The organism is Paraburkholderia sp. MM5384-R2, assembly GCF_014201025.1.
GTDB lineage: Bacteria > Pseudomonadota > Gammaproteobacteria > Burkholderiales > Burkholderiaceae > Paraburkholderia > Paraburkholderia tuberum.
Genome location: NZ_JACHDI010000026.1, coordinates 1 through 102,584, shown reverse-complemented (window position 1 = coordinate 102,584; position 102,584 = coordinate 1). Strand labels below are relative to the sequence as shown.

94 protein-coding genes and 11 pseudogenes are annotated in these 102,584 nt (G+C 63.9%); 51 read left to right on the top strand and 54 right to left on the bottom strand.

Annotated elements, in window-relative coordinates:
- Positions 1 to 158 (bottom strand): annotated as a pseudogene (locus HDG37_RS39675) (IS5/IS1182 family transposase); the annotation flags it as partial.
- 188 nt (positions 159 to 346) lie between these two features.
- Positions 347 to 637: pseudogene (locus tag HDG37_RS31080) on the bottom strand (DUF899 family protein); the annotation flags it as partial.
- A gap of 286 nt (positions 638 to 923) precedes the next feature.
- Here HDG37_RS31080 and HDG37_RS31075 point away from each other — a divergent pair.
- Positions 924 to 1,376: pseudogene (locus HDG37_RS31075) on the top strand (LysR family transcriptional regulator); the annotation flags it as partial.
- A gap of 219 nt (positions 1,377 to 1,595) precedes the next feature.
- Here HDG37_RS31075 and HDG37_RS31070 read toward each other — a convergent pair.
- Positions 1,596 to 2,201, bottom strand: a complete 606-nt coding sequence (locus HDG37_RS31070; protein WP_184054351.1) for a peroxidase-related enzyme — start codon at positions 2,199 to 2,201, stop codon at positions 1,596 to 1,598.
- Between the two features lie 177 nt (positions 2,202 to 2,378).
- Here HDG37_RS31070 and HDG37_RS31065 point away from each other — a divergent pair, with 177 nt between their 5' ends.
- The 6 genes and pseudogenes from HDG37_RS31065 to HDG37_RS31045 all read left to right on the top strand — a co-directional run bounded on the left by HDG37_RS31065 (position 2,379) and on the right by HDG37_RS31045 (position 8,116).
- Complete coding sequence (locus HDG37_RS31065; protein ID WP_184054349.1) at positions 2,379 to 2,795, top strand: cupin domain-containing protein; 417 nt, start codon at positions 2,379 to 2,381, stop codon at positions 2,793 to 2,795.
- 205 nt (positions 2,796 to 3,000) lie between these two features.
- Positions 3,001 to 3,480, top strand: a pseudogene (locus HDG37_RS31060) (rhodanese-like domain-containing protein); the annotation flags it as partial.
- Between the two features lie 247 nt (positions 3,481 to 3,727).
- Entirely contained in the window at positions 3,728 to 3,949 is a 222-nt protein-coding gene (locus HDG37_RS39670) for a hypothetical protein (RefSeq protein ID WP_026226309.1), read from the top strand.
- Between the two features lie 309 nt (positions 3,950 to 4,258).
- Entirely contained in the window at positions 4,259 to 5,593 is a 1,335-nt protein-coding gene (locus HDG37_RS31055) for a glutamine synthetase family protein (RefSeq protein WP_184054347.1), read from the top strand.
- A 49-nt stretch (positions 5,594 to 5,642) separates the two neighbouring features.
- On the top strand, positions 5,643 to 7,097 hold the full coding sequence (locus HDG37_RS31050; protein ID WP_184054345.1) for an aspartate aminotransferase family protein: 1,455 nt from the start codon (positions 5,643 to 5,645) through the stop codon (positions 7,095 to 7,097).
- 287 nt (positions 7,098 to 7,384) lie between these two features.
- Complete coding sequence (locus HDG37_RS31045) at positions 7,385 to 8,116, top strand: DUF2278 family protein (protein WP_184054343.1); 732 nt, start codon at positions 7,385 to 7,387, stop codon at positions 8,114 to 8,116.
- A gap of 132 nt (positions 8,117 to 8,248) precedes the next feature.
- On the opposite strand, the gene HDG37_RS31040 is transcribed toward HDG37_RS31045, so the two are convergent.
- The 3 genes from HDG37_RS31040 to mdlC form a co-directional block, all read right to left on the bottom strand.
- Positions 8,249 to 9,667, bottom strand: a complete 1,419-nt coding sequence (locus tag HDG37_RS31040) for an MFS transporter (protein WP_184054341.1) — start codon at positions 9,665 to 9,667, stop codon at positions 8,249 to 8,251.
- 130 nt (positions 9,668 to 9,797) lie between these two features.
- Complete coding sequence (locus HDG37_RS31035; protein WP_184054339.1) at positions 9,798 to 10,469, bottom strand: aldehyde dehydrogenase family protein; 672 nt, start codon at positions 10,467 to 10,469, stop codon at positions 9,798 to 9,800.
- 37 nt (positions 10,470 to 10,506) lie between these two features.
- Positions 10,507 to 12,150 carry a benzoylformate decarboxylase gene (gene mdlC / locus HDG37_RS31030; protein ID WP_184054337.1) on the bottom strand — a complete coding sequence of 548 codons (1,644 nt, stop codon included), beginning with the start codon at positions 12,148 to 12,150 and terminating at the stop codon, positions 10,507 to 10,509.
- A gap of 104 nt (positions 12,151 to 12,254) precedes the next feature.
- Between mdlC and HDG37_RS31025 the strand changes: the two genes are divergently transcribed.
- The 6 genes and pseudogenes from HDG37_RS31025 to HDG37_RS31000 all read left to right on the top strand — a co-directional run bounded on the left by HDG37_RS31025 (position 12,255) and on the right by HDG37_RS31000 (position 18,089).
- Positions 12,255 to 13,172 (top strand): LysR family transcriptional regulator, encoded by a 918-nt coding sequence (locus tag HDG37_RS31025; protein ID WP_184054335.1) that lies wholly within the window; start codon positions 12,255 to 12,257, stop codon positions 13,170 to 13,172.
- A gap of 86 nt (positions 13,173 to 13,258) precedes the next feature.
- Positions 13,259 to 13,539: pseudogene (locus HDG37_RS31020) on the top strand (5-oxoproline transporter, DUF969 family subunit); the annotation flags it as partial.
- Between the two features lie 58 nt (positions 13,540 to 13,597).
- Positions 13,598 to 13,771, top strand: a pseudogene (locus HDG37_RS31015) (5-oxoproline transporter, DUF979 family subunit); the annotation flags it as partial.
- A 10-nt stretch (positions 13,772 to 13,781) separates the two neighbouring features.
- Positions 13,782 to 14,792 carry a DUF2891 domain-containing protein gene (locus HDG37_RS31010; protein ID WP_184054333.1) on the top strand — a complete coding sequence of 337 codons (1,011 nt, stop codon included), beginning with the start codon at positions 13,782 to 13,784 and terminating at the stop codon, positions 14,790 to 14,792.
- A 155-nt stretch (positions 14,793 to 14,947) separates the two neighbouring features.
- Positions 14,948 to 17,350, top strand: a complete 2,403-nt coding sequence (locus HDG37_RS31005; protein ID WP_184054331.1) for a DNA polymerase II — start codon at positions 14,948 to 14,950, stop codon at positions 17,348 to 17,350.
- A gap of 367 nt (positions 17,351 to 17,717) precedes the next feature.
- Positions 17,718 to 18,089 carry a BON domain-containing protein gene (locus HDG37_RS31000; protein ID WP_184054329.1) on the top strand — a complete coding sequence of 124 codons (372 nt, stop codon included), beginning with the start codon at positions 17,718 to 17,720 and terminating at the stop codon, positions 18,087 to 18,089.
- A gap of 111 nt (positions 18,090 to 18,200) precedes the next feature.
- On the opposite strand, the gene HDG37_RS30995 is transcribed toward HDG37_RS31000, so the two are convergent.
- The 4 genes from HDG37_RS30995 to HDG37_RS30980 all read right to left on the bottom strand — a co-directional run bounded on the left by HDG37_RS30995 (position 18,201) and on the right by HDG37_RS30980 (position 23,650).
- Positions 18,201 to 19,691: an MFS transporter gene (locus tag HDG37_RS30995; RefSeq protein ID WP_184054327.1), complete on the bottom strand. Its 1,491-nt coding sequence runs from the start codon at positions 19,689 to 19,691 to the stop codon at positions 18,201 to 18,203.
- A 134-nt stretch (positions 19,692 to 19,825) separates the two neighbouring features.
- Positions 19,826 to 21,781: an aconitase family protein gene (locus HDG37_RS30990; protein WP_184054325.1), complete on the bottom strand. Its 1,956-nt coding sequence runs from the start codon at positions 21,779 to 21,781 to the stop codon at positions 19,826 to 19,828.
- 133 nt (positions 21,782 to 21,914) lie between these two features.
- Positions 21,915 to 22,817, bottom strand: a complete 903-nt coding sequence (locus tag HDG37_RS30985) for a LysR family transcriptional regulator (protein WP_184054323.1) — start codon at positions 22,815 to 22,817, stop codon at positions 21,915 to 21,917.
- A 104-nt stretch (positions 22,818 to 22,921) separates the two neighbouring features.
- Positions 22,922 to 23,650 (bottom strand): 2OG-Fe(II) oxygenase, encoded by a 729-nt coding sequence (locus tag HDG37_RS30980; RefSeq protein WP_184054321.1) that lies wholly within the window; start codon positions 23,648 to 23,650, stop codon positions 22,922 to 22,924.
- 213 nt (positions 23,651 to 23,863) lie between these two features.
- On the opposite strand from HDG37_RS30980, the gene HDG37_RS30975 reads away from it, so the two are divergent.
- Positions 23,864 to 24,511, top strand: coding sequence for a DsbA family oxidoreductase (locus HDG37_RS30975; RefSeq protein ID WP_184054319.1), 648 nt, complete (start codon positions 23,864 to 23,866; stop codon positions 24,509 to 24,511).
- A 188-nt stretch (positions 24,512 to 24,699) separates the two neighbouring features.
- Here HDG37_RS30975 and HDG37_RS30970 read toward each other — a convergent pair whose 3' ends face one another.
- Complete coding sequence (locus HDG37_RS30970; RefSeq protein WP_184054317.1) at positions 24,700 to 25,020, bottom strand: pyrimidine/purine nucleoside phosphorylase; 321 nt, start codon at positions 25,018 to 25,020, stop codon at positions 24,700 to 24,702.
- A gap of 227 nt (positions 25,021 to 25,247) precedes the next feature.
- On the opposite strand from HDG37_RS30970, the gene HDG37_RS30965 reads away from it, so the two are divergent.
- Together HDG37_RS30965 and HDG37_RS30960 are read left to right on the top strand one after the other, a co-directional pair.
- Positions 25,248 to 25,790, top strand: a complete 543-nt coding sequence (locus HDG37_RS30965) for a cysteine hydrolase family protein (RefSeq protein ID WP_409260256.1) — start codon at positions 25,248 to 25,250, stop codon at positions 25,788 to 25,790.
- Positions 25,791 to 25,845: 55 nt separating this feature from the next.
- Positions 25,846 to 26,232: a BON domain-containing protein gene (locus tag HDG37_RS30960; protein ID WP_184054313.1), complete on the top strand. Its 387-nt coding sequence runs from the start codon at positions 25,846 to 25,848 to the stop codon at positions 26,230 to 26,232.
- Positions 26,233 to 26,374: 142 nt separating this feature from the next.
- On the opposite strand, the gene HDG37_RS30955 is transcribed toward HDG37_RS30960, so the two are convergent.
- A complete protein-coding gene (locus HDG37_RS30955; protein WP_184054311.1) occupies positions 26,375 to 27,151 on the bottom strand; it encodes a hypothetical protein in 777 nt (258 codons plus the stop codon).
- A 518-nt stretch (positions 27,152 to 27,669) separates the two neighbouring features.
- Between HDG37_RS30955 and HDG37_RS30950 the strand changes: the two genes are divergently transcribed.
- The 4 genes from HDG37_RS30950 to HDG37_RS30935 all read left to right on the top strand — a co-directional run bounded on the left by HDG37_RS30950 (position 27,670) and on the right by HDG37_RS30935 (position 32,203).
- Positions 27,670 to 28,860 carry an L-dopachrome tautomerase-related protein gene (locus HDG37_RS30950; protein ID WP_184054309.1) on the top strand — a complete coding sequence of 397 codons (1,191 nt, stop codon included), beginning with the start codon at positions 27,670 to 27,672 and terminating at the stop codon, positions 28,858 to 28,860.
- A gap of 213 nt (positions 28,861 to 29,073) precedes the next feature.
- On the top strand, positions 29,074 to 30,279 hold the full coding sequence (locus HDG37_RS30945) for a paraquat-inducible protein A (RefSeq protein ID WP_184054307.1): 1,206 nt from the start codon (positions 29,074 to 29,076) through the stop codon (positions 30,277 to 30,279).
- Entirely contained in the window at positions 30,276 to 31,571 is a 1,296-nt protein-coding gene (locus HDG37_RS30940) for an MlaD family protein (RefSeq protein ID WP_184054305.1), read from the top strand. Before HDG37_RS30945 ends, HDG37_RS30940 begins: the two co-directional genes overlap by 4 nt.
- Positions 31,568 to 32,203: a membrane integrity-associated transporter subunit PqiC gene (locus tag HDG37_RS30935; protein ID WP_184054303.1), complete on the top strand. Its 636-nt coding sequence runs from the start codon at positions 31,568 to 31,570 to the stop codon at positions 32,201 to 32,203. Before HDG37_RS30940 ends, HDG37_RS30935 begins: the two co-directional genes overlap by 4 nt.
- Positions 32,204 to 32,303: 100 nt before the next feature.
- Here HDG37_RS30935 and HDG37_RS30930 read toward each other — a convergent pair whose 3' ends face one another.
- Positions 32,304 to 32,663, bottom strand: a complete 360-nt coding sequence (locus HDG37_RS30930; protein ID WP_090806862.1) for a protocatechuate 3,4-dioxygenase — start codon at positions 32,661 to 32,663, stop codon at positions 32,304 to 32,306.
- Entirely contained in the window at positions 32,663 to 33,505 is an 843-nt protein-coding gene (locus tag HDG37_RS30925; protein ID WP_184054301.1) for a gallate dioxygenase, read from the bottom strand. The genes HDG37_RS30930 and HDG37_RS30925 overlap by 1 nt, the downstream gene beginning before the upstream one ends.
- A 391-nt stretch (positions 33,506 to 33,896) precedes the next feature.
- On the opposite strand from HDG37_RS30925, the gene HDG37_RS30920 reads away from it, so the two are divergent.
- The 3 genes from HDG37_RS30920 (at position 33,897) to HDG37_RS30910 (ending at position 36,822) form a co-directional block, all read left to right on the top strand.
- Positions 33,897 to 34,598, top strand: coding sequence for a GntR family transcriptional regulator (locus tag HDG37_RS30920; RefSeq protein ID WP_184054299.1), 702 nt, complete (start codon positions 33,897 to 33,899; stop codon positions 34,596 to 34,598).
- Complete coding sequence (locus HDG37_RS30915; protein ID WP_184054297.1) at positions 34,595 to 35,905, top strand: LysR family transcriptional regulator; 1,311 nt, start codon at positions 34,595 to 34,597, stop codon at positions 35,903 to 35,905. The genes HDG37_RS30920 and HDG37_RS30915 overlap by 4 nt, the downstream gene beginning before the upstream one ends.
- 320 nt (positions 35,906 to 36,225) lie before the next feature.
- Positions 36,226 to 36,822, top strand: a complete 597-nt coding sequence (locus tag HDG37_RS30910) for a molybdopterin-dependent oxidoreductase (RefSeq protein WP_184054295.1) — start codon at positions 36,226 to 36,228, stop codon at positions 36,820 to 36,822.
- Here HDG37_RS30910 and HDG37_RS30905 read toward each other — a convergent pair.
- On the bottom strand, positions 36,817 to 37,017 hold the full coding sequence (locus HDG37_RS30905; protein ID WP_184054359.1) for a hypothetical protein: 201 nt from the start codon (positions 37,015 to 37,017) through the stop codon (positions 36,817 to 36,819). The genes HDG37_RS30910 and HDG37_RS30905 overlap by 6 nt on opposite strands.
- Positions 37,018 to 37,156: 139 nt before the next feature.
- Here HDG37_RS30905 and HDG37_RS30900 point away from each other — a divergent pair, with 139 nt between their 5' ends.
- The 5 genes from HDG37_RS30900 (at position 37,157) to HDG37_RS30880 (ending at position 43,623) form a co-directional block, all read left to right on the top strand.
- The gene (locus HDG37_RS30900; protein WP_018423374.1) at positions 37,157 to 37,567 is read left to right on the top strand and encodes a DUF2946 domain-containing protein; all 411 of its coding nucleotides are present in this window, start codon (positions 37,157 to 37,159) and stop codon (positions 37,565 to 37,567) included.
- A 184-nt stretch (positions 37,568 to 37,751) separates the two neighbouring features.
- A complete protein-coding gene (locus HDG37_RS30895; RefSeq protein WP_409260255.1) occupies positions 37,752 to 40,025 on the top strand; it encodes a TonB-dependent receptor in 2,274 nt (757 codons plus the stop codon).
- A gap of 70 nt (positions 40,026 to 40,095) precedes the next feature.
- Positions 40,096 to 41,589: a PepSY domain-containing protein gene (locus tag HDG37_RS30890; protein ID WP_184054291.1), complete on the top strand. Its 1,494-nt coding sequence runs from the start codon at positions 40,096 to 40,098 to the stop codon at positions 41,587 to 41,589.
- A 97-nt stretch (positions 41,590 to 41,686) separates the two neighbouring features.
- Positions 41,687 to 42,481 carry a DeoR/GlpR family DNA-binding transcription regulator gene (locus tag HDG37_RS30885; RefSeq protein ID WP_184054289.1) on the top strand — a complete coding sequence of 265 codons (795 nt, stop codon included), beginning with the start codon at positions 41,687 to 41,689 and terminating at the stop codon, positions 42,479 to 42,481.
- The gene (locus HDG37_RS30880; protein ID WP_184054287.1) at positions 42,478 to 43,623 is read left to right on the top strand and encodes an MFS transporter; all 1,146 of its coding nucleotides are present in this window, start codon (positions 42,478 to 42,480) and stop codon (positions 43,621 to 43,623) included. Before HDG37_RS30885 ends, HDG37_RS30880 begins: the two co-directional genes overlap by 4 nt.
- A gap of 183 nt (positions 43,624 to 43,806) precedes the next feature.
- Here HDG37_RS30880 and HDG37_RS40475 read toward each other — a convergent pair.
- From HDG37_RS40475 to HDG37_RS30850, 6 genes and pseudogenes are all read right to left on the bottom strand, one after another.
- Positions 43,807 to 44,244, bottom strand: a pseudogene (locus HDG37_RS40475) (sterol desaturase family protein); the annotation flags it as partial.
- 898 nt (positions 44,245 to 45,142) lie between these two features.
- Positions 45,143 to 46,087, bottom strand: a complete 945-nt coding sequence (locus HDG37_RS30870) for a M23 family metallopeptidase (RefSeq protein WP_184054283.1) — start codon at positions 46,085 to 46,087, stop codon at positions 45,143 to 45,145.
- A gap of 353 nt (positions 46,088 to 46,440) precedes the next feature.
- Positions 46,441 to 46,668 (bottom strand): hypothetical protein, encoded by a 228-nt coding sequence (locus HDG37_RS30865; protein ID WP_018423381.1) that lies wholly within the window; start codon positions 46,666 to 46,668, stop codon positions 46,441 to 46,443.
- Between the two features lie 97 nt (positions 46,669 to 46,765).
- Complete coding sequence (locus HDG37_RS30860) at positions 46,766 to 46,909, bottom strand: hypothetical protein (RefSeq protein WP_167368704.1); 144 nt, start codon at positions 46,907 to 46,909, stop codon at positions 46,766 to 46,768.
- A gap of 50 nt (positions 46,910 to 46,959) precedes the next feature.
- Complete coding sequence (locus HDG37_RS30855; protein ID WP_184054281.1) at positions 46,960 to 47,250, bottom strand: hypothetical protein; 291 nt, start codon at positions 47,248 to 47,250, stop codon at positions 46,960 to 46,962.
- 245 nt (positions 47,251 to 47,495) lie between these two features.
- Complete coding sequence (locus HDG37_RS30850) at positions 47,496 to 47,828, bottom strand: DUF2322 family protein (protein ID WP_184054279.1); 333 nt, start codon at positions 47,826 to 47,828, stop codon at positions 47,496 to 47,498.
- Positions 47,829 to 47,967: 139 nt separating this feature from the next.
- On the opposite strand from HDG37_RS30850, the pseudogene HDG37_RS30845 reads away from it, so the two are divergent.
- Positions 47,968 to 48,348, top strand: a pseudogene (locus HDG37_RS30845) (hypothetical protein); the annotation flags it as partial.
- Between the two features lie 168 nt (positions 48,349 to 48,516).
- Here the strand turns inward: HDG37_RS30845 and HDG37_RS30840 are convergent.
- The 6 genes from HDG37_RS30840 to HDG37_RS30815 all read right to left on the bottom strand — a co-directional run bounded on the left by HDG37_RS30840 (position 48,517) and on the right by HDG37_RS30815 (position 55,718).
- Positions 48,517 to 49,299 carry a hypothetical protein gene (locus HDG37_RS30840; protein ID WP_184054277.1) on the bottom strand — a complete coding sequence of 261 codons (783 nt, stop codon included), beginning with the start codon at positions 49,297 to 49,299 and terminating at the stop codon, positions 48,517 to 48,519.
- 12 nt (positions 49,300 to 49,311) lie between these two features.
- Positions 49,312 to 50,163: a carbohydrate ABC transporter permease gene (locus HDG37_RS30835; RefSeq protein ID WP_184054275.1), complete on the bottom strand. Its 852-nt coding sequence runs from the start codon at positions 50,161 to 50,163 to the stop codon at positions 49,312 to 49,314.
- Positions 50,164 to 50,173: 10 nt separating this feature from the next.
- On the bottom strand, positions 50,174 to 51,148 hold the full coding sequence (locus HDG37_RS30830; RefSeq protein ID WP_184054266.1) for a carbohydrate ABC transporter permease: 975 nt from the start codon (positions 51,146 to 51,148) through the stop codon (positions 50,174 to 50,176).
- Positions 51,149 to 51,205: 57 nt separating this feature from the next.
- Positions 51,206 to 52,459, bottom strand: a complete 1,254-nt coding sequence (locus HDG37_RS30825) for an ABC transporter substrate-binding protein (RefSeq protein ID WP_184054264.1) — start codon at positions 52,457 to 52,459, stop codon at positions 51,206 to 51,208.
- Positions 52,460 to 52,551: 92 nt separating this feature from the next.
- Positions 52,552 to 54,531 (bottom strand): beta-galactosidase, encoded by a 1,980-nt coding sequence (locus tag HDG37_RS30820; RefSeq protein ID WP_184054262.1) that lies wholly within the window; start codon positions 54,529 to 54,531, stop codon positions 52,552 to 52,554.
- A gap of 20 nt (positions 54,532 to 54,551) precedes the next feature.
- Positions 54,552 to 55,718, bottom strand: a complete 1,167-nt coding sequence (locus HDG37_RS30815) for an ABC transporter ATP-binding protein (protein WP_184054260.1) — start codon at positions 55,716 to 55,718, stop codon at positions 54,552 to 54,554.
- A gap of 193 nt (positions 55,719 to 55,911) precedes the next feature.
- Between HDG37_RS30815 and HDG37_RS30810 the strand changes: the two genes are divergently transcribed.
- The gene (locus HDG37_RS30810; protein ID WP_184054257.1) at positions 55,912 to 56,955 is read left to right on the top strand and encodes a LacI family DNA-binding transcriptional regulator; all 1,044 of its coding nucleotides are present in this window, start codon (positions 55,912 to 55,914) and stop codon (positions 56,953 to 56,955) included.
- Positions 56,956 to 57,626: 671 nt separating this feature from the next.
- Here HDG37_RS30810 and HDG37_RS30805 read toward each other — a convergent pair.
- Positions 57,627 to 60,740 carry a transglycosylase domain-containing protein gene (locus HDG37_RS30805; protein ID WP_184054255.1) on the bottom strand — a complete coding sequence of 1,038 codons (3,114 nt, stop codon included), beginning with the start codon at positions 60,738 to 60,740 and terminating at the stop codon, positions 57,627 to 57,629.
- A 309-nt stretch (positions 60,741 to 61,049) separates the two neighbouring features.
- Positions 61,050 to 61,988, bottom strand: a complete 939-nt coding sequence (locus tag HDG37_RS30800; protein WP_184054253.1) for a LysR family transcriptional regulator — start codon at positions 61,986 to 61,988, stop codon at positions 61,050 to 61,052.
- A 159-nt stretch (positions 61,989 to 62,147) separates the two neighbouring features.
- Here HDG37_RS30800 and HDG37_RS30795 point away from each other — a divergent pair, with 159 nt between their 5' ends.
- The 3 genes from HDG37_RS30795 to HDG37_RS30785 all read left to right on the top strand — a co-directional run bounded on the left by HDG37_RS30795 (position 62,148) and on the right by HDG37_RS30785 (position 65,305).
- On the top strand, positions 62,148 to 63,080 hold the full coding sequence (locus HDG37_RS30795; RefSeq protein WP_184054251.1) for a dihydrodipicolinate synthase family protein: 933 nt from the start codon (positions 62,148 to 62,150) through the stop codon (positions 63,078 to 63,080).
- An 89-nt stretch (positions 63,081 to 63,169) separates the two neighbouring features.
- Complete coding sequence (locus tag HDG37_RS30790) at positions 63,170 to 64,459, top strand: FAD-binding oxidoreductase (protein ID WP_184054249.1); 1,290 nt, start codon at positions 63,170 to 63,172, stop codon at positions 64,457 to 64,459.
- Between the two features lie 105 nt (positions 64,460 to 64,564).
- Positions 64,565 to 65,305 (top strand): TetR/AcrR family transcriptional regulator, encoded by a 741-nt coding sequence (locus HDG37_RS30785; protein WP_184054247.1) that lies wholly within the window; start codon positions 64,565 to 64,567, stop codon positions 65,303 to 65,305.
- Between the two features lie 215 nt (positions 65,306 to 65,520).
- Here HDG37_RS30785 and HDG37_RS30780 read toward each other — a convergent pair whose 3' ends face one another.
- Genes HDG37_RS30780 through aroQ form a run of 3 tightly spaced genes read right to left on the bottom strand, consistent with a single transcriptional unit; the run spans position 65,521 to position 68,365 of the window.
- Positions 65,521 to 66,912, bottom strand: a complete 1,392-nt coding sequence (locus tag HDG37_RS30780) for an MFS transporter (protein WP_090806913.1) — start codon at positions 66,910 to 66,912, stop codon at positions 65,521 to 65,523.
- 50 nt (positions 66,913 to 66,962) lie between these two features.
- Complete coding sequence (locus HDG37_RS30775) at positions 66,963 to 67,913, bottom strand: shikimate dehydrogenase (protein WP_184054245.1); 951 nt, start codon at positions 67,911 to 67,913, stop codon at positions 66,963 to 66,965.
- Positions 67,910 to 68,365 (bottom strand): type II 3-dehydroquinate dehydratase, encoded by a 456-nt coding sequence (aroQ, locus tag HDG37_RS30770; protein ID WP_184054243.1) that lies wholly within the window; start codon positions 68,363 to 68,365, stop codon positions 67,910 to 67,912. The genes HDG37_RS30775 and aroQ overlap by 4 nt, the downstream gene beginning before the upstream one ends.
- Positions 68,366 to 68,684: 319 nt before the next feature.
- On the opposite strand from aroQ, the gene HDG37_RS30765 reads away from it, so the two are divergent.
- From HDG37_RS30765 to HDG37_RS30750, 4 genes are all read left to right on the top strand, one after another.
- Positions 68,685 to 70,577, top strand: a complete 1,893-nt coding sequence (locus HDG37_RS30765; RefSeq protein WP_184054241.1) for a bifunctional sugar phosphate isomerase/epimerase/4-hydroxyphenylpyruvate dioxygenase family protein — start codon at positions 68,685 to 68,687, stop codon at positions 70,575 to 70,577.
- 168 nt (positions 70,578 to 70,745) lie between these two features.
- On the top strand, positions 70,746 to 71,078 hold the full coding sequence (locus HDG37_RS30760) for a hypothetical protein (RefSeq protein WP_090806920.1): 333 nt from the start codon (positions 70,746 to 70,748) through the stop codon (positions 71,076 to 71,078).
- 153 nt (positions 71,079 to 71,231) lie between these two features.
- Entirely contained in the window at positions 71,232 to 71,486 is a 255-nt protein-coding gene (locus HDG37_RS30755) for a hypothetical protein (RefSeq protein ID WP_184054239.1), read from the top strand.
- A 244-nt stretch (positions 71,487 to 71,730) separates the two neighbouring features.
- Entirely contained in the window at positions 71,731 to 72,210 is a 480-nt protein-coding gene (locus HDG37_RS30750; RefSeq protein ID WP_184054237.1) for a DUF2778 domain-containing protein, read from the top strand.
- A gap of 308 nt (positions 72,211 to 72,518) precedes the next feature.
- Here the strand turns inward: HDG37_RS30750 and HDG37_RS30745 are convergent.
- A pseudogene (locus tag HDG37_RS30745) lies at positions 72,519 to 72,726 on the bottom strand (hypothetical protein); the annotation flags it as partial.
- 263 nt (positions 72,727 to 72,989) lie between these two features.
- Here HDG37_RS30745 and HDG37_RS30740 point away from each other — a divergent pair.
- Positions 72,990 to 73,544, top strand: a complete 555-nt coding sequence (locus tag HDG37_RS30740; protein WP_184054235.1) for a DUF6932 family protein — start codon at positions 72,990 to 72,992, stop codon at positions 73,542 to 73,544.
- A gap of 8 nt (positions 73,545 to 73,552) precedes the next feature.
- Entirely contained in the window at positions 73,553 to 74,527 is a 975-nt protein-coding gene (locus tag HDG37_RS30735; protein WP_184054233.1) for a hypothetical protein, read from the top strand.
- A 374-nt stretch (positions 74,528 to 74,901) separates the two neighbouring features.
- Here the strand turns inward: HDG37_RS30735 and HDG37_RS39665 are convergent, their stop codons facing one another.
- The 7 genes from HDG37_RS39665 to HDG37_RS30705 form a co-directional block, all read right to left on the bottom strand.
- The gene (locus HDG37_RS39665; protein WP_260335160.1) at positions 74,902 to 75,024 is read right to left on the bottom strand and encodes a hypothetical protein; all 123 of its coding nucleotides are present in this window, start codon (positions 75,022 to 75,024) and stop codon (positions 74,902 to 74,904) included.
- Positions 75,025 to 75,041: 17 nt separating this feature from the next.
- On the bottom strand, positions 75,042 to 75,809 hold the full coding sequence (locus HDG37_RS30730) for an AraC family transcriptional regulator (protein WP_090806925.1): 768 nt from the start codon (positions 75,807 to 75,809) through the stop codon (positions 75,042 to 75,044).
- A gap of 159 nt (positions 75,810 to 75,968) precedes the next feature.
- Entirely contained in the window at positions 75,969 to 77,261 is a 1,293-nt protein-coding gene (locus HDG37_RS30725; protein WP_184054231.1) for an NAD(P)/FAD-dependent oxidoreductase, read from the bottom strand.
- Entirely contained in the window at positions 77,258 to 77,533 is a 276-nt protein-coding gene (locus tag HDG37_RS30720; protein WP_184054229.1) for a (2Fe-2S)-binding protein, read from the bottom strand. The genes HDG37_RS30725 and HDG37_RS30720 overlap by 4 nt, the downstream gene beginning before the upstream one ends.
- On the bottom strand, positions 77,520 to 78,677 hold the full coding sequence (locus HDG37_RS30715) for an FAD-binding oxidoreductase (RefSeq protein WP_184054227.1): 1,158 nt from the start codon (positions 78,675 to 78,677) through the stop codon (positions 77,520 to 77,522). Before HDG37_RS30715 ends, HDG37_RS30720 begins: the two co-directional genes overlap by 14 nt.
- Entirely contained in the window at positions 78,674 to 79,630 is a 957-nt protein-coding gene (locus tag HDG37_RS30710; RefSeq protein ID WP_184054225.1) for a 4-hydroxyproline epimerase, read from the bottom strand. The genes HDG37_RS30715 and HDG37_RS30710 overlap by 4 nt, the downstream gene beginning before the upstream one ends.
- A 282-nt stretch (positions 79,631 to 79,912) precedes the next feature.
- Positions 79,913 to 80,620, bottom strand: a complete 708-nt coding sequence (locus HDG37_RS30705) for a response regulator transcription factor (protein WP_184054223.1) — start codon at positions 80,618 to 80,620, stop codon at positions 79,913 to 79,915.
- A gap of 293 nt (positions 80,621 to 80,913) precedes the next feature.
- Between HDG37_RS30705 and HDG37_RS30700 the strand changes: the two genes are divergently transcribed.
- Complete coding sequence (locus tag HDG37_RS30700) at positions 80,914 to 82,215, top strand: MFS transporter (RefSeq protein WP_184054221.1); 1,302 nt, start codon at positions 80,914 to 80,916, stop codon at positions 82,213 to 82,215.
- A 67-nt stretch (positions 82,216 to 82,282) separates the two neighbouring features.
- Positions 82,283 to 83,743 carry an MFS transporter gene (locus tag HDG37_RS30695; protein ID WP_184054219.1) on the top strand — a complete coding sequence of 487 codons (1,461 nt, stop codon included), beginning with the start codon at positions 82,283 to 82,285 and terminating at the stop codon, positions 83,741 to 83,743.
- A gap of 20 nt (positions 83,744 to 83,763) precedes the next feature.
- On the opposite strand, the gene HDG37_RS30690 is transcribed toward HDG37_RS30695, so the two are convergent.
- From HDG37_RS30690 to HDG37_RS30665, 6 genes are all read right to left on the bottom strand, one after another.
- Positions 83,764 to 84,036, bottom strand: a complete 273-nt coding sequence (locus tag HDG37_RS30690) for a hypothetical protein (RefSeq protein WP_184054355.1) — start codon at positions 84,034 to 84,036, stop codon at positions 83,764 to 83,766.
- 93 nt (positions 84,037 to 84,129) lie between these two features.
- Positions 84,130 to 84,564 (bottom strand): DoxX family protein, encoded by a 435-nt coding sequence (locus HDG37_RS30685; RefSeq protein WP_184054217.1) that lies wholly within the window; start codon positions 84,562 to 84,564, stop codon positions 84,130 to 84,132.
- 103 nt (positions 84,565 to 84,667) lie between these two features.
- Positions 84,668 to 85,075, bottom strand: coding sequence for a VOC family protein (locus HDG37_RS30680; RefSeq protein WP_090806942.1), 408 nt, complete (start codon positions 85,073 to 85,075; stop codon positions 84,668 to 84,670).
- A gap of 36 nt (positions 85,076 to 85,111) precedes the next feature.
- Positions 85,112 to 85,576 carry an RbsD/FucU domain-containing protein gene (locus tag HDG37_RS30675; RefSeq protein WP_184054215.1) on the bottom strand — a complete coding sequence of 155 codons (465 nt, stop codon included), beginning with the start codon at positions 85,574 to 85,576 and terminating at the stop codon, positions 85,112 to 85,114.
- 80 nt (positions 85,577 to 85,656) lie between these two features.
- The gene (locus HDG37_RS30670; RefSeq protein WP_184054213.1) at positions 85,657 to 85,938 is read right to left on the bottom strand and encodes a hypothetical protein; all 282 of its coding nucleotides are present in this window, start codon (positions 85,936 to 85,938) and stop codon (positions 85,657 to 85,659) included.
- 22 nt (positions 85,939 to 85,960) lie between these two features.
- A complete protein-coding gene (locus HDG37_RS30665) occupies positions 85,961 to 86,329 on the bottom strand; it encodes a nuclear transport factor 2 family protein (protein WP_184054211.1) in 369 nt (122 codons plus the stop codon).
- Between the two features lie 253 nt (positions 86,330 to 86,582).
- Between HDG37_RS30665 and HDG37_RS30660 the strand changes: the two genes are divergently transcribed.
- The 6 genes from HDG37_RS30660 to flhC all read left to right on the top strand — a co-directional run bounded on the left by HDG37_RS30660 (position 86,583) and on the right by flhC (position 90,251).
- Positions 86,583 to 86,972 carry a type II toxin-antitoxin system RelE/ParE family toxin gene (locus tag HDG37_RS30660; protein WP_221312187.1) on the top strand — a complete coding sequence of 130 codons (390 nt, stop codon included), beginning with the start codon at positions 86,583 to 86,585 and terminating at the stop codon, positions 86,970 to 86,972.
- Positions 86,969 to 87,271, top strand: coding sequence for an addiction module antidote protein (locus HDG37_RS30655; RefSeq protein ID WP_018423436.1), 303 nt, complete (start codon positions 86,969 to 86,971; stop codon positions 87,269 to 87,271). Before HDG37_RS30660 ends, HDG37_RS30655 begins: the two co-directional genes overlap by 4 nt.
- Positions 87,272 to 87,359: 88 nt before the next feature.
- Positions 87,360 to 88,208, top strand: coding sequence for a helix-turn-helix domain-containing protein (locus HDG37_RS30650; RefSeq protein ID WP_184054209.1), 849 nt, complete (start codon positions 87,360 to 87,362; stop codon positions 88,206 to 88,208).
- 41 nt (positions 88,209 to 88,249) lie between these two features.
- Positions 88,250 to 88,744 carry a GNAT family N-acetyltransferase gene (locus HDG37_RS30645; protein WP_260335155.1) on the top strand — a complete coding sequence of 165 codons (495 nt, stop codon included), beginning with the start codon at positions 88,250 to 88,252 and terminating at the stop codon, positions 88,742 to 88,744.
- Positions 88,745 to 89,346: 602 nt separating this feature from the next.
- Positions 89,347 to 89,667, top strand: a complete 321-nt coding sequence (gene flhD / locus HDG37_RS30640; RefSeq protein WP_090807045.1) for a flagellar transcriptional regulator FlhD — start codon at positions 89,347 to 89,349, stop codon at positions 89,665 to 89,667.
- A 14-nt stretch (positions 89,668 to 89,681) separates the two neighbouring features.
- Positions 89,682 to 90,251, top strand: coding sequence for a flagellar transcriptional regulator FlhC (gene flhC, locus HDG37_RS30635; RefSeq protein ID WP_018423439.1), 570 nt, complete (start codon positions 89,682 to 89,684; stop codon positions 90,249 to 90,251).
- Between the two features lie 139 nt (positions 90,252 to 90,390).
- Here the strand turns inward: flhC and HDG37_RS30630 are convergent.
- The 5 genes and pseudogenes from HDG37_RS30630 to HDG37_RS30610 all read right to left on the bottom strand — a co-directional run.
- A pseudogene (locus tag HDG37_RS30630) lies at positions 90,391 to 90,954 on the bottom strand (divalent metal cation transporter); the annotation flags it as partial.
- Positions 90,941 to 92,608 (bottom strand): efflux transporter outer membrane subunit, encoded by a 1,668-nt coding sequence (locus HDG37_RS30625; RefSeq protein ID WP_184054207.1) that lies wholly within the window; start codon positions 92,606 to 92,608, stop codon positions 90,941 to 90,943. The pseudogene HDG37_RS30630 and the gene HDG37_RS30625, both read right to left, overlap by 14 nt.
- A gap of 13 nt (positions 92,609 to 92,621) precedes the next feature.
- The gene (locus HDG37_RS30620) at positions 92,622 to 95,807 is read right to left on the bottom strand and encodes an efflux RND transporter permease subunit (protein WP_184054205.1); all 3,186 of its coding nucleotides are present in this window, start codon (positions 95,805 to 95,807) and stop codon (positions 92,622 to 92,624) included.
- Between the two features lie 43 nt (positions 95,808 to 95,850).
- The gene (locus tag HDG37_RS30615; RefSeq protein ID WP_184054203.1) at positions 95,851 to 97,071 is read right to left on the bottom strand and encodes an efflux RND transporter periplasmic adaptor subunit; all 1,221 of its coding nucleotides are present in this window, start codon (positions 97,069 to 97,071) and stop codon (positions 95,851 to 95,853) included.
- A 34-nt stretch (positions 97,072 to 97,105) separates the two neighbouring features.
- Entirely contained in the window at positions 97,106 to 97,972 is an 867-nt protein-coding gene (locus HDG37_RS30610) for an alpha/beta hydrolase (RefSeq protein WP_184054201.1), read from the bottom strand.
- Positions 97,973 to 98,147: 175 nt separating this feature from the next.
- Between HDG37_RS30610 and HDG37_RS30605 the strand changes: the two genes are divergently transcribed.
- From HDG37_RS30605 to HDG37_RS30590, 4 genes are all read left to right on the top strand, one after another.
- Complete coding sequence (locus HDG37_RS30605; RefSeq protein ID WP_184054199.1) at positions 98,148 to 99,152, top strand: LysR family transcriptional regulator; 1,005 nt, start codon at positions 98,148 to 98,150, stop codon at positions 99,150 to 99,152.
- A 211-nt stretch (positions 99,153 to 99,363) separates the two neighbouring features.
- A complete protein-coding gene (locus HDG37_RS30600; RefSeq protein ID WP_184054197.1) occupies positions 99,364 to 99,669 on the top strand; it encodes a DUF4148 domain-containing protein in 306 nt (101 codons plus the stop codon).
- A gap of 14 nt (positions 99,670 to 99,683) precedes the next feature.
- Positions 99,684 to 99,821 carry a hypothetical protein gene (locus HDG37_RS30595; protein WP_184054357.1) on the top strand — a complete coding sequence of 46 codons (138 nt, stop codon included), beginning with the start codon at positions 99,684 to 99,686 and terminating at the stop codon, positions 99,819 to 99,821.
- Between the two features lie 180 nt (positions 99,822 to 100,001).
- Entirely contained in the window at positions 100,002 to 100,982 is a 981-nt protein-coding gene (locus tag HDG37_RS30590) for an aldo/keto reductase (protein ID WP_184054195.1), read from the top strand.
- A 27-nt stretch (positions 100,983 to 101,009) separates the two neighbouring features.
- Here HDG37_RS30590 and HDG37_RS30585 read toward each other — a convergent pair.
- The 3 genes and pseudogenes from HDG37_RS30585 to HDG37_RS30575 form a co-directional block, all read right to left on the bottom strand.
- Positions 101,010 to 101,115: pseudogene (locus HDG37_RS30585) on the bottom strand (IS5/IS1182 family transposase); the annotation flags it as partial.
- Positions 101,116 to 101,143: 28 nt separating this feature from the next.
- Positions 101,144 to 102,040, bottom strand: coding sequence for a DMT family transporter (locus HDG37_RS30580; RefSeq protein ID WP_184054193.1), 897 nt, complete (start codon positions 102,038 to 102,040; stop codon positions 101,144 to 101,146).
- The gene (locus HDG37_RS30575) at positions 102,037 to 102,531 is read right to left on the bottom strand and encodes a DUF6024 family protein (protein WP_311541658.1); all 495 of its coding nucleotides are present in this window, start codon (positions 102,529 to 102,531) and stop codon (positions 102,037 to 102,039) included. The genes HDG37_RS30580 and HDG37_RS30575 overlap by 4 nt, the downstream gene beginning before the upstream one ends.
- Positions 102,532 to 102,584: the final 53 nt, after the last annotated feature.

The following is a 102,584-nucleotide window of genomic DNA, read 5'->3' as shown; positions in this document are numbered from 1 at the left end:
TGCCCCTTCGGATAGTGCGGCTCGACAACCTCGCACAACTGCGTCCACGGTACGATCTGCTCCATCGTCTCAAGGAACACATCACGTTTGGTTGGCCGACGGTACTGTTCGAATCCGGCGCCTTGATCGGCCGCCATCGCAAGGGTCTGTTGTTTCATCCGCATTTAACGTCTTACCGCCCAACGGCGTTGACCTTTTTCAGCGTAGCCCTAAGGCCGAGGTCATGCCTGCTTTGCGGATGATAAGCTGCCTCTTCGGTGACTGCTTACGAGCGGCCCGCCCGTGCGGGGCCTATCTATGGACATCTACGCATGACGCCCAGAGCCTTATCCAGCAAGCCTTGCTGGTATGTCCATACGTCGTCACCTAACGGGTGTTTTAAGCCGAACATCTGCGATAGCGTGACCGCGCCCGCTTCGCCGTCGAAGCGGTAATCCTCCGGCACGACGCCGCCCGCCGGCAGCGCGCGACGCTGCGCGGCGACACGCTCGATCTGGCGGCGCAGCTCGATCTCCTCGGCGAGCAACGCGTTGCGCGCGCGTCGATATTCGGGGCTCTCGCCCGGAAAGCGCGAGGGCAAGTCGGCCAGTTCGCGGGCCGGTTTCAGCGTATGCATCGAAGTGTTTGCGTCGTTCATCAGTCATCTCCTTGTGAGAAATCGTCAGAAAAACGGACGGAAGACGAGCGGGCATCGTCGCTTTGCCGCCCTTCCTGTAGGGACGACGAACGAGGCCGCGGAAAATCGACAGGCCTCGCCATGATTTTGCAGCGGCGGCTTTTTGCGGCGATTTTGCCGGCGGTTTGACCACCCACTCGCCAGGCGCCGGCGCAAGGTATGCTTGCGCCAAACAGCAAGCTCGTTACATCCGCCAACACCACCCGGCACGCGCGCCACGCACGACGCGGCGCCTTGGGGAACGCCCATGCCGCTTCGTCTGCCACCCCTGCCCGCGCTTCGCTTTTTCGAAGCGGCCGGCAGGCATCAAAGTTTCAAGCTCGCCGCCGCCGAACTGAACGTCACGCCGAGCGCGATCAGTCACGGCATCGTCGGACTCGAGGGAGCGCTCGACGTCGAACTGTTCGTGCGCGAGCCGCGCGGCATCTCGCTAACGGCGATTGGCGCGGATTATCTGTCGTACGTCTCCGAGGCGTTTTCGCTGATCGCGATCGGCACGCAACGTCTGCCCAATCATCGCGCGGATCGGCCGGTCGCGCTCAGCTGCGCGCCGAGCTTCGCGTCGCGCTGGCTGCTACCGTGCCTCGCCGGTTTGCGGGCGCGCTGGCCGCATGTCGTCGTGAGCGTGGACACCTCGCGTCGCCAGGTCGGCTTTCCGGTCGACGGCTTCGACTTTGCGATCCGCATGAGTCGCGCGCCCGGCTCGTTTCTCGGCGCGTGGCTCGTTGGCCTCGTGTTCGATCTGACGGGCTCGTACTCGCTGCTACGGGTAGCGACGGTCGCGGCGGGATTGATCGCGGCACCGCTGCATTTCCCGATCGACGACACCGTGGTGATGACGCCCGCGCGGCGTTCATCTCGCCCCGCGCAGGCGTGATGCGAATTGCCGATAGAGATGCTGAAGCGATTCCAGCCGAGGCTACTTTTTCGGTGTATCCGCTGCGGCTTTCGGCACACGCCCCATCAGATAGAACTCGTCGTTCGGACGCATCGAGATCACGTTGGCCATCCGGTTCGACAGCCCGAAAAACGCGGTGATTGCCGCGATGTCCCAGATGTCTTCATCGGTGAAGCCGTGGCCGCGCAGTGTCTGGAAGTCTTCTTCGTCGACCGTGCCCGACGCGCGACACACCTTCAGCGCGAAATCGAGCATCGCCTTCTGGCGGTCCGTGATGTCGGCCTTGCGGTGATTGACCGCGACCTGATCGGCGAGCAGCGGCGCTTTTTCGTAGATGCGCAGAATCGCGCCGTGGGCGACCACGCAGTAAAGACAATCGTTGACCGCGCTCGTCGCGACCACGATCATCTCCCGCTCGCCTTTCGTTAGACCGCCCTCTTTCAGCATCAACGCATCGTGATAAGCGAAGAACGCGCGGAATTCGTCGGGCCGATGCGCGAGCGTCAGAAACACGTTCGGCACGAAACCCGCTTTCTCCTGCACTTCGAGAATGCGGGCACTGATGTCTTCGGGCCACTCGCTCGGCTCGGGGACCGGGTAGCGGCTGATGGGCTCAAGCGTGGCCATGTGCTGTCTCCGTGATCTGTGTCGGGGTATGCCGACCATTGTAGCAACGCGATTTCGCGGTCGCCCGCGCTTCACCAGGTCCGCTCGATCACGTCCGACATTGCCGCCCGTATCGTCTAGACTTTCAGTTCGGCATGCGTGAAGCCGCCCGGCACGGCGGCGACGAAAGGAGCGACCATGTCAAACGTTACGCACGACGCGCGGGCCCCGGTGGTCAAGGTGCGGCCCGAACGGGAAATCGCGACGATGCAGCGGCTGCCCTATTTCGTCGGCATTTCGGCGAGCACCGCGGGCAGCACCGGGCTGTCGATGTACATGGTCGTGGTCCCGCCTGGCGGCCATGCGGAGCCGCACTTTCACGCCGACTACGAGACGGCAATCTATATGCTCGAAGGCAAGATCGAGACGCGCTACGGCCCGGGCTTGCGCGAGTCGGTCATCACCGAGCCGGGCGACTTCCTGTTCATTCCGCCGGGCGTGCCGCATCAGCCGTTCAATCTCGACGCGAACGCCGCGGCGCGCGCGATCGTCGCGCGCAATCACGCGGACGAGCATGAGCGCGTGGTGCCCTATGATCCGTCCGAGGATGCGTGAGGCAACGGGCCTCTTCCCGGACCGCCTCGCCTGAAGCGAGGCAAATCATGCTTGTCAAACCGGTTTGATCCACTTGCCGCGCGGCGCATGCAGGCCGCGCCGCGTGGTGCGCCGCGCCCATTCGTCGGTCGCGCGCGATTTCGTCGGCGTTCTTTCACAACGCCGACTCGCCACCTGTGCTTAAAGCCGTCTTTCGCGTCGACGCGCGGTGATCTTCGCGGCGGTTCTGGTGTATCGCTGGCTGCGCCGCTTGCAGTTTCGTCGCTGGCTCGCGCATACGCGCATTACGCCCGATCAGCTCGACGCGATGATGAAGTCGAACGAACCGCCGCTGATTCTCGACGCGCGCCCGAGCACCGTGCGCGAAAAGGAATCGCATCGCATTGCCGGCGCCCGGCCGCTCGATCTCGAGTCGCCCGATCCGATTCATCCGGAATACCTGAAGCGGCCGATCGTCGTCTATTGCGTGTGTCCCAACGAAGCGACCGCGAAGCGCATCGTCAGGCAATTGCGTCGGAAGAACATTCATCATGTGCGCGCGCTGAAGGGCGGTCTCGATGCGTGGGAAAAGCGCGGCTATCCGGTCGAGCCACTGCCGGCCGACTTCAATATGGCGATGGCACACATGCTCGAAGACAAGGGCAACGAAGGCGAATACACGGTGCGCGCACGTCTCGCGGAGTGAATGAACAGTAGACGAAACACGCGGCATCACGCTCGATGCCGCTTTGCCAAAATCTAAAAATAAATTGACGGCATTTTTAGCTCGTATATCCTAGCTAGTGGGAGATCTTGTGGGCGGCGCGGCGAATTAAGCTACTACCGTCCAGTACCGTTTCTTCTCGATCAACCCGTGTCCTGTTTCTTCAATATCCGCTGTGGATTCGAAACAGGCCGTTCAATACCCTCAACTACGCCAGTCGAGTGTCATCGTGAGAGTCCGAGGCCCTTTGGTGAATTGGAATCGCAGTCAGGCGCGTTGTACTTGCGCTGACGGCGCCAGCGCCGACGGCAGCAACGGCAGCCTTGCGTTTCGCCGCTTTCTGTCCGTCATCACAGTTCTGTCGCGTCGTTCCGTTCGACGCCGCAACGTCCTCTCCGCGCGCGCGTTCATCGCGGTGCGCACAGACGAAGTCGCTTCGCTGCTGCCGTAGCGCCTCTCCTCTTTGATCTCTTTTCGCTGCTCGATTTGTCCGTTTGCGCGCGTTTTCGCGAACTGGCTGCCTGCGTCCGCGCGGCACTGACTGATCACCGCGCATCGCGACGGATTCAATCGAACCGCTTCTAGTCTGGTAAGCGCTGCGCGTTATTGCGCGGATTCGCTTTGGCGTCGACTCGCCTTGGCGTTTTCCCACCTCGCCGCGCGATATTTCGCGCCTTCGGCGACGCGTGTCGCCCGCGCATGAATACACGAAACCCTGCGCACATGACCCAGGTCGCGGACCCAAACAGAGAGAACAATCATGCATGACATCGACGAATTTCTGAAACAGCATCATGTCACCGAAATCGAAGCAATTATTCCGGACATGGCCGGCATCGCGCGCGGCAAGATCATTCCGCGCAGCAAGTTCGAATCGGGCGAATCGATGCGTCTGCCGCAGGCGGTGATGATCCAGACCGTCACCGGCGACTATCCGCAAAGCGATTCGCTGACCGGCGTCACCGATCCCGACATGGTGTGCGTACCCGACGCGAGCACGATCCGGATGATTCCGTGGGCAGTCGACCCGACCGCGCAGGTGATTCACGATTGCGTGCATTTCGACGGCACGCCGGTCGAAATCTCGCCGCGCTGCGTGCTGCGGCGAGTGCTCGATCTATATAAGGCGCGCGGCTGGAAACCGGTGATCGCGCCGGAGCTCGAGTTCTATCTGGTCGACATGAACCGCGATCCCGATCTGCCGTTGCAACCGCCGGTCGGACGCACGGGTCGCGCGGAAACCGGACGCCAGGCGTATTCGATCGAAGCGGTCAACGAATTCGACCCATTGTTCGAAGACATCTACGAGTACTGCGACGTGCAGGAACTCGAAGTCGATACGCTGATACACGAAGTCGGCGCCGCGCAGATGGAAATCAACTTCATGCACGGCGATCCGCTCAAGCTCGCGGACAGTGTGTTTCTCTTCAAGCGCACCGTGCGCGAAGCGGCGTTGCGTCACAAGATGTACGCGACTTTCATGGCGAAGCCGATGGAAGGTGAACCCGGCTCGGCGATGCACATGCATCAAAGCCTCGTCGATATGGAAACCGGCCGCAACCTTTTCACCGCCGCCGACGGCGAGCCGACCTCGCTGTTCACCGGCTATATCGCCGGCTTGCAGAAATACACGCCGGCGCTGATGCCGATCTTCGCGCCATACATCAATTCGTATCGGCGTCTGTCGCGTTTCATGGCCGCGCCGATCAATGTCGCGTGGGGTTATGACAATCGCACGGTCGGCTTCCGGGTTCCGCATTCCGCGCCGGTCGCGCGCCGCATCGAGAACCGGATTCCGGGTGTCGATTGCAATCCGTATCTGGCGATTGCCGCGACCTTGGCGGCGGGCTATCTCGGCATCACGCAGCGGCTCGCCGCGACCGAACCGCTGGCGAGCGACGGCTATGCCCTGCCCTATCAATTACCGCGCAATCTCGAAGAAGGCTTGACGTCGATGAGCGCGTGCGAACCGATTGCCGAAGTACTCGGCGAGCAGTTCGTCCGCGCGTATCTCGCGTTGAAAGAGACCGAATACGAAGCGTTTTTCCGCGTGATCAGTTCGTGGGAACGCCGGCATTTGCTGCTGCACGTTTGAGTGCTGCGGGCCAATCGGTCAATGAGAACCTTGAAAAGACGGAGGCAGTATGAGCTATAAGACTGAAGACGTGATGTATGCGCAAAAGGAAACGTCGCAGCATGGCGGCACGAAAGACGCGCCGACCTCGCAAGCTACATCGCGCAGCACCGCCGAATACCGCGCGCTCGATGCCGCGCATCACATCCATCCGTTCTCGGATATGGGCTCGCTCAATCGCGCGGGTTCTCGCGTGATCGTCAAGGCGCAAGGCGTGTACCTGTGGGACTCGGAGGGCAACAAGATCATCGACGGCATGGCGGGACTGTGGTGCGTGAACATCGGCTACGGCCGCCAGGAACTGGCCGACGCCGCATTCCGGCAGATGCGGGAACTGCCGTACTACAACACGTTCTTCAAGACGACGCATCCGCCCGTGATTGAACTGTCTGCCCTGCTCGCCGAACTGACGCCCGCCCCATTCAATCACTTCTTCTACTGCAACAGCGGCTCGGAAGGCAACGACACCGTGCTGCGCATCGTCCATCAATACTGGGCGACGCAACGACAGCCCGCGAGGAAGTTCGTCATCGCGCGCAACAACGCTTATCACGGGTCGACGATCGCGGGCGGCACGCTCGGCGGCATGGCATATATGCATGAGCAGATGCCATCGAAAGTCGAGAATATCGTACATATCGATCAGCCCTATTTCTTCGGCGAAGCGGCAAGCGATCAGACGCCGGAAGAATTCGCACTGGCACGCGCGCGGCAGCTCGAAGCGAAGATTCTCGAACTCGGTGCGGACAATGTCGCCGCATTTATCGGTGAGCCTTTCCAGGGAGCGGGCGGCGTGATTTTTCCGGCTGACACGTATTGGCCGGAAATCGAGCGCATTTGCCGCAAGTACGACGTGCTGCTCGTCGCGGACGAAGTGATCGGCGGCTTCGGCCGAACCGGCGAATGGTTCGCGCATCAGCACTTCGGCTTCGAGCCGGACCTGATCACGCTCGCGAAGGGACTGACGAGCGGTTACGTGCCGATGGGGGCTGTCGGTCTACATGATCGCGTCGCCCGCGCACTGATCGACAACGGTGACTTCAATCATGGCCTCACCTACTCCGGGCATCCGGTCGCGGCGGCCGTCGCGCTTGCCAATCTGAAACTGCTGCGCGACGAGAGGATCGTGGAGCGCGTCAAAGTGGATACGGGTCCGTACTTTCAGAACAAACTGCGTGAGGCGTTCGCCGGTCATCCTATCGTTGGCGAGATCAGCGGCGCGGGCCTCGTGGCGGGCGTGCAACTCGCCGAGAAGCCGCTCGGGCGCAAGCGCTTCGCGAATGGCGGCGATGTCGGTACGATGTGCCGCGACTTCTGCTTCAACGGCAATCTGATCATGCGCGCGAGCGGCGACCGGATGTTGCTGTCGCCGCCGCTCGTGGTCAGCCGGCCGGAAATCGACGAAATCGTCTCGAAGGCAGAAGCGGCGATCGATGCGACCGCGCGGCAGGTGGGCATCCGATAGCACTGCGTGGTTGCGATTCAGTTTCGCTCAGCCCTCGAGTGCCCGCACAGCCTTCAAATCGCCGGTCAGCCGCAGGATCGCATCAATCATCTGCCCCCCGCGACCGGCGCCGGAACGCGCGGCGGTCCTACTTTTACGTTGTACGACCATTGCTCGCACACCGCAATAGCGTCGGGATAAAAACATTGCAACCGTATGACAGCGGGCGCGGTTGTTTATCGACGTGTAGCACCGTATGCTTGGGTACGTCGCTTTCCGATCGTCAACTTCGAGAAGGTCATTCAGTCATGAACGAATACTGCATGTTCAAGGGAAAACTGCTGCTCGCGGCGCCTTTCAAAGATCCGTATATAGGCAGTCCGCACTATGTGATCACGGTGACTGGCAACGACAACACGCCATTCAACATCGTCGTCAATTCGGCGTCGACGCAACCGGGCGCAAGCGGCAACGACGACGTGTACTTCCATGCCGATCTGAACTTCGCCGATCCACTCACCGCGAAACTGCAGCCCCTGAACCTCGGCCTCTACACGAGCGGCTTTCCACGGCTCGATTACTTCCAGGACAGCAGCCTGCTCGACATTCACCGCATGCGGCCGGTCCCCTACGAGGATCAAAACGGCAACCGCGCCGACGTCAACGACATCATCGACGAAATCCTCACCATCGACGAAAGCAAGCCGTCGCAAAGTCTGCCCTACGACAACGGCAGCGGCCAGTTGCACAACCGCGATTTCTGGACACCGACCACTGCGGGCATCGTGGTCTACGGGTTCGGCTTTCTGTTTCTGCCGAAGAAGGACGGTCTTCACGAGACTCACATGAATCAGGGCAATCCGCGCGGCCCGCATTACAACGAAAACGGCGCGTTCCAGGACGGCGCGGTGATCGTGCAGCGCGCCGATGGGTTTGCCGCGATGTTTACCGCGTTTCAGACACAGTATTTGCCGACCAATGCGGCCGGCGATCCAGCGGCGAATGCAGTGGCGTTGCCCGTTTATATTCAGCGAGGTTGATAGCCTCGCTCGTGCATGGGGCAAGTGGAAACCGCCGCGATGCGCGAGAAACAGGTCCTTGCAAAGGGGAAAATCAGATCGCGCGCAAAAGTCCCTCGCGATACGAACGCACCGCGACAGACGTCGCGTCGATCAGCGCGCGCTCGCGGCGCCTCGACGCGGAATATGCCGCTGCACCACCGCCAGCGCGATCAGCACGATGACCATTGCGATACCGAGCATCAGCAGATAGCCCGATGCGCCACCGGCCGTGATCACCGCGGCACCGGCGAATGCGCTCAGAATCGCGCCGACGCGGCCGAACGCGAGTGCCGACGCGGTGCCCGTCGCCCGCACGCTGGTCGGATAGACGTATGCGCACAGCGCGTACATCGTCGATTGCACCGCATTGACGAACAGCCCGTGCAAGCCGAGACCGACGATCATCAACGCCGTATGCTGCGTCGCGCTGACGCCGAGCAGCATCCATGCACTCGCGACGCCGCCCGCGCAGCACAGCAGCAGCGGCCAGCGCGAGCCGTAGCGCCCGATCGCCAGCGCGCACAGCACCGCGCCGATTACGCCGCCGAGGTTGTACGCGCTCAGGCCATAGCCCGCGAGCGACACGCTCAAGCCCTCACTCGTCAGCATCGACGGCAGCCAGCTGAACGCCGCATACACCGCGAGCAGGCACATGAAGAACGCGCCCCAGATGGCGACGGTGTCGCGCGAACGGCCATCGCGGAACAGCGCGGCAAAGCCGACGTGTTTCTCGGCGCTTTGTTCGCGCACATCGGTGAAGCTCGCATCGGCCGACACGTCGTGCGCCATGCGCCGCAACAGCTTCACGAGTTCGGGCCAGCGATGCGGACGGCGTGCCAGAAAACGCGGCGATTCCGGCAGCGCCGCGAGCAGGACGAGGGCGAGCACGAGCGGCAGCACACCACCCGCTACGAACAGACCGCGCCAGCCATAAACCGGCAGCACCTGGCCGGCAAACAATCCGGCGACCATACCGCCCAGCGGCACGCACAGAATGGTCGCCGTCACCGCGAAGGTGCGAAAACGCGCGGGCGTGAACTCGGCGGTCAGCGTGGTCGCTGTCGGCAGCGCGCCGCCGATGCCGAGCCCCGCGATAAAGCGCAGCGCCGCAATGGCTGCGACGTTCGGCGCGAGACTGATCGCGCAGGTCGCCAGGCCGAACACGAACACGCTGCCGATCACCGCCCAGCGGCGGCCGAAGCGATCGGCGAACAGCCCCGCGAACGCGCTGCCGATACCCATGCCGACCAGCCCCGACGCGACGACCGGCGCAAACGCGTTGCGCGTGATGCCCCACTCCTTGGTCAGCATCGGAATCGCGAAGCCGATCAACTGGCTGTCGAAGCCGTCGACGACGATCGACAGCGCCGCGAGCACCACCGCGATTTTCTGCAGCAACGTGTAGGGGCCGTCGTCGAGTGCATGACCGATGTCGACCGTGTTGCCGCCGCGCGCGATGCCGGCGAGCGCCGCGTCGTCGCGCGCGGTCGCGGTCGAGGCCGCGGCCGAAGCGGGAGGAACGAAACTCATGAACCTGTCTCCGTTGTTTGCGCTGCACGCGCGTTGTTCGATTTTTTTTGCTGTCGACAGTACGGTGCGACGCGATGGCCCGCTTCGGCGAGCTGGCCGCCGAACAGCGAGCCCATCGCGTCGCTCCTTATCAGAACGGATAGTGACGCGGCGTCGTTTGCAGCGTGACCCAGCGCAGATCGGTGAATTCCGCGATCCCCGCCTTGCCGCCGAAGCGGCCGAAGCCACTCGCCTTCACGCCGCCGAACGGCATCTGCGCTTCGTCGTGCACGGTCGGGCCGTTCACGTGACAAATGCCCGACTCGATGCATTTAGCGACGTTCAGCGCGCGCGCCGTGTCGCGGCTGAACACCGCCGCCGACAGGCCGTATTCGTTGTCGTTCGCACACGCGATTGCGGCTTCCTCGCTACGCACGCGCACGATCGGCTTGACCGGCCCGAACGATTCGTCGTGATAGATGCGCATGTCCGGCGTCACGCGATCGAGCGAGAGATGCACGTTGAAGCCGGCCCAGATGCCCGACGCGCCGGTCTCGGCGGCCATCGCGGCCGCGAAGGCGTCGGCCTTCGCTTCGAGCGCGTGCGCGGCCTTCGTCAGCAGCGCGCGGCGCGCGCTCGGTCCGAGCGCGGACCACACCGGAAAGGCGGCCGCGGCGGCATCGACGGCGGCGACGGCATCTTCGACGGTCGCGGCCGGCGCGCGCGTCGCGACTTCGCCGTCGAGCGGGTTGCGGCGCTCGAAGCTCGCGCGGTTGCGCGCCTGTGTCTGCTCGCCGCCGATCAGCATCGATACGTTTTTCATCGTAGGTCTCTCTCCTTTTCGTGAATGGGAAGCGCCGTTACGCGACGATCGCTTCTACGAGCGTGGGACCGCTTTTCACGTCACCGTCGGTCAGCGCGCGACGCAACACGTCGGCAAGTTCAGCCGCCTCGCTGACGCGCGCGCCAGGGCAACCCATGCCCGCCGCGATCGTCACGAAGTCGAGGCCCGGCAGGTCCGTGCCCTGCACGGTCTCGCCAGGCGCGAAACCGAACACCGGCGCGAAATCCTGCAGCGCCGCGTAGCGCGTGTTGTTCAGGATCACGAATGTGATCGGCAGTTGCATCTGCACCGCGCTCCAGATCGCCTGAATCGAGTACATGCTCGAACCGTCGCCGATCAGCGCGATCACGCGCTCGCCCGGCCGCGCAAGCGCAACCCCGACCGCCGCCGGCATGCCGTAGCCGAGGCCGCCGCTGTCCATCGTCAGGAACGTGCCGGCGCGCGCGATCGGCAGATAGGTCTGCATGATGGGCCGCGAGCTCGGCGCTTCCTCGACGACGATGCCATCGGGATCGCGAACTTCGGCGAGTGTCTGCAACGCGAACGCGACCGACATCCGCTCGCCCCGCGCGGGCGGCAGCGCGCGCGGCGCCACCGCGCGCGGCGCGGGCAACTCACGCGCTTTGGGCGAGGCGCGCGCGAGCAGATCCTGCACGCCGAGCCGCACGTTGCCGACCGCGGCGATGCCCTGCGGCGTCCATGCGGCAATGCCCGGATCGTCGATCAACTGACACAGCCGCGAGCCCGGCGGCACATGCGGACCATTGCCTTCGACGTGATACGTGAACGCTGGCGCGCCGATCACGAAGATCGCGTCGTGCGCGCCGAGCAACTCGACGATGCGCTCACGCAGCGCCGGCAAAAAGCCCGCGAACAGGCGGTGAGTTTCGGGGAAGCTGCAACGTCCGGTCATCGGCGCGACGTAGACGCGCGCGGAATGCCGCTCGGCGAGGCGCACAACTTCAGCCGCCGCGTCCGCGCGATCGACCGCGCCACCGACCACGAACGCGGGCCGCTCGCACGCGTCGAGCACCGTGCCGATGCGTTCGAGCATCGCCGGATCGGGACGCATGATGTGCGCGACCTCGCGGTCGGCCACGCGCTCGGCCGGCTGATCCCAGTCGTCGGCGGGAATCGACACGAACACCGGGCCGCGCGGCTCCTGCATCGCGATCGCGTACGCACGTGCGATCGCGAGCGGCACATCCTGCGCGCGAGCCGGCTCGATGCTCCACTTCACGTAGGGCTTCGGCAATTCGGTGGCCTGGGTCGCGGCGAGGAACGGTTCGAACGGCAGGATCGAGCGGGCCTGCTGACCCGCGGTGACGACGAGCGGCGTGCGGTTGCGAAACGCCGTGAAGATATTGCCCATCGCATTGCCGACGCCCGCCGCGGAATGCAGGTTCACGAACGCCGCGTTGCCGGTGGTCTGCGCGCAGCCGTCGGCCATGCCGACCACGACCGCTTCCTGAAGACCGAGCACGTAGCGGAAATCCGCGGGGAAATCGCGGAACATCGGCAGCTCGGTCGAGCCCGGGTTCGCGAAGATCGACGTCATGCCGACGCGGCGCGCGAAGTCGATGACCGCGTCGCGTACGGTCCACCGCGTGCTCTGTTCTTTTGCGTGTGCCTGATTCTGCTGCGGCGCGCTGCTTGTCATGCGAAGTCTCCTGTCTGGTGAGCGCGAAAAATCGAATGGCCATTATCACGGCCGCCGGGGTAGCCGAAAATTGCCCTATTCGCAAAAAGGCATTACCTTTCGGCATGACTTACAACCTGCAACAACTGCAGGCGTTCGCGGTGATCGTCGAGAGCGGCAGCCTCGGACGCGCCGCCGAAGCGCTGCACATCACACAGCCGGCCTTGAGCCGGACCATCCGACGTCTCGAGGAACAGGTCGGCGCGCCGCTGTTCGAGCGGCATTCGCGCGGCATGCATCTGACCGCGGTCGGCGAGGCACTGCTGCCGCATGCGATCCTGTTGCAACGCGAAGCCGAACAGGCGCGCGAGGAAATCGACGCGATGCGCGGCCTCGCGCGCGGCACGATCCGCGTCGGCGCGGTCGGCAGTATCGCGAGCCTCGTGCTGCCGCTCGCGGTGAGCGGCGTGTTGACGAAGTGGCCGAACCTGCGCGTGGAGATCATCGAGGGCGTGTGGGACCGGCTCGCCGATGCGCTCGTCAAACGTCAGATCGATCTCGCGCTCAGCATGGCCGTGCCCGATACCGACGAGATCACCGCGATTGCCGATTGCCGCTGGGAAGACGCGAGCTACGTGGTCGCCGCGCTCGATCATCCGCTGCGGCGCAAGCCTGACCTCACGCTCGCCGACACGCTGGGCGAACGCTGGGCGATTCCGCCACGCGGCACCGGCCCGTTCGAGCACATGCAGAGCGTGTTTGCCGAGCGCGGGCTGGGACTGCCGAACGTCGTCGTCGAAACGCGCTCGGTCACGGCGCTGAAGAGCCTGGTCGCGCGTTCGGGCTTTCTGAGCTGGATGGCGTCGACGATGTACGTGACCGAAAGCAAGGCCGGCGTGTTCGATACGCTCGGCGTCCCAGGCGTGGTCGGGCGGCGCACGTTGACCGCGTTCCGGCGCCGCCAGGGGATTCTGCCGAGCCCGGCGGTCAAGCTGCTGGAGCAGTTGCGGCAGTTGACAGCGGAGGGTATGACCGCGGGTTGATCGTTTCCCGCACACGCTGCCACTTTCACGGCGTTTACCCGATAGGTATATTTTGTCGACTATTTATCAATAAAGTCTCACATAAGATTCCGTCGCCATGCGTCGAGGAAACGAAACAAGGCGGCTTCGCATTGCGCTTCAACGCGCTGCTGGTGGTGACGATCGCGAGCGTCGCGACCTGGATAGCCGGCGGCTTGCAGACGGTGGAGATCGTCAGCGCGTTCGGCAAGGCATTCGCGGATAACCGCTACATGAGCCTGATCTGGCTCACGCTGCCGGTCATCGCGCTGCTCGAACGCAACGGTCGAAGCAACAGGCGCGGCATCTGATCTCGCGCCTGCATGCGGCCATCACCGGCCGCGTGCTCTCATCACGCTGGTCGGTACGCTGACGCTCAAGTACGCGCCTTTCGTCGAAACGAAGAATCTGGTTTCTGCGGCACGCTGATGACGCCGATGGCGGCGAACTTCAACATCGTCCCCGCCGCGCTGCTCGAACTGAAGGACCAGAACGGCGTGATCAAGGCGCAATGGCCGACCGCTTTACTATTGCTGATCGTCAACACCATACTGTTGTACGTGTTCGTATTCCGCTTCTGAGGAACCGCCGATGACCACCCAGCTCACCCGCGAATTCGCGTCCAGATTCGCCAATGTCGCGCTCGCCCACCTCACGCGCGAATACCCGAACAAGCTCACGCACTCGCTCGAAGGACCGCAGGACGTGCAGGGTCCGCGCGCCTTGCATCCGATCTTCTACGGCAGCTACGACTGGCATTCGTGCGTGCACGGTTACTGGCTGATCCTGCATCTGCTCGAACGCTTCCCCGATCTGCCCGAGGCCGCGCGCATCGTCGCCGTGGTCGACGAGCATTTCACCGCGGCGAACGTCGCCGGCGAACTCGCGTATCTGGAGCTGCCGCACAACCGCGGCTTCGAGCGGCCGTATGGCTGGGCGTGGCTGCTCGCGCTCGGCGCGCAGTTGCGGTCGATGAAAATCTCGGAAGCCGCGCGCTGTGCGAAGACGTTCGCGCCGCTCACCGAGGCGTTCGTCGAGCGCTTCGAGGAGTTCCTGCCGAAAGCAACCTATCCGCTGCGCGTCGGCACTCACTTCAACATGGCGTTCGCGCTCGCTCTGACGCTCGATTTCGCGCGGCAAACCTCGCGCGAATCGCTCGAGGCGCTGATCGTCAGCACCGCGGAGCGCTGGTATCTGGACGACGTCGCGTGTCAGGCATGGGAGCCGGCCGGCGACGAGTTCCTGTCGCCGTCGCTGATGGAAGCGGAGTTGATGCGGCGTGTGTTGCCGTCGGCGCAGTTCGCCGACTGGTTCGGACGCTTCCTGCCGGACCTCGGCGCGAAAAAACCGGCGACGCTGTTCGAGCCCGTCACCGTGACCGATCGCAGCGACGGCAAGATCGCGCATCTGGACGGCCTCAATCTGAGCCGCGCGTGGTGCCAGCGTGCGCTCGCGCGTGCGCTGCCCGCCGGCGACGTGCGTCGCACCGTGCTGTTCGATGCGGCCGAGCGTCATCTGCACAGCGCGCTGCCGCATGTGACCGGCGACTACATGGGCGAGCACTGGCTCGCCACGTTCGCGACGCTGGCGCTCGAAGCTTGAGCGAACCGGGAACGAACTGAACCGGCTTTGAAGGGATAAAGCCGGGCTGGTTGGGGCGCTTCAGTACGAAGCGCCCTTTTCATTGCCCGTTCAACAGTCCCTGCCTGCGGCGGTAAAATCGCGCAAGGCGATTGCGCCGCTTTAAAGGTGGAAGTTTGACTGAGTTCGAGCAGGGTTTCATTTTGACCCGACATTGGCGGGACACGCCCGCCGGCACGGAAATCGAGTTCTGGCTGGCCACGGACAGCGGGCCGCGCCACATCCGTCTGCGCCCTCAGCCGTCCGTCGCCTTCATTCCGGCCGAACATCGCGAACGCGCCGAAACGATCCTGCGCCGCGACGCGCCGCTCGATCTGCGTTCGCTCGAATTGCGCGACTTCCAGCATCGGCCGGTCAGCGGGCTTTACTGTGCGCAATACCGGCAATTGAAGGGCTTCGAGAAGCGCCTCAGAGAAGGCGGTGTCGATGTCTACGAAGCCGATATCCAGCCGCCCGAGCGCTACATGATGGAACGCTTCATCACCGCGCCGGTGTGGTTCAGCGGCGTGCCGCAGCAAAATGGTCCGGGGCTCGATGGCCCCTGGCTCGACAGCGAACTCAAACCGTCCAACGACTATCGTCCGCCGTTGAAGCTCGTGTCGCTCGACATCGAAACGAGCGCGCATGCCGAGCTATATTCGATCGCGCTCGAAGGCTGCGGCGAGCGGCAGGTGTATATGCTTGGGCCGCCGAATGGCAACATCGGCAACAACGGCAACGTCACCGACGCCATCGACTTCAAGCTCGAATACTGCGAAACCCGCGCACATCTGCTCGAAAAGCTGATCGAGTGGATGGAGCGGCACGATCCCGATGCGATCATCGGCTGGAACCTCGTGCAGTTCGATCTGAAGGTACTGCAACAACATGCCGAGCAGTATCGCGTGCCGCTGCGCATCGGACGAGGCGGCGCAGTGATGGAGTGGCGCGAACACGGCGTCACGCGCAATCACTTTTTCGCGGGCGTGGCGGGTCGTTGGGTCATCGACGGCATCGAGGCATTGCGTTCGGCGACGTGGAGCTTCCCGTCGTTCAGCCTCGAATACGTGTCGCGCTCGGTGCTGGGCGAAGGCAAGGCGATCGACAATCCGTATCAGCGCATGGACGAAATCCAGCGCCGCTTCGACCAAGACAAACCCGCGCTCGCGCGTTACAACCTGAAGGACTGCGAGCTCGTCACGCGTATCTTCGCGAAGACCGAGTTGCTGCCGTTCCTGCTCGAACGCGCGAGCGTGACCGGCCTGCCTGCCGATCGCAGCGGCGGCTCGGTCGCGGCGTTCACGCATCTGTACATGCCGCGCATGCATCGGCAGGGCTATGTCGCGCCGAATCTCGGCGACGTGGCCGGCGCCGCGAGCCCCGGCGGCTTCGTGATGGATTCGCGGCCCGGGCTCTACGATTCGGTGCTCGTGCTCGACTACAAGAGCCTGTATCCGTCGATCATCCGCACGTTTCTGATCGACCCGCTCGGTCTGCTCGAAGGCATGCTGCATCCCGACGACGCGAGCTCGGTGCCGGGCTTTCTCGGCGCGCGCTTTTCACGCACGCGTCACTGCTTACCGTCGGTCGTCGCGCAGGTGTGGCAGGCACGCGAAGCGGCCAAGCGCGAGCACAACAAGCCGCTGTCACAGGCGCTAAAGATCATCATGAACGCGTTCTATGGCGTGCTAGGCTCGACCGGCTGCCGCTTCTTCGATCCGCGGCTTGCGTCGTCGATCACGATGCGCGGCCACGAGATCATGCACACGACACGCGAGCTGATCGAGGCGCAAGGCTACGAAGTGATTTACGGCGACACCGATTCGACCTTCGTCTGGCTCAGGCACGCGCATGACGAGGAAGACGCCGCGCGCATCGGCCGCGCGCTCGTCGAACATATCAACGCGGCGTGGCGGCAGAAGCTGCAGGCGCGCTTCGGTATCGACAGTGCGTTGGAACTGCAATTCGAGCGGCACTATCGGCGCTTTTTCATGCCGACGGTGCGCGGTGCCGAGGAAGGCAGCAAGAAACGCTACGCAGGACTTACGGTATTGCCGGACGGCCGCGAGGACGTGGTCTACAAAGGGCTCGAAACCGTGCGCACCGATTGGACGCCGCTTGCGCAGCAGTTTCAGCAGGAACTGTATCGGCGCATCTTCAAGCAGCAGCCGTATCAGGATTACGTGCGCGACTATGTGCGCGATACGCTCGCCGGCCGGCTCGACGATAAGCTCGTCTATCGCAAGCAGTTGCGCAGACCGATCGACGCTTACGAGCGCAACGTGCCACCGCATGTGCGCGCGGCACGCGTCGCCGATGAGTTCAATCGCCAGCAGGGACGTCCGCTGCAATATCAGAACGGCGGCTGGATCAGCTACGTGATGACGGTGGCCGGCCCCGAGCCGCTCGAAACGCTGCGCTCGGCGATCGACTACGAGCACTATCTGACGCGGCAATTGCAGCCGGTTGCCGACGCGATTCTGCCGTTGCTACGCGACGATTTCACGACGCTGATGTCGGGGCAGAAGCAGTTGTTCTGATCGTGGCGGCGAACGCGCGGCTGCGAGCATGGACGAATTGCCTACTTCACCGTGGACGGGGCTCGGCCTCTTCATCGGAGTGCGTGTTATGCACAGCAAAGGTGCGGTAATCCGTGATTAAAGGCGGAAAAAAACTAATCCTTAGTTTTGATTTGCAACCCTATCAACAGAATTAGAGCGCCAGCATAATTTGAAATATTGTAATTTCTTCGGTTGTCCGCGCAATTGGCCGGTTTGCATTGCTGCTTGACCTAACCCTTTATTGTCCTATAGTGCCATTTGATCCGCCTCAGAAATATTGTGGGGGCGTGTGTCTGATATCCCTGAATCTGTAGCCCCAACGATCTGCAACGACAGGAGAAGATGCATGAAAGCAATCCACGCCGTCAAACTGGTCGGTACCGCCCTTCTGATTTCGGGTTCGATTCACGCCTATGCGCAGGCGAGCAACGCTAACGCCCCTGAGTCTGCCCCGACCACGACGCCCGAAGCCCGATCGCATTACAAGTCAATGAAAGCAGCGAACCGGGCGCTACAGCGTCAGGTTCGAAATGCGCTGGTGAAAGACAGGAACATCTCAACGGCCAATATCACAGTTCGCGCCCGCGATGGTGCTGTCACGCTGCAGGGCAGCGTACCGCTTCAGGCAGAAAGCGACCGGGCAACTGAGGTGGCGAAAGGGGTACCTGGCGTAACTTCGGTCAAGAACGCGCTGTCGATCCGTCCTGTGGGCACCTGAAGCAGTCCTGGACCCCGCTTTGCAGGAAGGCCGGCGCTCTGACCGTGCATTCCATTGACGGCATAGCCAATGCGGCACATGGCGGCGGGCCGGCTAGACAGCCGGCCTTCGCTATGCGGATATCTTCTCGAGTTCGAGCCCTTTCGTCTTCGGCCCCATCAAGCCGATCGCCAGCATCACGATCAGCATCGCGCCCGCGATGAACACGAACACGCCGGTCGTGCCGAAGTAGCGCAACACGGCCGCGATCAGAAAGGCCGTGAAAATCGCGGAAAAGCGGCTCCACGAGTAGACGAAGCCGACCGCGCGCGCCCGGATGCTGGTCGGAAACAGTTCGGCCTGGTACGCGTGGTAACTGTACGAAATGATGTTGCCGGCCAGCGTCAGGCACACTCCGAGGCTCACGAGGAGCACCGCACCCGATGCCTGACTGAACCACAACCCGCACACGATATTGACGCCGGCCATCACGACGATCACCGTCTTGCGCTCGAAGCGGTCGCCGATAAACAGCCCGATGATCGGACCGAGCGGCGCGGCCAATGCGATCACGCTCGAATACATCAGGCTCGTCGTGATCGTGATGCCCTGCTTGATCAGCAGCGTCGGCACCCAGTTCGCGAAGCCATAGAAGCCGACCGTCTGGAAGATGTTGAAGATCGTCATCATCAGCGTTCGGCTGCGGTACGGCGGCACCCACATGTCGCGGAAGCTGCCGCGCGGTGGGATCGGCACCGGCGGCGCCGGCGGCGGCAACTCGCGGCCATATTCGTGACGTACCTTCGCCTCGAGCGCGTTCATCACGCGGTCGGCTTCGGCGAGACGTCCTTGCTGCGCGAGCCAACGCGGGCTTTCCGGCAATGCGCGGCGAATCCACCAGACGAATAGCGCGCCATGCGCGCCGATCAGCACGACCCAGCGCCAGCCGTCCAGACCGAACAGCGTGCGCGGCACCAGCAGAAACGATAGAAACGCGACCACCGGCACGGCCGTGAAGCCGACCGCCTGCTCACACGCGAACGCGCGGCCGCGGATCTGCTTCGGCACCAGCTCGGAGATGTACGTGCCGATCGTCACCAGTTCGACGCCGATGCCGACACCGGCGACGAAGCGCCAGAAATTGAGGCCAGTCGCGGTCTCCTGAAACGCCATCACGAGGTTCGCCGCGGTGTACCACAGCAGCGACCAGGTGAACACCGCGCGCCGCCCGAAGCGATCCGCGAGGAAACCGCACGCGATCGTGCCGATAAACAGGCCGGCAAACAGCGCGGCGATGAAACTCGCGACGCCGGTCGAGCCGAACAGGCCATGCGTGGTCGCGGTCAACATGCCGCTTTTCACGAGGCCCGGCGCGATATAGCCGGAGTACAGCAGGTCGTAGAGTTCGAAGAAGAAGCCGAGGCTCAGCAGCACCACCAGCTTCCAGACGGAGCGCGTGGCGGGCAAGCGGTCGAGGCGCGCCGAAATGCTGCCGGCGTCGAGCGATGCGTGGCCCGCCACCTGCGCGGGCGCGCTGCGCTCGGCGCTGCCGGCCGCGTCAGTGGAATGCGCCACGGTACCGCCGCTGCGCGCGACGGACCCCGCGGGATCGGGGAATGCCATGTTGTCTGTCTCCTTCTGTTGCGACTGCTTTTACCGCAGGGCTGATCGCTTACCGCGGCCGGTTCGATGCCGGCCTTGCGTCTTGTCGCGCGTCGCACGCGCCACGATGGGTCGGCCGGAGTCCGGCCAGCATTCTAGCCGTGCCCGCGTTGCAATTGTTCGAACGTGGTGATTTTCCCGGCCAGCGCACTCGCCGCGACCGTGTACGGGCTCGCGAGCCAGACGTCGCCTGGTCCCGAACGGCCGGGGAAATTGCGATTGATCGCGCTGATCGTCACGTCGTTCGGGTTGGCCGATTGTCCCGGTCCGCAGTTTGCGCACGAGCCGCAGCCAGGCATCACGAGCGTTACGCCCGCGCGCTCGAACACCGGCAGATAGCCCTGCTCCTCGCAATACGCGCGCACCGCCATCGTGCCGAATTGCAGATACAAACGCGTGCGCTCGGGCACCCGTAGGCCGTGCTCGACGCCCCAGCGCAGCACCTCGTGATAGAAATCGAAGTCCTCGCGCTTGCCCGCGGTGCACGAGCCGCCATACGCGATATCGATCGCGACGTCCTGTTCGAGCCGCGGCGCCGGCACGCCGTTGCCGGGGTCGCCCGGACGCGCGAGCATCGGTTCGATCGCGTTCGCATCGATATGGATCGTGTCGCGATAGGTCGCGTCCGCGTCGCTTTTCATCCAGCCTTCCAGCACCAAATCGACGCCGCGCCGCTCCTTCAGGAACGCGACCGTGCGCTCGTCCGGTTCGACGATGCCGGTGAAGCCGCCGAGTTCCGCGACCATGTTGGTCAGCGTCGCACGTTCGTCGATCGACATCGCGCGCACCGCCGCGCCGCCGTATTCGAACACGAGGCCGATCGCGCCGCCCGAGCGAATCGCCTCCATCCGCAGCAGATGCAGCACGACGTCCTTCGCGGTCACGCCGTCGCGCAACTGGCCGTCGATCTCGATGCGCAGCGTCTCCGGCACTTTGCAGCGCACGTAGCCCGTGACCCAGCTATTGGCGATTTCGGTCGCGCCCGCGCCAAATGCGAGGCAGCCGAGCGCGCCCGAATGCGGCGTGTGCGAATCGGTACCGCATGCTACCTGGCCCGGCAGCGCGTATTGCTCGGCCATCAACGCATGACAGATGCCCTCGGAGCCGGGCACACCATCGAGCGCACCGTGCGAGCGCACCGGGTAGTCGCGCGAAAACGTCGTGTGGCCTTCCATCAGATTCGCGACGCCCGGCAACAGACCGTCGCGCACGTGAGGGATGCTCTGCGGCGCGAGCACCAGATGATCCTGGAACGCGATGATGTGATCCGGCGCATGCAGCGGCGCGGGCTTGCCGAACGCCCGATGCATCAGATGCGCGCACATGCCGGTGAAATAGTCGTGGCTGAAGCGCCAGTCGGCGGCGATGAACACGCCGTCGCCGCGCTGCGCGCTCGCGGTGCCCGGATGCAGATGACGGTCGATGATCTTCTCGACCAGCGTTTTCGGCTCGGCGCCCGGCGCCTCGTTCGGGGCATCGCTCGCGCGGCCGCCCGGCGCGGGCCACTCCGCGAACCGGCTATACGCGAGCAGCCCGCCGCTGCGGATGATCTGCTGCGCGAGCGAGTCGCGGCCTTTGAGGAATTCGTCGATCGGCACCGCTTCGCCTGCGAGCAGGCGATCGAGCACGGAAAAATCGATCGTGGTCAGAATGCCGATGTTGTCGCAGTTCTGCTGATAGATACGCTCGAAGCTCTCGGCAACGATCAGGCGAATCCCTGCGGACAACTCCGCGAGCGGGCTCGATTCGCGCGACGAGCCCTTGCCGTAGCGCCTGCCGGCCACCGTCACGCGAAAGCCGCCGTCCTTCACCGCATTGCGGCCGATCGGCACACGCTCGCCGGCCTTGAAGCCGACGTACGGGTACTGGCCGAGGCGCTCGTCGTAGGTGAGCATTACGGTGACGGGCGTGATCTCGTCCGTCGACACGTTGTCGCGCAACGGCCCCGCCGTGTCGCGAGTGAAGTTTTCGCCGGCCAGTTGCGCCTCGATCACGGCCGGGTCTTGCGACAGGTACAGCACGCGGCCGTCCAAACGAATCGTATCGCTCATCACTGCATTCTCCTTGCGCTCACTATACGGTGCGCAAGGCGGATGCCGAAGTGCCGGTGCGGCAACGCTGCCGTCTCGTTTCGCGAATGCTCGATGGCGGAGCCGCGGCGCGGAGTGCGGGTGGTGGAATCGTCTAGGGCGGATTGCCGAGGAACGACACCAGCGCGGCCGCGCTCGCGCTCAACTGCTCGCGCGCCTTGAAGATGATGATCAGATGACGCTCCGCCCACGCATCGGCAAGCGGCAGCAGCCGCACGTCGAGCGTGTTCACGTAGAGCAGGCCGACCGGCTCGGGCACGATCGCGATGCCGAGCCCCGCATGCACCATCCGGCACAGCGCATCGAGACTGCTCACGCGCATCCGCACGTCGAGCTGCCGGCCCGCGCTCGCCGCCTGCTGCGCGAGCAAACGCGTGAGCGCGCTTTCGCTGCGCAAGCCGACGAAGCTGTCGTGCAACAGATCGTCGAAGTTCACCCGCGCTGCGCTGGCGAGCCGATGCCCACCCGGCACGAGCACCGCGAGCCGGTCCTGCCGGTACGGCATCTGCCCGAACGCCTCGCTGCCAGCAACCGGATTGCAGATGCCGAAGTCCGCGCCGTGTTCGTCGACGATACGCAGCACGTCCGCGCTGTTTTCTTCTTCGAGTTCGATCGCTACATCCGGGAACGCGCGGCCGAACGCGGCCACGTCTTCAGGCAGAAACTGCACGATCGACGACAGATTCGCGACCACCCTCACGCGCCCTTTGACGCCCGTCGAAAAGCGCGACAACTCCGCGCTCATCTGCTCGATATTGCCGATGATCGCGAGCGCGTAGCGCAGCACGGTCTCGCCGACCGGCGTCACGGTAATGCCGCGCGACTGGCGTTGAATCACCGGCAGGCCGATCAGCGCCTCGATCTCGGCGATGCGCCGGCTCACCGCCGACGACGCGATGAACTCGCGCTCCGCCGCGCGCGCGATATTGCGCTCCTGGCAAACGGCGACGAACAGACGCAGCGAAGTCAGATCGAGTTTCTTGAGCAGGTTTTCCATGGGACGAGGCGACGGATCTTACGACAATGGCGGCAGATCGCTGGAATCGTGGCCGTTATCGTCTCACGGCACGCGGTGTTGCGCCATTGCGCCGACAGCGGCCCTCACAGCGCATCATGAAAGATGATGCCGACCGTATGCCGATGTCCCGAGCGCAGGCGGCTCACGCCGTGCCGCAGATTCACGCGATACGGCCCGCGCGTACCCTGCACGGGCCGGCTGTTCACGGTGAACACGACCGCGTCGCCCTTCGCGAGCGCCACGACTTCGGCACGCGACTGCATGCGCGGACGCTGCTCGGTCATCACGAACTCGCCGCCTGTGAAGTCGCGCCCCGGCTCCGACAGCAGTACCGCAACCTGCAGCGGGAACACGTGTTCGCCGTACAGATCCTGATGCAGGCAGTTGAAATCGCCCTCGCCATATTGCAGGATCAGCGGCGTCGGACGCACCTGGCCGGCGTCATGACAGCGTCGAATGAAATCCGCATGTTTCGGCGGATAGCGCACGTCGATGCCCATCGCCATGTTCCAGCGGTTCGCGACCGGCACGAGGTGCGGATAAAGGGCACCGCGCAAGCCGCCGACGAGCGACGGCAGCGGATACGCAAAGTACTTGTATTCGCCGCGACCGAAGCCGTGGCGCGCCATGACGACGCGGCTGCGATAAAGCGCGTCGCGTGGATAGAGCGCGCTCAGCGCGTCGCATTCGCGCGGCGTCAACAGTTGCGGCACGGCGGCGCAGCCGTACTGATCGAGATCGTGTTCGATCCGCGGCCAGTCGAGTGCGTCGGCGCGTTGGTCGATCGTTTGGGTGGGAGCGATTGCGTTCATCGTCGATGAGTGGGCGGCGCGGGCTCGTCGCCCGCGCCATCAAAGTAGGTAGCTCGATGAACTTAGTGTACGAGTGTGGTGGCGGGAAAACACTCCGGGTCTTGCGGTCAAATTCAGCCGCACTGCACGGACGCACGATTCACGCTACGCTGTCGGTATCGTTGCGGCCGCACTTGCCGCCGCCGCATCGCACTTCATTCCGCCAGGACAACCATGAAACAGCAGCTCACCATCGATTTTGTTTCCGACATCGCCTGCCCGTGGTGCGCGATCGGCCTGTCGTCGCTGCAGCTCGCGCTCGCGCGGCTTCAGGACAAAATCGACGCGCGCATCGTCGTGCATCCATTCGAACTGAATCCGCAGATGGGACCGGACGGCGAAGACATCGTCGAGTATCTCGGCAAGAAATACGGCCGCACGGCCGCGCAGATCGGCGAAACGCAGGCGATGATCCGCGAACGCGGCGCGAGCGTCGGCTTCGATTTCGGTCCGCGCATCCGCACCTACAACACGTTCGACGCGCACCGCCTGCTGCATTGGGCCGGCCTGAAGGGCCACCAGTTGCCGCTGAAGCTCGCGCTATTGCGCGCGTATCATGCCGACGGCAAGAATCCGGGCAATCATGACGTGTTGGTCGAAGCGGCCCAGTCGGTAGGACTCGACGCCAACGAAGCGCGCGACGTGCTGACGAGCGGCGCGTATGCCGATGAAGTGCGCGAAGCGGAAAAGAACAATCAGGAAATGGGCATTCAATCGGTGCCGTCGATCATTTTCAACCGCCGCTATCTGGTGACCGGCGGCCAGCCGGTCGAGCAATTCGTGCAGGTGATCGAGGAGATCGTGGCGAAAGAGACAGCGTAAGGTTCATCGTCGAAGCGAAGCGTAATGGACCGCCCATTCTGAGCACCTGGCTCACGCATGCACTCGCGAATGCTTGCGTGTTGTCTCTTCAACACATCTGAGCAAAGATAGCCTGGGTCCATTGTCCAAGCCGTCCCGGCTGCTTGCAACAGGTCGTTCTCATCCCACTGCACGCGCCTTAGAGCCGCTTACAGATAGCTGCAAACGTAGTCCAGCGTTTCAACCACATCGATATCGAAGCGGCTCTTGCCAGGCACCGAGAACGATTCGCCCGCGCCATAGGTCTTCCACTCATCGCTGCCGTCGAGACGGATGCGGCATTTGCCCGCCTGCACTTCCATCAGCTCCGGCGCGTCGGTGCCGAAGTTCAGCGTGCCGGGCAGGATCACGCCGAGCGTCTTGCGCGCGCCGTCGGCGAACAGCACGGTGTGCGACACGCACTTGCCGTCGAAGTACACGTTGGCTCGTTTGACAACAGAAACCTGGTCGAATTGCGTTGCAGCCGTCATGGCGGTCTTCCTCTGGATCATCGTGAAGGGATGCGTTGCGGCCCGGTGGGCGCGGCAGACGCCGCGATCCGCGCAAGCCGCCCGCGCAGGGCCCCTGCCGGGCGCGAGCCCGCCATCATACATGCCTATTGATGGCGGCAATACGGTAAAGTCAGCCAGAACCATATCGACACCTACACAGACTCATTCGCCCCATGCGCTCTCCCGCTCCTTCCGCCGGCGCCGTATTGTTGTTGATCGATCTGCAACGCGCGATCGATCATCCGAGCTGGGGCGAGCGCAACAATCCCGCAGCCGAGACGCAGGTGAGCCGCTTGCTCGCGCATTGGCGTAGCCGAGGCTGGCCGGTGTGGCATGTGCGGCACGACTCGACGGAGCCTGGGTCGCACTATCGGCCGGGTCAGGCGGGACACGAATTCAAGGCGTCGAACGTGCCGTTGCCCGACGAACCGGTGATTGCGAAACGCACGAATAACGCGTTCATCGGCACGGGACTCGAGGACCGCCTGCGCGCCGCCGGCCACACGACGCTGGTCGTGGCGGGTGTCATCACCAACAACTCGGTCGAGGCCACGGTGCGGATGGCCGGCAACCTCGGTTTCGATACGTGTCTCGTGGCCGACGGCTGTTTCACTTTTGCACGGACCGACTGGCACGGAACGCCGCGCAGTGCCGACGACGTTCATGCGATGTCACTCGCCAATCTCGATCACGAGTACTGCACGGTCGTCACGACGGACGCGCTATTGGGCAACGGGCAACCGCAATAACCGCAGCGTCGATCTGCTGCGCGGCGAGCGACAATCAGGTGGGACAGGAGGACTTGTGAGAAAAGACAGCGCGAGCGCCCTGATTGGCGCCATTGCCGCGGCAGCGATTGCGATCGGCACTGCGACCTGTCCGAATGCGCAAACCAGTGGCGGCATACCGAACGATGCTTCCGCGCAAAGCCAATCCATCGCGGCATCGCCGGCTCGCAACAGACCCGATAGCGAACTCGCGCGCGACGTGCGCCGCGCGCTCGCACGCACACCGAACCTGCATTCAACGTCGATTCACGTGCAGGCGCGCCGCGGTATCGTGACGCTGACCGGTTGGGTACCGCAGCGCGCTCAGGTGCAACGCGCGGGCAGTGTCGCGAGATCGGTGCGCGAAGTCAGACAGGTGAATAACCATCTGAATGTGCGCACGAGAGGTGCCAGCGGTCACTAGCGCAAAACGAATAAAAGAAAGTACTCAGCCCGCCACGAATGCGGCGGGCTGAGTACTTTCTATCGGCCAATCAATCGATGCGTGCGAGTATTCGCCGCGGCGTTCCATTGCTGCGCAACGCCGCCACGACTCGCGCAATACCTCAACGCCACATACGATAGCTGTAGACCGGCGCGCGATACGCATACACGCGCGGCTGCGCCCAATAGACCGGCGGACGATAAGCCTGATAAGCGACAGGCGCGACCGGTTGAACCACCGTTTCCACGACCTGCGGCATTTCATCGTATTGCGCCTGCGGATAAACCGGCACGTACTGCACGGGCGGCTGAGGATAGTCCTGCCGCACGTATACCGGCTGGTTGTCGTAGACCGGCTGCATCTGCGCGTAGGCCGGAGCCTGCTGGTATTGCATTGGCGGCGGCGCGTATTGCGGCTGCTGGTACACCTGCTGATATTGCTGTTGCGGCGGCGGTTGCGGCACCTGACGCTGCGCGTATTGGACCGGCCGCGGCTTCTGAGGCTGCGGCGGAATACTCGTGTACTTCGAGTTATCGTCTTCGGGAACGCCCGGCGGCAGCGGCGGCACGTCGACCCGCGCGACGTCGGTCCTGGCGGGTTGCCGCTGACCGTGATTGTGCGAGTCGATCATTGCCTGATAATCAGCCTGATCCTGCTTGCCGCGGTTGATATAGCCATTGCGATACGCGCGGGCCACGTCCGACATCTTCGCATTCGGATCTTCTTTCATGCCGTCCGCATTGACCTTGTACTCGTTCGGACTGAGCGAGCCGGCCGGCACCTCGTCGACGGACGCATACGCCGCTTCGGGTCCGTCGGCCCACGCTGGATAACACTGCAGCGTTAGCACCGAAGCGACCGTCGTCACCCCGAGCCCCCAAAGCGTCGTTGTTCTCATGATCCACCTCGCGGCCGATTAAGAGTATTGAAAGCCGAATTTTTTACTTGCAGGTGTGGCTATTTGTCTGCGCGTGCAATTGTTATTTTTTAGCACATTCCTTTGACGTCGGCATTATTTTTTCTTTGCAAATGAGCGGTGTAGCGCACGAGTGACACGGCGGGTCCAAAGGCGAGCCAGGAGAAACCCTGAGAGTCAGAGTTGCCGAAATGGACCGCCTGGTACGGCGGTTCCGCACGCCGCCGCGGAGCGATTCTTTTCGCCCTGAATGACGTAGTAGCAACGCGGCCTTTCAGCGCGCCATGTCGTATCAAGCGCTACGCGACAACTCGGCTTTCCCTATTGCGCGCATTACCGTTCTCTGCTCGCGCGAAGGTCAAACAATTCGCATAAAGGAGGGTCCGCAATTCACGTTGAATACCTTCCGAAAGATTCGCGGATTACGATTCACTTTATCTTTGCACGCGGCATTCGCTTTGCTGAATACGGACATTTCCGTCCTGTCCCGGAGGCAGCCCATGAAAGACACCGCCACGCCAACCGCCGCGGATCGGGTTCCACTGACCGCCGCGCCTGCATCGAGCGCCGGTGACGACGGCTCGCTGCCGCATCTGCGCGAGATTGCGTCGTTCGGGCACCAGGTGACCGGCGTCGCCGTCGCCGCGGACGGACGCATCTTCGTCAACTTCCCGCGCTGGACAGAAGACGCGCCGATCTCCGTCGGCGTACTCACGCCCGATGGCGACGTCCGTCCTTATCCCGACGATCGATGGAACGGCTGGCGCAATGCCAGGCGCGACGAGTTGAACCCGCAGGATCGCTGGGTCTGCGTGCAGGCGATGCTGTGCGATTCCCAAAACAACCTGTGGGTACTCGACCCCGGCGCGCCGGCCCAGGCGTTCGTCGTGCCGGGTGCCCCTAAACTGGTCCGCATCGATCTTGCGACGGATAGCGTCGTCGGCTGCATTGCGTTCACGCTCGAAATCGCGCCTCAGGGCAGCTATCTGAACGACGTGCGCATCAGTCCCGACGGCCGTTTCGCCTACATCACGGACTCTGGAACACGCGGCGCGATCGTGGTGGTCGATCTCGGCACCGGTCAAGCGCGCCGCGTGCTCGACGGGCACCCGTCGACGCAAACGGATCCGGGCGTCACGGTCCATGCAGGCGGCGCACCATTGCGGCGTCCCGATGGACGCGGCGTCGAATTGGCGGCCGACGGCATCGCGCTCACTCGCGATGGACTGTATCTGTACTGGCAGGCGGTGAAGGGCAAAACGCTTTACCGCGTGCCCACCGAAGCGCTTCGCGATACCACGCTCGCGACCGATGAAGTCGGCAACCGCGTCGAGAAAGTGCTCGAGCATCGCCCCGCCGACGGGCTGCACATCGACCGGACGGGACGCCTGCTGATTACCGCGGTCGAAGAACACGCGGTGAAGGTATGGGACGGCGCGACATTGACGACGTTGCTGCACGAGCCCGGCCTGCGATGGCCGGATACGTTCGCGGAAGGGCCGGACGGCACGATCTACCTGACCGATTCACGCATTCCCGAGATGAACTGGTTCAAGCCGGGCCATCCCGACGCGCTGTCCTCGAGGTTGCTGATCATTGCCGACGCCGCTCCGTCAGCGGCGCCGGACACCAAACCGGGCACGCCGCCCGGCTCGCAAAGCGAAGCGGATCGGAACCGCTCACCCGACTGACGCCACACCGCAGCCGCCGTTCGTCCGTGCTGGCCGGCGCGGCGCGGCCGGCCGGGAACGCGCCATGCTAGTGGAGGACAAGAGCTGGCGCGCGCCAGCGCGTCTGCCGTACATTCACGCGCCAAACGGCGCCAGGGGTCGAGGGATGATCGGCGAAACCTCATTCGCAACGCGCTGCCCGCCTGAAAACGGACAGCCGATGGAGAACGTCGCATGACGATCGGCTGCCCCGAATGCGGCGCCCTCGAAGACATCCCGCCGCTCACCGCCCATACCTACGCGCGTTGCCGCGCCTGTCACTTTCCGCTCGAGCGGCGTAGCGGCCGAAGCCAGACCGCGGCGCTCGCCTGCGCGAGCGCGACCTTCGTATTGCTGTTTCCGGCCAACCTCGCGCCCCTGATGTATGTCCACATGCTCGGCGTCGAACGCTCATCACTGCTGTCGTCGGGCATCGTGGAGATGTGGAACGATGGCTGGTTCATTCTCGCGGTACTGCTCGGCACCTTCGGTATCGTGCTGCCATTCATCCGCTTTGGCGGCCTCGTGATCGTCCTCGCCGCACTGCGGCTCGGCCGGCGTACCAGAGGAATCGGTGTGCTGTTTCGCTGGACCACCTCGCTCGATATCTGGACCATGCCCGATGTCTATCTGGTCGGCTGCTTCGTCGGTTACGCGCGCGTGACGCAGAATCTGACCGGCACGATCGCCCCCGGCGGCTACTGCTTCATCGCCGCGGCGCTGCTGTCGATGCTCACGCGCGCGTCGCTCGACCGGAGAACCGTATGGCGCGCGATCGCCGCGGAAAACGAGTTGCCGGAACATGAAGCGCCGCTGTCCTGCACGGTTTGCGATCTGGTCGTGCCGATGTCGCAGGAGGGGCGTCCGTGCCCTCGCTGCGGACTGACGTTGCGCGCTCGCAAAACCGACGCCGTCGTGCGCGCGGCTGCGCTGTCGCTCGCCGCGCTCGTTCTGACGATCCCGGCCAACCTCTTTCCGATGACCACTTCGATGCAACTCGGGCGGACCCACTCAACCCGGATCATCGACGGCGTCTACCAGCTGTTTCACGCTGGCCTGTGGCCGATCGGCATTCTGATCATCTGTACGAGCATCGTCATTCCGGTGGCGAAGATTCTCGGCATGGCATGGTTCGTGGTCTCCGTTCGGCGCCGTTCGCGCCGGCATCTGCGGGTCAAGGCGCATCTGTACCGCCTGATCGACGAACTCGGCCGATGGTCGTACGTCGACGTGTTCACGATCGCCGCGTTCGTGCCGCTGATCCGGTTCGACGGCATCGCCGCGGCCAGACCCGCCATCGGCGCCACCGCGTTCGCGCTGGTCGTGTTGCTGACGATGGCCGCTTCGCACGCCTTCGACCCGCGCCTGATGTGGGACGTCCACCCGCGGAGCAAGCGATGAGCGGCACGCGTCCCCGTCGTTCGCAAGCCCAGGTGCGGCGCAGCGCGTGGCCCGGCTGGATCTGGGCGGTGCCGGTCGCAGCCTTCGCGATGGCCGGATGGCTCGGCGTTCGCGCGTTGATGCATCACGGCGAGACGGTCACGGTAACCTTCGACAACGCGTACGGCATGAAGCCCGACGACACGATCGTCACGCTGCGCGGCGTGAAGGTCGGCGCCGTCTCGGAGATCACGCTCGCGCCCGATGGCCAACACGTGAAGGCCGAGCTCAAGATAGATCGCGCCGAAAAAAAGTATCTGCGCAGCGAGACCAGGTTTTTCCTGCGCGGCGCCCACGTGGATCTCAACGATCCAGCGTCGATCAAGGCAGTGCTGACCGGCCCCGAGATCGTGATGGAACCCGGGCCCGGCGAACCGGCATCGCATTTCGACGGTGTCGATCGCCGCCCCGCGCTCGCGCCGGGGCACGGCCCGGTCGTCACCTATCTGGTGCGCTTCGACGGTGCGGTCGGCGACCTGAAGAGTGGTGCCGATGTGCAATTGCGCGGTTTCGACGTGGGCACCGTCACCAGCGTGCGCCTGAACTACGACGCACGCACGGGCGCGCTGAGCACCCCGGTGCAGATCGCGCTGAACCCGTCGCAGCTTGGCATCGTCGGCGCGCCGCCACCGGCCAACGGGGACTGGCGCCCGCTCGTCGACGGCATGCTCACCCGCCTCGTCGCCACAGGCTTGCGCGCGCGGTTGTCGCAAGATCCGCCGCTCGTCGGCGCGGACAAGATCAACCTCGACTTCGTGCAAGGCGCGCCGGTGGCGACGCTCGCCAGCGAGGACGGCCTGCCCGTCATTCCGAGTGTCGCCGCCGCGAATCTCGACACGACGATGGCCAAGGCCAACGAGGTGATCCAGAAAATCGACGATCTTCCGATCCGGCAAACCGGCGAACAGGTCCGCAGTATCGCCGCGCATATCAACGCGCTCAGTTCCTCGCCTCAGATCAAGGACAGCCTGACGCACATCGACCACTCGGTCGCGCAGATCGATCACACGTTGCAGCAGGTCTCGCCACAGATCGGCCCGCTCGTCGCGCAACTGCGCGACACCGCGAACGCGGCCGATCGCACCGTTGCCGCGGCGAACCGGACGCTAGGCGGCGACGCGTCGAGCCAGAACGACCTGCCTGCCGCCATGCAGGAGCTGACCGACACCGCACGCTCGATTCGGGCACTGGCCGACTATCTCGACCGCCATCCGGAGGCGCTGATCCATGGCAGGCAGCAGGAGGCTCAATGATGACGAGGTCCACGTTCCCCGTCGGACGCGCCGTCGCGGCATCGCTCGCGACGAGCGTCAGGACGGCGGCGTTTGTCGTAACCGTCGCGGCGATGACGCTCGCCGGATGCGGACACAGCATACCGACACGCTATGTGACGTTGAACCCGATGCCCGCCGACGCGCCGCCCGCCACGGCGCCGATCCCACCGATTCAACTGACCGCCGTGCATATTCCCGCGGTGCTCGATCGGCTCGAAGTCGTCACGCTGGCTTCGCAGAACCGGCTGACGATCGACGATAGCGACCGGTGGGGCGCACCGCTCGCTCAGATGATGCGCAAAACGCTTGCCCAGGACTTGCTCACGCGGCTGCCCGCCGGATCGTTCGTCGTTCCGGATGCACCCGCGCCGCCCGGCACGCGCACGCTGGTCGTCACCGTGCTGAATGCCACGGCCGACCCGAGCGGCACGCTGACGCTGCAAGCGGAGTGGACGCTGCTGGCCGGGCACTCGGATCAGGCGACGCTGCGGCAGCAGGTGACGCTCGACTCCGCGATCAATGGACACGATGCGCTCGCGCAGGCGGCCGCGTTGAGCCGCGTTCTCGGCGATTTGGCCGACCGGATCGCGGCGGCGGTCCTCGCGCACTGACCGACGGCGTCGAGTTCGCTGCTGCGTCGATCACGCGGTACCCTAATCGGACCTTCAAATCGGATTGCCCAGCGGACAGCATTGCCTTGATGCGCGGCCTTTAAACGGCGTCGGGTACCTGACGAGTCTTCAGAAACGCTTCGAGCGTTTCGCCGCGCATGCTCGCGTACACGCCGAGATTGGTGATCTTCACCACGCGCGCGAACTTCTCGAGCACGAAGAAAGACACCCCATAACGGATCAGACCGATCCAGTCGGTGTTGTCGACCAGCGTGCGTTCTTCCGGCGTCAGGCCGGCCGCATCGTATGAGGCGGTGCGGTTTTCGAGCCACAGCGCGCGCGCCGACGCTTCGCGCATCTGCCAGAAAAAACGGTTCAGGCGCATCGCCTTCATGCTCTGGCGGATATCGAACGGATACGTGCCGGTCAGTTCTTCGACGCCAACCAGTTGCGGATTCATTACGCCACCTCTTCTTCGTAGATCGTCACGGCCATCGCGGTGCTGGTCGCCAGGTAGTAGCTGCGATGCAGTTCGCGGACCTTCTGACCCAGCGCGCCGCGCATCGCGAGCCACATGATCGTCTCGACGCTTTCCGCGCCGCCGAGGCGCACGTAATCGACGTGCTTCATCGCGGCAAGACGCTCCGGATCGCTGACGATCAGGTCGAGGAATTCCATGTCCCATTCGGTGTTGTTGAAGCCGCTGCGTTCGCCATGCACCTGGTGCGACAGCCCGCCCGTGCCGACCACCACGACCTTCAGGTCCTGCTCGAACGATTCGATCGCGCGACGCAGCGCCTGGCCGAGCCGGTAGCAGCGATTCGCGGTGGGCAGCGGATACTGCAGCACGTTGACTTCGAGCGGCACCAGCGACAGCGGCCAGCCGCCCTGATGCGGCAGCATCAGCGACAGCGGCGAATTGACGCCGTGATCGAGCGGGCGGTCCTGGAAGACGGTCAGATCGAATTCGTCGGCGACCAGTTGCTCGACGATATGGATCGCGAGATCCGGATGCCCGGCGATGTCGGGCAGCGGACGCTTGCCGGCGCCTTCATCGGCGAACTCGTGGTTGGGCGACACGCCGAGCGCGAACGTGGGGTAGCAGTCGAAGAAGAAGCTGTTCGCGTGGTCGTTGTAGAACATCACCATCACGTCGGGCTTCTGCTCGGCCAGCCACTGCGCCACCGGTTCATAACCCTTGAACATCGGCGCCCATGCCGGTTCGTTCTGCTTGCCCTTGTCGTACGCCAACCCGATCGTGGGTACATGGGACGTGCCGATACCACCAATGATTCTTGCCATATTCGTACTCTTCCGTCACTTCGTGCTGCTGCCAATCGGATAGGTCGCCAGGTTGACCGCGCTAGTCACCACGACCGTCTTGGGATACAAAGATAGAAATTGTGCCGCGATACGGGAAGCACGGGTATACCTCAGGCAGCGCCGGATTGATGATTAAAACCCGGTATTTGCGCGCCCGGAGCGCGGATGAAGCGCGCCCCGACCCACGCCGCACGGGGCTTCCTCGGTATCCCAAGCCCCCTGCGGCAAGCCTTTCGCGACGCCTTGGCATTTCGGCACGCGATAAATAAAACAGATGGCCCGGAAAACAACTCGCAACGCGCATTTTTAAGGCTTGGAGCGGTGCTGCGCGCGTGGCTATACTGCGCTGCTTCCGACGAGCGACGAAACGATGAACGAGACCACCCAGCAGGCGATTGTGCAGACCTTACGCGAGAAGATCCTGTCGGGCGAACTGTCGCCCGGGCAGCGGCTCGTCGAAGCGCAGCTTGCGCAATGGCTCGGCGTGTCGCGCACGCCGCTGCGTTATGCGTTGAGCGTGCTGTCGTCCGAAGGCCTGCTCGATCGTTCGGGCTCGCGCGGTTACGTCGTGCGCCGCTTCGGCGTGCGCGACGTGCTCGACGCGATCGACGTGCGCGGCGTGCTCGAGGGACTCGCCGCGCGCTCGGTCGCCGAAAACGGCGTGAGCCCCGCGCTCGCCGCCGCGCTCGACGACTGCCTGCGTGAAGGCGACGCGATCTTCGAGCAAAAGCATCTGCAGGCAGGCGACGACGCGCGCTACGCGCAGATGAACGGCCGCTTTCATGCGCTGATCGTCGAAGCGGCGCAGAACCAGGCGGTCACGGCCGCGCTCAGTCTGAACGACAAGGTGCCGTTCGTGTCGCCGTTCACGATCGCGTTCGACGAATCCGCGCGCGAGCGTCAATTCTTGATGCTGATGTACGCGCATCGCCAGCATCACGCGATCGTCGACGCGCTGAAAAAAGGCGAAGGCGCGCGCGTCGATGCGTTGATGAAGGAGCACACGCAGATCTCGAAGGAAAGTCTGAATCTGTCGCTGCCGTCGTTGCATCTGATCGCGGGCGCGGCATGAGCAACGACATGCTTTCCGCCGCAACAACCAGCCAGGCGACCGCCAAAGCGCCGCTGTCGGTCAGCGGCAAGGACCTGCTCAATCTCGCGCAACTGCGCGCATTCCGGCTCGTCGCCGAGATGGGCAGCGCGACGCGCGCGGCGGCCGCGTTGTTTCGCGCGCAGTCGGCGGTCACGCGCTCCGTGCAGGAGCTCGAGTCGGCGCTCGGCGAACCGCTGTTCGATCGCGGTCCTTCGGGCATGCTGCCCACTCCGGTCGGCCGCGCGGTGCTGCATCGCTGCGAGCGGACCTTCGCTGAACTCGAAGAACTCGCCCGATGGTGTGCCGCGCGACAGACGCGCCGCCGGCCCGTCGCGGAAGGCGCATTGCCCGCGTACCTGCTCAACACGCGGCGGTTGCAACTATTCGCGGCGCTCGCGCGGCATCGGCATATGCCGAGCGCGGCAAAAACCTTCGGCATCAGCCAGCCCGCGGTGAGTACCGCGATCCGGGTACTCGAAAGCGGCTCGGGACTGAGTCTGTTTCACCGCAGCCCGCGCGGTATTCTGCTGACGGCCGAGGGCGAAACGTTCCTGCTTCACGTACGCCGCGCGCTGAACGAACTGCGCCACGTCCCTGACGATATCGCCGCATTGCACGGCAAGATTCAGGGCTCGGTGACAGTCGGCGCGTTGCCGCTCGGGCGCACGCTGATCCTGCCGAAGGCGATCGCGCGAATGACCTCGGAGAATCCGGGCGTGCGCGTGGTGACCGACGAAAGCGCCTACGAGACGCTCGTGGCCGGTCTGCGCGCGGGCGACATCGATTTCATTCTCGGCGCGCTGCGCGACAACGACGCGACAAGCGGCCTTAAAAACGAGCGGCTGATGTCGGAAGACATGGTGGTGCTGGTGCGCCGCGGTCATCCGCTGACTCACGCGCACGATCTGACCATCATGGGTCTGCGCGACGCGCAGTGGATTCTGCCGCGCAGCAACGCGCCGGCGCGTGCGCTGTTCGAAACGCAATTCAAGCGGATGAAGGTGAAGCCGCCTCTGCCGACCGTCGAGACCGCCGACCTCGCGGTAATTCGCGGCCTGCTGCTCGGTACCGACATGGCGGCGGCCTTGTCGGCGCAGCAGCTGCATCACGAAATTCAGTCCGGGCAACTGGTGGTGCTCGATGTACCGCTGCACAACACGCGGCGCGAGATCGGCCTGACCATGCGCGCGGCGGGCACGCCGTCACCGGCCGCGCGCGCATTGATCGACGCGATCCGGCTGTCGGTCGTCGATGTGACGCGCACCGTCAGTATCGGCGCGAACTGAGCACTTCCATTGATCAGGGCGACAAAGAGTTGATGTCGAGTGTGATTTTCCCGATGTACGCGAGGCTTCTTGCGTTGCGCCTGGTTCGTGCGTCCATTGGCATTGGAAAAGGACTTCGTCATAAACCTGCGAAGACGCGCACCGCATTGGACCGCCGCGCAAGGAACCGTGCCAGCTCCGGCACGAACCGCAAGCGGAAATAGCATAGCGAATGACGCGTTAATGAAGCATCGCCGTATCACCTGCGGCGACAATTCTCCGACAATAGAAGAGCGCGCAACTCACCACGCGGCGCCTCGACGACACCCGGAGAAAACGTAATGAACAAACGCCAGTTCCTGACCAGCGCCGCGTCACTGGGCGCGGCGGTCGCGCCCGCATTCGGCGCGAAGCGTGAGCACGCCGAATGCGGGCCGTCTCCAGTCGTCCTGACGATCTCCGGCGCGATCAAGCACAGCAATCGCGGCGCGCTCAATCCCGCTTTCGATCAACTGCTGGCGAAGCACCAGGTGAAGTTTTCGCAAGCGTACGGCGTCGATCTGCCGTGGCTCGCCCGCATGAAGACCGTGACGATCCATCCGACGATCGAATACGATGCGCACATGCATACGTTTAGCGGCCCGCTGCTCACCGACGTGCTCGCAAACGTCGGCGCGCCCGACGCGGGCAGCACGCAAATCGTCATGCACGCGGTCGATGGCTACGCGGTGTTGACGACGCTCGACAAGGTGCGCGAGTATCACTTCATCGTCGCGACACAAATGGACGGCAAGCCGCTGGCGCTCGGCGGCGTGGGGCCGTTATGGGCGATCTACGACGCCGACCAGATTCCCGAACTCGCGGCCAAGCCACTGAAGGACCGCTTCGAATTGTCGCCGTGGGGCCTGTATCACATGCAGCTCACAGAGGCGTCATAGCGCGCCGCCGAATCGCTCGACGCATGCCTGCCGCACGCGCTCGACCGAGCTCGCCCAGTGACCCAGCGCGAACGAACACGCACCGGCAATATTGAACGCTTCGGCCCGCTGATCGTTCGGCAAGGCGGAATCTTCGAGCGGCGGCGCGACGAGGGGCAACGCGTCGGCGAACTGCCCGGCCGAACATAGCGCCACGGCTCGCTGGTTGTCGCCTCGGCCTCAGCGCCCCGAAATAAGCGCTGTTTCACCGTCTAATCCGCCGTTATGCCCGTCATTGCGAATGAAAGGATCGCGCGGTGATGCTAGAATCGCGCCCGTCTTTTCTTCGACGATCATGACTCGACACTCGCGCAACCACCTGACCGCATGGCTTGGCCTCGTCGCCATGTGGCTCGTCGTGTTCGCGCCGCTCGTGAGTCAGTTGCTCGAATCGGGCCGCGCCCACGAGCCGATTGCCGCGCTATGTTCGGCGCTTCATCCGGCTGGTGCAAGCAATGTGAGCGATGCGAGCGTCGTCGCTCAAACCAGCCCCGCGCCCGTGCATCTGAGCCACGACGATGCATTCGGCGCCTGCGGCTACTGTCATCTGCTCGAACATCACGTCGCGATGCCGACGCTCGCCGCCGTCGAGCCGCCGGCCGCGCTGCCGCTGGCCGGCACCGCGCCGCCCACGCTGTCCACCCGCTTCACCCCGCTTGGCGCCTTCCCATCTGGACGTCCGCGCGCCCCACCTGCCGTTTCCTGATCGCTACCGGTTCTGATCGCTCCTTCGTCGCCCACATCGACGAGGCCTGCGATCGCCTGTTCAATGCATCGAGGAAACGCTCATGTTCAACTTCGCGCTGCGAAGGCTCTCCTATTGCGTCCGTCGTGACGCTGTCTTTTCCGCTCATCGCGCGGTTCGTCGTTCCGTTCTTTGGCCCGCGCTCATGCCTGCCTTCGTGCCGGCTTTCGTCGCAACACCCACGCATGCCGCCGACGCAAACACCGACGCGACGCTGCCCGCCGTCAGCGTCAGTGCGAGCGCAAGCGCGAGCGCCGCACCGCGCGCCGTCGACCCGAACCTGCCCGCCTCCGTCGAAACCGTGACGCGCGATCAGTTCGCGAACTGGAACGTCGTCAACACCGAGGACGTGCTCAAGTACATGCCGAACCTGGCGGTACGCAAGCGCTTTACCGGCGATCTGAATTCGATCATCGCGGTGCGCGGCACCGGCAATACGCAGAGCGCGCGCGGCCTCGTCTATGCGGACGGTTTGCTGCTGAGCAACCTGCTTGGCAATAGCTATTCGTTTCCGCCGCGCTGGTCGATGGTGTATCCCGACGAAATCCAGCAGGTCGACGTAATCTACGGGCCGTTTTCCGCGCTGTATCCGGGCAATTCGCTCGGCGCGACCGTGCTGATCAGCACGCGCATGCCAAAGCAGTTCGAGGCCAACGCCGACGTGAAGGCATTCACGCAGCACTTCAGCCTGTTCGGCGTGAACCAGAGCTTCAACGGCAGCGAAGCGAGCGCGTCGATCGGCGATAGCATCGGCAAGTTCTCGTACCGGCTCGGCGTCAATCATCTCGAGAACACGAGTCAGCCGCTGCAATTCGCAACGCTCGCTAAATCGACCACGCCCGCAAAGGCCGGCGACACGCCCGTCACCGGCGCCTATTTCTACAACAACCAGAACAATGCGCCGACGGCCGTGCTCGGTGTGAACGGCGAAGGCATCGAGCACACGGTGCAGGACCAGTTCACGCTGAAGATGCAGTACGACTTCACGCCGACGCTGCAGGGCGGCTTCACGCTCGGCTACTGGCACCAGACGTACAACAGCGAAACATCGACGTTCCTGCGCGACGCGACCGGCAACCCTGTGTACAGCGGCAACGTATCGATCAACGGTTACCACTACACGATTCCGGCGGCCGCGTTTGCGCCGGGTGTCGGGCACAGCGAGAACTGGCTCTACGGCGTGTCGCTGAAAACGCGCAACGCGACCGGCTGGAACGGCGAGGCGATCGCCTCGTATTACGACATCGGCAATGGCGTCGCACGCACCGCGAATGCCGGCTGCCCGGGCAATGGCCCCGGCACCGTGCTGTTCAACGACGGCACCGGCTGGAAGACGCTGGACCTGCGCGGCACCTATACGCCCGCGACGAACCAGCCAGGACTGGCCAATCACGCACTGAGCGTCGGCTACCACTACGACAACTACTTCGTCGACAACCAGACCTACAACACGCTGGACTGGCGCGACGGCGACGCGACCTCGTTCGCCAACGCGTTCACCGGCAAGACGCAGACGCAAGCTCTTTATGCGCAGGACGCGTGGCGCTTTCTGCCGCGCTGGAAGCTCGTCTACGGCGCGCGCTATGAAGACTGGCAAGCCTACGATGGCGCACAGTCGCTGCCCGGCACGACGATCGCGTACAGCGATGCCAGCCAGCGCCACCTTTCGCCGAAGGCGTCGCTATCGTTCGATGTCAGCGACGAGCTGACTTTGCGCGCGTCGATCGCTCGCGCGTATCGCTTTCCGACCGCGGGCGAACTGTTCCAGGGGCAAATCAATGGCTCCGCGATCGTCAACAACAATCCATATTTGCAGCCCGAAGACGATCTGTCGAAAGAGCTGAGCGCCGAATGGGCGCATTGGAATGGCGTGTTCCGCTTCTCCCTGTTTCAGGACGACGTGAAGAACACGATCTTCAGTCAGACCGACACCACCGTGATTCCGAACGTGACGAACTTCCAGAACATCGGCAAGGTTCGCTCGCGCGGCGTCGAAGCAAGCTATTCGGGCGAGGACGTGTTCGTGCGCGGGCTCGATCTGCTCGCGAGCGTCGCGTACACGCAGTCGAAGATCCTCGAGAACGCACGGAATCCGGCCTCGGTCGGCAAGTACTTCTACCGCATTCCGCTGTGGCGCGCGAATCTTGCCGCGACGTATCACTTCGACGCGCGCGCGGCGCTGACGCTCGCTGCGCGTTACTCGGGTCGTCAGTACAACACGCTGACGAATACCGACACGAACCCCAACGTGTTCGGCGGCACCAGCACCTACACGGTCGCCGACGCGAAGTTCACGTTCAAGCCGACGAAGCTCAGCGAACTCGGCATCGGCGTCGACAACCTGTTCGACGCGCGCTACTTCGTCTACCACCCGTATCCGGGCCGCACGTTTTATGTCGAAGCGAAGCTGCATATCTAAGCCTGATGCAAGACGCGGCAAACCGCTTGTCGCACACGGACCATCGCCCCATTTGCCCGACGAGGATTTCATGTCCACGACTCGAACCGCCGAACGCGTGCGCGCGCAGAACGGTACAACCGCCGCCACGAGCGGCCCGACACATCCAGGCTATCGAACACTGTGGCGCTGGCATTTTTACGCGGGCCTCTTCGTGATGCCTTTTCTACTCGTGCTCGCCATCACCGGCACGCTGTATTGCTTCCAGCCGCAGATCGAGCCGCTGCTTTATCGACAGCAACTGGTCGTCGCACCGCAAGCCGTGCCGAGGCTGGCCGACAACGCACTGCTCGCGAAAGCGCGCGCGGCGATGCCGCCCGGCTCGATCGCGACGACCGCCGTGATCACGCGCGATCCGCAACGCAGCGCCGAATTCGTATTTCGTCTCGCCGACGGCTCGCAGCAGAGCATCTATCTGAATCCGTATAGCGGCGAGGTGCTGGGCACGCTGAGCGTCGAGCATCGCTTGATGCAGGTGGATCGCATGCTTCATCGCAAGCTGCTGCTCGGCAAGCCCGGCGAACTGCTGATGGAACTGGCCGCATGCTGGACGCTCGTGATGATCGGCACCGGCGTCGCACTATGGTGGCCGCGCGGCAAAACGACCACGCGCGCTGTGCTGCTGCCGCGCCTGGCGCTGAAAGGACGTCCGCTATGGAAAAGTCTTCACGCGGTGATCGGCATCTGGCTCGCGCTTGGCGCACTTGCGTTCGTATTGACGGGGCTGCCGTGGACCGGCTCGTGGGGCAAGCAGTTCAAGGCGTTCGCGACCGCGACGCAGCTTGGCGCTCCGCCGGGCGCGTGGGGCGGTTTGCCGTTGCGCTCCATCGTGCCGGGAACGCCCTCGGACCACGCGAGCGCCACGCTCGCGCATGCCACGCGCGCCGACATGGACTCGATGCCCGGTATGGTCATGGACGACCTGCCGTTGCCGCTGACGCCGTGGGCCGCGGGCAACGCGAGCGTGCCCTCTTCCGCGGCCACCGACGCGGCGCAGCCTCTGTCGCTCGGGCATGTCGTCGCGCTCGCCGCGTCGCTCGGTATCGCGGACGGCTACCGCATCGTGCTGCCGAACTCCGCAGCCGGCGTCTACACGCTCTCCTATTTCCCCGCGAATCCCAAAGACGAACGCACGCTGTACGTCGACCAATACAGCGGCGCGATCCTGAAGGACATTCGCTACGGCGATTACGGCGCGATCGCGAAGGCCGTGTCGTACGGCACCTCGCTGCATATGGGTCGCTACTTCGGCGTTGCGAATCAGATACTGTGCGCGGCCATTTCGCTCGGCCTTGGCGCGCTCGCTGTGACCGGCTTCGTGATGTGGTGGAAACGTCGGCCGCAACGCTCGCTCGGCGCGCCGTCGCGCGAGCGCGCCGCACCGCCGATGCGTGGCTGGACAACCGGCCTCGCGCTTCTCGGCATCGTTTTCCCGCTGATGGGCGCAACGCTCGTCGCGGTGTGGCTGCTCGACCGGCTGGTTTTCGGCCGTGACACACGACCGGAACCGAACGGCGTCGCGTGAGATCAAGACGAGCCGGGGCGCACCGCTTGCGCCCCACAAGCGTTTACGATATATTTTGCTCGCTTATGATCGATTCACGCCGAAACGGAGACGAGACATGCAGCGAACCCGGGAAGATGCAATCAACGGGCTACTGCCCGAGCAGCGCGAAGCACTGATTCTGGAGCGATTGCGCACGCATGGTCGCGTGCTCGCGGCCGAGCTGGCCACCGAGTTGCAGATCTCCGAGCACACCGTGCGCCGTCATCTGCGCGATCTCGCGGATCGGGGGCACTGCAAGCGCGTGTACGGCGGTGCGTTACTGATGTCGCCCGCCGACAAACCCGCGGCGCTGCGCATGCATGAGGCCGTCGATCGCAAGGCACGCCTTGCCGCGGCGGCCGTATCGATCGTTCGTCCAAAGCAGATCGTGCTGCTCGACGCGGGCACGACGAACGTCGCGATCGCGTCGGCGCTGCCCGACAACACCGGCCTGACCGTCGTCACGAATTCGCCCGAGGCCTGCGCGCGGCTGCTGAACCGCCCGGGTATCGACGTGATCCTGATCGGCGGCCGCATCGCCGGCGGCGCGGCGGGCTCGCTCGGGGCGACCGCGCTGCTGCAGATCCAGCAGATCCGCGCGGATCTCTGTTTTCTCGGCGCCTGCGCCTTCGACCCCGACGAAGGCGTCGCCGTATTCGACGCAGAGGACGCCGAACTGAAACGCGCGATGGTCAAAGCGAGTAGCCAGATCGCCATCGCACTGACCTCGGAAAAGCTCATGACAGCGGCGCCGTTCGCGGTAGCGCCTGTTTCGGCCGTCGATTATCTGTTCGTCGAAGCGGACGTGCCGGACGCGCGTGTCGCGAGCCTCCAGGCCGTCTGCGATAACGTGATGGCGGCACGCCCATGAACTCACTCGTCAGGGAACGCATCGCGACGCTCGCCGTCTTTCTCGCCAACGGTTTCGGCATCGGCGCATGGGCGGTCGAGGTGCCGCGCATCAAGGAAAGCCTGGCGCTCAGCGACACCTCGCTCGGCATCGCGCTGTTCTGCTTCGCGCTCGGCGCCATCGTTGCGATGCCGCTCGCGGGACAGCTCGCGCCGCGCGTCGGCAGCGGCCGCGCCACCGCGCTGCTCGGCGCGGCATTCGCGATCGCGCTGCCGTTGCCCGCGCTCGCGCCGGGCATGCTGACGTTGTGCGTGGTGCTGTTTGCGCTTGGCGCGTCGAACGGCGCGCTCGACGTGTCGATGAACGGACATGCGAGCGCGATCGAAACACGCTGGCGCGCGCCGATCATGTCGTCGTTTCATGCCGCGTGGAGCGCGGGCGGCCTGCTTGGCGCGGCGAGCGGCGCGATGCTGCAGAAAGGCGGCGTCGGCGTCGTGGGCGGGCTGTTCGCGCCCGATCTGTTGATCGCGGCCCTGATCATTTTCGCCGCGTCGTTTGCGTTGCGCGATATCGGTCCGCGCGCGGCCGCCGCGTCGAGCGGCTTCGCATGGCCCGACAGCAGCGTGATGAAACTGGCGCTGCTCGCGTTCATGTGCATGCTCGTCGAAGGCGCGGTGGCCGACTGGAGCGCGGTGTACCTGCGCTCCACGTTGAACCAGGAAGCGAGCGTCGCCGCGATCGGCTACTCCGCGTTCGCGTTTTCGATGGCGGCCTGCCGCATCGCCGGCGATGCATCGGTGCGGCGCTTCGGTTCGAGCAAGGTCGTCGCGCTCGGCGGTCTGATCGCGCTCGCCGGACTCGCGCTCGTGCTGAGCGTGCCGACGGTGCTGACCGCGTGCGTCGGCTTCGCGATGGTCGGCATCGGTCTCGCGAATATCGTTCCGGTGATTTTCAGCGCGGCGGGTCGCTCGAGCGCGACGCCGGCGATCGGCGTGTCGATGGCGGCCACGTTCGGCTATGCGGGCTTTCTGGTCGGGCCGCCGCTGATTGGTTTCGGTGCCGGCGTGCTCGGCCTGCGCGCGGCGCTGGGCGTGCTCGTGATGGCCACGCTGATCGTGTCGCTGCTGGGCGGCAACGCGGTGCGCGCCGCGCAACCCGTGTAGCCAGCGTTATTTCGCTTTCTTGTCGAGCACGGCAAGCGGCTTGCGAACGGGTAACGCATCGCGTGCCGCATGCTGACCCAATGGCCAGCTGAACGCGCCGAGCAGCGAGCTCGGCTGCGTACCATCGTCGAGACCGGTGGCGGGCCACTCGTGTTTCGCGGGCACCCAACGCGTGCCGAACACGTGATCCCACATCGGCAATAGCTGCGTGAAGTTGTGATTGAAATGCTCGGCGCGAATCGAGTGATGCAGCCGGTGATACTGCGGATTGTTGACCCACGTGATGTAGCGGCCAAGGTCCATGCGCAGATTCAGATGCGCGAAATAGTTGCCGAACATGAACACGATCGAGGTCGCACCGACGATCCACGGCTCGACCTTGAACAGTACGCCGACGAGCGGATAAAGCAGGCAGCCCTTGAGCAGCACTTCTATCCAATGATGCCGCAACGTGATCGTCACGTTGAAATCCACCGCGCTATGGTGCAGCGAATGCAGCTTCCACAGGATGGGCCATGTGTGCTGCAAGCGATGAAACGCGTATTCGAGGAAATCGATCGTCAGCAGCACGATCACGAACGAAGCGAGCGCGCCCCACCCGCGCGACACCAGCACCACCATCCCGCCGCCGAGTGCATTGACGATCGCGACGCTCGCGGCCGCCGTCAGCGGCTTCGTGGCTTCCGCCAACGCCAGATACAGACCCGCATACGCCATGTTCAGACGCTGCCCCGCGCGCGATTGCAGCAATGCGGCTGGCCAGCGACGCTCGAGCAACGCACCGACGCCCATCATGACCAGCACGAGCGCGTAGGCTTGCAGCCACAGGCTCGCGTGGTGCAGCAATGCGTGAAACGGGCTCGACGCTAACATGAAATTCCCTGATGCGGCGGTCGTTAGCATGATCTTCGCAGCCCGCCGGCCCGCACGCAAGCGCCCTTTAGCGGGGGCCCGCCGCGAATTCGGCTTCACCCGCAAGCACGGAAAAAAATGGCGGGGTCATCGCTTCACGCCGTCACGATCGCGAGCGGACGTTAGATGCAGCCGTATCGTCCGCTCGCGTCGTCGTTGTTTGTCGACATCCGTTTGGTATTGGCCCCGCCGCACCTCGCAAGTTGCGCCAAGCTCCCCGAGCGCGAATCGCGAGACTTTTGCTGCCGTCGGCATTTGTTCACTGCGTGAAATTCCGGCTGCAACATGTGTAGTTCTTGTGCATTCGTCATTGCAATGGCTATGCCATGCTGGAATGAAGGCTTGCTACGTATGGAGAAATGCCTGCCGGGGCACTTCGAAGCGGGCCCGATCGCACGCGATGCATCGGAAATGAGACGCCGCGGCGATGCCCCGACGCCTTCGTGCTGGCTCGCACACGTCGTTCGACGCGCGCGGGAATACCCGAACGCGCATTGACGGACCAAGGTTTGCGACCCGTACCGGTCAACATGCCGACACGTCATGCGACGAAAGCGCGCCTGAATCATGCGGACCGGCGTGTCGCAAAGTTGAGACGGCAAGCGGCTTACAGCAACGCGGTCAATTGCGCGACACGCGACTCGAACTGCCGTAGTTCATCGCCGGCAAGCGACCTCTTCCGCGGCAGGTCGACCTTGAGCGGATCCTGCGGCACACCGTTCACGTGGACCTCGAAATGCAGATGCGGTCCGGTTGCCCAACCGGTCTTGCCGACATAGCCGATCACCTGATCGCGCATTACGCGGCTGCCGGAGCGCAGTCCTTTCGCGAAGCGCGACAGATGCGCGAACGTCGTAGAAAACGGTGCGGGGTTCTGAATGACGACCACGTTGCCGTAACCGGCCTGACGGCCGATAAAGCGGATTACGCCGCGCGCGGTGGCACGCACGGGCGTGCCGGCCGGCGCGGCAAGGTCCACACCGTCATGACTTTGCCAACGATGCAGCACCGGATCGAAGCGGCGCAACGAGAAAGCCGACGACACGCGCGTGAAGTCGAGCGGATAGCGCTCGAACGCAGGCCCTGCGCTGACGCCGTCTTTCGAGTAGTAGACCGGTTGGCCGTGAAGATTTTTCTGAAGGAACACGTCGTGCGCGGTCGAGCCTCGCATGATGCGCACCGCGAGCGGTTGGCGCGATGCGTCTTTGCTGTTGTCGCTACCGGTGTCGAATACGGCGCTCACGCGGTCGCCAGGTCGCAGATCGCGCGACAGATCGAGCTCGTCGCGAAACGCGCGCGACAGAATGGCTGTGGTGCCCGCATCGACGCCGATGCTCTGCGCGGCCGCCGCGAATGTACGCTCGACCGGCGCTTCCCTCACGGTGTACGCGGGAGCTTGCGCAGCGGGCGCGACCGGTGCGGGTGCCGACGCCGGTCTCGGCACGCGGGCAACGGCCTGCGTCGAGTCCTTGCTCAGGAGCGAGACGTCGGGGTCGACGTTGCGCGCGGCGCGTTCATGAGTGACGAGATAGGCGGCGCACGCCGAGCTCATTGCGCATACGACAATGATTTTGCTGGCGCGCCCCGACAGAAGACGAGCTACAGATAGAGGCATGGTCAGGAACGACTGTCGACCATCGCATGCGCGAAAGGCACGCACGGCGAGGTGGTTTCGTTGAATCAGCGTCTCCAGGCACTGCATAAGACGCTGCATGAGGCTCGGGGCAGCCTATGGTTGCTTTCTTAAGTCAGCCTTAAGCTGCCCCCAAATGAGCCTGCGATGCGGCGAGGGCGCGCGCTCGAACTTTGGCCGCTGAGGCACGACGGGCATGACGGCGCAATCGCGCTGCGCCGGCGAGAGAACTAGCCGGGATATTCGACTCGGCCGCGCGGACGTGGACCGGGTTACGACAACGAAGCAAGCATGTTCGACAGCCGTCGGACATGGGCCTTGAACGCGTCGCTCGTTTCGCGGTTCGTGGTGGGATTCAGATGCGAGCTTTCGGCGAGTTGCGCCTGCTCGTGAAAGTCGTTGGCGATCCTGCGCCTGATATCGTCGGGCAGCGACCGCACGATGGAGACCAGCAAAGCCTCTTCGGCATGCAGCATGCCGAGAATCGAATGTGTGTCCATACGGGAACCTCCGTGGGGAACATCGTCGGTGCCGGCCGGCAGTGGCGCCGGCGCTCCTCATGTTACCCCGTTGGTTCCGCGTCGTTGGTCGCGCGCGTTACTCGGCGATCGAATAGCGCGACGGACGAGCACGCGGCTGCTCCGCCTCACGCTCGACGCGCGGACTCGCGCCGCGGATGAACAGGACCGCGCAAAACGCGACCATGGCCCAGATGCAAAGAATGACGGTCAAAGCGCTCATGTCAGTTTCCGGTACTTCGGGATAGTACGGTGATGCTGCCGCGTAGGCTGTCAATGCAGCGTGGACCGCTCGGGCGCACCGAACAGCAGCTCATCGATCAGGGCGGTCGTGAACGTCAGCTGCGTTTCGAGCGATTGGCGCGCGGCTTGCGCGCCCGCTTCGTCGCTTCGGGCGATGGCTGCGTGTGCCTGCGTGGCGAGACGCACGATGGCTTCGGAACCGCGTTGCAGTTCGCGCATCGCGGGGTCGTCCGGACCCGGCGTCGGCTGATCCCGTTCCGAGGTGGTGAGTTCCGGCAGGTCGGCGTCGAACCGGCGGGGTTTGTTGTGACGGGAAGACATCCGGGGGCTCCTGACGGAAAAGCGCGATATACGCGGCGGGACGAACCCAGTGTGCGCCGCCCCCCGCGTTTCAATTCATCGAACAGAAGCCGAATCTGAAGCTAATCTGGGGCTTCGGGGAAACGAGGGTTTTTACCGAGCAATTAGCGCAGGTGGGCCGCAAATCCCGTCGCGGGGACGTTGGAATTCGCGGCGCCAGCAGGAAAACGTCTACCTTGCCGGCGCGGAAAAGACTTTGAGCGGCCTCAAGCCGCCGGAACAACATCGATGCGCAATGCCTCGCCGCCAGCGGCAATCGCCAGCAGGTGATCGACGTTCGGATGCGCGCCCGGACGGTTGCGCGCGTCGGCCGTATGCTCGGCAAACAGCGCAAGGCCGTGTTCGGCCGCCTTCGCGTCGAGCGTGCCGAACGCGCCGCGCAGGTAGTTGTACACCGCGAGCGAGCCCTGCTTGCCAGGTTTGTTCTCGATGCTAGCGAGCACGGTACCGCCGCCATTGACCAGATCGATGCGTGCGATGCCGTCGATCGCCGGCATTCTGGCGAGATTTTCCTTGAAAACGTTGCTCGGTTCGATCATTGAAACCACTCCTTCCGTTCTAAAAAATGCATGGCGGGCCGTATCTTATCCGATGGGCGGCGAGCGGGCGAATTGGGGGCCACGACGGATCGGCACGCGCATCTGATACCTGGTATTCCCGGTAATTTTTCGCATGGGGACCTGGTACAACCAGCCGAGCGATACCGCGCATCCGTATAGCGCCGCGCTGATCACGGTGCGCGACGGCAAGCGCGTGATCAACCTGAACCTGAGCCAGGCGCCCGACTACAACTCGTACACGCCGTACTATCCGGCGCCGTCCTCGGGCAATCTCGCGGTGGAAACGGACTACACGTCGTTCGCGGACTTCCAGAACACGATGGCGAATAGCGACGGCTACTCGGTCAGCTACACGAATAGCCCCGCGACGAACCCGCTGTCGACCACGCCGATTGGACAGTTGCACTCCAACTTCGCCTGTACGACCAACCCGTTCGCGTTGACGGGCGGCGCCAGCCGTACGCTGACGTGGACGCTGAAGTACGCCGATCCGGCCTGATAGCGGCAAGCGCCTTCCTTCCAGTTTTCAGGCAGGAAGGCCTCGTTCGATGGTTGATAGGGGTAGCAGCAATACCGGTAGCAGAAGTTGCCTTGTTAAGGAATCTCCTGGTCGGAACAATACGGCATCGACGCAGAGAACCCGACGACGAGTCCGATTCAGGCAACTTCACCGGAGCTGGCAAACATGCGCATTTCCTTTCTGCACACGATCGAAAATAACAGACCCGTATTCGAGCACGCAGCCACCGAGATGGGTCTGCGGCCCGCCGATCTTCGCCATGCAGTGCGAGCGGACCTGCGTGAAGCGATCGACCGTGTTGGCACGTTTTCTTCCGACATACAAGCGCAAACGCGCGGTTGTCTTGTCGAACTTGCGAGCAACGCCGATGCCGTCGTCCTGACGTGCGCAACGCTCGGGCCCATAGTCGATGAGATCGGCGATGCGCCTGTGCCTTTTGTCCGGGCGGATGCCGCTCTGGCTGCCGCGGCCGCCGAAGCCGCGCAAGGCGGTGGAAAGATTGCGGTACTGTGCGCGGCGGAAGGCGCGATCGAATCCAATCGGAAACTCTTCACGAGGTATGCGGAAGAACGTTCCGCGTCGGTGGAGATTATCCACGTGCCGCAAGTTTGGACACTGTTCCGCAGCAGTGAAATGAATGCATGCTTCGCGGCGCTCGCATCGGCGACGAAACATGCCTATGCGGCAGGCGCGAGCGTCGTCGCGTTTGCTCATCCGTGGATGGCGCCGGCAGTTGACCTCGCGAGCGAAGTCGGCGAAGGCAAGCGGCTTCTCGATAGTGCGCGCGCGGCGTTGAATGCCGTTATGCAGCGGGTCAACCCGGCGCCAGCTGAAAAGCGTTGATCGAGAAGTCCGCGTGCGAGCAGCAGTTCGCCACGCCGAAAAAAAGCCCGCTTCCGCGGGCAACCCTTCTCTACCCAGCAGCGCCACGCGTGAACAGCATCACCCCTTCGTCGCGCCAAACGTCAGGCCCGCGACGAAATGCTTCTGCATCGCAAAGAACATCATGACCGATGGCAGCGCCGCCAGAATCGATCCCGCCGAAACGAGATTCCACGCGGTCGTCCACTGCCCTTTCAGCGCGGCCACGCCGACCGTGATCGGCGCGGCGTCATCGCCTTGCGTCAGACACAAGGCCCAGAAATAGTCGTTCCACACGAACGTGAACACGAGGATCGCCAACGCCGCGAGCGCCGGACGAATCAGCGGCAGCACGATCCTGAAGAACACGGTCCACTCGTTCGCCCCTTCGATGCGCGCCGCCTCGACCAGCTCGAATGGCAGCTGCTTGATGAAGTTGCGCAGAAACAGCGCGCAAAAGCCGGTCTGGAACGACACATGAAACAGAATCAGCGCGCTCACGGTATTGAACAGACCGAGTTGCAACGACAGATCCCGCACCGGAATCATCAACACCTGAACCGGCACGAAGTTGCCCGCGACGAACGTCGCGAACAACGTCGAATTGCCGCGAAAGCGATAGATCGCCAAGGCAAAGCCCGCCATCGCCGCGAGTGCGATCGAACCCACTACGGAAGGAACCGTAATCAGCACGCTATTCCAGAAGTAATGCAGCATCGGCGACGTCGTCAATGCCTCGCGATAGTTATCGAACATCGCGAAGTGCTTCGGCCATCCCCAGTAATTGCCCTCGCTCAGTTCTTCGGTCGAACGCACGGACGTGACCAGCACCGCGATCATCGGCAACAGCCAGATCACGAGTGCAATCGGCAACGTCAGTTTGTACGCGCGGCGCGTGGCCGGCTTCCATTTGTCGATCGGAATCGGAAACATCAGCGGCTCCTCATTGCTCGGCGCGCAGCATTCGCCGCAGGTGATAGACGATGTACACGAGCATGATGCCGAACAGCACCACCGCGATCGCCGCCGAATAGCCGATGCGGTAGTACTTGATCGCCTGGTCGTACATGAAATAGGCGAGCACCGTCGAGCTTTCGAACGGACCGCCGCCCGTCATCACCGAAATCAGATCGAAGCTGCGCAGCGCGCCGATGATCGTCACGACGATCGCCATGAACGTCGTGGGCCGCAACTGCGGCAGGATGACATGCCAGAGCATCGACCAGCCCTGCGCGCCTTCCATTCGCGCAGCTTCGATCTGCTCGGCGTTCAACGTGGTCAAGCCGGTCAGATAAAGAATCATGCAGTACGCGGTTTGCGGCCACAGCGCCGCGAACACGATGCCGAGCGTCGCATAGCGCGGATCGCCGAGCACCGGCACGCCGTGGCCGAGCATCATCGCGAGCAGGCCGAAGGTCGGATCGTAGAACCATGAAAAGATCAGTCCGACCACGACCCCCGACAACACGAATGGCGCGAAAAACAGCGACTTGACGATACGGATGCCCGCCACCGCCTGATTCAGATACAGCGCGACGGCGAGGCCCATCGGCGGTGCGAGCAAAAACAGCACGAGCCAGATCAGGTTGTTCTTGAGCGCCGTATAGAACGTGGGCGTATGGACCAGCTCGATGTAGTTCGCGAGGCCGACGAAGGTCGGCTCGGTCATCCCATCCCAGTTGAAGAAGCTCAGGCGGATCGTCGAGAGGATCGGCCACACCACGTACACGGCCACCATGAAGCAGGCCGGCGCGAGAAACAGGAACGCGGCGCGCCGCTGCCGCCGCGCGGTCGGCGTGGGGCCGCGCCGGCGCGACGCGACCGACGCGCCGCTCAGCGCACCGCCCGACGCCGGCAAGCCCGGGCCGCCGGGTTCAACAGGACCGTCGACGCTATGACGGCTGACGGAATGCGACACGATCAATCTCCCGATCCAATCCGATGCATCGGACAGCGGCCTTGCGGCCGCCGCCGCTCACTTCTTGTAGATACGCTGACGCGTCTGCTCGAGCTGCGCGAGGATGTCGTCCAGTTTCGACGGATCGGAGACGAACTGCTGCATCCCCTTCATCCCTTCGTCGGCCATTTCCTTCGTCATGTCGCGATCGTAGAACTGCGCAATGCCGCCCTTCGTGTTCGACAGGATCTGGAAGCCGATCTTCGAAATCGGATCTTCAGGCTCCGGCGATTTGCTGTTCGCCGACAACGAGCCGAGTCCCTTTGCGAGTTGCGCACCGATCTGAGGCGTCTCGACGAACGCAAGGAACGTGTGCGCATCGGACTTGTTCTTCGCTTTCGACGGAATATGCAGCGATTCGACCGGCCCGTCCTCGGCGGTCGGCACCCTGGAGTCGATGATCGGGAACTGGAAGTACCCCATTTGCGGCTTCACGTTGTCCGGGAAACCCGCCGCAATGAACGTCCCCATCAGCATCATGGCAGCCTTGCCCTGGAACAGGAACGGCTGCACCGCGTCGAGATCGTAGGACAGTGAATTGTTGATGAAGTAGCCGTCGTCGATCAGTTGCTTCCACGTCGTATAGACCTTCTTCACGCGCGGATCGGTGTACGGAATTTCGCCGGCCATCAGCTTCTGGTGAAACGCATTGCCGTTCAGGCGCAGATCGAGATAATCGAACCAGCCGGCCAGCGTCCAGGCATCGCGGCCCGCCACGGCGATCGGCGCAATGCCGGCGGCCTTCAGCTTTTTCGCGGCGTCGAGAAACTCGTCCCACGTTTTCGGCTCGCCCTTGATGCCGGCCTTCTCGAACAGGTCCTTGCGATAGAACATCCCCCACGAGTAGTACACGGTCGGCGCGGCATACTGCTTGCCCTTGTACGACGATGCTTCCTTCGTCGACGCATACATGTCGTTCCAGCCGTTCTTCTGCCAGTCGCCGGTCAGATCCTCGAACAGGCCACGCTGCGCGTAATACGCCATACGCTCGCCGTCGTGCCAGTTGACGATATCGGGCGCGACAGTCGAAAGCCAACCCGGCAACTGAACCTTGTAGGCTTCCTCATCGATGAACGACACCTTCACGTCGATCCCGGGATGCGCCTTCTTGAACTCGTCGACCACCTGCTGCCAAACCGCGCGCTGGCTCGCGCCCTTGTACGCGATGTTCATCGCGAGCGTGGCCGCCTGCGCGGTGCCGACGACCGAGGTCCCCGCGGCAACCGCGGCCAGCGCGAGCGCCAACAGAATCTTGCGTGGTTTCAGTTTCATCCTGACTGTCTCCTTCATTCCATGGTTTTTACGTCGTTGTCGCTTCTAGCTTCTATATCGAATGACTGCGTGGAATTGCCAAGGCCGGACTTCTATTGCGAGCGGTAGACCGCTACCCCTTGCGGCGCCACCTCCCGGGAGCCGATCACGAATGCGTCGTCGGAAATGTCGTCGAGCGTGTGGGTGCGATCGCCATAGTTGAACACATACGTCATTCCGCCGCGACGGCTGATGCGCACGCTGTCGCCGAGTGCCTGCGTTTCGAGGCCCGCTTCCTGCGCGATGCGCGCGAACAGGCGCACGGTCAAGGCGTCGTCGAACAGGCTCGCAAAGTAGTGATACGCGCCGCTTCGCACGTATGCCGGATGATCGTCCGCGAAACGCGCGCGCACGTCGAATGAAGATGATGCATCGCTGTCGATGAAATCGCGCCAGTGTCGCGCGAAGCCCTCGGCGGCACCGCCCTGCTGTTCCAGCACCACCGCTTCGGTCACGTTCGGCCGCATCGATTCGACGCGCCACACGCGCAGCGGCAGCACCGACGTCAATGCGCCCGGCGGCAGATTCGCCGGAATCCGCAGCTCGCGCGTCTTCGAGCCGGTGCGTGGACCGAGCACGACCTGCGCGCCCGAGCGCGCGAGACGTTCGGCGAAATCGTTGGGCACGACCGGCAGCGGCGGCACGACGACGAGGCTATAACCATCGAACGATGCATCGACCGGCACGACATCGACGTCGAGTCCGAGCGCGCGCAAAGCCGAGTAGTACTCGAACGCGAACCGCGGATAGTGAAAGTCCGCGCCCTGCGGATGAATCTCGAACAACCACTTCGCTTCATAGTCGTAGACGAGCGCGACTTTCGAGCGGATCGACGCATTGGCATCGGCGTTCGCGGCGAGCACCGCGTGAATTTCCGACGCCACCCGCGATGCTTCATTGCCGCCGACGTCGAGCCGGTTATCGGGCGTATTGAGGCCCGCGTGCATCTGCTCCTGCGCGAACGGCGCCTGACGCCAGCGGAAATACGACACGCAGCCCGCGCCGTGGGCGAACGCTTCCCAGCTCCACAGCCGCACCATGCCCGGCAGCGGCGCCGGATTCCACTGCGCCCAGTTCACCGGTCCCGGCTGCTGCTCCATCACCCAGAACGGCAGCTTCGACATGCCGCGATACACGTCGTGATTGAACGACGCGAAGTCCGGATGACCAGTGCGCAACCAGCGCGCCTTGATGTCCGGCGCGAACCACTGCTCTTCGAGCGCGCCGAGCGGATAGCTGTCCCACGTTGCGACGTCGAGATCGGCCGCGACCTTGTAGTGATCGAACTCGGTGAAGAGCTGCATGAAGTTGTGCGCGACGGGCCGCTCCGGCGAATGCGCGCGAATGATCTCGACCTGCATGCGGTTGTAGCGCGCCACTTCGTCGGATGCGAAGCGCCGGTAGTCGAGACGATGCGAAGGATGCGCCTCGGTCACGGTGCCGACCGGCGCGTCGATTTCTTCGAAGCCGCGGTACTCCATGCTCCAGAACACTGTGCCCCACGCCTCGTTCAACGCCTGGATCGTGCGATAACGCGCCTTCAGCCACTCGCGAAAGCGCGCGACCGCGGCCGCCGAATAACTGACCACCGTGTGATGACAGCCAAACTCGTTATCGGTCTGCCAGAAAGCGACCGCCGGGTGCTTGCCGTAACGCTCCGCCACCGCCGTGCAAATACGACGCGAAGCCTCGAAATACGCGGGCGACGAGAAGTCGTAATGACGCCGCGAGCCGAACCCGCGCGGCCGTCCATCGGCGCCGACCGGCAGGATCTCCGGATGACGATCGATCAGCCACTTCGGCGGCGTCGCGGTCGGCGTACACATGACGACCTTCAGGCCAGCCGCGCCGAGCACGTCGACGGCGCGATCGAGCCAGCCCCAGTCGTATTCGCCGGGAGTCGGCTCGATCCGGCTCCAGGCGAATTCCGCAATCCGCACCTGCTCGATGCCGAGCGCTTTCATGCGGCGCGCGTCGTCGTCCCACATCGACTCGGGCCAGTGCTCCGGGTAATAACAGACTCCAAGACGCATCCCTATGTCCCCAGTGTTTTTCAAGCGTAGTGTTCGACGGATTCGAGCGACGCGGCCGCGAAACCGTCCTCGGTAAACAGATGACAGGCCGTGCGCGACACCCGCAGGCTCGCGCGATCGCCTGGAGCGAGGCGCGTGTTGCCGGGCGCCTTGGCGATCAGAACGGCGCCGCCGGGTTGATCGAGGTGCACGTAGCTGTGTTCGCCAAGCTGCTCGACGAGCGATACGGTGCGCGCGAGCACGCCGTCTTGCGACGCGGCCGCATTCGTCGTGGCCGATGCATCGACGAACTCGAGATGCTCGGGACGCACGCCGAGCGTGACCGGCTGCGCCGGCTGCAATCCGGCGCCGCCGACCGGCACGCGCACTTTCTCGCCGGTGTGATCGAGCGTGACGAGCACGCCCTGCGCATCGAGTGACGCCACCTTGCCCGGCAGGAAATTCATTCGCGGCGAGCCGATAAAGCCGGCCACGAAGCGGCTTTTCGGGCGGTGATACAGCTCGAGCGGCGCGCCGATTTGCGCGATGCTGCCGTAACGCTCGGTGTCCTTGCCCGAATGCAGCAGCACGATCTTGTCGGCGAGCGTCATCGCTTCGATCTGATCGTGCGTCACGTAGACCACGCTCGCCTTCGCAAACTGCTTATGCAGACGCGCGATTTCGACGCGCGTTTGTCCGCGCAAGGTTGCATCGAGATTGGACAGCGGTTCGTCGAACAGAAACACGCCGGGCTCGCGAACGATCGCGCGGCCGATCGCGACGCGCTGCCGCTGCCCGCCCGACAGCGCCTTCGGCTTGCGCTCGAGCAGTGCCTCGAGTTGCAGGATGCGCGCGGCTTCACGCACCTTGCGCTCGATTTCATCCTTCGGGGTCTTCGCGAGTTTCAGGCCGAACGCCATGTTCTCGAACACGCTCATGTGCGGAAACAGCGCATAGCTCTGGAACACCATCGCTACGCCACGCTGCGCGGCCGGCACGTCGTTGACGATCTTCCCGCCAATCGACAGGTCGCCGTCGGTCACATCCTCGAGCCCGGCGATCATGCGCAACAGCGTTGACTTGCCGCAACCCGACGGGCCGAGAAACACGCAGAACTCGTTTTCGCCGATGTCCAGATCGACGTTGCGAATCACCGGCGCACCGTCGCCATACGCCTTCTGCACGCCTCGTAACGAAATGCTCGCCATTGCATCGACTCCGTGATTTAATCGGCGCGAAGTCGGAGATTAAGCGCTTAATCAGCATGACCAAAAAATCGATCGCAAGGCGATCGTTGGTCTGTCTCCGATATCGTTTTGTACGTTGGTTCGAGGACAGATGTTGCCGCGCCTCGCGCCGCGACGCAAATGTCGGACAGCCATCCCAAATACTGACCATATCATGCCCACACTCAGCGAAGTCGCGCGTCATGCCGGCGTCACGCCAGCGACGGTGTCCAACGTGCTGCGCAAGCGCGGCCGCGTTGGCGAAACGACCCGGCAACGCGTGCTCGAGGCAGTCGCGGCGCTCGGCTATCGCCCGCATCTCGCCGCACGCGCGCTCGCCGAGGGCCGCGCGCCGACGCTCGCGCTGATGGTGTCGAGCATCGCGAATCCGTTCTATCCGGAGTTCGCGCTCGCGGTCGAACGCGCTGCGCGCACGAGCGGCCACTTCGTGATCATCTGCAATACCAACGACGATCCGCTAAGCGGCCGCGCGTACCTCGACCAGATCGCCGGCACCTTGTCCGAAGGCGTGCTCGTGACCAACGCGAACCTCGATTTCGCCGATCTGCACAAGACCGAAGCGCGCGGCACGCCGGTCGTGCTGTGCATGTGGGAGCGGCCCACCGAGCCGCCCGGGCTGCCGTGCGTCGCGGTCGATTTCCGGCTGGCCGGCAAGCTGGCCGGCGAGCATCTGCTCGAACTCGGGCATCGGCGCTTTGGTGCGATCGTCGGCAGCAAGGCGTCGGGCATTCACGCGGCGCGCTTCGAAGGTTTCGTCGACGCGTTGCGCGCGGCCGGTGTGACGAGAAATCGCGTGCGGCACGCGGCCGACACGATCCACGGCGGCTACCTGGCGGCCCGCGCGCTGCTCGAAGCCGATCCGCAACTCAGCGCGATCTTCGCGACCAACGATTTGCCTGCGCTCGGCGCGATGCACGCGGCCGCGGATCTCGGCCTGCGCGTGCCGGACGATCTGTCCGTGATCGGCATCACCGACATCCAGCTCGCGCGCGAGTCGCGCCCCGCACTGACGACGGTGGCGGTGCCGACGGTCGAGGTCGCCGGACTTGCAGTGGAACTGCTGCGCGAGCTGATCGAGACTTCGTACGGACAGCCGGGACGCGTCGAGCGGGACATGCCGGCGCCCGTGCCGATGCGGATTTCGTCCGAGCCGAAACTGGTCGTGCGCGCATCGACGACCGCACCGCGTTCGCGTTGATGTGGCGGTTACAGCCGCGCCGCAACGTTGCAGTTCGTAGCAGTTGGACCAGGCTCGGCCAGCTTGCCGCGCGTCAACTCTCGCGTGACGAGGCCGGCGCGCACCGACCGCCAACGCAATGCAGGCCAATCCCGCGGAAACCGTCGCGAACGCGACGTTCGCCCACAAATGTCCGACCCGGGTCGACAGCAGCGCTATGCCGACCGCCGGCAACGAGTTGCCGGTGTACTAGCAGAGCAGATACGCCGATAGCAATTCGGCGCGTTGGTCCGTGGGCGCGATCCGGTTGATCTCCTGCGAGCGCCGCCAACGCCGCGGTGACCAGAAAGTCGTCGCTGCCACCAGTGCGAAGGCATGGGTCTCTCCGAAAGGTTCGCATTCTGTCGACGCGAGCATGCGCTGTTCCGCCGCAACCTCTCGCAAACGTTCAGCGCCCACTGAAAAAGCGCGTTACGCACCTCGAATTGCGTTGAAAAACCATCGCTGACATTTCAACCCGATTTCAGACGGGCCAGGACTTTCCCCAAGCCGAGAAGCGCCGCTTCGCACTGCAGCACAGCGCGAAAGCGTTACGACACAAGGCTTTCAGCCTGCACGCGGTTCGCGGCGCGGCGAATTTCCGCGTTCACATTTCCTTGATGAGCGGTCGCGCGCCTGCTGTGGTGAGCGATTCACTGCGCGGCAACGTTCGTCGCCGCAGGCGTCGATCCCGCCGGCGCCGCCGTCACCGTTTTCTGAACCGGCTTGTCGAGCAACGGCTGCAACGCCGGTGCCATCGACTTCAGCAGCTGCACCGCCAGCGCACTCGTGAAGTCGTAACGCGCGGCATACGGCTCGTGCACCCACGCGGTCAAGGTGCCGTAGAAGCGGTCGCCGAGCGCGAACACGAAGGTCGCGCTGCGATTCACCTTGCGCGACTCGATCAACCGCGCGCCCTTCGCGTACACGTTCAAGCGCTGATCGCCGGTGCCGGTCTTGCCATAGACTTCGAGCGTTTCGCCGTCCGGGAACGTCATGCCTTGCGCGAGACGCCTCGCGGTGCCACCCGTCACGACGTCGCGCAACAGCATCCGCACCTCCCCGGCAATCTCCGGCGACACCTGCTGCTGCGGCGCGACCACCGCGCGCCTGAAATGCGTTTCGTACGGCGTATCTTTCGCGAAGTCGATTTGCGTCAGCGTTTCGGTCGGCACCATGTTGCCGCCGTTCGCGATCACGCCGATCAGTTGCGCGAGCGCCGCCGGACGATCGCCCGACGCGCCGATCGCCGCCGCATACGACGGCGTCAGCGACGCGAACGGATAGCCGAGCGCCTGCCAAGATTTGCCGATCGCGTCGTAGGCGCGCAGCTCGACCATGCGCTTGATGCGGTGATCCTGGGTCACGTGATAGCGCGTCTTGAAGAGCCACGAGTAAGTCGACAGGCGCACGTCCTGGCTCGCGGCTTCGATCTGCGCAAGCGTCGCATCCGGATGCGAGCGCAGGTAGTTCAGCGTCCATAGTTCGAGCGGATGCACACTCGAAATATAGCCGCGGTCGTTCAGGTTGAAGCGGTTGATGCCGTACTTGTCGTACAGATTCGCGAGATCTTCGTCGTCGAGCATCGAAGCCGCCGGCGTGTTCTTCAGCGCCGCGTACATCATCCTGTTGAACCACGCGTTCGATTGATCCGGCGCGACGCTGCGCAACGCGGTCGCCACTTTCGGGGGCGACTTGCGCACCCCGAGCAGCAATAGCGTGATCTGCTGATCAGGCGTCTTGCCGTGGTACTTCGTGTAGAAACGCTTCATGTACACGCGGCTTTCCTGATCGGCGAAACGTGTCAGGTACATCTTGCGGGTCGCCGGATCGCCGAGCCATTGCGACGACGGCCCGGTGGTCTGCACCATTTCATAGTGCACGATATCGCGCATCAGCCGCACGAACACGAGGTTCACCGAATGCTGGAACGCGCGATGCACGGTCAGGATGCGGCTGTTGTCGTCGGACTCGAAGTTCGTGAAGGTCTGCGCGCCGCCGCCCGTAAAGAACGTTTCGCCCGGGCTCGCCGAGTATTTACGCTCGACGGCGGCGTCGAGCATAGGCTGCAGCGAATGGTCGCGCGTGTGCAGCAGATAGTCGATCGCCCAGCGCGTCAGCCGATCGTTCGGATCGGGCGTGATCGCCTTCAGCTCGGCATTGCTCAGCGATGCGTAACGTGTGTGCAAATCGGTGACGATCTGCAGATACGTGATGACGGTGCGCAGTTTCGCGGTCGAGCCGAGGTTCAGGCGCGCGCCGGAATTGATGTCGAACGGCTGGTTCACGCTATCGGTCTGCACGCGCACGAGGTTCGCGTCGCCGTGCCGCTCGAACAGCGTGAAGCTGTAGGCGATATGCGACGGATCGTCGGACCCGCGCAACATTTCGTAGCCGACGAGACCCGCGGCCTTCGCGCCGTCTTTCGTCGCGGCGGCGGCGAGGCGCTCGGCAACGGCCTGTTGCACGTCATTGTTCAGCGTGCCTGTCGCCTGCACGTCGAGGCGGTCCAGTTCATAGAAACTACGCACGCCGAGCGCGGCGAGCAGATGCGAGCGCATCGACGTGACGGCCTTGCGCGACACGAACGAACCGAGATCCGGTGTGCTGCGCGGCGCGCGATGCAGTTCGACGTGCGCCGCCAGCGCCGCGTCGCGCAACTGCTCGGTGATCACGCCGCCACTCGCGAGCAGCCGCATGTAGCTGTCGGTCAGCCGTTCGAGCTCGGGATAGCCGCGCTGCAGAAAAAACGACGGCGCGCGCTGCGCGATCATCAGCGACAGCACTTCGCGAAACGCCAGACCCTGGTCGGGCAGATTTGCATCGGTCGACGGCGCCTTCAGCAGCCGGTTGGTCTCGCGGAAATCGCGCCCATACCAGGCGGCGAGCCCATCGCCGATACCGTTGATTTCGCCGACGCCGGGCTGCGCGGCAAGCGGCACCGAGTTCAGATAATGGACCACGATCTGTTCGCGCGCGGGCAGCGTTTGCGGTCCGTTCAGATAAGCGCGCACCGACGCCGACGCGATTTGTCGCAGCTTTTCCGGCGGCGTCGCGGTGCGGCCCCCCGCCGAGTGACGGAATTTCTCGATCTGCGTCGCGAGCGTGCTGCCGCCGGGCGTCTGCTGATGACGATTGAACACGCGCGCGCCCTGGTCGACGAGCGCGCGGCTGAAGCGCCCCCAGTCGATCGCCGGATTGCGGTTCGGCTGATCCGGATCGAGCAGATAGCGGTCTTCGATGAACAGCAGCGAGTTCACCACGAGCGGCGGAATCGCGCCGAAGCTGTCGTACACGCGAACGGGAAACTGAGCGCTGTATAGCGGCACGCCGGTGCCGTCGAACAATTGCAGGCCGGCCGTGTCTTTTTCGTCGTAAGGCAGGAACAGGCCGTCATCGGCTAATGAAAGCATGCGTTCTGAGTCGCGCGCCTGCGAGCTGATTTCGAAGCCATGTTGCAACAGACGCTGCTGGATAGCCGGCAACAGCGCGTAGCCGAGGCGCGCGTCGTACGGGCCCTTGTCGGCTTGCGGAAAGCGGATGGAAGGACTGGGACCGTCGGCGACCGAAAAAGCGACGTCGCGGGTCAGCTCGGAAAGGTACCGCGCCTGCAGTCGCGAGGTCTCGATCTCGATCTGCACGAGCCGCGCAATCAGCGCCACCGCGAGCAGCAAAAACGCGCCAAGCCCCCATTTGAGCCAACGCCAACTCCGCACGGGCACGGTGCTGGTCGCGCGAAGCGGAAACCGAAGCGGTGGCCGATTCATGGCTGCTCTCCCCGAGCGATGGCCAGGGTGTCGAGCCTGGCTCAGTTCATTCAAACCAGTGTAGCTCGGAACGAGAAACCCTCATCGGTTCGGATTGATGCGACAGTGTCGCGGCTACAACACCTGCTGGCGTCGGATGACAAAACGCGAACCGGCATGAGATATTGAAGCTCTTTTCACACGAATAACAAACCGCCTTTTCGGGCGGTTTTGCCGTTTCTGGCGGGCCTTGCCGAAAGAAAGTCGCTTTTTTGCTGGCATTCTTACCGGCAACCGGACGGACGGCTGAGCGATTTGACTGCGCCGCGCCTAAATTCGCGCTTTCGTCTGTGCATGCAGCAGCGCGATAAACCGTTCCGCCGGCGGCGACAGCACGCCGCCCTTGCGCGTGACGATGCCGAACGTCTGCGATGGCGATTTGAGCCTGACCGGCACGACGCGCAGCATCTTGTGCCGCACGAACGGCCCGGCAATTGCGCTCGGCAGCAGCGAAACGAGTTCGGCGCTGCTTTGCAGCAGTGCAACGGTCACGAACGTGGAAGCCGTCGAAATCGGATTGTCGGGCATGTCGAGGCCGGCGAGATCCATCTCGCGTTCGAGCAGCGCATGCAGCGGCATGTGTGACGGATACATGACCCAGCGATGCCCGGCGAGATCGCGCAACATCATCTCGCGGCGCGGCAACGGCGCATGCTGATAACCGACCACCACCGCCAACGGCTCGTCGCCGAGCGGACGATACTGATACTTCGACGGATCGGCCGCGACCGCCGCTCGGCCGACCACCAGATCGAGCCGCCCGTCGTCGAGCTGCGCGAGCATTCGTGCGCTGGTGTCCTCGACCACTTCGATCGACAGACCCGGTTGCGCCGCATGCAATTGATTCAGCGCGGGCACCACGCAGTCGGGAATCGCACCCATGATCGCGCCGAGCGCGAGCCGCCCGCCGCGCCCCGAACGAATTTCGGCGACGTCCTGGCAGAGCGCGGTGAGGTCCGACGTCACGACGCGCGCATATCGGATCACGCAATGACCGAGCTGGTTCGGGATCATGCCGCTTTTCGAGCGCTCGAAAAGCGGCGCGTCGAGCATCGATTCGAGCTCCTGCAGCGCCTTGCTCGCCGCCGATTGCGTCATCGACATCACGCCGGCCGCTTTGTGCAGCGATTTGTGATCGTCGAGCGCGATCAGCAGATGCAGCTGCTTCATGCGCAGCTTCGACAGCAGGACGTTGAGCGTGTCTTTCATCGGTGGGGTGAGTCTCAAAAGCGATCACGATATGGAAACAATTCAATATACCCGCGAGGCCCAGCGCCGTATAGTTGCCGAAGGAGACATTCATCCAGTTGCGCCGCCCGTTCGCGGGCTCGAGCGCAATCCTTCCATCCCCGTACGGACCACATCGCCATGAGCCAAGCGTCACACTCTCCCGCCCTGCGCGGCGTCTTCCCCGTCGTGCCGACGATCTTCGACGACGCCGGGCGTCTCGACCTCGAAGGCCAGAAGCGCTGCCTCGATTTCATGATCGACGCCGGCTCGAACGGCCTGTGCATTCTCGCGAACTTCTCCGAGCAGTTCGCGCTGTCCGACGACGAGCGCGACACACTGATGCATCTCGCGCTCGAACACGTCGCGGGCCGCGTGCCGGTGATCGTCACGACCACGCACTTCAGCTCGTACCAGTGCGCGGAGCGCAGCCGCGCAGCGCAGGCCGCGGGCGCCGCGATGGTGATGGTCATGCCGCCGTATCACGGCGCGACGATCCGCATCGGCGAGCGCGGCGTCTACGAGTTCTATCGTACGGTGTCCGATGCCATCCAGATTCCGATCATGATCCAGGACGCGCCGGTCAGCGGCACGCCGTTGTCCGCGCCGTTCCTCGCTCGCATGGCGCGCGAGATCGACAACGTGTCGTACTTCAAGATCGAAACGCCGCAGGCCGCGAACAAGCTGCGCGAGCTGATCGAACTGGGCGGCGACGCGATCGTCGGTCCGTGGGACGGCGAGGAAGCAATCACGCTGATGGCCGACCTCGATGCGGGCGCGACGGGCTCGATGACGGGCGGCGGTTATGCCGATGGCATCCGCCTGATCGTCGACGCCTATGCGGCCGGTGATACCGAGGCCGCCGCCGCGCACTATCAGCAGTGGCTGCCGCTGATCAACTACGAGAATCGCCAGGGCGGCCTCGCATCGTGCAAGGCGCTGATGAAGGAAGGCGGCGTGATCGGTTCGGACGCGGTGCGTCACCCGCTGCCGCAGATGCATCCGGCGACGCGCGAAGGACTGTTGAAGATCGCACGCCGGCTCGATCCGCTGGTGTTGCGCTGGGGTCGATAACGCAGAACGAAGCGCGGCGGGGCGCCTGTCGACGTGTGGGCTCACGCGGGCTGGACGGGCACACGCGATTGCCGCTAACCTAGGGCCCCATGCAAAGTTTCTACGAAGCCACCGTCACCCGCTCCTCCGCCTGCGCGCCGCTCAACGGCCGACGCAGCGCGCACGTCTGCATCGTCGGCGGCGGACTTGCGGGACTCTCCACCGCGCTGGGACTCGCCGAACGCGGCGTCGAAGACGTCGTCGTGCTCGAGGCGCAGCAGGTCGGCTTCGGCGCATCGGGACGCAACGGCGGCTTCGTGTTCGGCGGCTACAGCCTCGATTGCGCCGACCTGCTGAAGACGCTCGGGCCGACTCGCGCGCGCGAACTCTATGCGCTGACCACCGACGCGGTCGAGCTGATGCGCAAGCGAATTGCGCGCTATCGGATCGATTGCGACGCGACCGATGCCGGCGTGATCCTCGCGAACTGGTTCGACGAACCTGCGCGTCTCGAAGCCCAACGGCGTCTGATGCGCGATTCGTTCGGCGTCGACTGGGAACCGATCGCTGCCAACCAACTCGCCGCGCAACTGAAAACGAGCCGCTATCACGGCGGCCTGTTCGAGCGCAACGCGTTCCATTTTCATCCGCTCAAGTACGTTGTCGGCGTCGCCGCGGCGGCCGCGCAAGCGGGCGTGACGATACACGAGCGCTCGCCGGCCGTCAGCTTGCGGCGCGACGGCGCGGGCTTCGTCGTCGAGACGCCGCAAGGTGCGCTCGACGCGCGTCACGTCGTGATGGCGGGCGGCGGCTATGCACGCAACGTGTACGCGCGCGTCGAGCGCGCGGTGCTGCCTATCGCCACCTACGTGATGGCAACGGAGCCGCTCGGCGAACGCTTGCACGACGCAATCGCCACACGCGCCGCGATCTATGACACCCGCTTCGCGTTCGACTACTACCGCCCGTTGCCCGACACCCGCATCCTGTGGGGCGGCCGCATCTCCGTGCGCGACCGCGAGCCCGAGGCGATCGCGCGTCTGTTGCGACAGGACCTGCTGAAGGTCTATCCGCAGCTGCGCGACGTGCGCATCGAGCACGCATGGGGCGGCCTGATGAGCTACGCGCGACACAAGATGCCGCAGATCGGCCAAAGCACGGACGGCGTCTGGTACGCGGTCGGTTTCGGCGGACACGGCATGGCGCCGACCACGCTGTCGGGCGAACTGCTGGCCGCGGCTATCTCCGGTGAACGGCCGGTGCCCGACGCGTTCGCGACCTTCGGCCTCACGCGCACGTACGGCGCGCTCGGTCTCGCGGCCGCGCAGCTCACGTACACCGCGATGCAAACACGCGACGCACTCGCCGCGCGCCGCCGGCCCACGCGCCCGGTCGCGTAAGCGCCACGCAAGCTCCTTCGAGATGCCTTCGTCGATGCCCGGGACCCACGCCAGAGGCCCGTTTCGCCATGCTAGAATGCGCCGTCACTGCCGCTCGAAACCACAATGAAAAAGGGAAGCAAGGCCGCCGAGCCTGATACCAACGGCATCGTGTCTGGCACGCCGCACGCTGGCGCGCGACGTACCGGCGCCAGGCGTACCGACGTCCCGCGTGTGGACGCCCCACGCAAATACGATCCCGAGCAGACTAAGCGCAACATCCTCGACGTCGCGACCCAGGAGTTCTCCGCGATGGGGCTGACGGGTGCCCGCGTCGACGCGATCGCGGAACGCACGAACACCACCAAGCGCATGCTGTACTACTACTTCGGCAGCAAGGAAGGGTTGTACCAGGCGGTGCTGGAAAAGGTATATGGAGACATTCGCGCGCTCGAACAGGACCTGCACATCAGCGAACTCGATCCGGTCGAAGGCATGCGCGCGCTGGTCGAATTCACGTTCGACTACCACGACCGCCAGCGCGATTTCGTGCGCCTCGTGACGATCGAAAACATTCACGGCGCGAAGTACGTCGAGCAGGTCAAGACGTTCAAAGGACGCAACGTCACCGTGATTCACACGATCGAGGATCTGCTCGCGCGCGGCATCGCGGCGGGCCAGTTCCGCAGCGACATCGATCCGATCGATCTGCATCTGATGATCAGCTCGCTGTGTTTCCATCGCGTGGGCAACCGGCATACGTTCGGCACCGCGTTTGGGCGCGATCCGTCGCATCCGCGGCTGCGGGCGCGGCATCGGGCGATGATCGTCGATGCGATCTTGCGGTTCGTGAAGAAGGACGATTGACGCCGGTTGCGCGGCGACCGGCTGAAATGGAAACGGGATGTGGTGAAAGCCACATCCCGTTTTTTATCGCTTCGAGAAACGCAGCGCGTTCAGCGGCTTACTGCCCCGGCAAACCGGTGACGGCAGTCGACGTGGTTGCCGCCGCACCGCGACGACAACCGGGGATTCGAATGAAACTACGACCGTCACATGAAGTGACGGCTCAGCGGGAAGACTCAATCCACCAGCACGATCCGCTTGATATCGCCGACGACGAAGATATACGACAGCGCGCCGATCAACGCGATGACACCGATAAACACCAGCGCGCCCACGAACGAACCGGTCGCCGCGACGATCAGGCCCACCACGAGCGGCGTCACGATACCCGCCAGGTTCGCGGCGAAGTTGAAGATGCCGCCGGTCACGCCGAGCAAGCCCTCGGGCGCGATATCCGACACCAGCGTCCAGCCGAGCGCGGCCATGCCCTGCGCGAAGAACGCCACCGACAGAATCGCGATCACCACGACGTTGCTCTCGACATAGTTGGCGAGAATGATCGTCGAGGCGAGCAGCAGACCCGCGATGATTGGTAGCTTGCGCGCGACGTTCGGCGATTTGCCACGGCGCAGCAGCCAGTCGGAGAACACGCCGCCGAACATCACGCCGATCGAAGCCGCGATGAACGGCATGATCGCGAAGAAGCCGATCTTCAGCCACGCCATATGACGTTCGGTGGCGAGATACGTCGGGAACCACGTGAGGAAGAACACCAGCGTCGAATTGCCCGCGAACTGGCCGAGGCAGATGCCGGTCAACTGGCGATGCTTGAGCAGCTGGCCAATCGTGCCCCATTGGAAGCCGCTCTTCTTCGATGCCGCCGTATCCGCTGCACCCGCGGCTGCACCCGCGGCCGCACCCGCGACATCCTTGTTGCGCTGCGTGAGACCGCCGCCCGCCTCGATATAGTCGAGTTCTTCCTGATTCGCCGACGGATGATCGCGCGGCTCGCGATACAGCAGCCACCACACCACGCCGAACGCGATACCGACGCCGCCGACCACGAGGAACAGCGAGCGCCAGCCGAATGCGCCCATCAGCATGAACAGGAACGGGCTGAAAAACGCGAGGCCGATATATTCGCCGACCGTGTAGGTGCCGGTCGCCATCGCGCGCTCGCTTTGCGGAAACCACGTGGCGACCACGCGGCTATTGGTCGGAAAGCATGGCGCCTCCGAAACGCCAAGGCCGAGACGGAAGGCGAACAGCCCGCCGATGCTCCCCACGAGCCCTTGCGCGAGCGTGCAGAGCGACCAGAACGTCATCGACAGGAAGTATGTGAGCTTGCTGCCGAAGCGGTCGAGAAACAGGCCGCCCGGAATCTGCGAGGCCACGTAGCTCCACGAAAACACGGAGAACAGCAGGCCCATCAGCGCGGCGTTGATGCCGAGCTCCTTCGTCAGCTGCGGTGCCGCGATGCCGAGCACGGTGCGGTCGAGATAGTTGATCATCGTGCCGACCGCGAGCAGCGCGAGGATCTTGTAACGGGCTTTCGAACGGCGCGCGGGGCTCGCCGCCTTGTTCTGCGCGGGCGAGCCCGCGGAGCTGGATTGGAACGATTGCGTCATGGCGTGCTTGTCTCCTCGATCAGCTTGGGTGCCGGTCTCTACGCGGCCGGTTAGCGTTGCAACAACGATTGAAAGTGGGTGTAGACGCGCTCGGCGTCCGGCTCGAGGCCCGTGAAAATACGCATGGCGTCGACCGCCTGGTAGACCGCCATGCCGCCGCCACTCAGCGTGCGGCAGCCAAGCGCCTCGGCCGCCTGCAGCAGCGCGGTGCGAATCGGGAAATAGACGATGTCGGCGACCCACAGGTCGCGATGCAGCAATTCGGCCGGCAGCGGCAGGCCCGGCATTTTAGCCATACCGGTCGGGGTAGCGTGAATCAGGCCTTGCGCGACGCAGAGCGAATCTTCGAGCGACGTGCCCGCGCTGACCTTGGCTTTCGGGAAACGCGCCTGCAACTCGTCGGCGAGCGACTGCGCGCGGGCGGCATCGACGTCGAACAGCGTCAGCGACTGCGCGCCCATGTTCAGCGCCGCATGCGCGACCGCCGCGCCGGCGCCGCCGGCGCCAAGCTGCACGACGCGTTCCAGCGACACGTCCGGCAGGCCGCGCTGGAACGCACGCGCGAAGCCTGACCAGTCGGTGTTGTGACCGATACGCTTGCCGTCCTTGAACAGCACGGTGTTGACCGCGCCGAGCGCGCGGGCGTCGTCGGACAGTTCGTCGAGCAGCGGAATCACCGCCTGCTTGCACGGATACGTGATGTTCAGGCCGTTGTAACCCATCCGTTCGGCCGCCGTCAGCAGCTCCGGCAGCGCGGCGGTGTCGAGTTTCTGCGCATCGAGATCGATGCGTCGATAGACATAGTGCAGTCCGAGCTTGCTGCCCTCTTCCTCGTGCATCGCGGGCGTGAGCGAACCGCTGATGCCCGAGCCGATCAGGCCGACCAGAAAGGAGTGGGGAGTGGCCCGCAAGCTCGCCTGCGCATTGGCCAACGCGGCGATCTGAGCGTCGGTCCGGGAATTTCCCCGAGTGTTCGCTTGATTGTTCGCTTGAGTGTTCATTTCGCCGCCCTATTCTTAAGAATCGTCGCCATCCGTTCCAGCGCGAGCACATAGCCCTGCGTGCCGCAGCCGACGATGATCGCGTCCGCCACCGCCGACACGTACGAGTGATGCCGGAACGCTTCGCGCCGATGCACGTTCGAGATATGCACCTCGATGACGGGCTTTTCGATCGCGCTCAATGCGTCGGCGATCGCGACCGACGTATGGGTGTAAGCGGCCGGATTGATCACGATGCCGTCGACCTTGGTGCGCGCCGCGTGCAGCCAGTCGATCAGCTGATGCTCGGCGTTCGACTGGCAGAAGTCGATCGCGAGGTCGAGGCGCTCGCCCGCGTCGCGGCACAGATTCGCGACGTCGTCGAGCGTTTGCGCGCCATAGATGGCCGGCTCGCGCGTGCCGAGCAGATTGAGGTTCGGTCCGTTCAGGACCAGTACGGAGGCAAAGCTCATGACAACGACTCCCGCAAAATAAGGTGCGACTCGAACCGCGGCACCCGCGGCGGTTCTTCGACGCATGGCGAAGTGTGCGCGCATCGGCCGTCGTCGTCATTCGGGGTTTCTACGAATTTGTACCATCTAGTTAGTTTGTATAGACTATCGAAACTCCCGGGTAGTGTGGGGTATTCTGGCCTGCGTCTTGCTTCAGTGCGTAACGAACTAGCTCATTTTTGCGCATTGCAGCAAGCCCGGCAGGCCGCGCCTCCAGGCGCGCCGCCGCGGTTTTTCTCTGAGTTTCCCCCTCGTTTGTCCGTTTTTGCAGGAGCCGTTCATGCAACGCTCGATTGCCACCGTGTCGATTAGCGGCACCCTCGTCGAGAAGCTGAGCGCGATCCGCGCGGCGGGCTTCGAAGGTGTCGAAATCTTCGAGAACGACCTGCTGTATTTCGACGGCTCGCCCGCCGACGTGCGCCGCATCGCCGCCGACCTCGGCCTGAAGATCATGCTGTTCCAGCCGTTTCGCGATTTCGACGGCGTCAGTCCCGAACGGCTCGAGCGTAATCTCGACCGCGCGAAGCGCAAGTTCGACGTAATGCACGAGCTAGGCACGGACCGCATCCTCGTGTGCAGCAACGTGTCGCCGGACACGATCTGCAACGACTCGCTGATGATCGACCAGTTGGGCGCGCTCGCCCGCGCGGCCGAAGCGGCTGGCGTGGTCGCCGGTTACGAAGCGCTCGCCTGGGGCAGGCACGTAAAGACCTATCGCCACGCGTGGAAGCTTGTCGACGCAGTGAATCATCCGAATCTCGGGCTCGTGCTCGACAGCTTTCATACGCTGTCGCTGAACGACACGCCCGACGCGATCGCCGACATTCCTGGCGAGCGCATCGCGTTCGTGCAGATCGCGGACGCGCCGAAGCTTGCGATGGACGTGCTCGAATGGAGCCGCCACTACCGCTGCTTCCCCGGCCAGGGCGACTTCGATCTCGCGAACTTCACCGCGCAGGTCGTCAAAGCTGGCTACAAGGGCCCGCTTTCGCTGGAAATCTTCAACGACGGCTTTCGCGCCGCCCCCACCACGATCACGGCCGCCGATGGCCATCGCTCATTGTTGTTCCTCGAAGAGCAAACTCGCGCGCTGCTCGAAGAGCAACAGCAGCCGCGCAAGACGACAGGCGGCCTGTACCGCTCGCCCGCCGCGCCCGCGCACGTCGGCTATCAGTTCCTCGAATTCGCGGTCGATCACACCACGCGCACGCAGCTCGCCGACTGGCTCGGCAAGCTGCGCTTTCGCCAGGCCGGCCAGCATCGCTCGAAGGACGTAACGCTGTATCAGCACGGCGCGGCCTCGATCGTGCTGAACGCCGAGCCCGATTCGTTCGCGAACGCGTTTTTTCAGCAGCATGGTTTGTCGCTGTGCGCATCGGCGTTTCGTGTCGATGACGCGAGCCACGCATTCGAGCGCGCGGCCGGCTTTGGCTACGCGCCGTTCTCCGGCCAGATCGGGCCGAACGAGCGCGTGCTGCCGGCCGTGCAGGCGCCGGATGGCAGCCTCAACTATTTCGTCGACGAAACGCCCGATCAGCCCACGCTGTTCGAGGCCGATTTCGTGCTGACCGACGTCAACGGCCCGACCGAGGTGGGACCGCTCGAGCGCATCGATCACGTGTGTCTGTCGGTGCCGGCGAGTGCGCTCGATACGTGGGTGCTGTTTCTGCGCACCGCGTTCGGCTTCCTGGCCGAGCCGGGGGTGCTCGTTCCCGATCCGTACGGCCTCGTGCGCAGCCGCGCGCTGCGCAGCCCCGACGGCTCGGTGCGGATCGCGCTGAATGCATCGGTGGATCGCCATACGGCGGTGGCCGAGGCGCTGCACACGTATCACGGCTCCGGACTGAACCACGTCGCGTTCAGTACCGGCGACATCTTCAGTGCTCTCCCCGAGTTCGTCGCCGACGGCGTGCCGATCCTGCGCATTCCGCGCAATTACTACGACGACCTCGCGGCCCGCTTCGCGCTGTCCGACACGCTGCTCGAAGCGATGCGCGCGAACAATATCCTGTACGACCGCGACGAACGCGGCGGCGAGTTTTTCCACGCTTATACGGAGCAACTCGACCAGCGCTTCTTCCTCGAGATCGTCGAGCGGCGCGGCGGCTATGACGGCTACGGCGCGGCCAATGCGGCGGTGCGGCTCGCGGCGCAGGCGCAGCGGCGCAAGTAACGGGCGGACACCGGAGGCACGACGGCGGCTTCGTCATTGGAACTCGCCGCGTCGATACGGATTTCGTCTTTTCAGGCAGGCGACCTGCGTCCCCGATCGGGGCAGGCTCGCCGTCTCGATATAATGGCGCCTGCTCAGCCGAATCGCCGAATCAACGCCAGGAGAGATATGAAGAAGTTCGCTGCAGTCCTGTCCCTTTCGCTGCTGCTCAGCGCTTGCGCGTATTTCCAGAAAGACCCGGATTCCGGCGAACCCGTCACGGACACGACGACACAGCGTTCCGTCGACGACGTGGTCGCCTGTCTGACGCAGATGGCCAATCATCACAACGCCGCGTTCAAGTCGACCGGGATCCCGCAGGGTCAGATGCTCGACTTCGGCGACTCGAACGTCGTCAAGGTACGCAGCGACAACGGCGCGACAACTTACCGTTTCTATGCGGGCAAGCGTCATGTAAGCAACCTGTGGATCGAATCGGCAAGCAAAACCTGCGCGCCGTAAGGCTTTGTGGCGCATAAAGGCGAAGTTGCAGGCGCCGGAATCTGATCCATTGCAACGTTCATGTCACGGTGTTACAGGACAATGGAGTCTTAAGAATCGTTTAAGACTTCGTCCGCAAGATCCCCGGACATGTCCCCGTACCAGGTGCGCTCCATGAACCAGCCCGAACCGAACACCAACGACACACCGGCCAAACGGCCTACTATCCTGCGCCGTCTGTTGAGCCATCACGAACTTGCGACGCTGCTGCTGCTGCTGCACGCGCCGATCGATGCATCCGCAAAACCCGAAATTCCGCAGCTTTACGAAGCAGGTCTCGTCGAGACCGTTTCGAACGATGCGGGCACGCCGCATATCCGTCTGACGTCCGAGGGTAATGCGGTGTTGCGAGGGCTTGGGGTGAAGTAAGCAGATCGGCTCGCGACCCGGTCATCTGAGGCCGCGTCAGCGCTTTGCGTTGACGCGGCTTTTTTCTATTCAGGCACAGCCATTGAGCGTGGCCTACGTTGTTGGCGATAGATCAGACCGCCGCGCTTCTGCATCAGCTTCGTAGACATGCGAGGCATCTTTAAGAACGCTCCGATTGTCTGGCACCGACGTACACGCAATAGTCATTGCTCCGCCACCTCAGGGAATTCTGGAGCAAAAACCAATGACTGTAAGCTGTACCTTCGAGTTCAATCGGAAAGAAACTTCACGATTCGTCTGTTCAGGCTTTGGCGCGGTCGAGGCCTATTCAGGTCAGAGAGCCGGCAGGGACAATCCCGACAATGTCGCGGATGTGGATGTCGGCCCGATACCTCCCGGCACGTACTACCTGATTGACCGCCAATCCGGCGGACGCATCGGGGGACTAAGGGACTTTATCGGTGAACACTTCGGAAGTAGTGATCGGCACAAATGGTTCACGCTGTGGAATCCTCACGGCGGCGACGTGACGATGATTCAAGGCATCCGGCGGGGTCAATTCCGCCTTCATCCCGAAGGGTCGAGGCATCTAAGCCAAGGTTGCATTACCGTAAAAGATCTGGCTGGCTTTGAGCGGCTGCAGCGCTATATCCGTCGGACTTCGCCAACGCTGCCAATACCAGGAACTAACATGCGAGCTTACGGGCGAGTAGAAGTGCGATGAGATACGCCCGATTGCTTCGATGGTGCATCAGTGCACTTGGGATATGGGTCGCATTGGGCACTGCATTCGCATGGGGCACGCAACAACTATCGTTCCAGATACCGTTATGGTTTGCCGGGTCCGTTCGATGGCTACTGCGTTGCCTATATCCCAATTGGGAGCCCGACGCCTACGATGTCGAAGCTTGGGGCAACTTTGTGCTGATTGTTTCGGGATATATCGTCGCCATCGCATTGGTAGTGCCGGCCAGCGTCATCGCATGGCGGCGAGCACGTTCGTGACAATGGAATTCGGCGGCGTCAAGCCTTTCAAGCCTGCCACACCCCATACCCCGCTTCCGATCGCCAGTTCCACCTCCATATCCTGTGCTCCGCGGTAAGGCATCGGGTTGAACACTTCGTACAGTTCGGGCATCGGAGGCAAGCCGTAGTCGCGCACGTAACAGTTGGCCTAAACGCCCGCCTTGTGCCGATCGAAGCGCAAGTCCGGATCGGGCCCCGTCATGCCGACGTACATGGCTTGTCAAAACGTACCGAATATAAACTAAGGCAAATTCGCTCAAAACCCCTGTCGAACAAGGGTTTAGGACTTAATTCGGAGGATTTGGGAGGTCTGTCAGCGGCCATCGAAAGGCTTGCGACTGGACACGGCCAGTTACGGTTATTTCGTTAGACCAAACCCCGACTGGCCAGATACAATTCGCGGGCCGCGTTGAGGCGCCGAGCTCCCGGCATCTGCGGACAGCGAACAACAGAAATCCGACGAGACGGAGTACATTCGTGTTACCAGGATTCAATGCATCGCTTGTTTTGCCGCCCTTCGCGGGTGAATCGCCTACTGATCGCGCTACCGGATCGCCGTACTACGCCAGTATGGCGGAGGTCGTTTTTCGATTCGGCGCATCGGAAGAGCGCCGAAAGATCCTTCGTGGCCTGTTGGCGTATCGTTCCGAATTGCGAGCCGCAGGATTCGTGCACGGCTTTCAGTGGCTGGACGGCAGCTTTTGTGAAGACGTTGAAAGGATGCGGGGACGGCCGCCAGGTGATATCGACGTCGTTACATACGCTTATAGGCCCGAGCATCTACAAGACAGTGACATGTTCTATGAGTGGTTCGAAAAAAATGAGGCGCTGTTTAATCCTTGGGGGTTGAAAGCCCGTCTTCACTGCGAGGTGTTCTTCATCGATATGCAAAAACCCGCTCACTATCTCGTCGACGATGTGCGCTATTGGTACGGCCTGTTCTCGCATCAACGGGAGACCTTTCTTTGGAAGGGAATGGTATGGGTGGGGCTCGAGTCTAATGACGATGACGCGTTGGTTCTTTTGGGATAGGAGAAGCAATGCTCAAAAAACTGAAAATGGACGCGCTTGCAGCGGATCTGTCTTCTGTGAACGCGCTCTTGGCTTCCCGTTCGTCTAGAGACGACCCTACCGGTGTTTATCAGTTCAGGATGAGGAAGGCAGAACTGGAACGACAGTTAGAAGAGACTCGAGCGTCTTATAACCCTCATGCTTCGGTTGCGATTTTCTTTGGTGGCGAGCCCGTACAAGGATCTCGTGGCATCAATGCCGACTTCGCCGGGGGTGCGTTAGATGACGTGCAGGAGCTGATTCGTAAATGTTTGGCGGCTCGAGAGTTGGGTGCGCTCAGCGAGCGTGGTCGCGTACCGCTGAAAGGTAATGCGCAGCTTGTCGTCACTGACGTGGCACGTGGATCGTTTGGCTTCGTACTAGAGGAAGCCGGGGACGATGGCGCGATGATTGATACCGTTCTCAAAGACGTAGTCGACGAGGTTGCCGAACTCTTAGGGCAGATTTCGTCTGCGAGCGAGGCAGAGTTTCAAAGCGCGACGGAGGCGTTGGACGGGCGAATTCTGCTGTCCTTGCGCAAATTCTTCAAGCGCCTCGACGACAGTGAGGCGACGGTCCGATTGGTTGAGGACGAGCGTGACGTTCTACTTGATCGAATTGCGGTCAACCGAGCGAGGGCGCGCACAGAGGCGATCGAAATTGATGAGAGTGGGCAGGAGTTTCAGGGCGCACTTTTCTTGCTGCCAGACTCGAAGCGATTCGAGCTCCACACTTCGAAAGATGGTGACGCTGCGACGCTGAGTGGGCCTGTTAGTCGGGATGTTCTGCGTCAACTAGCTGGGGAGGCGGAACTGGGTCAACCACCCATAAATCCTCGCGAAATTTCGCGCACGGACTGGCGCGTACTCGTCAAGGTACGGGAGATAAGGGAGCGCGGACGAACTGCACGAACAGCATTTACGTTAGTTAGACTGATCGCACCGTGTTCATCAGCTGCGAATTAGCCTAGCCGGCGTCATGTCTATGCGCTATAAGATCGGCGAGATGGAACAGTTCGAAGTTTTTTCTCAGCTTTGCGCAATTTCTGCGGTCGTCGTCTGATTGTCGCCTCGACGTGAGCAAAGACGGAATCGAGCCGATCTTTCGCCGTGCTGGCAGAAGGCCTAATGCTGCTTCGGCAGCGTTCAATATTGTGCGGTACACCTACGTAGCAGATCGGACTCTCCAGGTCCGGAAATGAGAGCGAGCAATCAAGGCAGCGAATTTGCCGGCTGCTGCTCATCCAGTAGTGAACCTCACGAGAAAGTGGCGCATCGTCGGCAGTTGATCACGATGCGCCGCTCGCACTCGGCAACGCACAACCTCGGCGCATCAAGCTCTATCTATCGTAACTGTTGTCGAAACGGTAATCAGGATTCGCGCGACGAAAGCGCGTCTCGTTCCACACCTTGTCGTCGAGCGCGACGACGTACACGTAGTAGTGATGCGCGCGACCCGCCATGACACGCCCGACGCCGTTCAGCCGCGCAGCGTACCGTGCAGCAACATCCGGTATTCGGTCGGTGTGACGCCGACGGTCGCCTTGAATTGCCGTGTGAACGCGCTGTGATCGGTGTAGCCGCAACGCGCGGCGACGTCGGTGACCTTGTCGTGCGACACCAGCAGAGCGGTCGCCGCATCGAGTCGCGTTTTCAGGAGCACCTGGCGCGGCGTCAGATGAAACACCTTGTGAAAGTAGCGCTCCAGCTGCGCGACCGACATGTCCGCCATCGCCGCAAGCTGCTTCAGGTTCAGCGGCTGCACGTAATTCTGCTGGATCGACTGCACGACGGCGGCAAGCCGGCTGTAGGCCGGATGGCTGCTTTCGTCGGCTTTCAGATCGCGGGAGATGCCGGCGAGGCCGACCACCTTGCCGGTCGCATCGCGCAACGGCTGTTTGCAGGTCAGGCACCAGCCCGGTTGACGGCCCGGATACAGATGCAGTTCGAGCTGATCGAGCATCTGGTTGCCGACGCCGATGATCGCCTTGTCCTGCGCGGTATAGATGCGCCCGAAGCGGCGCGGAAACACGTCTTCCGCGGTCTTGCCGAGCAGCGCGGCCTTTTCCTTGAAGCCGCAACGCGAAGCGAGCGTGCGGTTGACGAGCGCATACCGCGCGTCGGCGTCCTTGACGAAGAACACGACGTCCGGCATTGCATCGAATACCGGCTCGAGCAACCTGAAATGCGACAGCATGCCGGACAGCGTCGTATCGTCAGTTTCGAGCGGATGCGCCAGCGTGTTCATCATGCGGTTCCGTGGGTGCGTGCCTGGTTGATTGCGTTAGGTTGCGTTCGCGGATCGCTGCGCCGGTGCGGCCGGGCAGCCTGCTCGTGCGGTTGATTGCGGTCGATTATAGAGCCGCGCGTCGCCCGCCAATATCTACCGAGGGTAAGCGCGGAGCCGTCATGGCGCCGCAGTCGGCGGTTCGGCGGCGCTCATCAGCGTGCCGATTTGCGCCGGACTGAACGGCGGACGCGCCGCGGCGGTCGGCCAGCCGAAGTACAGGCTCGCGGCCGCCCCGCAGATGCGCCCCTGGCAAGGGCCCATACCGCAGCGCGTCTGCAGTTTCGCGTCACGCCAGTCGGCGCAGCGGCGCACCTCGCCGACGCTCACGTCCTCGCAACGGCACAACAGCGTCGCGTCGGCGGGCGGCGTGCGCGCGGCCTCGCCCAATGCGAACGACGCCGCGACGCGCGCGCCAAAGCCCCGCCAGCGCGCGCGTTGCGCGACGAGCGCCGCCAGCGCGGCGCGTTGCGTGCTCGCCGCACCGCTCGCCACGAGACCGGCGATCTCGCCTTCCGCGCCAGCGAGCTCAGCGCCGCCGACGCCCGTGCACTCGCCCGCTGCATAAACGCGTTCGAGCGAGGTGCGCTGTCCGTCGTCGACGACGATTTCGCCCGCGTCGTTGATCGCGCAGCCGAGCGCCTGGGCAAGCGTGACGTTCGGCAGCAGTCCGAAGCCGCACGCGACGCGGTCGCAATCGAGCGTCACCTCGCGTTCACCGCGCCGGATCGTCACCTGTTGCACGCGCTGCGCGCCACGGGCTTCGCGCACGATGCTGCCGGTCCAATAGCGCAGTCCCGCGAAGCCGCGCGTTAGGCTGATCGCCTGACGCAGCTTCGCGGGCTCGCGCAGCAGCGACACGCCGAAACGCCCGACCTCGGCCGCCGATGCCTGCTCGACCACCGCGATCACGCGCGCGCCCGCTTCTCGCGCGGTGGCGAGCGCGGCCATCAGTAGCGGGCCGCTGCCGGCGATCACGATCCGTTCGTCGCGCACCGGCATGCCGCCTTTGATCAGCGCCTGCAATGCGCCCGCGCCGGTCACGCCGGGCAAGGTCCAGCCGGGAAACGGCAGAAGACGCTCGCGCGCGCCGGTCGCAAGAATCAGCCTGTCATAGGTGATCGACACGCCGCCGTGTTCGGCGGATTCGAGCAGCAAGCCTTGGGCGCCGAGCGGCGCGATCACGCGCGTCGATGGCCAGTAAGTGAAGTTTTGCTGCGATTGCAACGCCGCGAGCAACGCATGCAACGCTGCTTGCGGCGGATAGGCGGGCCCCTGGCGCCAGACCTGGCCGCCGGCGCGCGGATTGTCATCGATCTGCGCGACCGTCGCGCCCGCCTGCGCCGCCGCCCGCGCGGCATTGAGCCCGGCCGGACCACCACCGATCACCACGATGTCGAAGTGCTGCGTCATGCGTGTACTGCCCCGTTTCGTGTCTGCACGCGCTGGCCGTCGCGGCATAGCGTCTGGCACGCGAGCGCGTGCGCGCGACCGTCGATCGTCACGCGGCACTCCTGGCACACGCCCATCCCGCACAAGGCTTCGCGCGGCTCGCCCTTGACCGACAGCCGCGAGCCGCGCACACCCGCGATCGCGAGCGCCGCGGCTATGGTCGTGCCGGGTTTCACTTCGATGCTGCGGCCGTCGACGGTCAAACGGATGCGGGCCGCGTCAGTGTCGGTCATGGGCCACCTGCTCTGCAAAACGCACCGGTAGATAAGGTTCGCACGGAATCGGCGCGGCATGGCCCGCGATCTGCGCCGCGAGTAGTTTCGCGGTCGCGAGCGAGGTCGTCACGCCAAGCCCTTCGTGGCCGACCGCGAGCCATAGGCGGGATGCGGAGCCAGAGCCGACGTCGGGCGCGAACTCGCCGGCCGGTCCGATCAGCGGCAGGCCGTCCGGCGACGCCGCGCGAAACCCCGTCCACGCGCGGATGCCGCTGAGCGCCGGCAACCGCGGCAGATACTGCGCGGCGCGTTGCAGCATCTGGGCGAGCACCGGCATCTCGACGGCCGGATCGGTTGTTTCGAACTGGCGCGACGAGCCGATCAGCAGTTGCCCGGTCGGACGCGGCTGTGCGTTGAACGCGACCGACGTGCCGGTCGCGTGATGCGCGCTCTTGATATAGCCAAGTTCGAGCAGTTGATGACGGATCAGCCCCGGGTAGCGGTCGGTGATCAGCAGATGGCCTTTCTTCGGCTGCAACGGCAGCCACGGCAACAATTGCGCCGCCCCGAGGCCGTTCGCGACGACCACGTGCGCCGCGCTGGTGCGCTCGCCGCACGCCAGGGTCACGCCACCCGCACCGACCGACGCGACCGGCGCTCCGGGTCGCACGCTGATATTCGCCGCATGCGGCGACTGCGTGAGCAGCCATTCGGCGGCGGTCGGCGCATACACGATGCTGTCGTGCTCGATGCGCAAGCCGCCCGCCATCGATGGTGCGAGCGCCGGTTCGCAGGCGCGCAGTTCGGCCGAGTCCAGCAATTGCGCGGCGACGCCCTGGCTCTCAAACGCCGCCTGCATTGCGCGGGCGGCTTGCCGTTCTTCGTCGTCGGCTGCGACCCACAGCGTGCCGCAGCGCGCGAACGCGTCGCGCGCGCGCAGCTGCGGCGCGAGCTCGAGCCATAGCTCGCGCGAATAGCGGCTCAGCGCGAATTCGGCGGGCGAGTCGTGCATCACGACGATATGGCCCATGCCGGCCGCCGTCGCGCCGCCGCCGATGCGCTGCGCGTCGAGCACCTCGACGCGCATGCCGAGCGCGGCCAGTTCCGCCGCGCACGCGGCACCGACGATACCCGCTCCGATGATCAGCGCGTCCGGGCTCATGCGGTCCGGATACCCCACGCGAACGGGTCGCGCTCGTCGAAACACAGACGCCCTTCGGCCATGATGTGCGCGTGACCGGTGACGGTCGGAATCACGTGGACGCCGTCGCCCGCCGTGCGATAGCTCGCCTCGAACACGCTGCCGATGATGCTCTCCTGGCGCCACATCGCGCCTTCGGCGAGCTTGCCGTCGGCCGCGAGACACGCGAGCTTCGCGCTCGTGCCGGTGCCACACGGCGAGCGGTCGTACGCATTGCCGGGACACAGCACGAAGCTGCGGCTGTCGAGGCCCTCGCGCGAGCCCGGTCCGAACAGCTCGATATGGTCGATCAGCGCGCCGTTCGCGCCGGTGATGTTCCGTGCGATCAGCGCGTCGCGAATCGCCGAGCTGAAAGCCGTCAGGCTCGCGATGTTCGCGGCTTCGAGCACGTGCCCATGCTCGGCGACGAGGAAAAACCAGTTGCCGCCCCAGCCGATGTCGCCGGTCAGTGCGCCATAGCCTGGCACGTCGACCTGCACCGCCTTGCGGTGGCGATACGCGGGCACGTTGCGCACCGCGACGCCGCCGTCTTCGTTCAGCGTCGCCTCGACCATGCCGACCGGCGTTTCGATGCGGTGTCGTCCCGGCCCGATCCGCCCCATGTGCGCGAGCGACACGACGAGCCCGATGGTGCCGTGCCCGCACATGCCGAGATAGCCGACGTTGTTGAAGAAGATCACGCCGGCCGCGCAAGTCGGATCGTCGGGCTCGCAGAGCAACGCGCCGACCACCACGTCCGAGCCCCGCGGTTCGGTGACGATGCCGGCGCGCCAGTCGTCGAAGCGGGTGCGGAACACCTCGAGCCGTTGCGCGAGCGTGCCGCCGCCCAGATCCGGGCCACCCGACACCACGAGGCGGGTGGGCTCACCGCCGGTGTGCGAGTCGATGATGTTGAGGGTTTTCATGTCACCCATGGTAGGAATCGCGGGCCGGTGGGTCTTGGTGCGCGTGCGCGCGGATTGAGACGATTTCGGCATAGCGGCGCGATGCGTGAGCCGCCGCGCGCGCGGCGCGCGAAACGTCCCGCTATTCGGTATCGGCGTCGACGACCCTCGGCGCAAACGCGGCAACCCGGCTAACCGATACGGACACGTAAGGAGAATGAACACCGCTGGCGAGCGCGACGGGCTGCAACGCGGATTTCAGCATATACCTGGCCGTGGCGACCTCATGCCGTGCGCGCCGACTGCGAATCTTCACTCCCTGAGCACATGGTCGTGAAGCTGCAGCAACCGGTAGCCGCTTCTGTATACCGGCTGCAGCCGGAAACCGTTGTGCGGCTCGATCGCGAGCAGCAGACGCAGCCGTGACACGTGACTGTCGATGGTCCGCGTGAACTCGCGCAGTTCGCGGCCCCACACCGTCGCGAAGATATGGTCGCGCGACATCACGCGATCGACGTTGGAAAAGAACAGCGCCGCGATCCGGTACTGGGTGGGCGACAGCGGCACCGGCTCGCCGCGCAGCGTGACCGCCCGGCGGATCGTGTCGAAGCAATAGGGGCCGATCTCGAAACAGGTCGCGGCGCTGAAACGCTCCGGATACGCGCGCCGCAGAAGCGCCGCGACTCGCGCGCGAAACTCGGCGTCCCGCAGCGGCAACGCGAGGTAATCGTCGGCACCGCCGGCGAGCGCGCGCACCATGCTTTCCTCCGAGCCGTCGTTCGACACGAACATGATCGGCACGTGCTCGCCTGCCACGCGGCGCACCGAGCGCAACAGGTCCGCGCCGGCGGGCCGCATCTCCTGCCAGTCGAGCACCAGCAGATCCATCGTGGAGCGCACGAGCGACCTCGACAACGCAACGCCGTCGTCATAGGCCGCGCAGAAATGGCCGGCTCTCACCAGACTTGATTCAATGGACTGACGCATGACCGGGTCACGCTGAAGAACTGCAACGCGCATGGGATGGGCTCTCGACAAGGACATGCAGGCCATTCTCCGAGCCGCACCCCGGTCCCTCCCTTCGGAGCATTCCGATTTTCCGCCGCTTTCTTCGCCCAACTGGGCGCTTCCGCAGGACTTCCGCTTTCATCCTGTAAAATCCGCGCCGGCCTCCGTCGTCAGGGCGCCCGCCCTATCAGGACGGCGCGCCCGTGTCCCGTGCTCTACCCAGCGCCTGCCACACTTCTCGCCCGACGACCGCCGTATGTCCACGCGTCTCCCGCGTGGCTCACAATTCATCAAAAGACATGGCAATGCAAGCGACAAATCTGGGTGGAGCGCAGGCTGTCACCCCCCGCCCGCTTGGGCACAGCGATTACAAGACACTCGGTCTCGCCGCGCTCGGCGGAGCGCTCGAGTTTTACGACTTCATCATCTTCGTTTTCTTCGCGCCGGCGATCGGCCAGCTGTTCTTCCCGGCGGCGATGCCGGACTGGCTGCGTCAGGTGCAGACCTTCGGCATTTTCGCGGCCGGTTATCTGGCGCGGCCGCTCGGCGGCGTCATCATGGCGCACTTTGGCGACCTGTTCGGCCGCAAGCGCATGTTCACGCTGAGCGTGCTGCTGATGTCGGTGCCGACGCTGCTGATGGGCCTGATGCCCACCTACGCGAGCATCGGCGTGCTCGCGCCGGTGCTGCTATTGCTGTTCCGCGTGATGCAGGGCGCGGCGGTCGGCGGCGAAGTCCCGGGCGCATGGGTGTTCGTCGCAGAGCATGTGCCCGGGCGGCACGTCGGCTATGCGTGCGGCACGCTGACAGCCGGCCTCACGGCGGGCATTCTGCTCGGCTCGCTGATTGCGTCGGCGGTCAATCGCCATTTCACGCCGGCCGATATTTCCGAATATGCGTGGCGTGTTCCGTTCCTCATCGGCGGCGTGTTCGGTCTGTTCTCGGTCTATCTGCGCCGCTGGCTGCACGAGACGCCGGTGTTCGCCGAACTGAAGCAACGCAAGGCGATCGCCGCGGAAGTGCCGCTGAAGGCCGTACTGCGCGATCACGGCCGCGCGGTGATCGTGTCGATGCTGCTCACCTGGATGCTGTCGGCGGCGATCGTCGTCGTGATCCTGATGACGCCGACGCTGCTGCAAAAGCAATTTCACATCGAGCCGGCCACCGCGCTGCTCGCGAACTGTGTCGCGACGCTGTGCCTGACGATCGGCTGCGTGGTGGCGGGTTCGATCGCCGGACGCATTGGCGCGGGTCGCACGATTTTCGTCGGCGGCGTTGCGCTTGCGATCACGTACTACGTGATGTTTCGCCAGTTGGCCGTCGATACGTCCCTGCTCGTACCGCTGTATGCACTGGCCGGACTTTTCGTCGGCGTGATCGGCGCGATTCCGCTCGTGATGGTCCGCGGATTCCCGCCGGTGGTGCGCTTCTCGGGCATCTCGTTCTCGTACAACGTCGCGTATGCGGTGTTCGGCGGTCTGACGCCGATCGCCGTATCGCTGATGATGAAGTCGAACCCGCTGGCCGCGCCGCTGTACGTCGCGGCGATCTGCGTGCTGGGCGCGCTGACCACGCTGTTCATCAAGGATGCGCCGCGGGCGCGTTGATCCGGCGACATCCATACTTCACGCCACGCCGAAACGTGGCGCGCCGCATCAGGCTTACGATGCGGTCATGAACTCATCCACACCCTCCTTCTCGCCCGCCCTCGGTCGCGTTCTCGCGACCGTCAGCGTCGGCTTCGTGGTCACGCAGCTCGACGTGACCATCGTCAACATCGCGTTGCCACGAATCGGCGCGGACCTGCACGCGAACGTCGCGGGCCTGCAATGGGTCGTCGATGCGTACACGCTCGCGTTTGCGGTGCTGATGCTGTCGGCCGGCGCGCTCGGCGACCGCCTCGGCGCGCGGCGAATGTATGCGTGCGGAATCGTGCTGTTCGCGCTCGCGTCGCTGGCCTGCGGGCTCGCGCTCGACGCCCCGATGCTGATCGCCGCACGCGCGGTGCAAGGCATCGGCGCGGCCGCGATGCTGCCGAATTCGCTCGCGCTGCTCAACCAGTCGTTCGGCCACGAACCGAAGCTGCGGGCACGCGCGGTCGGCCTGTGGACCGCCTCCGGCGCGATTTCGATCGCGGCCGGCCCGGTGGCTGGCGGCCTGCTGATCGCCGCGTTCGGCTGGCGCAGCATCTTTCTCGTCAATCTACCGATCTGCGCGGCCGGCCTGCTCGCGACACTGCTGTGGATTCCGCGTCCGCAAACCTCGCAACGCGGCGTGCCGGCCGCCGCTCGCGGCAACACCGGCGCGACGCCACGCGGCATCGATCTCGGCGGCCAGTGTCTCGCGATCGTCGCGCTAACCGCGTTCGTCGCCGCGGTGATCGAATGGCGGCCGCTCGGGCTCGCGCATCCGCTGGTCGCCGGCGGCTTCGTGCTGGCGCTGCTGGCGGCGGGTGCGTTCGTGTTCGTCGAAGCGCGCGTCGCGCGCCCGATGCTGCCGCTGTCGCTGTTCGGCACGCGCACGTTCAGCGCGGCGGTGCTGTTCGGCATCTGCGTGAATCTGACCTATTACGGCATGGTGTTCGTGCTGAGCCTTTACCTGCAGCGCGTGCGCGGCTACACGCCGTTGCAGGCGGGCCTCGCGTTCCTGCCGCTGACGGGCGGCTTCCTGATCTCGAACGTCGCGAGCGGCTGGGTGATCGGCCGCCTGGGAGTGCGCGTGCCGATGATCCTCGGCGCGATCACGGCCGGTCTCGGCTATGGTCTGCTGCATCTCGTCGACGCCGAGACGCCGCTGATTGGCCTGCTGCTGCCGTTTTTGCTGATTCCGTCGGGCATGGGACTCGCGGTGCCGGCGATGACCACGGCGGTGCTCGCATCGACCGAAGCGCGGCGCGCGGGCACGGCGTCGGCGGTATTGAACACGGCGCGCCAGGCCGGCGGCGCGGTGGGTGTGGCAGCCTTCGGCGCGCTCGCGGGCGGTGCGGCCGCGACGCAGATCGTGCCGGCGATGCAAGCGGCGACGGCTATTTCGGTGGGACTGCTGGTGCTGGCTCTCGTGCTCGCGTGTTTCGTGCATCCGGAGCCGCACGCGGCGGCATCGTCTGCGCGCGGCGCGAGCGCCGCGAGTAAGTAAGCGGTGTGTAATGCAGGCGCCTACAGCGACGCCTCCTGAATCGTGCCGGTAGCGATTGCGCGCTCGATCAGGCCTTCGTTGCGCGCCTTGGCGATCGCATCCGCGACCAGCTTTTCCGGGTCCTCGATGTCCGCCTTCAGCGTGCCGATGAATCCGGACGCATCCAGAACCACCAGCGTCTTCGCCGACTCGGCGAGGCTGATGATGACACGATGCGACGTCGGCCCTTCGCCGAGACTCGCGCACAGTTGCGTGAGCTTGCCGCCGATCATTTGCTCGAAGTTCTGAATCATCATCTGCTCCCATGATTGGCGCGGATTGGAATCCTGCCGTGTAGCAGGATGCGGGCCGCGCCGACTGCGCGCGCTCACGCTTTACAGCCCGCTTTACAGGCCGCCGAGTCCGCCGCGCGGCGCGCGCGCGTTGTCGATGCTCAGACGCCCCGCGCCGGTAACGAACAGCAGCAGGAAACCGCCCGCGATTCCGATGTTCTTCCAGAAATGAATCACCATGTCGTGCTGCAACGCAGGGTCGGTGATATTCCAGAAGTCGTGGCCGAGCACCGCCGTCGCGACCGTATACGCCGCCATGACCAGCGCGAGCGGCCGTACCTTGAAGCCGACCACGAGCAGCAGGCCGCCGAGCACCTCGATCGCGGTTGCGATCGGCGCGGCGATCTGCACGAACGGCACACCTTTCGAATGCAGGTAGCCGACGAAGCCCGCATAGCCCAGCAGTTTCATCACCCCGCTCCACAGGAACAGCACGGAAAGCGCAAGACGGGCGATGAAAATAATGCCGAAATCGACGGGACGCGACATGGGGGGACTCCTGTAATGAATAAGCAGCAGACCCGAATGGACGGGCTCAGTTCCCCGCCTCGCCCCTGAGCATATGAGCAATGGCCGCGATTTCCAAGCCCGCTCAAGCAGACGGATACGTGGCGACCTCGATCAGGTTGCCGTCCGGGTCGCGGCAATACACCGAGGTCATCTTGCCGCGCGCGCCGTCGCGCTCCACCGGCCCCGCCTCGATAGCGACGCCTTGCGCGAGCCAGTGCGCCTTGACGTCGTCCGGGCTTGCGGTGGTCACGAAGCACAGGTCCGCCGTGCCCGGCACCGCCTCGCGCGACGTGAACCAGGCGACGGTATCGGCCGACGCGGGACGCAGATTGATCTTCTGATTACCGTAGTTCATCGCCACGCGCGTGCCGGTGCGCGACGCGAACTCGGTGCGTCGCATGCCGAGCATCCGCGCGTACCACGCCGCGCTCACTTCGACGTCGGCGACGTTCAGAACGAGATGATCGAGACTGGCTAGCTGGAAGCTCATGGGTTTGTCGTGATGAATCGAGAAAGGTGGTAGCGACTATACGCGTGGCGCGTCCGGCGCGAGCAACACGCCCTTCGTGAATACGAAGCAGCCGTAGCCGCGCTCCTCGCCCGTCGCGATCACGCAGTATGCCTGGCGCGCACGCTCGTAAAACGCGAACCGCTCGATCGACACGAAGGGCACCTCGCGCCCCTCGCCCGCGTTGACCTCGGCTTGCGCTTCGCGCTGCACCGCGGGAATCGTGTGCGGCTCGCCAACCACTTCCATGCGCGACGCGGGATGCTCGATAAAGGTGTCGAGCGGCAGCACCGACAACACCGCGCGGATCGCGCGCGGCGAACTGACGCCGTCGAAACGCAGCGGCTTGCCGAGCACGGTATCGCGCGCGACGGCGTCGGCCGGGAAGTTGGCGTCGCAGATCACGAGCTCGTCGCCGTGGCCCATCGAGCGCAGCGCATGCAGGATATCGGCGTTCAGTAGCGGGTCCAGATTTTTCAGCACGGGGTCTCCAGGTCGTTCGGTTGGGAACATGCTGAGGGGGTGAGGTCGTGAGCTTTGCGCAAGACGATGCGTGTCACGCTTCATCCGCACGACGATCGATTGTAGCAAGCGCGCCGGACGTCTTGCGGCGCTGCGCTCGCACCGCATTGCCAGCGCAGCCATCCGACCAAAGCGAGCAGCACCAGCCCCGCGCCGCCGAGCACCGGCTCGCGCCAACCGAGCAGTGCGATGAACATGAACGCCCGCGCGCCGCCGAGCAGCGCGAAACCGGCGATCGCACTCGATAACGCATCGAGCGCGGCCGCGACGCGCAGCAACGCGAGATGGACTTGGGCGGGCTTGGCAGCGACGGGCTCATGCATGATCGTCTCCGTGAAAAACGCCTCAGGCGGCGCCGGGGGGTTCGTCGAGAAAACCGGTGACCGCTTGCAGACGCCCATGCGCGTCCACCACGCCGAAGTCCGAGCCCTTCACGATCGCCTCGCCCGCGGGGGTCGTCAGTGCCCACGAGAAGCGCAGGCGATTCGCGAAGCCGTCGACGTCGGTCGTACGGCGAAACGTGTGATGCGGAAAACGCTCATGCACCGCGCGGATCATGGCGTCGATGCCATCGTGGCCCGCGCCCGCCAGCAGCGGGTCGCGATAGTCGGCATCGGCGCTCCACGTTGCCGCGATCAACTCGCGACGACGCGCGCCATCGGTCTCGTTCCAGGTATCGAAATAACGGTCGATCAAATCGGTATGCGCATTCATCTCAAACTCCTCGATTGACAGGACTGAGCACTTCGCGCGGCATGCGCATCGCATGCGGCGGGCTCGGAATGAAGATTGACGGCTCGCGTGCATTGCGTCGATTACGTGAGAGGTAATCAAGCGGATGCAGCCTTCGCCAAATAGGTCATTCGGCCGAGTCGTCAAAAAACCTTCGCACCGCTAACCTCAAGTGACTCATCGAAGCCCGCCGACCACATCGCGAGGCGGGCAATGCAATGAACAGGAGGACCGCTTGGACCGCTTTATCGAGACGCTTTTCTCGCTTGCACGACCGTATCCCCGAAGATACAATCATCCGCAGATCGAAACACCGCGCGTGTACACGATCAACTGCACCGAAGAGTTCGACCGTTGGCTTCACGGCCTCACCGACATCAAGGCGAAGGCGCAAATTCTCGTGCGGATCCGCCGCGCGGAACGCGGGCTTTTCGGCGACGCGAAGTTGCTGGAAAACGGCGTGTTCGAGATGCGCATCGATTGCGGGCCGGGTTACCGGGTCTACTACGCGCGCGAGGAACGCATGATGTATCTGCTGCTCTGCGGGGGTAACAAGTCCACGCAGCAGGCGGATATCAGGCATGCCGGAGCAATGTGGACAACCATCAGAAAGGAACGGTCATGAGCAAGATCAAAACGGCACGCTTCGACGCATCGAAGTACCTCGACAACGACGAAATGGTCGCGGCCTATCTGAACGCCGCCCTCGACGAAGGCGACTCCGATCTGCTGCTCGCCGCCATCGCGGATATCGCCAAGGCACGCGGCATCACGAAGATCGCCGCGGCAGCGGGCCTGGGCCGCGAGAGCCTCTACAAGACACTCGCGCCCGGCTCCAAGCCACGCATGGACACGGTCCTCAAACTGGCGAGTGCGATCGGCGTCAAATTCACCGCCGTGCCGTTGCGCCTGGCTGCCGCCTGAGCCGGGCACGCGTCTCGTTGACTGAAATTGGCGGGGCATTACCTCTCAGGTAATCGATTGCTTGCACGCTTTGACTATGATCGGTGGCATGAACACACTCTCTATTGCACAAGCGGCTCCATCATCCGCGCCGATCGGCACTCGGGCGGTCGGCGAACTTCTCCGCGAATGGCGGCAGCGGCGGCGCATGAGCCAGTTGCTGCTCGCCACGGAGGCTGACATTTCGACCCGCCATCTGAGCTTTGTCGAATCGGGGCGCGCGCTACCGAGCCGGGAAATGGTCATGCATCTCGCCGAGCGCCTCGACGTGCCGTTGCGCGCGCGCAATGCTCTGCTGGTCGCGGCCGGTTACGCGCCACTGTTCCGCGAACGTCCCCTCTCCGACCCGCAGCTCGCCGCCGCGCGCGAAGCCGTCGAACTGGTGCTCAAAGGACATGAGCCCTACCCGGCCCTCGCGATCGACCGGCACTGGACCATCGTCGCGACCAACAATGCGATTGCGCCGTTGTTGAGCGGCGCGAGTCCCGAACTGTTGAAGCCACCGGTCAACGCACTGCGCCTGAGTCTGCATCCGCAAGGCATTGCGGCGTCGATCGTCAACTGGCATGCGTGGCGCGAGCATGTGCTGGGCCGCCTGCAACGGCAGATCGACGTCAGCGGCGACGACACGCTGAGCGCACTGCGCGACGAACTGGCCGGCTACCCCGCGCCGCCGGATGCAGACGCCTCGACGCTGGACGATGCAGTCCTCAACCAGATCGCCGTGCCATTGCGGCTGCGTACGCCGCTTGGCGTGCTGTCGTTTTTCAGCACCACCACGGTGTTCGGCACGCCCGTGGACGTTACGCTGTCGGAACTCGCCATCGAGGCGTTCTTTCCGGCGGATCGGCAAACCGCGTCGGCGCTGCGCGAATTTGCCGAACACCAGCGCGGCTAGCCGCTCGCGTACCTCCACTCCACTCACCATGAACAAGTGAGATGTCCGTCAACGCCGACACCCTGCTGATCCGCCAACTCGGACCCGCCGACCGGGACGCCTATTTCCAGCTTCGCCTGCGCGGGCTGAAGGCGCACCCCGCTTCGTTCGGACAAAGCCACGACGAAGCGCTGGCGAAAGGCGCCGGGCAGCATGACGTGACACTGCAGGGCTCGAAGATGGAAGGCTCGTTTCTGCTTGGCGCGTATGCGTCGGCCGACGCTCCGCTGATCGGCGTCGTCGGTCTGCTGCGCAATAAAGCCCACAAGGAGCGGCACAAGGCGACCGTGGTCGGCATGTATGTCGCACAGGAAGCGGCTGGTCGCGGGGTCGGGCGCGCACTGCTCGGCGAGTTGCTGACGCGCGCGGCGCGCGTCGACGGTTTGCGACAGGTGCAGCTAACCGTGGGCAACGTTGTAATGTCGTCCTATTGCACCGACATCGTGTCAGACAGCCTGCACGGCACTGGCTTCTCGCAGCCTCCGTCCGCAACGTGATCGGTACGCGTCTGCGACCGCTGTTCGGTCTCAGGGTCGAACGCGTGCGACAGACCGGCTGACCATCCTCATCGAGCCGTTACAAATCCGGCCCTCGTTTGCGTAGTTTGTAACGGGGGACGCTTCATACGGTTACAGGCTCCATCCGCCCCTCACGCGCCACCCAGCACGAGTATTTATTACCGTCCATTCCATCGCTATCTGTTCCTTTCTAATCAAAAACAAGTTTACCGATCGCCGCGCGGTGCGGACGCACGCCTCCGACAATCGCGCAGACTGCCCATCCAGCAAGGGTTTTCATGGATTAGAAGCCAGTGTCGAAACGTTATAGATTCACTTGGCATCATTCATTACAATGCCGTGAAAAACTTACCGAAAAATGATGTAGTTTTTTGAGATATTTTTTTGAGAAGGGATTGATTTCTGGTTTTAGCCTTCATACAATTCGTCCCGAGCTGTTACGAAATGTAACGTCATGTATCAAATGTTAGCTGGCTGTAGCAAGTAGCAACATCTAGCCGGAGGCCACGTTGCCGGCGAGGCAGAAAAGACATAACGGCGCAAAGCCGACATAGTAATTCGGGGCTTCGGAAACAGACAAAATGGACCGTAGCAGCGAGACGCTGGATTCAATCCGCGAGATCAACTTGTCTTACATCATGCTCGCGCAACGCATGTTGCGCGAGGATAAACCGGTCGGAATGTTCCGGCTGGGACTGTCGTCGGAACTGGCTGACTTGCTTGCCGGGCTGTCGCTCGCGCAAATCGTCAAGCTGGCCGCTTCCGACCAGCTTTTGTGCTTCTTCCGCTTCAACGACCACGCGATGCTGTCGGCGTTGACGCAAACGACGAAGCACACCGCAATTGCACCGACCCACACGGCGATCCTGCTTGCAGGCCAGCCCGCCGAGCAATTTGCCTGATCGAGGTGACTGCAATGCTCAAGCGAAGCCTGACCGAAGATGCACAGGAAGTATTTCGCGCGATCGCACTGATCGAGCTCGGCGCCCGCATGCAGGTGCTCGAGAGCGAGTTGACGCTGTCGCGCGACCGTATGATCCGCCTGTATCGCGAGGTCAAGGGCGTATCGCCGCCCAAGGGCATGCTGCCGTTCTCGGCGGACTGGTACATGACGTGGCTCGCGAACATTCACGCGTCGCTGTTCTACAACACGTACCTGTTCCTCAAAAACGAAGCGCGCTGCTCGCATCTGGATGCGCTGACCAAGGGCTATCGGCTGTATCTCGAACACTGTCAGCACAGCGAAACCGAGCCGGTGCTCGATCTGACGCGCGCGTGGACGCTCGTGCGTTTCTTCGACGCCGACATCCTGCAGTTGACCAGATGCTGCCGCTGTACCGGCAAGTTCGTCGCGCACAAGCACGACCTGCAGCACAACGTCGTGTGCGGCGCCTGCCAGCCGCCGTCGCGTGCCGGCAAGACGAAGAAGGCAGCAGCCGCGCGCCGGGAAGCGCTCGATGCGGCGCAGGTCGCGCAGGCCGCTTGACCGATCGATTCGCCGTCGCGAGACGCGCTCGACCCGATTCAAACCGAAGCTCACATGATTCCGCGCAGTGATTGAACTGCGCGGTTTTTTTTCGCCTTCGCGCCGGGCAAACCGGCGTGCCGAATACCGGTCATTCAGATCAACCGGCCAGCCCCACCGTCTGGGCAACGAGCCACAGATTCGCCGCACTGATCGCAACAAACAGCGTCCACACGAGCAGGCGCGTCGGCAGCGTGTTGGCGAATTCGCCCATCAGCGATCGGTCGCTCGTCATGCGGATCAGCGGATACAGCGCGAACGGCAGTTGCAGGCTCAGCACGACCTGACTCGCGACGAGCAGTTGGCCAACCGCGCCATTGCCGAGCATCCGCGCACCGATCAGCGCCGGGATCAGCGCGAGCGCTCGCGCGATGCAGATCCGCGTGACCTGGTCGTGGCCCGTCGCGTAAAACGCGGCGGCCGCGAGAATCGGGATCGCCTTGTTGATCAGGGCCGCGATCACGAGCGCTGCGATCGTGTCGATGCGCGACATGCCTATCGCGGAGCGGATGCTGGCCGGATCGCGCTTCACCGTGCGGGTCTGCACGATCGACGAGTGCAGATACAGGTTATGCGGCATCACCGTCGCGCCGAGAATGCCAAGCGTCGTTGATGAGGTCGATGAAGCGCTTGCCAACAGGCTTAGGAATTCAACGCTTCGCCACCTGCTGCTGCGCTGAAACCGATGCGGCTCCGGCCGCAGAGCCGGAAGCCGCAGCCAGCGAAGCCGCCGCGCCGCCGGAAGCACCAACCGGCACCGGCGCCGCCCCCACCGCCGTATCCCCCGCCGTCACATCGCCCCAACCGCCACCGAGCGCGCGAATCAGATTCACGGTCGCGACCGCCTGCGTGCCCGCCAGATGGCTCGCCTGCAATTGCGACTGCAGCACCTGCCGCTCGCCATCGATCACGTCGAGATAGCTGACCGCGCCCTCCGTGTACTGCGTGCGCGACAGATGCGCCGCGCGCTGCGACGCATCGACCGCGTCGTTCTGCTCGCGCATCTGATCGTCGAGCAAGCGCAGATCGGCAAGATTGTCCTCGACTTCACGGAACGCCACGAGCACCTGCTGGCGATATTGCGCGACGTCCTCGTCGTACTTCGAACGGGCCTGCGCGAGATTGGCCTTGCGGCGGCCGCCGTCGAAGATCGGCACCGTCAGCGCGGTACCCGCGAGCGGGCCGAGGATGAACGCGCGGCTCGACCACATGAACAGATCGCCGAGCGTCGCCGATTCAAAGCCGAACGCGCCCGTGATGTCGAGCTTCGGGAAGAACGCCGACTTCGCGAGCCCGACGCGCGCATTCGCTGCCTGCATCGCGCGTTCGGCTGCCGCGATGTCCGGCCTGCGTTCGAGCAGCGCCGACGGCAAACCCGGCGGCACGCGCACCGCCACCGGCGCGAGCGGTTCTTCCGCGAACGAGAAATCCGCGGGCGGCTTGCCGAGCAGAATCGCGAGGCTATGCTCCGAGGCCGCCCGTTGCCGCGCGACGCCGACCGCATCGGCACGCGCGCTCGCGAGCTCGTTACGCGAGCGCGACAGATCCAGCTCGCTGATATCGCCTTCCTTGAAGCGCCGCTCGACGAGCTTCAGCGTGTCCTCGCGCAACGCGACGGTGCGGCGATACAGATCCTGGTCGGTGTCGAGCTCGCGCAACTGGAAGTAGTTCTGCGCGACATCGGCCTGCAACGACAGTTGCACCGAGCGAAACAGCGCTTCGCTCTGCTGCTCGTCCGAGCGCGACGCGTTCACGTTCGAGCTGACCCGCCCGAACAGATCCGCTTCATACGACGCGCCGACCTGCGCACGCCAGATCGTGCCGGTCGTGCCGCCCGCGCTGTCCGGCTGGAATTGCGACGCCGCTGACGCACGCTCCCGGGTCGGGCCGAAGCCCGCGTCGAGCTTCGGGAACCAGTCGGACTTCGCCGCCTGCGTGACCGCGCGCGCCTGCTGCACGCGCGCGGCTGCGGCCTTCAGGTCCTGGTTCGCGGCGGCGGCCTGCTCTTCGAGCGCGTCGAGCTGCGGGTCGCCGAACACCTTCCACCATTCGCCACGCAGGGCGTCGTCGGCGGGCTGGGCCGGCTTCCATGTGCCGGCGTTTTGCGCCGACGCGGCCGAACCAGCCGCCACGCCCGACGCCGCCGCAGCCGACGTCGCCATCGCGGGCGCTTCCTTGAACGCCGCCGGCGTATCGACGTCGGGCCGCTTGTACGTCGGCTCGACCGAACAAGCGGCCAGCAGCGCGATCAGCAAACCGCTCGCGGCCGCGCGGCCCCATCCGCGCAAAGATACAAAGCGAGATTCAAAGCGTTTCATTGTTGTTTTCTCCTCAGGCGTCCGTAACGGGCGCGCCATAGCGCGGCGCATCTTTCTGCGCGACGTGAATCGTCCCGCCCGCGAGCGAACGCAGCACCACATAGAACACAGGCGTCAGCATCAGGCCGAACAGCGTGACGCCGAGCATGCCGAAGAACACGGCGATGCCCATCGCGTGACGCATCTCCGAGCCCGCACCGCTCGACATCACCAGCGGCACCACGCCCATGATGAAGGCGATCGACGTCATCAGAATCGGCCGCAGACGCAGACGGCTCGCTTCGATCGCGGCCTGCAGCGGACTGCGTCCGTCGTGTTCGAGCTCACGCGCAAACTCGACGATCAGGATCGCGTTCTTCGCGGACAAGCCCACCAGTACCATCAAACCGATCTGCGTGAAGATGTTGTTGTCGCCACCGGTGAGCCACACGCCGGTCAGCGCGGACAGCACGCTCATCGGCACGATCAGGATCACGGCGAGCGGCAGCGTCAGGCTTTCGTACAGCGCGGCGAGCACGAGGAACACGAGCAGCACGCTGATCGGGAACACCCACATGCCCGCGTTGCCGGCGAGGATCTGCTGATACGTGAGGTCGGTCCACTCGAGCTTCACGCCGCGCGGCAGCACCTCGGCGGCCACGCGTTCGGCCGCGGCCTGCGCCTGCCCCGACGAAAAGCCGGGCGCCGGGCCGCCGTTGATGTCGGCGGCCGTGTAGCCGTTGTAGCGCACCACCATCTCCGGTCCGTAGGTCGGCGTCACCGTGACGAGCGACGACAACGGCACCATCTCGCCCGCCGCGTTGCGCGTCTTCAGTTGCAGGATGTCGTCGGCGCGTTGACGGAACGGCGCATCCGCCTGCACGCGCACCTGATACACGCGACCGAAGCGGTTGAAGTCGTTCACGTACAGCGAGCCCAGATAGATCTGCATCGTGTCGAACACGTCCGTGACCGACACGCCGAGCTGCTTCGCCTTCACGCGATCGAGATCGACGTTCAGCTGCGGCACGTTGATCTGATAGCTGGAGAAGGTCGGCCCAAGTTCGGGCGTTTGCGCCGCGCGCTTCACGAATGCTTCGGCAGCCTTGTTGAGTTCCGCGTAACCGAGCGCGCCGTGATCTTCGAGCTGCATCTTGAAGCCGCCGAGTGTGCCGAGCCCGAGCACCGGCGGCGGCGGGAACACCGCGACGAACGAGTCCTTGATCGCGCCGTACTGCTGGTTCAGCGCACCGGCAATCGCGCCTGCCGAGAGCTTCTTGCTGCCGCGCTCCTTGAACGGCTTCAGCGTGACGAACACGATGCCCGCGCTCGAACTATTCGTGAAGCCATTCACCGACAGACCAGGGAAGGCCACCGCGCTTTCGACGCCCGGCTGCTTCAGCGCGATCGCGCTCATATCGCGGATCACCCTCTCCGTGCGATCGAGCGACGCACCGTTCGGCAACTGCGCGAACGCGATCAGATACTCCTTGTCCTGCGCGGGCACGAAGCCGCCCGGCACGACCCGCGCCACCAGCACGGTTGCAGCGACGAGGATCGCGTACACCGCGAGCATCGCGCCCTTGCGACGCAGCACGCCTGTCACGCCGCGGCCGTAGGCTTCCGAACCACGATGAAAGACCTTGTTGAAACGCTTGAAGAAGCCGCCGAGCACACGGTTCATCACACGCGTCAGCCAGTCTTCCTTCTCGCCGTGGCTGCGCAGCAGCAGCGCGGACAACGCCGGCGACAGCGTCAGCGAATTGAACGCCGAAATCACCGTCGAGATCGCGATGGTCATCGCGAACTGCTTGTAGAACTGGCCCGTGAGACCCGTCATGAACGCGAGCGGCACGAACACGGCGACGAGCGTCAGCGCAATCGCGATGATCGGCCCGCTCACTTCGCGCATCGCCTTGTAGGTCGCCTCGCGCGCACTGAGCCCGCTCTCGATGTTGCGCTCGACGTTCTCCACCACGACGATCGCATCGTCGACCACGATGCCGATCGCGAGCACCATGCCGAACAACGACAACGCATTGATCGAAAACCCGAACGCAAGCAGCAGCGAGAACGTACCGACGATCGACACCGGCACCGCGATCAACGGAATGATCGACGCGCGCCACGTCTGCAGGAACACGATCACGACGATCACGACCAACGCGATCGCTTCGAGCAGCGTATGGATCACCGCCTCGATACTCGAACGCACGAACTGCGTCGGGTCGTAGACGATCCGGTATTCGACGCCGGCCGGCATGTCTTCGGCGAGTTCCTTCATCGCCGCGCGCACCTGCTCTGAAATCGCGAGCGAGTTCGCACCCGGCGCCTGGTTGATCGCGAGCGCAACCGCCGGCTTATTGTCGAGCAGCGAACGCAGACCATATTCCGACGCCGCGAGCTCGATCCGGGCGATATCGCGCAGATAGGTCACGCCGCCGTCGGGCGTGGTCTTCACGATGATGTCGCCGAATTCGCCCTCGGTCTTCAAACGGCCGCGCGCGTTCACCGATAACTGCAATTGCGTGCCCGGTACCGACGGCGACGCACCGATCACACCCGCCGCGACCTGGATGTTCTGCTCGCGGATCGCATTGACGACTTCGGTCGCCGTGAGACCGCGCTGCGCGACTTTCTGCGGATCGAGCCAGATACGCATTGCGTAATCGCCCGAGCCCCACAGCTGCACTTCGCCGACGCCCTGGATCCGCGCGAGCCGATCCTTCACGTTGAGCAGCGCGTAATTGCGCAAATACGTCATGTCGTAGCGATCGTTCGGCGAGATCAGGTGCACGACCATCGTCAGCGTCGGCGAACTCTTGATCGTCGTCACGCCGAGCCGCTGCACGTCTTCCGGCAGACGCGGCAGCGCCTGATTGACGCGGTTCTGCACGAGCTGCGTCGCGAGGTCGGGATTGGTGCCGAGCTTGAACGTGACCGTCAGCGTCAGATTGCCGTCGCTATTCGCCTGCGACTGCATGTACAACATGTTCTCGACACCATTGATCTGCTCTTCGAGCGGCGCGGCGACCGCTTCGGCGATCACCTTCGGATTCGCGCCCGGATACTGCGCGTGCACCACCACCGAAGGCGGCACCACTTCCGGATACTCGGAAATGGGCAGCTTGAACAGCGAGATGATGCCCCCGAGCAGGATCAATACCGATAGCACGCCTGCGAAGATCGGGCGATCGATGAAGAATTTGGATATGTTCATTGGAAGCTCTTAACGTTGGAGCATGCGCGTTGGAGCATGCGGCTCACGAATTGCCTTTCGCGCCGGCCTCGGCCTTGGCCCGCGACTGCGCGAGCGCTGCGCTGTTCGGGTCGTCGTCGGTCGTCATCGGCACCATGTGCGCTCGGACCGTATCGCCGGGACGCACACGCTGAACGCCGTTGACGACGATGCGATCGCCCGGCTTCAAGCCATCCTTGACGACGCGCAGATTGCCTTGCATCGAACCCGTCGTGATCCCGCGATAAACGACGTGGTTGCCCTGATCGACGACCAGCACGAACTTCTTGTCCTGGTCGGTGCCGACCGCGGCATCGTCGATCAACAGCGCCGGATGCGGTGCGCTGCCCCCCACCTTGAGGCGCGCGTAGAGGCCCGGAATCAGCGCGCCGTCCGCGTTGTCGAACTTCGCGCGCACGCGGATCGTGCCCGACGATGTGTCGAGCCGGTTGTCGACCGACTCGATCGTGCCGCTGCGCGAGTAGCCGGATTCATCGGCGAGACCGAGTTCGACCGGCACCTTGCTGCCGTCCTTCGCGCGGCTCAGGTATTGCAGGTAGGTCTGCTCGTCCGCGTCGAACGACGCGTAGATCGGCGACACCGACACGAGCGTGGTCAGCGGCACCGAACTGGCGCCCGCCGACACTACGTTGCCGACCGTGATCTCCGCGCGCGACACGCGGCCCGACACCGGCGCGACGATCTTCGTGTAGCCGAGATTGATGCGCGCGGTTTCCAGCGCGGCTTGCGCGGCCTTCAGGTTCGCGCTCGCCTCGCGCGCGGCGTTCTGCTTCTCGTCGTAGTCGCGTTTGGCGATCGCGTTGTCGACGATCAGCCGTTGCGCGCGTTCCCAGTCGCTTTGCGTGTAGCCGGTGCGTGCCTGCGCGGCCGCGAGCTGCGCTTGTGCGCGATCGACTTCGGCCGCGTACGGACGCGGATCGATCACGAACAGCGTGTCGCCCTGCTTCACGAGCGCGCCGTCCTTGAAGTTCACTGACACGATCGTGCCCGGCACCTGCGAACGCACGTCCACCTTCTGCACGGCTTCGAGACGGCCCGAATAGGACTGCCAGTCGGTGATCGTCTTCTGCACGACGGTCGCCACGTCTACTTCCGGCACGATGGTGGGTGCGGCCGGCGAGCTCGCATCGACACGAATCGCGCCGAACGTGCCAAGCCCGGCAAGGACGACGACGACCACGGCGGCTAACGCCACGCGGCGGCGGGAAAGAGGAAGGATAGTCATGTGTAGCTCCCGGTATCGTTGATTGAATTTCTGTTTATCGATGAGCGCGCGCGTCGAAGCGCCACTGGAAAAAGCGCACCGCTTCCTGCAAAGCGGGCGGATGATCGGCGAGCGCCGCGTGCGACACGCTCGGAAAGCGCACCACCTGGGTCTGCACGCCCGCGTCGATCAGATTGCTTGCATACTTCTCGGCCTCGACGTGCAGCACGTCGTTCTGCGCGGTCGCGATCAGCGTGGCCGGCAAGCCGGCGAGCCGCGACGATTCGAGCGGCGCCGCATACGGATGCATGCGCTGAGACGCTTGCGGCAGATACGCGCGATAACACGCGGCGCACTCGCGCGCGGTGATGTCGGAACCGAGCCGCTGCTCGTCGCCGAGCCGCGTCAGGCTCGGATCCAGCATCGGGCCGAACAGCGCCTGCGCGCTGATCGGCACGTCGCCACGATCGCGCGCGATGAACGCGAGACAATTGGCGAGTTGGCCGCCCGCGTCATGGCCGGCCACGCCGATCTTTCTGCTATTGCCACCAAACGCCCGCGCCCGCGTCTGCACCCACAGCGCCGCGCGATGCGCATCTTCCGGCGCGGCCGGAAACGGAAACCGCGGCGCGAGCGAATAGCCGACCGACACCACGAGCGCCGGTAAGTGTTCTGCGAAATACCGCGCGGCGAAGTCCGCGCACTCGATCGAACCCTTCGTAAAACCGCCGCCGTGAAAATAAAGCAGCACCGGCAACGCGGTTTTTTTCGTCAGCCGATACAGCCGCAACGTAATGGGTTGAGCGTACCCATCGATATCCACGTCGGTGACTTCAAGTGTCGGGTCATTGGCCTCAGCGCCAGTGTCGTCGGCGGAAACGCCGGTGGAAAAAGGCGGGTACGGCGATTTGAATGCATCCATGTCGAGCCGCGCAAATGCGCATAGAACTTCAATGGTGCGAATTGTGGGTTCGGCAGACTCGCAAATAAATGCCTATAATCCGGCAACACAATTCGGTGCCTTTGAACAATCCCGTTTTGATTGTTTTCGCGGACTCCATTCCCGCCTGTGCACCTGCCCCTTCTGGAGGTTTGCAATGGACCGGCTTCAGGCCATGCAAGTGTTCACGCGCGTCGTCGACACCAACAGCTTTACCCGCGCAGCGGAAACGCTCGACCTGCCGCGCGCATCGGTTACTACGATTATTCAGAACCTCGAAGCGTTTCTCGGCACGCGGCTGATGCACCGGACCACCCGCCGTCTGTCGCTGACGCCCGATGGCGCCGCGTACTACGAGCGCTGCGTGCGCATCCTCGCGGACGTCGAAGAAACCGAGGCGAGTTTCCAGAGCGGCAACAAGAAGCCGCACGGCAAGCTACGCATCGACATGCCGGGCTCGATTGGCCGTCTGCTCGTCATTCCGTCGCTGTGCGAATTCCACACGCGCTATCCGGACATCGATCTGCAACTGGGCCTGACCGACCGGCCCGTCGATCTGCTGCAAGAAGGTGTCGATTGCGTGGTGCGTGTCGGCGCGTTGCAGGATTCGTCGCTGGTCGCGCGCCGCATCGGTCTGTTCGAGGGCGTGACCTGCGCGTCGCCCGACTACATCAAGCGCGCGGGCGTGCCCGCTTCGCTCGAAGATCTCGACAATCACAAAGCCGTCAACTACTTCTCGAGCCGCACGGGACGCACGCTCGACTGGGCGTTCCTGGTGAACGGCAACGAAGTGGAAGTGAAGATGAAAAGCATCGTGTCGGTCAACGACGCGGATGCCTACGTGACCTGCGGACTCGAAGGCTTCGGCCTGATTCAGCCGGCGCGCTTCATGGTGCTGCCGCATCTGGGCTCGGGTCAGCTCATCGAAGTACTGCCGGACTTGAAACCCTTGCCGATGCCGATTTCGGCAGTCTATCCGCACAGTCGTCATCTGTCGCCGAAAGTCCGCGTTTTCGTAGACTGGATCGCGGAGCTGTTCGATCGTTGCCCATTGCTGAGCGGACGCGGCACTCTCGACGCCACCTGCACGAAGCGCACGCTCGAGCAGCGCGAGTCAGCGCCGGCACTCGACACGCCGGTGATGACCGAATGGGTCGCATGAAGTACGGGAAGTGAAACAGTGAATTCCAGCCGCGGCGCCAATGCCGCGGCAGCTGTGCAATCGCACAGCCCCGGTGAAGCCTCGCTCGCGATTGTTCCCGAATCACGACAATTCATTTCGCAAAACCGCGATTTATCCACACCGCGTCGACGTCTACATTTCACCCTGTCGCAGCGCCATCGCGCTGCCAATGAATCGACAGGAGTGAATCATGAAACGCAATCTGTTGGCAGGCCTCGCTCTGTCGCTGCTCGTCAGCGTTCCGGCATTTGCGCAAGGCGGCGGCGGTATCGGCCGCGCGGGAACGTATGACACGCAACCGGCGCCGAGCGCGAACACGAAGACACGCGCCGAGGTCAAGGCCGAACTGGTCGCCGCGTATCGCGACGGCTCGCTGCCCTCGCTGAATCGCACCTCGTATCCGGACAAAGGCCTGATCGGCCAGACGCAAGCCGCGCGCATCGCGTTGCAGGAAGGAACGAACGACGAAGTGACGCGCATTGCGAAGGGCCAGTAACGAGTTAGAAGAAGTTGATTCAGAACCCGGCGCGCTTGCGGCGCAAAACTGCGCGTCTCTTCATCAAGGAGCACATCGTGACACCATCGGAACTCGACAACTGGAATACCGACACGCCCGTGTGGACACCGTATCGCCCGGTACAGCATTGAGCGTTGCCTGTCGTTCACGGCACTCGCCGTCATGCGCCCGCGAAGTGGCTTCGCGGGCGCATTCGCATTGAAGCGATCGAAAGCGGTGCGGCCTGTGACGACGCGCTTGCCGTCGTTTCCCTATAATCGAACTTCCTTCCCTCGCAGCGGGTTTGTGCGCTTCACTATAGGAGCAACACGATGGATTATGTGAAACTCGGCCGCACCGGCCTCGATGTATCGCGTCTCTGTCTCGGCTGTATGAGTTATGGCGTACCCTCGCGCGGCACGCACCCCTGGTCGCTCGACGACGAAGCCGCGCGGCCTTTCATCAAGCAGGCGCTCGATCACGGAATCAACTTCTTCGACACGGCCAACGTCTATTCGGACGGCACCAGCGAGGAAATCGTCGGCCGTGCGCTGAAGGACTTTGCGAAGCGCGATGAGATCGTGCTCGCCACCAAGGTCAATAGCCGCATGCATCCGGGCCCGAACGGCGCGGGGCTGTCGCGCAAGGCGATCATGGCGGAGATCGATAACAGCCTGCGGCGGCTCGGTACCGACTATGTCGACCTGTATCAGATCCATCGCTGGGACTACGGCACGCCGATCGAAGAAACGATGGAAGCGCTGCACGATGTCGTGAAAGCCGGCAAGGCGCGCTATCTCGGCGCGTCGTCGATGTACGCATGGCAGTTTGCCAAGGCGCTGCAGGTGGCCGAGCGCAATGGCTGGACGCGCTTCGTGACGATGCAGAACTACGTGAATCTGCTGTACCGCGAGGAAGAGCGCGAAATGCTGCCGCTGTGCGAAAGCGAAGGCATCGGCGTGATTCCGTGGAGTCCGCTTGCCCGCGGACGCTTGACGCGCGACTGGGACACCGAAAGCGCGCGCTCGGAAACCGATGAATTCGGCCGCACGCTGTACGCGCACACGCAGGAAGCGGATCGGCGTATCGTCGAGCGGGTCAGCGAGATCGCGAAAGAGCGCGGCGTGCCGCGCGCGCAGGTTGCGCTAGCGTGGGTGCTGCAGAAGAAGCCGATTACCGCGCCGATTGTCGGTGCGACCAAACTGCATCATCTCGACGATGCGGTTGCGGCGCTCTCGTTGAAGCTCGGTGACGAAGAGATTCACCGGCTCGAAGAACTGTATGTGCCGCATGCGGTGGCGGGGTTCAAATAGGCAATGACAGGCTTGTCGCGGAGGGTCGACAAGCTCCTTCGCGCACGAGATATCGTGGACGTGACCTTCCGTCACGATCAGTGATAACGGCCTGCGGGCTGCATCCACTGCCAGATGCAGCCCGGTACGCAGGCTAACACTTCAGCGAATGTGAACGAGGCCTAGCAATCGCCTGCCACACGCAGATCTGAGCGCTGCCTCACCTGCACGACATGAATCAATACCGCGCTCAGTGTCACGGCACCGCCCGCGACGACTTGAAGGGCAGGTCTTTCGTTGAATGCAATCCAGATCCATAGCGGCGCGAGTGCCGTTTCGAGGAGCAGGAACAGCGCCGCATTGGCTGCTGGAATGAAGCGCGCGCTGAGCGTGAGCAAGCCGAGCGATAACGGCATGACGAATGCGCCCTCGAACAACATCCAGATTGCGCGCTCGGAAATCAGCAAAACCGGTATTTTGCTTGCGAGCGCAGGCTGACTGACGATCACCAGCAACGATGCGACAAGCGCGCCAAGCGAAGGTAGACCAACACTGCCGCCTTCCACACGGGATGAACACAGGAATGCTAGTGCCATTGACACCGCAGTGGTAAGAGCAAAGCAATTTGCAGCGAATGCGCCGCCTCTTGGCCCGTCGTCGATCACCAACGCGACCCCGCCCATGGCGAGTGTCGCGGTGGCCAACATCGCATGATCGATAGACTCCGAAAAGAAGGCACGACCAAGAAGCGCGGAAAGGAACGGCGTCGATGAGATGATCACGAGTACGGACGCGACTTCCCCGCTCGCGATTGCGTTGACGAATGTCGTTGACGCAATCGCAAAGAAGAAGGTCGGCCATACATTCTGGCGTGTCAGCCACGGTTTGCCGATCCAGGGCCGCCAACGCGGCACCAGGTAGTAGATCATCACGAAGGCGGTCCACATCAGGAGGCCGCGCATGACAACGATTTCCCACGCGTCCTCGGGGTGCATGAGCCTGATGAGGAGCGCGTCGGTGCTAAGCAGCACGCCACCAGCGATTCCGAGGCTGGTTCCATATAGTTTGCTTGACTTCATTGTCGGGTGAGTCGAACGAGAGTGGCATGAATGTCGGCGGTAAACTCGACAGGATCGTCGTCAATGGTTCCGCGCGCCCATTTTGCGATCCTGAGTACATCGAATTCCGCGAAGTAAGTCGCCCCTGCTTCGTGCAGTGCGGCTTTGCTCAGACGCGGAAAGGCCCGATGGCGAAAACACGCGAACGGCAGCGGAAAGTCAAGGTCGGAAACACAGACAATCGAAGCATCGACAAGCCTTGCTTGCACATTTCCAGGCGCCGCCTTATTGAACGAGCATGCGCCTGAGCGCTCCAGATTGTTTAGAGCTTCGATCAAGGGGGCTTGCGAAGCCGTGGCCCCCTCGAGTTCGTTCAGCAAGTCATGTTCCGGTATCATCGCGAGATCGCGGCGGACGGCGATCAAGGCGAGACCGACCGTGAGCCCCGCATGCTTGTGCAAGGGGGCGACTGTTACGTCCCGGTCTAAATTAGGTTTGTCATCGCGAGCTATGTGGCGTGAGATTGCGAGGGGCGTCGCGCACTAAACGAGGAATGGAATGGGCC

Coding starts and splice junctions, on each gene's coding strand:
- HDG37_RS31070 (WP_184054351.1), bottom strand. CDS start 2,201: ATGGCCACGCTTGAGCCCATCAGCCGCTACCCGGTCCCCGAGCCGAGC.
- HDG37_RS31065 (WP_184054349.1), top strand. CDS start 2,379: ATGTCAAACGTTACGCACGACGCGCGGGCCCCGGTGGTCAAGGTGCGG.
- HDG37_RS31055 (WP_184054347.1), top strand. CDS start 4,259: ATGCATGACATCGACGAATTTCTGAAACAGCATCATGTCACCGAAATC.
- HDG37_RS31050 (WP_184054345.1), top strand. CDS start 5,643: ATGAGCTATAAGACTGAAGACGTGATGTATGCGCAAAAGGAAACGTCG.
- HDG37_RS31045 (WP_184054343.1), top strand. CDS start 7,385: ATGAACGAATACTGCATGTTCAAGGGAAAACTGCTGCTCGCGGCGCCT.
- HDG37_RS31040 (WP_184054341.1), bottom strand. CDS start 9,667: ATGAGTTTCGTTCCTCCCGCTTCGGCCGCGGCCTCGACCGCGACCGCG.
- HDG37_RS31035 (WP_184054339.1), bottom strand. CDS start 10,469: ATGAAAAACGTATCGATGCTGATCGGCGGCGAGCAGACACAGGCGCGC.
- mdlC (WP_184054337.1), bottom strand. CDS start 12,150: ATGACAAGCAGCGCGCCGCAGCAGAATCAGGCACACGCAAAAGAACAG.
- HDG37_RS31025 (WP_184054335.1), top strand. CDS start 12,255: ATGACTTACAACCTGCAACAACTGCAGGCGTTCGCGGTGATCGTCGAG.
- HDG37_RS31010 (WP_184054333.1), top strand. CDS start 13,782: ATGACCACCCAGCTCACCCGCGAATTCGCGTCCAGATTCGCCAATGTC.
- HDG37_RS31000 (WP_184054329.1), top strand. CDS start 17,718: ATGAAAGCAATCCACGCCGTCAAACTGGTCGGTACCGCCCTTCTGATT.
- HDG37_RS30995 (WP_184054327.1), bottom strand. CDS start 19,691: ATGGCATTCCCCGATCCCGCGGGGTCCGTCGCGCGCAGCGGCGGTACC.
- HDG37_RS30990 (WP_184054325.1), bottom strand. CDS start 21,781: ATGAGCGATACGATTCGTTTGGACGGCCGCGTGCTGTACCTGTCGCAA.
- HDG37_RS30985 (WP_184054323.1), bottom strand. CDS start 22,817: ATGGAAAACCTGCTCAAGAAACTCGATCTGACTTCGCTGCGTCTGTTC.
- HDG37_RS30980 (WP_184054321.1), bottom strand. CDS start 23,650: ATGAACGCAATCGCTCCCACCCAAACGATCGACCAACGCGCCGACGCA.
- HDG37_RS30975 (WP_184054319.1), top strand. CDS start 23,864: ATGAAACAGCAGCTCACCATCGATTTTGTTTCCGACATCGCCTGCCCG.
- HDG37_RS30970 (WP_184054317.1), bottom strand. CDS start 25,020: ATGACGGCTGCAACGCAATTCGACCAGGTTTCTGTTGTCAAACGAGCC.
- HDG37_RS30955 (WP_184054311.1), bottom strand. CDS start 27,151: ATGAGAACAACGACGCTTTGGGGGCTCGGGGTGACGACGGTCGCTTCG.
- HDG37_RS30950 (WP_184054309.1), top strand. CDS start 27,670: ATGAAAGACACCGCCACGCCAACCGCCGCGGATCGGGTTCCACTGACC.
- HDG37_RS30945 (WP_184054307.1), top strand. CDS start 29,074: ATGACGATCGGCTGCCCCGAATGCGGCGCCCTCGAAGACATCCCGCCG.
- HDG37_RS30940 (WP_184054305.1), top strand. CDS start 30,276: ATGAGCGGCACGCGTCCCCGTCGTTCGCAAGCCCAGGTGCGGCGCAGC.
- HDG37_RS30935 (WP_184054303.1), top strand. CDS start 31,568: ATGATGACGAGGTCCACGTTCCCCGTCGGACGCGCCGTCGCGGCATCG.
- HDG37_RS30930 (WP_090806862.1), bottom strand. CDS start 32,663: ATGAATCCGCAACTGGTTGGCGTCGAAGAACTGACCGGCACGTATCCG.
- HDG37_RS30925 (WP_184054301.1), bottom strand. CDS start 33,505: ATGGCAAGAATCATTGGTGGTATCGGCACGTCCCATGTACCCACGATC.
- HDG37_RS30920 (WP_184054299.1), top strand. CDS start 33,897: ATGAACGAGACCACCCAGCAGGCGATTGTGCAGACCTTACGCGAGAAG.
- HDG37_RS30915 (WP_184054297.1), top strand. CDS start 34,595: ATGAGCAACGACATGCTTTCCGCCGCAACAACCAGCCAGGCGACCGCC.
- HDG37_RS30910 (WP_184054295.1), top strand. CDS start 36,226: ATGAACAAACGCCAGTTCCTGACCAGCGCCGCGTCACTGGGCGCGGCG.
- HDG37_RS30900 (WP_018423374.1), top strand. CDS start 37,157: ATGACTCGACACTCGCGCAACCACCTGACCGCATGGCTTGGCCTCGTC.
- HDG37_RS30895 (WP_409260255.1), top strand. CDS start 37,752: ATGCCTGCCTTCGTGCCGGCTTTCGTCGCAACACCCACGCATGCCGCC.
- HDG37_RS30890 (WP_184054291.1), top strand. CDS start 40,096: ATGTCCACGACTCGAACCGCCGAACGCGTGCGCGCGCAGAACGGTACA.
- HDG37_RS30885 (WP_184054289.1), top strand. CDS start 41,687: ATGCAGCGAACCCGGGAAGATGCAATCAACGGGCTACTGCCCGAGCAG.
- HDG37_RS30880 (WP_184054287.1), top strand. CDS start 42,478: ATGAACTCACTCGTCAGGGAACGCATCGCGACGCTCGCCGTCTTTCTC.
- HDG37_RS30870 (WP_184054283.1), bottom strand. CDS start 46,087: ATGAGCTCGGCGTGCGCCGCCTATCTCGTCACTCATGAACGCGCCGCG.
- HDG37_RS30865 (WP_018423381.1), bottom strand. CDS start 46,668: ATGGACACACATTCGATTCTCGGCATGCTGCATGCCGAAGAGGCTTTG.
- HDG37_RS30860 (WP_167368704.1), bottom strand. CDS start 46,909: ATGAGCGCTTTGACCGTCATTCTTTGCATCTGGGCCATGGTCGCGTTT.
- HDG37_RS30855 (WP_184054281.1), bottom strand. CDS start 47,250: ATGTCTTCCCGTCACAACAAACCCCGCCGGTTCGACGCCGACCTGCCG.
- HDG37_RS30850 (WP_184054279.1), bottom strand. CDS start 47,828: ATGATCGAACCGAGCAACGTTTTCAAGGAAAATCTCGCCAGAATGCCG.
- HDG37_RS30835 (WP_184054275.1), bottom strand. CDS start 50,163: ATGTTTCCGATTCCGATCGACAAATGGAAGCCGGCCACGCGCCGCGCG.
- HDG37_RS30825 (WP_184054264.1), bottom strand. CDS start 52,459: ATGAAACTGAAACCACGCAAGATTCTGTTGGCGCTCGCGCTGGCCGCG.
- HDG37_RS30820 (WP_184054262.1), bottom strand. CDS start 54,531: ATGCGTCTTGGAGTCTGTTATTACCCGGAGCACTGGCCCGAGTCGATG.
- HDG37_RS30815 (WP_184054260.1), bottom strand. CDS start 55,718: ATGGCGAGCATTTCGTTACGAGGCGTGCAGAAGGCGTATGGCGACGGT.
- HDG37_RS30810 (WP_184054257.1), top strand. CDS start 55,912: ATGCCCACACTCAGCGAAGTCGCGCGTCATGCCGGCGTCACGCCAGCG.
- HDG37_RS30805 (WP_184054255.1), bottom strand. CDS start 60,740: ATGAATCGGCCACCGCTTCGGTTTCCGCTTCGCGCGACCAGCACCGTG.
- HDG37_RS30800 (WP_184054253.1), bottom strand. CDS start 61,988: ATGAAAGACACGCTCAACGTCCTGCTGTCGAAGCTGCGCATGAAGCAG.
- HDG37_RS30795 (WP_184054251.1), top strand. CDS start 62,148: ATGAGCCAAGCGTCACACTCTCCCGCCCTGCGCGGCGTCTTCCCCGTC.
- HDG37_RS30790 (WP_184054249.1), top strand. CDS start 63,170: ATGCAAAGTTTCTACGAAGCCACCGTCACCCGCTCCTCCGCCTGCGCG.
- HDG37_RS30785 (WP_184054247.1), top strand. CDS start 64,565: ATGAAAAAGGGAAGCAAGGCCGCCGAGCCTGATACCAACGGCATCGTG.
- HDG37_RS30780 (WP_090806913.1), bottom strand. CDS start 66,912: ATGACGCAATCGTTCCAATCCAGCTCCGCGGGCTCGCCCGCGCAGAAC.
- HDG37_RS30775 (WP_184054245.1), bottom strand. CDS start 67,913: ATGAACACTCAAGCGAACAATCAAGCGAACACTCGGGGAAATTCCCGG.
- aroQ (WP_184054243.1), bottom strand. CDS start 68,365: ATGAGCTTTGCCTCCGTACTGGTCCTGAACGGACCGAACCTCAATCTG.
- HDG37_RS30765 (WP_184054241.1), top strand. CDS start 68,685: ATGCAACGCTCGATTGCCACCGTGTCGATTAGCGGCACCCTCGTCGAG.
- HDG37_RS30760 (WP_090806920.1), top strand. CDS start 70,746: ATGAAGAAGTTCGCTGCAGTCCTGTCCCTTTCGCTGCTGCTCAGCGCT.
- HDG37_RS30755 (WP_184054239.1), top strand. CDS start 71,232: ATGAACCAGCCCGAACCGAACACCAACGACACACCGGCCAAACGGCCT.
- HDG37_RS30750 (WP_184054237.1), top strand. CDS start 71,731: ATGACTGTAAGCTGTACCTTCGAGTTCAATCGGAAAGAAACTTCACGA.
- HDG37_RS30735 (WP_184054233.1), top strand. CDS start 73,553: ATGCTCAAAAAACTGAAAATGGACGCGCTTGCAGCGGATCTGTCTTCT.
- HDG37_RS39665 (WP_260335160.1), bottom strand. CDS start 75,024: ATGGCGGGTCGCGCGCATCACTACTACGTGTACGTCGTCGCGCTCGAC.
- HDG37_RS30730 (WP_090806925.1), bottom strand. CDS start 75,809: ATGAACACGCTGGCGCATCCGCTCGAAACTGACGATACGACGCTGTCC.
- HDG37_RS30725 (WP_184054231.1), bottom strand. CDS start 77,261: ATGACGCAGCACTTCGACATCGTGGTGATCGGTGGTGGTCCGGCCGGG.
- HDG37_RS30720 (WP_184054229.1), bottom strand. CDS start 77,533: ATGACCGACACTGACGCGGCCCGCATCCGTTTGACCGTCGACGGCCGC.
- HDG37_RS30715 (WP_184054227.1), bottom strand. CDS start 78,677: ATGAGCCCGGACGCGCTGATCATCGGAGCGGGTATCGTCGGTGCCGCG.
- HDG37_RS30710 (WP_184054225.1), bottom strand. CDS start 79,630: ATGGGTGACATGAAAACCCTCAACATCATCGACTCGCACACCGGCGGT.
- HDG37_RS30705 (WP_184054223.1), bottom strand. CDS start 80,620: ATGCGCGTTGCAGTTCTTCAGCGTGACCCGGTCATGCGTCAGTCCATT.
- HDG37_RS30700 (WP_184054221.1), top strand. CDS start 80,914: ATGCAAGCGACAAATCTGGGTGGAGCGCAGGCTGTCACCCCCCGCCCG.
- HDG37_RS30695 (WP_184054219.1), top strand. CDS start 82,283: ATGAACTCATCCACACCCTCCTTCTCGCCCGCCCTCGGTCGCGTTCTC.
- HDG37_RS30690 (WP_184054355.1), bottom strand. CDS start 84,036: ATGATTCAGAACTTCGAGCAAATGATCGGCGGCAAGCTCACGCAACTG.
- HDG37_RS30685 (WP_184054217.1), bottom strand. CDS start 84,564: ATGTCGCGTCCCGTCGATTTCGGCATTATTTTCATCGCCCGTCTTGCG.
- HDG37_RS30680 (WP_090806942.1), bottom strand. CDS start 85,075: ATGAGCTTCCAGCTAGCCAGTCTCGATCATCTCGTTCTGAACGTCGCC.
- HDG37_RS30670 (WP_184054213.1), bottom strand. CDS start 85,938: ATGCATGAGCCCGTCGCTGCCAAGCCCGCCCAAGTCCATCTCGCGTTG.
- HDG37_RS30665 (WP_184054211.1), bottom strand. CDS start 86,329: ATGAATGCGCATACCGATTTGATCGACCGTTATTTCGATACCTGGAAC.
- HDG37_RS30655 (WP_018423436.1), top strand. CDS start 86,969: ATGAGCAAGATCAAAACGGCACGCTTCGACGCATCGAAGTACCTCGAC.
- HDG37_RS30650 (WP_184054209.1), top strand. CDS start 87,360: ATGAACACACTCTCTATTGCACAAGCGGCTCCATCATCCGCGCCGATC.
- HDG37_RS30645 (WP_260335155.1), top strand. CDS start 88,250: ATGTCCGTCAACGCCGACACCCTGCTGATCCGCCAACTCGGACCCGCC.
- flhD (WP_090807045.1), top strand. CDS start 89,347: ATGGACCGTAGCAGCGAGACGCTGGATTCAATCCGCGAGATCAACTTG.
- flhC (WP_018423439.1), top strand. CDS start 89,682: ATGCTCAAGCGAAGCCTGACCGAAGATGCACAGGAAGTATTTCGCGCG.
- HDG37_RS30625 (WP_184054207.1), bottom strand. CDS start 92,608: ATGAAACGCTTTGAATCTCGCTTTGTATCTTTGCGCGGATGGGGCCGC.
- HDG37_RS30620 (WP_184054205.1), bottom strand. CDS start 95,807: ATGAACATATCCAAATTCTTCATCGATCGCCCGATCTTCGCAGGCGTG.
- HDG37_RS30615 (WP_184054203.1), bottom strand. CDS start 97,071: ATGACTATCCTTCCTCTTTCCCGCCGCCGCGTGGCGTTAGCCGCCGTG.
- HDG37_RS30610 (WP_184054201.1), bottom strand. CDS start 97,972: ATGGATGCATTCAAATCGCCGTACCCGCCTTTTTCCACCGGCGTTTCC.
- HDG37_RS30605 (WP_184054199.1), top strand. CDS start 98,148: ATGGACCGGCTTCAGGCCATGCAAGTGTTCACGCGCGTCGTCGACACC.
- HDG37_RS30600 (WP_184054197.1), top strand. CDS start 99,364: ATGAAACGCAATCTGTTGGCAGGCCTCGCTCTGTCGCTGCTCGTCAGC.
- HDG37_RS30590 (WP_184054195.1), top strand. CDS start 100,002: ATGGATTATGTGAAACTCGGCCGCACCGGCCTCGATGTATCGCGTCTC.
- HDG37_RS30580 (WP_184054193.1), bottom strand. CDS start 102,040: ATGAAGTCAAGCAAACTATATGGAACCAGCCTCGGAATCGCTGGTGGC.